This is a genomic window from Paenibacillus sp. J22P143 (assembly GCF_059692035.1).
The window spans coordinates 576,715-692,057 of the sequence record NZ_JCAUAQ010000002.1; the positions used below are offsets into that span (position 1 = coordinate 576,715).

At 44.5% G+C, this 115,343-nt stretch carries 91 protein-coding genes, 1 tRNA gene, 4 pseudogenes and 2 riboswitches (2 of these 98 only partly in view); of the genes and pseudogenes, 62 read left to right on the plus strand and 34 right to left on the minus strand.

Annotated features, from left to right (window positions below; all coding sequences use genetic code 11):
• Positions 1-74 carry the 5' portion of an HAD family hydrolase gene (locus AC58PQ_RS06245; RefSeq protein ID WP_497241093.1) on the minus strand. The gene continues 676 nt to the left of window position 1, outside the view, so only the first 74 of its 750 coding nucleotides appear in the window; the start codon lies at positions 72-74; the stop codon falls past the left edge of the window.
• Between the two features lie 226 nt (positions 75-300).
• Here AC58PQ_RS06245 and polA point away from each other — a divergent pair, with 226 nt between their 5' ends.
• The 5 genes from polA (at position 301) to AC58PQ_RS06270 (ending at position 5,954) form a co-directional block, all read left to right on the plus strand.
• A complete protein-coding gene (polA, locus tag AC58PQ_RS06250; protein ID WP_497241094.1) occupies positions 301-2,964 on the plus strand; it encodes a DNA polymerase I in 2,664 nt (887 codons plus the stop codon).
• 53 nt (positions 2,965-3,017) lie between these two features.
• Positions 3,018-3,878 carry a DNA-formamidopyrimidine glycosylase gene (gene mutM / locus AC58PQ_RS06255; protein WP_497241095.1) on the plus strand — a complete coding sequence of 287 codons (861 nt, stop codon included), beginning with the start codon at positions 3,018-3,020 and terminating at the stop codon, positions 3,876-3,878.
• A gap of 98 nt (positions 3,879-3,976) precedes the next feature.
• Positions 3,977-4,744, plus strand: a complete 768-nt coding sequence (locus AC58PQ_RS06260; RefSeq protein ID WP_497241096.1) for an MntP/YtaF family protein — start codon at positions 3,977-3,979, stop codon at positions 4,742-4,744.
• 35 nt (positions 4,745-4,779) lie between these two features.
• Complete coding sequence (coaE, locus tag AC58PQ_RS06265) at positions 4,780-5,376, plus strand: dephospho-CoA kinase (protein ID WP_497241097.1); 597 nt, start codon at positions 4,780-4,782, stop codon at positions 5,374-5,376.
• The gene (locus AC58PQ_RS06270) at positions 5,373-5,954 is read left to right on the plus strand and encodes a lytic transglycosylase domain-containing protein (protein WP_497241098.1); all 582 of its coding nucleotides are present in this window, start codon (positions 5,373-5,375) and stop codon (positions 5,952-5,954) included. Before coaE ends, AC58PQ_RS06270 begins: the two co-directional genes overlap by 4 nt.
• 108 nt (positions 5,955-6,062) lie before the next feature.
• On the opposite strand, the gene AC58PQ_RS06275 is transcribed toward AC58PQ_RS06270, so the two are convergent.
• Positions 6,063-6,272, minus strand: coding sequence for an alpha/beta-type small acid-soluble spore protein (locus tag AC58PQ_RS06275; protein ID WP_497241099.1), 210 nt, complete (start codon positions 6,270-6,272; stop codon positions 6,063-6,065).
• A 111-nt stretch (positions 6,273-6,383) separates the two neighbouring features.
• Between AC58PQ_RS06275 and nrdR the strand changes: the two genes are divergently transcribed.
• Complete coding sequence (gene nrdR / locus AC58PQ_RS06280; RefSeq protein WP_056616650.1) at positions 6,384-6,863, plus strand: transcriptional regulator NrdR; 480 nt, start codon at positions 6,384-6,386, stop codon at positions 6,861-6,863.
• Between the two features lie 288 nt (positions 6,864-7,151).
• Here nrdR and AC58PQ_RS06285 read toward each other — a convergent pair whose 3' ends face one another.
• On the minus strand, positions 7,152-7,340 hold the full coding sequence (locus AC58PQ_RS06285; RefSeq protein WP_497241100.1) for a hypothetical protein: 189 nt from the start codon (positions 7,338-7,340) through the stop codon (positions 7,152-7,154).
• Positions 7,341-7,383: 43 nt separating this feature from the next.
• A riboswitch (cyclic di-GMP riboswitch) is annotated at positions 7,384-7,481 on the minus strand.
• 84 nt (positions 7,482-7,565) lie between these two features.
• Between AC58PQ_RS06285 and AC58PQ_RS06290 the strand changes: the two genes are divergently transcribed.
• Positions 7,566-7,766, plus strand: coding sequence for a hypothetical protein (locus AC58PQ_RS06290; RefSeq protein ID WP_497241101.1), 201 nt, complete (start codon positions 7,566-7,568; stop codon positions 7,764-7,766).
• 24 nt (positions 7,767-7,790) lie between these two features.
• On the opposite strand, the gene htpG is transcribed toward AC58PQ_RS06290, so the two are convergent.
• The 4 genes from htpG to AC58PQ_RS06310 all read right to left on the minus strand — a co-directional run bounded on the left by htpG (position 7,791) and on the right by AC58PQ_RS06310 (position 12,666).
• A complete protein-coding gene (gene htpG, locus AC58PQ_RS06295) occupies positions 7,791-9,671 on the minus strand; it encodes a molecular chaperone HtpG (protein WP_497241102.1) in 1,881 nt (626 codons plus the stop codon).
• A 585-nt stretch (positions 9,672-10,256) separates the two neighbouring features.
• Positions 10,257-10,931 (minus strand): DUF559 domain-containing protein, encoded by a 675-nt coding sequence (locus tag AC58PQ_RS06300; protein ID WP_497241103.1) that lies wholly within the window; start codon positions 10,929-10,931, stop codon positions 10,257-10,259.
• Between the two features lie 122 nt (positions 10,932-11,053).
• Positions 11,054-11,722, minus strand: a complete 669-nt coding sequence (locus AC58PQ_RS06305) for an NAD-dependent epimerase/dehydratase family protein (RefSeq protein ID WP_497241104.1) — start codon at positions 11,720-11,722, stop codon at positions 11,054-11,056.
• Between the two features lie 107 nt (positions 11,723-11,829).
• Positions 11,830-12,666, minus strand: a complete 837-nt coding sequence (locus AC58PQ_RS06310; protein ID WP_497241105.1) for a helix-turn-helix domain-containing protein — start codon at positions 12,664-12,666, stop codon at positions 11,830-11,832.
• 193 nt (positions 12,667-12,859) lie between these two features.
• On the opposite strand from AC58PQ_RS06310, the gene AC58PQ_RS06315 reads away from it, so the two are divergent.
• Positions 12,860-15,112: an FAD-dependent oxidoreductase gene (locus tag AC58PQ_RS06315; RefSeq protein ID WP_497241106.1), complete on the plus strand. Its 2,253-nt coding sequence runs from the start codon at positions 12,860-12,862 to the stop codon at positions 15,110-15,112.
• Between the two features lie 119 nt (positions 15,113-15,231).
• The gene (locus tag AC58PQ_RS06320; protein WP_497241107.1) at positions 15,232-16,422 is read left to right on the plus strand and encodes an oxalate decarboxylase family bicupin; all 1,191 of its coding nucleotides are present in this window, start codon (positions 15,232-15,234) and stop codon (positions 16,420-16,422) included.
• 209 nt (positions 16,423-16,631) lie between these two features.
• Here AC58PQ_RS06320 and AC58PQ_RS06325 read toward each other — a convergent pair whose 3' ends face one another.
• The 5 genes from AC58PQ_RS06325 to AC58PQ_RS06345 form a co-directional block, all read right to left on the minus strand.
• Positions 16,632-17,513 (minus strand): carbohydrate ABC transporter permease, encoded by an 882-nt coding sequence (locus AC58PQ_RS06325; protein ID WP_497241108.1) that lies wholly within the window; start codon positions 17,511-17,513, stop codon positions 16,632-16,634.
• Between the two features lie 21 nt (positions 17,514-17,534).
• On the minus strand, positions 17,535-18,443 hold the full coding sequence (locus AC58PQ_RS06330; RefSeq protein ID WP_497241109.1) for a carbohydrate ABC transporter permease: 909 nt from the start codon (positions 18,441-18,443) through the stop codon (positions 17,535-17,537).
• 142 nt (positions 18,444-18,585) lie between these two features.
• Positions 18,586-19,959, minus strand: coding sequence for an ABC transporter substrate-binding protein (locus AC58PQ_RS06335; RefSeq protein ID WP_497241110.1), 1,374 nt, complete (start codon positions 19,957-19,959; stop codon positions 18,586-18,588).
• A gap of 89 nt (positions 19,960-20,048) precedes the next feature.
• Positions 20,049-21,650 (minus strand): response regulator, encoded by a 1,602-nt coding sequence (locus tag AC58PQ_RS06340; protein ID WP_497241111.1) that lies wholly within the window; start codon positions 21,648-21,650, stop codon positions 20,049-20,051.
• Positions 21,628-23,418 carry a sensor histidine kinase gene (locus AC58PQ_RS06345; protein WP_497241302.1) on the minus strand — a complete coding sequence of 597 codons (1,791 nt, stop codon included), beginning with the start codon at positions 23,416-23,418 and terminating at the stop codon, positions 21,628-21,630. Before AC58PQ_RS06345 ends, AC58PQ_RS06340 begins: the two co-directional genes overlap by 23 nt.
• A 375-nt stretch (positions 23,419-23,793) precedes the next feature.
• Here AC58PQ_RS06345 and AC58PQ_RS06350 point away from each other — a divergent pair, with 375 nt between their 5' ends.
• The 21 genes and pseudogenes from AC58PQ_RS06350 (at position 23,794) to AC58PQ_RS06450 (ending at position 61,846) form a co-directional block, all read left to right on the plus strand.
• Entirely contained in the window at positions 23,794-25,992 is a 2,199-nt protein-coding gene (locus AC58PQ_RS06350; RefSeq protein ID WP_497241112.1) for an alpha-galactosidase, read from the plus strand.
• Positions 25,993-26,572: 580 nt separating this feature from the next.
• On the plus strand, positions 26,573-28,924 hold the full coding sequence (locus tag AC58PQ_RS06355; protein WP_497241113.1) for a helix-turn-helix domain-containing protein: 2,352 nt from the start codon (positions 26,573-26,575) through the stop codon (positions 28,922-28,924).
• 207 nt (positions 28,925-29,131) lie between these two features.
• The gene (locus AC58PQ_RS06360; RefSeq protein WP_497241114.1) at positions 29,132-30,046 is read left to right on the plus strand and encodes an ABC transporter permease; all 915 of its coding nucleotides are present in this window, start codon (positions 29,132-29,134) and stop codon (positions 30,044-30,046) included.
• A gap of 11 nt (positions 30,047-30,057) precedes the next feature.
• A complete protein-coding gene (locus tag AC58PQ_RS06365) occupies positions 30,058-30,951 on the plus strand; it encodes a carbohydrate ABC transporter permease (protein WP_497241115.1) in 894 nt (297 codons plus the stop codon).
• Between the two features lie 69 nt (positions 30,952-31,020).
• On the plus strand, positions 31,021-32,571 hold the full coding sequence (locus tag AC58PQ_RS06370; protein WP_497241116.1) for an ABC transporter substrate-binding protein: 1,551 nt from the start codon (positions 31,021-31,023) through the stop codon (positions 32,569-32,571).
• 128 nt (positions 32,572-32,699) lie between these two features.
• Entirely contained in the window at positions 32,700-34,805 is a 2,106-nt protein-coding gene (locus tag AC58PQ_RS06375) for a DUF5054 domain-containing protein (protein ID WP_497241117.1), read from the plus strand.
• A 20-nt stretch (positions 34,806-34,825) separates the two neighbouring features.
• A complete protein-coding gene (gene galA, locus AC58PQ_RS06380) occupies positions 34,826-37,195 on the plus strand; it encodes a beta-galactosidase GalA (protein WP_497241118.1) in 2,370 nt (789 codons plus the stop codon).
• Between the two features lie 262 nt (positions 37,196-37,457).
• The gene (locus tag AC58PQ_RS06385; protein ID WP_497241119.1) at positions 37,458-42,614 is read left to right on the plus strand and encodes a carbohydrate-binding protein; all 5,157 of its coding nucleotides are present in this window, start codon (positions 37,458-37,460) and stop codon (positions 42,612-42,614) included.
• A 402-nt stretch (positions 42,615-43,016) separates the two neighbouring features.
• Positions 43,017-47,195, plus strand: coding sequence for a discoidin domain-containing protein (locus tag AC58PQ_RS06390; protein ID WP_497241120.1), 4,179 nt, complete (start codon positions 43,017-43,019; stop codon positions 47,193-47,195).
• Positions 47,196-47,326: 131 nt separating this feature from the next.
• Complete coding sequence (locus AC58PQ_RS06395) at positions 47,327-48,490, plus strand: S-layer homology domain-containing protein (RefSeq protein WP_497241121.1); 1,164 nt, start codon at positions 47,327-47,329, stop codon at positions 48,488-48,490.
• Positions 48,491-48,977: 487 nt separating this feature from the next.
• A pseudogene (gene sigK / locus AC58PQ_RS06400) lies at positions 48,978-49,499 on the plus strand (RNA polymerase sporulation sigma factor SigK); the annotation flags it as partial.
• A 56-nt stretch (positions 49,500-49,555) separates the two neighbouring features.
• Positions 49,556-50,032, plus strand: coding sequence for an ABC transporter ATP-binding protein (locus AC58PQ_RS06405; protein WP_497241122.1), 477 nt, complete (start codon positions 49,556-49,558; stop codon positions 50,030-50,032).
• Between the two features lie 650 nt (positions 50,033-50,682).
• On the plus strand, positions 50,683-52,500 hold the full coding sequence (locus AC58PQ_RS06410) for a sensor histidine kinase (RefSeq protein ID WP_497241123.1): 1,818 nt from the start codon (positions 50,683-50,685) through the stop codon (positions 52,498-52,500).
• The gene (locus AC58PQ_RS06415; protein WP_497241124.1) at positions 52,475-54,082 is read left to right on the plus strand and encodes a response regulator transcription factor; all 1,608 of its coding nucleotides are present in this window, start codon (positions 52,475-52,477) and stop codon (positions 54,080-54,082) included. The genes AC58PQ_RS06410 and AC58PQ_RS06415 overlap by 26 nt, the downstream gene beginning before the upstream one ends.
• A gap of 126 nt (positions 54,083-54,208) precedes the next feature.
• Positions 54,209-55,537, plus strand: a complete 1,329-nt coding sequence (locus tag AC58PQ_RS06420) for an ABC transporter substrate-binding protein (protein ID WP_497241125.1) — start codon at positions 54,209-54,211, stop codon at positions 55,535-55,537.
• 63 nt (positions 55,538-55,600) lie between these two features.
• Positions 55,601-56,479 carry a carbohydrate ABC transporter permease gene (locus tag AC58PQ_RS06425; protein ID WP_497241126.1) on the plus strand — a complete coding sequence of 293 codons (879 nt, stop codon included), beginning with the start codon at positions 55,601-55,603 and terminating at the stop codon, positions 56,477-56,479.
• Positions 56,479-57,297, plus strand: coding sequence for a carbohydrate ABC transporter permease (locus AC58PQ_RS06430; RefSeq protein ID WP_497241127.1), 819 nt, complete (start codon positions 56,479-56,481; stop codon positions 57,295-57,297). Before AC58PQ_RS06425 ends, AC58PQ_RS06430 begins: the two co-directional genes overlap by 1 nt.
• 17 nt (positions 57,298-57,314) lie before the next feature.
• Positions 57,315-59,441 carry an alpha-galactosidase gene (locus AC58PQ_RS06435; protein WP_497241128.1) on the plus strand — a complete coding sequence of 709 codons (2,127 nt, stop codon included), beginning with the start codon at positions 57,315-57,317 and terminating at the stop codon, positions 59,439-59,441.
• An 89-nt stretch (positions 59,442-59,530) separates the two neighbouring features.
• The gene (locus AC58PQ_RS06440; RefSeq protein ID WP_497241129.1) at positions 59,531-60,418 is read left to right on the plus strand and encodes an alpha/beta fold hydrolase; all 888 of its coding nucleotides are present in this window, start codon (positions 59,531-59,533) and stop codon (positions 60,416-60,418) included.
• A gap of 387 nt (positions 60,419-60,805) precedes the next feature.
• Positions 60,806-61,180 (plus strand): annotated as a pseudogene (locus AC58PQ_RS06445) (sigma-70 family RNA polymerase sigma factor); the annotation flags it as partial.
• Position 61,181: 1 nt separating this feature from the next.
• Positions 61,182-61,846 (plus strand): annotated as a pseudogene (locus AC58PQ_RS06450) (ABC transporter ATP-binding protein).
• Between the two features lie 116 nt (positions 61,847-61,962).
• Here AC58PQ_RS06450 and AC58PQ_RS06455 read toward each other — a convergent pair.
• From AC58PQ_RS06455 to AC58PQ_RS06475, 5 genes are read right to left on the minus strand one after another with little or no spacing between them, the layout of a single operon-like run.
• Complete coding sequence (locus AC58PQ_RS06455; protein WP_497241130.1) at positions 61,963-63,078, minus strand: Ger(x)C family spore germination protein; 1,116 nt, start codon at positions 63,076-63,078, stop codon at positions 61,963-61,965.
• On the minus strand, positions 63,075-64,172 hold the full coding sequence (locus AC58PQ_RS06460) for a GerAB/ArcD/ProY family transporter (RefSeq protein ID WP_497241131.1): 1,098 nt from the start codon (positions 64,170-64,172) through the stop codon (positions 63,075-63,077). The genes AC58PQ_RS06455 and AC58PQ_RS06460 overlap by 4 nt, the downstream gene beginning before the upstream one ends.
• Positions 64,169-65,287, minus strand: coding sequence for a Ger(x)C family spore germination protein (locus AC58PQ_RS06465; protein ID WP_497241132.1), 1,119 nt, complete (start codon positions 65,285-65,287; stop codon positions 64,169-64,171). Before AC58PQ_RS06465 ends, AC58PQ_RS06460 begins: the two co-directional genes overlap by 4 nt.
• The gene (locus AC58PQ_RS06470; RefSeq protein WP_497241133.1) at positions 65,284-66,384 is read right to left on the minus strand and encodes a GerAB/ArcD/ProY family transporter; all 1,101 of its coding nucleotides are present in this window, start codon (positions 66,382-66,384) and stop codon (positions 65,284-65,286) included. The genes AC58PQ_RS06465 and AC58PQ_RS06470 overlap by 4 nt, the downstream gene beginning before the upstream one ends.
• A complete protein-coding gene (locus AC58PQ_RS06475) occupies positions 66,381-67,916 on the minus strand; it encodes a spore germination protein (protein ID WP_497241134.1) in 1,536 nt (511 codons plus the stop codon). Before AC58PQ_RS06475 ends, AC58PQ_RS06470 begins: the two co-directional genes overlap by 4 nt.
• A 260-nt stretch (positions 67,917-68,176) precedes the next feature.
• On the opposite strand from AC58PQ_RS06475, the gene AC58PQ_RS06480 reads away from it, so the two are divergent.
• Both AC58PQ_RS06480 and AC58PQ_RS06485 read left to right on the plus strand, forming a co-directional pair.
• A complete protein-coding gene (locus AC58PQ_RS06480; RefSeq protein WP_497241135.1) occupies positions 68,177-68,503 on the plus strand; it encodes a hypothetical protein in 327 nt (108 codons plus the stop codon).
• A gap of 150 nt (positions 68,504-68,653) precedes the next feature.
• Positions 68,654-68,783, plus strand: a riboswitch (SAM riboswitch).
• A gap of 97 nt (positions 68,784-68,880) precedes the next feature.
• Entirely contained in the window at positions 68,881-69,363 is a 483-nt protein-coding gene (locus AC58PQ_RS06485; RefSeq protein ID WP_497241136.1) for a hypothetical protein, read from the plus strand.
• 475 nt (positions 69,364-69,838) lie between these two features.
• Here AC58PQ_RS06485 and AC58PQ_RS06490 read toward each other — a convergent pair whose 3' ends face one another.
• The 4 genes from AC58PQ_RS06490 to AC58PQ_RS06505 all read right to left on the minus strand — a co-directional run bounded on the left by AC58PQ_RS06490 (position 69,839) and on the right by AC58PQ_RS06505 (position 71,279).
• Positions 69,839-70,252: a VOC family protein gene (locus AC58PQ_RS06490; protein WP_497241137.1), complete on the minus strand. Its 414-nt coding sequence runs from the start codon at positions 70,250-70,252 to the stop codon at positions 69,839-69,841.
• Positions 70,253-70,332: 80 nt separating this feature from the next.
• Positions 70,333-70,788, minus strand: a complete 456-nt coding sequence (locus AC58PQ_RS06495) for a VOC family protein (RefSeq protein WP_497241138.1) — start codon at positions 70,786-70,788, stop codon at positions 70,333-70,335.
• Positions 70,789-70,819: 31 nt separating this feature from the next.
• Positions 70,820-71,152, minus strand: a complete 333-nt coding sequence (locus AC58PQ_RS06500; protein ID WP_497241139.1) for a DoxX-related protein — start codon at positions 71,150-71,152, stop codon at positions 70,820-70,822.
• Positions 71,121-71,279, minus strand: a complete 159-nt coding sequence (locus AC58PQ_RS06505; RefSeq protein ID WP_436237748.1) for an asparagine synthase — start codon at positions 71,277-71,279, stop codon at positions 71,121-71,123. The genes AC58PQ_RS06500 and AC58PQ_RS06505 overlap by 32 nt, the downstream gene beginning before the upstream one ends.
• A 177-nt stretch (positions 71,280-71,456) precedes the next feature.
• Between AC58PQ_RS06505 and AC58PQ_RS06510 the strand changes: the two genes are divergently transcribed.
• The 3 genes from AC58PQ_RS06510 to AC58PQ_RS06520 all read left to right on the plus strand — a co-directional run bounded on the left by AC58PQ_RS06510 (position 71,457) and on the right by AC58PQ_RS06520 (position 73,676).
• Positions 71,457-71,888: a VanZ family protein gene (locus tag AC58PQ_RS06510; protein WP_497241140.1), complete on the plus strand. Its 432-nt coding sequence runs from the start codon at positions 71,457-71,459 to the stop codon at positions 71,886-71,888.
• Positions 71,889-72,024: 136 nt separating this feature from the next.
• Positions 72,025-73,320, plus strand: a complete 1,296-nt coding sequence (locus AC58PQ_RS06515; protein WP_497241141.1) for an alpha-amylase family glycosyl hydrolase — start codon at positions 72,025-72,027, stop codon at positions 73,318-73,320.
• Entirely contained in the window at positions 73,281-73,676 is a 396-nt protein-coding gene (locus tag AC58PQ_RS06520) for an alpha-glucosidase C-terminal domain-containing protein (RefSeq protein WP_497241142.1), read from the plus strand. Before AC58PQ_RS06515 ends, AC58PQ_RS06520 begins: the two co-directional genes overlap by 40 nt.
• Here AC58PQ_RS06520 and AC58PQ_RS06525 read toward each other — a convergent pair.
• Positions 73,673-74,215: a PadR family transcriptional regulator gene (locus tag AC58PQ_RS06525; protein WP_497241143.1), complete on the minus strand. Its 543-nt coding sequence runs from the start codon at positions 74,213-74,215 to the stop codon at positions 73,673-73,675. The genes AC58PQ_RS06520 and AC58PQ_RS06525 overlap by 4 nt on opposite strands.
• 116 nt (positions 74,216-74,331) lie before the next feature.
• Between AC58PQ_RS06525 and AC58PQ_RS06530 the strand changes: the two genes are divergently transcribed.
• A complete protein-coding gene (locus AC58PQ_RS06530) occupies positions 74,332-75,462 on the plus strand; it encodes a serine hydrolase domain-containing protein (RefSeq protein ID WP_497241144.1) in 1,131 nt (376 codons plus the stop codon).
• A gap of 263 nt (positions 75,463-75,725) precedes the next feature.
• Here AC58PQ_RS06530 and AC58PQ_RS06535 read toward each other — a convergent pair whose 3' ends face one another.
• From AC58PQ_RS06535 to AC58PQ_RS06550, 4 genes and pseudogenes are all read right to left on the minus strand, one after another.
• Entirely contained in the window at positions 75,726-75,998 is a 273-nt protein-coding gene (locus tag AC58PQ_RS06535; protein WP_497241303.1) for a hypothetical protein, read from the minus strand.
• Positions 75,981-76,174: pseudogene (locus AC58PQ_RS06540) on the minus strand (SDR family NAD(P)-dependent oxidoreductase); the annotation flags it as partial. The gene AC58PQ_RS06535 and the pseudogene AC58PQ_RS06540, both read right to left, overlap by 18 nt.
• Positions 76,175-76,223: 49 nt before the next feature.
• Positions 76,224-77,372, minus strand: a complete 1,149-nt coding sequence (locus tag AC58PQ_RS06545) for a PQQ-dependent sugar dehydrogenase (RefSeq protein WP_497241145.1) — start codon at positions 77,370-77,372, stop codon at positions 76,224-76,226.
• A gap of 33 nt (positions 77,373-77,405) precedes the next feature.
• Positions 77,406-78,188 carry an SDR family oxidoreductase gene (locus tag AC58PQ_RS06550; RefSeq protein WP_497241146.1) on the minus strand — a complete coding sequence of 261 codons (783 nt, stop codon included), beginning with the start codon at positions 78,186-78,188 and terminating at the stop codon, positions 77,406-77,408.
• 273 nt (positions 78,189-78,461) lie between these two features.
• On the opposite strand from AC58PQ_RS06550, the gene AC58PQ_RS06555 reads away from it, so the two are divergent.
• The 7 genes from AC58PQ_RS06555 (at position 78,462) to AC58PQ_RS06585 (ending at position 86,073) form a co-directional block, all read left to right on the plus strand.
• Positions 78,462-79,703 (plus strand): amidohydrolase family protein, encoded by a 1,242-nt coding sequence (locus tag AC58PQ_RS06555; RefSeq protein ID WP_497241147.1) that lies wholly within the window; start codon positions 78,462-78,464, stop codon positions 79,701-79,703.
• 31 nt (positions 79,704-79,734) lie between these two features.
• On the plus strand, positions 79,735-81,330 hold the full coding sequence (locus AC58PQ_RS06560; RefSeq protein WP_497241148.1) for a PucR family transcriptional regulator: 1,596 nt from the start codon (positions 79,735-79,737) through the stop codon (positions 81,328-81,330).
• Positions 81,331-81,379: 49 nt separating this feature from the next.
• Positions 81,380-82,579, plus strand: coding sequence for an amidohydrolase family protein (locus tag AC58PQ_RS06565; protein WP_497241149.1), 1,200 nt, complete (start codon positions 81,380-81,382; stop codon positions 82,577-82,579).
• A complete protein-coding gene (locus tag AC58PQ_RS06570) occupies positions 82,576-83,346 on the plus strand; it encodes an ABC transporter ATP-binding protein (RefSeq protein ID WP_497241150.1) in 771 nt (256 codons plus the stop codon). Before AC58PQ_RS06565 ends, AC58PQ_RS06570 begins: the two co-directional genes overlap by 4 nt.
• Complete coding sequence (locus AC58PQ_RS06575; RefSeq protein ID WP_497241151.1) at positions 83,343-84,242, plus strand: ABC transporter permease; 900 nt, start codon at positions 83,343-83,345, stop codon at positions 84,240-84,242. The genes AC58PQ_RS06570 and AC58PQ_RS06575 overlap by 4 nt, the downstream gene beginning before the upstream one ends.
• Positions 84,243-84,267: 25 nt before the next feature.
• A complete protein-coding gene (locus AC58PQ_RS06580; protein WP_497241152.1) occupies positions 84,268-85,260 on the plus strand; it encodes an ABC transporter substrate-binding protein in 993 nt (330 codons plus the stop codon).
• A gap of 111 nt (positions 85,261-85,371) precedes the next feature.
• The gene (locus AC58PQ_RS06585) at positions 85,372-86,073 is read left to right on the plus strand and encodes an ankyrin repeat domain-containing protein (RefSeq protein ID WP_497241153.1); all 702 of its coding nucleotides are present in this window, start codon (positions 85,372-85,374) and stop codon (positions 86,071-86,073) included.
• A gap of 65 nt (positions 86,074-86,138) precedes the next feature.
• On the opposite strand, the gene AC58PQ_RS06590 is transcribed toward AC58PQ_RS06585, so the two are convergent.
• Entirely contained in the window at positions 86,139-86,507 is a 369-nt protein-coding gene (locus tag AC58PQ_RS06590; RefSeq protein WP_497241154.1) for a DoxX family protein, read from the minus strand.
• A gap of 230 nt (positions 86,508-86,737) precedes the next feature.
• Between AC58PQ_RS06590 and AC58PQ_RS06595 the strand changes: the two genes are divergently transcribed.
• Positions 86,738-87,499: a metallophosphoesterase gene (locus AC58PQ_RS06595; RefSeq protein ID WP_497241155.1), complete on the plus strand. Its 762-nt coding sequence runs from the start codon at positions 86,738-86,740 to the stop codon at positions 87,497-87,499.
• A gap of 193 nt (positions 87,500-87,692) precedes the next feature.
• Here AC58PQ_RS06595 and AC58PQ_RS06600 read toward each other — a convergent pair whose 3' ends face one another.
• Positions 87,693-87,857, minus strand: coding sequence for a helix-turn-helix domain-containing protein (locus AC58PQ_RS06600; RefSeq protein WP_497241156.1), 165 nt, complete (start codon positions 87,855-87,857; stop codon positions 87,693-87,695).
• Positions 87,858-88,251: 394 nt separating this feature from the next.
• Here AC58PQ_RS06600 and AC58PQ_RS06605 point away from each other — a divergent pair, with 394 nt between their 5' ends.
• The 7 genes from AC58PQ_RS06605 (at position 88,252) to AC58PQ_RS06635 (ending at position 100,935) form a co-directional block, all read left to right on the plus strand.
• Complete coding sequence (locus tag AC58PQ_RS06605; RefSeq protein WP_497241157.1) at positions 88,252-90,021, plus strand: glycoside hydrolase family 35 protein; 1,770 nt, start codon at positions 88,252-88,254, stop codon at positions 90,019-90,021.
• Between the two features lie 15 nt (positions 90,022-90,036).
• The gene (locus AC58PQ_RS06610) at positions 90,037-92,298 is read left to right on the plus strand and encodes a glycosyl hydrolase family 95 catalytic domain-containing protein (protein ID WP_497241158.1); all 2,262 of its coding nucleotides are present in this window, start codon (positions 90,037-90,039) and stop codon (positions 92,296-92,298) included.
• Positions 92,299-92,457: 159 nt separating this feature from the next.
• The gene (locus AC58PQ_RS06615) at positions 92,458-94,566 is read left to right on the plus strand and encodes a DUF5054 domain-containing protein (RefSeq protein WP_497241159.1); all 2,109 of its coding nucleotides are present in this window, start codon (positions 92,458-92,460) and stop codon (positions 94,564-94,566) included.
• Positions 94,567-94,741: 175 nt separating this feature from the next.
• Entirely contained in the window at positions 94,742-96,853 is a 2,112-nt protein-coding gene (locus AC58PQ_RS06620; protein ID WP_497241160.1) for an alpha-galactosidase, read from the plus strand.
• Between the two features lie 83 nt (positions 96,854-96,936).
• Positions 96,937-98,205, plus strand: a complete 1,269-nt coding sequence (locus tag AC58PQ_RS06625) for a Gfo/Idh/MocA family protein (RefSeq protein ID WP_497241161.1) — start codon at positions 96,937-96,939, stop codon at positions 98,203-98,205.
• Between the two features lie 4 nt (positions 98,206-98,209).
• Positions 98,210-98,971 carry an SDR family NAD(P)-dependent oxidoreductase gene (locus AC58PQ_RS06630; RefSeq protein ID WP_497241162.1) on the plus strand — a complete coding sequence of 254 codons (762 nt, stop codon included), beginning with the start codon at positions 98,210-98,212 and terminating at the stop codon, positions 98,969-98,971.
• Positions 98,972-98,991: 20 nt separating this feature from the next.
• Positions 98,992-100,935: a DUF8034 domain-containing protein gene (locus AC58PQ_RS06635; protein WP_497241163.1), complete on the plus strand. Its 1,944-nt coding sequence runs from the start codon at positions 98,992-98,994 to the stop codon at positions 100,933-100,935.
• A gap of 583 nt (positions 100,936-101,518) precedes the next feature.
• Here the strand turns inward: AC58PQ_RS06635 and AC58PQ_RS06640 are convergent.
• Positions 101,519-101,591, minus strand: a tRNA-Ala gene (locus AC58PQ_RS06640).
• Between the two features lie 213 nt (positions 101,592-101,804).
• On the opposite strand from AC58PQ_RS06640, the gene AC58PQ_RS06645 reads away from it, so the two are divergent.
• The 3 genes from AC58PQ_RS06645 (at position 101,805) to AC58PQ_RS06655 (ending at position 104,686) form a co-directional block, all read left to right on the plus strand.
• The gene (locus AC58PQ_RS06645; protein ID WP_497241164.1) at positions 101,805-102,095 is read left to right on the plus strand and encodes a hypothetical protein; all 291 of its coding nucleotides are present in this window, start codon (positions 101,805-101,807) and stop codon (positions 102,093-102,095) included.
• Between the two features lie 12 nt (positions 102,096-102,107).
• Positions 102,108-102,626, plus strand: coding sequence for a VanZ family protein (locus AC58PQ_RS06650; RefSeq protein ID WP_497241165.1), 519 nt, complete (start codon positions 102,108-102,110; stop codon positions 102,624-102,626).
• A 242-nt stretch (positions 102,627-102,868) separates the two neighbouring features.
• Positions 102,869-104,686 carry an ABC transporter substrate-binding protein gene (locus tag AC58PQ_RS06655; RefSeq protein ID WP_497241166.1) on the plus strand — a complete coding sequence of 606 codons (1,818 nt, stop codon included), beginning with the start codon at positions 102,869-102,871 and terminating at the stop codon, positions 104,684-104,686.
• 17 nt (positions 104,687-104,703) lie between these two features.
• On the opposite strand, the gene AC58PQ_RS06660 is transcribed toward AC58PQ_RS06655, so the two are convergent.
• A complete protein-coding gene (locus AC58PQ_RS06660) occupies positions 104,704-104,967 on the minus strand; it encodes a hypothetical protein (RefSeq protein WP_497241167.1) in 264 nt (87 codons plus the stop codon).
• A 160-nt stretch (positions 104,968-105,127) separates the two neighbouring features.
• Between AC58PQ_RS06660 and AC58PQ_RS06665 the strand changes: the two genes are divergently transcribed.
• Positions 105,128-105,793, plus strand: coding sequence for a tetratricopeptide repeat protein (locus tag AC58PQ_RS06665; protein ID WP_497241168.1), 666 nt, complete (start codon positions 105,128-105,130; stop codon positions 105,791-105,793).
• A 12-nt stretch (positions 105,794-105,805) separates the two neighbouring features.
• On the opposite strand, the gene AC58PQ_RS06670 is transcribed toward AC58PQ_RS06665, so the two are convergent.
• Complete coding sequence (locus AC58PQ_RS06670) at positions 105,806-106,861, minus strand: acyltransferase (RefSeq protein WP_497241169.1); 1,056 nt, start codon at positions 106,859-106,861, stop codon at positions 105,806-105,808.
• A 272-nt stretch (positions 106,862-107,133) separates the two neighbouring features.
• On the opposite strand from AC58PQ_RS06670, the gene AC58PQ_RS06675 reads away from it, so the two are divergent.
• The 3 genes from AC58PQ_RS06675 to AC58PQ_RS06685 all read left to right on the plus strand — a co-directional run bounded on the left by AC58PQ_RS06675 (position 107,134) and on the right by AC58PQ_RS06685 (position 110,048).
• Positions 107,134-107,565: a DUF86 domain-containing protein gene (locus tag AC58PQ_RS06675; RefSeq protein ID WP_497241170.1), complete on the plus strand. Its 432-nt coding sequence runs from the start codon at positions 107,134-107,136 to the stop codon at positions 107,563-107,565.
• Between the two features lie 47 nt (positions 107,566-107,612).
• Positions 107,613-108,281, plus strand: a complete 669-nt coding sequence (locus AC58PQ_RS06680) for a helix-turn-helix transcriptional regulator (protein WP_497241171.1) — start codon at positions 107,613-107,615, stop codon at positions 108,279-108,281.
• Between the two features lie 522 nt (positions 108,282-108,803).
• Entirely contained in the window at positions 108,804-110,048 is a 1,245-nt protein-coding gene (locus AC58PQ_RS06685; RefSeq protein ID WP_497241172.1) for a S1C family serine protease, read from the plus strand.
• Between the two features lie 87 nt (positions 110,049-110,135).
• Here AC58PQ_RS06685 and AC58PQ_RS06690 read toward each other — a convergent pair whose 3' ends face one another.
• Positions 110,136-110,771 (minus strand): bifunctional 4-hydroxy-2-oxoglutarate aldolase/2-dehydro-3-deoxy-phosphogluconate aldolase, encoded by a 636-nt coding sequence (locus AC58PQ_RS06690; protein WP_497241173.1) that lies wholly within the window; start codon positions 110,769-110,771, stop codon positions 110,136-110,138.
• Positions 110,772-110,950: 179 nt separating this feature from the next.
• Between AC58PQ_RS06690 and AC58PQ_RS06695 the strand changes: the two genes are divergently transcribed.
• Both AC58PQ_RS06695 and AC58PQ_RS06700 read left to right on the plus strand, forming a co-directional pair.
• Positions 110,951-111,397 (plus strand): DUF948 domain-containing protein, encoded by a 447-nt coding sequence (locus AC58PQ_RS06695; protein ID WP_497241174.1) that lies wholly within the window; start codon positions 110,951-110,953, stop codon positions 111,395-111,397.
• Between the two features lie 14 nt (positions 111,398-111,411).
• Positions 111,412-111,777 (plus strand): YtxH domain-containing protein, encoded by a 366-nt coding sequence (locus tag AC58PQ_RS06700; protein ID WP_497241175.1) that lies wholly within the window; start codon positions 111,412-111,414, stop codon positions 111,775-111,777.
• A gap of 56 nt (positions 111,778-111,833) precedes the next feature.
• On the opposite strand, the gene AC58PQ_RS06705 is transcribed toward AC58PQ_RS06700, so the two are convergent.
• Both AC58PQ_RS06705 and AC58PQ_RS06710 read right to left on the minus strand, forming a co-directional pair.
• Positions 111,834-112,955 (minus strand): phosphodiester glycosidase family protein, encoded by a 1,122-nt coding sequence (locus AC58PQ_RS06705; RefSeq protein WP_497241176.1) that lies wholly within the window; start codon positions 112,953-112,955, stop codon positions 111,834-111,836.
• A gap of 116 nt (positions 112,956-113,071) precedes the next feature.
• Positions 113,072-113,734: a helix-turn-helix domain-containing protein gene (locus AC58PQ_RS06710; protein ID WP_497241177.1), complete on the minus strand. Its 663-nt coding sequence runs from the start codon at positions 113,732-113,734 to the stop codon at positions 113,072-113,074.
• Positions 113,735-113,940: 206 nt separating this feature from the next.
• Between AC58PQ_RS06710 and AC58PQ_RS06715 the strand changes: the two genes are divergently transcribed.
• Together AC58PQ_RS06715 and AC58PQ_RS06720 are read left to right on the plus strand one after the other, a co-directional pair.
• Complete coding sequence (locus AC58PQ_RS06715) at positions 113,941-114,360, plus strand: disulfide oxidoreductase (protein WP_497241178.1); 420 nt, start codon at positions 113,941-113,943, stop codon at positions 114,358-114,360.
• An 89-nt stretch (positions 114,361-114,449) separates the two neighbouring features.
• A protein-coding gene (locus AC58PQ_RS06720; protein WP_497241179.1) for a polysaccharide deacetylase family protein crosses the window boundary here: on the plus strand, positions 114,450-115,343 show its 5' portion. Its footprint extends 99 nt past the window's final position; only the first 894 of its 993 coding nucleotides appear in the window; its start codon is at positions 114,450-114,452; its stop codon lies off the right edge, out of view.

Genomic DNA, 115,343 nt, shown 5'->3' on the forward strand with positions numbered 1-115,343 from the left:
CTGCGATCTAAGATCGTATTATTCATATCAAAAAATATAACCTTTTTACGTGTGGGTGAGAAAAAAGGACTCATACGGAGAACCTCCTTCTGAAGACCGGACCATCCAAACTTACAAATAGTAGAATTTATTATGTTGAATCGGATAAATTGGTTACTATTTCTGATAAACGCTTCTGCCCAAGAAGGGCAGCGTAGTCGTTTATTATGTCTCCTTAGATGTTTATGTAGCGAACCGTTTTTTTATTTTTATTTCGTATGCTATGATGAAGGAAGTATGTCTAAAATTGGGGTGGAACTTATGGATAAGCTTATTATTATTGATGGGAACTCAATTGCGTTTCGTGCCTTCTATGCGTTGCCGCTGCTAAGCAATTCAAGCGGTTTACATACCAATGCGGTATACGGATTTACAACGATGCTGCTGAAATTAATAGAAGAAGAAAAGCCAACCCATTTTCTTGTTGCCTTCGATGCGGGGAAAATTACGTTTCGACATAAAGAATATACCGAATATAAAGGCGGTCGTGCGAAAACGCCGACGGAGCTCTCTGAACAATTTCCTCTGATCAAGGAACTGCTGAAAGCGTTCAAAATTCCGCAATTCGAGCTATCTGGCTATGAAGCGGATGATATTATCGGTACATTGACAAAGGCCGCAGATGTCAAAGGGGAGAAAGTTCTTGTCGTATCGGGAGATAAAGATATGCTCCAGCTCGCCTCTGAGCAGGTTACGGTTGCGATTACCCGCAAGGGAATAAGTGAGATGGATTTATACAGTCCAGCGGCTATAAAAGAAATATACGGTCTTACACCGGATCAGTGGATCGATTTAAAAGGTCTCATGGGCGATACGTCCGATAATATTCCGGGTATCCCCGGCGTAGGTGAGAAGACGGCGCTCAAAATGCTGCATGACTTCGGCTCTGTCGAGGAAGTGTTAGCGAACACAGCAAGTCTGAAGGGCAAGATGAAAGAAAAAGTGGAAGAGCATGCACAGAGTGCAATCATGAGCAAGGAGTTGGCAACCATCTACCGTGAGGTTCCGATGGAAACAGCTTGGGATTCGTTCCGCTATGATGGCTTCGACGGACAAGCTCTGTCCGGTATGTTCAGGAAGCTGGAGTTCAAATCATTACTAGAGAAGATGGACTTCGGATCCGTTACCGTGGAAGCTGAAGATCTCGTGGTCGAGAGTTTATCAGCCGTTGCGGTTACAGAAGAGAACATCGAATCCTTGATTGCCAAATTGGATGATCATGCGGCTATCCATGTGGAAGCTGTCGGCGAAAACCCGCATCAAGCCGTCATGGTTGGGGTTGTGTGGTTTATTGACGATGGTGGGGGAAATACATCGTACTATGTGCCATTTACGCTGCTACAGAGTGAAGCAGGCAAACCGCTGCGCGATTGGCTCAGCGATGCTTCTAAGAAGAAGCAGCTCTTCGACCTGCACCGCGCGCAGCTCGCGTTGGCCTGGCAGGGCATCCACCTCGCAGGGGTGGATTTTGACGTGCTGCTGGCCGCTTATCTCCTCGATCCGACGGAGTCGAATCTCAGCTTGAGCGGCCTGTCTGTGAAGTACGGTCTGCCTAACGTGAAGGCAGACGAGGATGTGTTCGGCAAAGGCGCGAAGTTTCGCCTGCCGGAACTATCTGCGCTTAGCGACCACCTGGGTCGCAAAGCGATGGCGATGGCGCGCATGGTTCCTGTGCTGCGCGATGAATTAGAGAAGGGCGAGATGCATCGCCTCTTCTACGAGCTTGAGCTGCCTCTCGCAGGCGTTCTCGCCGAGATGGAAATGCGCGGCATCAGCGTGGATGCCGAAGGGCTTAAAACGCTCGGCGTGGAGCTTGGCAAGCAGTTGGACGCGATCATGTCCAGCATCTACAAGCTCGCCGGCGTCGAGTTCAACATCAACTCACCGAAGCAGCTCGGTGAGATTCTGTTCGAGAAGCTGGGGCTGCCATCTTCGAAGAAGACCAAGACCGGCTACTCGACGGATGCCGAGGTGCTGGAACGTCTTGCGCCCTACAACGAAGTTGTTGGGCAGATCCTGCACTACCGCTCGCTAGCGAAGCTGCAGTCGACGTACGTCGAGGGGCTGCTCAAAGAGGTGCGGCCTGAGACCGGTAAGGTGCACACCTATTACCGGCAGACGATTGCCGCAACGGGACGTCTCAGCAGCCAGTTCCCGAACCTCCAGAACATTCCGATTCGTCTGGAAGAGGGGCGCAAGATCCGCAAGGTCTTCGTTCCATCCGAGCCTGGATGGTACATCCTTGCTGCGGATTACTCGCAGATCGAGCTGCGCGTGCTAGCGCACATCTCGCAGGATGAGAAGATGACGGAAGCGTTCCTTCAAAATATGGACATTCACACAAAGACGGCAATGGACGTCTTCGGGGTGGAGGAAAGCGCCGTCGACAGTAATATGCGCCGTCAAGCGAAAGCCGTTAACTTCGGTATCGTTTACGGCATCAGCGATTGGGGCTTGTCTCAAAACTTAGATATTACCCGTCGCGAAGCGGCACAGTTCATTGAACAGTATTTTGCCGTCTTCCAAGGGGTTCGCCGTTATATGGATGACATTGTGAAGGATGCGCGCAGGGATGGCTATGTCACGACGTTGTTGCAGCGTCGTCGTTATTTGCCTGAAATTACGGCATCGAACTTTAATATACGTTCATTCGCGGAACGTACCGCGATGAACACGCCAATTCAAGGAACAGCCGCGGATATCATCAAGCTTGCCATGGTTCAAATGGCGGACAGATTGGTTAAAGAAGGGCTGAAGAGCCGCATGCTGCTTCAAGTACACGATGAGCTCGTGTTTGAAGTGCCAGCCGATGAGCTGGAAACGATGCGCCAGCTCGTGCCTGAAGTCATGGCCGCGGCGCTTACGCTGGACGTTCCTTTACGTGCAGACGTGGATTTCGGACTTACTTGGTATGATGCGAAGTAACCGTTGCTCTATCAGCTTGAGCCGCTCCCAACATCAAGAAGGAGGTGAACACCTTGCCTGAGCTACCCGAGGTCGAAACCGTCAAACGAACATTAAACGAGTTAATTACTGGGAAAACGATTGCCCATGTTAAGGTCAGGCTGCCTCGCATCATTCAAAAGCCTGACGATATTCAGCAGTTCGAGACGCTGCTGCAAGGACAAACGGTTGAAACGATAGAACGAAGAGGGAAGTTTCTTCGCTTCGTGCTCACGGACTACGTGATGGTTTCCCATTTGCGCATGGAAGGCCGATACGGCTTGTATGCAGGTGATGATCCGCTTGAACCGCACACGCATGTGTTGTTTCGTTTTACTGATGAGAGTGAGCTGAGATACAAGGATGTGCGGCAATTCGGAACGATGCATCTGTTCCCGAAGGGTGATGAGCTTACGCAGCCTCCGCTGGTAAAGCTCGGTCTTGAGCCATTGGACGAGGCGTTTACCTTGGAAGCTTTCCAAGAGGTGATTGCCCATCGTTCCACGAAGATCAAGCCCCTGCTGCTCAATCAAGCATATATCGTGGGCATTGGGAATATTTATGTAGACGAGTCTCTCTTCTTAGCGGGAATCCATCCCGAACGGGAAGCGTCATCGCTGAGCAAGAAGGAGCTTGAATTGTTGCATGAGTCGATTATTCGTACCCTCCAAGATTCGGTTGAGGTAGGCGGCTCATCGATTAAATCGTATGTGAATGGGCAAGGTGAAATCGGCCTTTTCCAACACCAATTGAACATTTATGGCAGACAATCACAGCCCTGCAAAGCTTGTGCAAATGAAATTGTGAAAACAGTGGTGGGAGGCAGAGGGACGCACATTTGTCTCACTTGTCAACCTTTGAAGCCCAAGCGGTCACGAAAGAAGTCAGAGAAATAGGCACCTGTAACATACCCTCCCCATATGATATGGAGTACTTAGCCTGGATAACTAGCTCGCAGAGCTCGTTGATAGGTAAAACGCTTAGGAGGGTTTGTATGCTCCCTGTCATTTCTATGCTCATTTTGGCATTTGCGGTTTCTCTGGACGGTTTCGGTGTTGGTGTGATGTATGGGTTACGCAAAATCCGAATACCGCTAGTATCTATTGGGATAATATCGCTTTGGTCTGGTATCATCATTTTTACTTCGATGCAGATCGGCGTTCTGATGTCTTCCTTCATGCCCCCCTCGTTTGCGAAACGAATTGGCGCCTTGATTTTAATCGGCATTGGTGTTTGGGCTCTTATTCAAATGAGACAAGGGCAGAAAAACCAAGAGAAACAAGACCAACAAGACCAACAAGACCAACAAGACCAAGCCGCTGCTCCTCTTGATCAAGCTGTCGTCAGCAGTATGCCTTACTCGGATATTCGCAACTCGGGCTATGTGGAGCCAATGACGTTTGACACCTTACAACGAACGAAAGAGATACTTAATATTGAACTGAAACGCTTTGGTCTTGTGATTCAAATTTTACGTACACCCTCCATTGCGGATGTTGATAAGTCGGGAAATATTTCAGCCTCTGAGGCCACTTTGCTCGGCTTAGCCCTGTCTTTGGATGCTTTCGGAGCGGGAATCGGTGCTGCCCTCATCGGCTTCGTGCCGTTATTAACGGCTTCTGTCATTTCTATTTCAAGCGGATCCTTACTTGCTGTTGGCTTGCGGATTGGTTTCCGGTATGCCGAGATGACCTGGATGAAGAAGCTGTCTATCCTTCCAGGATGTGTGCTTATTGTCATGGGACTTTTGAAAATGCTATAGTTCACTATCAATGAACTTTTAGGAGGGAAGAGCTTATGAATATCGGCTTAACAGGCGGTATTGCCTGTGGAAAAAGTACGGTTAGCCGTATGCTCGTTAGCCGTGGCGCCCTTTTAATCGATGCCGATCAGATTGCTCGTGATGTTGTCGAGCCTGGCAGCCCTGTTCTTGAACAGGTTGCTGCGCATTTTGGACAAGCTGTGATTGGAACGGATGGATCACTGCAACGCAAGAAGCTTGGTGAAATCATCTTTGGATCCCCTGAAGCGCGAAAGCAGCTGGAGGGGTTGCTTCATCCCCCTATTCGCGCAAGGATGCGTGAACAAATGGCATCGTGTGAACAGGACTATCCCGCGAAGCTTGTTGTGGTTGATGTTCCTTTACTTATAGAATCGAATTTGGTCTCCATGTTTCAGGAGATTATGGTTGTTTATATTCCGCGCCACTTGCAATTGGAACGACTGATGCAGCGAGATGGCTTGTCAGATGAGACCGCGCAGCTTCGGCTTGATGCCCAGATGCCTATCGAGGAGAAACGTAAGCTAGCGGATATCGTCATTGATAATAGCGGGACTTGGGAAGAAACCAACATGAGGGTAGAGCGGTTTTGGGTAGGGAAGGGATTAGCATGACGTTCTTTCGGAAAAAGCGAATGTTTGCTCTTCTGCTTATTGTTTTTGTCATGATCCTCTTCATGAATAGCGCAAAAATAGGTAGAAAGCTATACCCCATCTACTTTCAGCAGGAGATTAAGCAAAGCGCGGCGAAACACAATATAGATCCGTTTCTGATTGCAGCTATTATTCGGGTGGAAACGAATTATCAATATCATTTAGAATCGAGTAAAGGAGCCTTAGGGCTCATGCAGCTTATGCCTGACACAGCCGATTGGATTGTGGAATCTTCAAATTTAGGGCCTCATACACAAGAAGATTTGCTTCGTGTGGATATTAACATTTATTTAGGGTCATGGTATGTAAATTGGTTGATCAAGCATTATAATGGGAATTTAGTCTACGCGATAGCAGCGTATAATGCAGGCCAAGGTAATGTGAATAAATGGAAAAATAATGGCGTTTGGGATGGAACAGAGTCGAATATCCGTGATATTCCGTTTGGGGAAACCCGTCATTATGTGCAGCGCGTCCTCTATTACTATGAGAAGTATACCAAGCTTTATACAGAGCAATGGCAGGATGCAGCTGCCTAGTCTAATCTAGTCTTGCCGCACAAAACAAAGAAGCATTGGACTAGCTCCTAATGGAGCGTAAAGTCCAATACTTCCTGTGTGCAGAGTCAAAAGCGTGTGTTTTCAAGATTACTTGAATTGACCTGCTAGAGATTGTTCTGCGATTTGTACCAGGCGACGAGTAATGCTACCACCAATAGATCCAGTGTCACGAGAAGTCATGTTGCCATAGTAGCCATCTTGTGGGATAGCAATACCAAGCTCTTGAGCTACTTCGTATTTCAACTGATCCAAGGCTGCATTAGCTTGTGGAACGACTAAAGTATTGTTTGAACTCATGTCTGTTCACCTCCTTGTCGGTTGGTAAATCTATTGTGTGCAGAACACCAAACTTCAAGACATGTAACATCTGGTAAAGATATTTCCAAGAGAGAAAGGAGATGAAAGCGAATGAAATGCCCGTTCTGTGACCATTCTGGTACGAAGGTGCTTGATTCGAGGTCTGCCAATGAGAATAAATCCATTCGTCGGCGCCGTGAATGCGAGAAATGCGCGCGAAGATTCACGACTTTTGAAATGGTAGAAGAAACGCCTTTAATTGTGATTAAAAAAGATGGAAGTCGGGAAGAATTTAGTCGTGAGAAAATTTTACGGGGCTTAATTCGCGCTTGTGAAAAAAGACCGGTTTCCATGGAGCGGCTAGAGATGCTCGTCTCCGAAGTCGAAATGCAGCTTCGTACTACGGCTCATGCCGAAGTCGATAGCCTTGGCATTGGTGAAATTGTGATGGAGCAATTGTACCCCGTCGATGAAGTGGCCTACATTCGCTTCGCCTCTGTATACAGGCAGTTCAAGGACATCAACATGTTTTTGAAGGAGTTAACGCAAATATTGGGAAAGCATGACGTCGGTCTACTCCGCGATAAATAAGTAGCGCATACTCTACGTAAATAGCCGCTTCGCCTTGTGAATGATTTCATAAGGCGAAGCGGCTTTATATGTTTTAACTTTGCTTGGGAATTCAGATGATGACACGAATTGATTTGTTTTTTTTCGAAATGTGACAAAAAATAAAAAAAAGACAGCGGTGATCCCGCTGTCTTTTGCTGCTTCATGACGGAGAAGTCAATAAACACGCCACCTCATGAGCTTTTAAAAAAAATTTAATCTATTGACATCAACCGACTGTATTTTTGAATGCGATAAGGCATAATTCGTTTATTGAGTGCGATTGTCCAATTCACTTCGAAGAAACTGAATGAACCGGATGGCTTCTTCAGTTGTTAATACGTTGTTACCAAATGTAAAGGAGAACATGTCCAAAATATCACTTTCTGGGAGATGTAAATGATCGATTAATTGCTTCACATCTAAGCTCATATTGCCGTCAATCATTATTTTACTCACGATTCAGATTTCCTCCTTTGTCGGACTGCCATAATCGGATGGAGGTGGTAGCTGGCTGACATATCGGACTGTAATAGAAATACCAATGTAGTCCCTTTAGCTTTGCGTCACCACTTTTCAATGGGTTTGCCCTTTTCATACCGATAATCGCTCTTATGAAAACTATATCACAGGTTAGGTTTGACTTGCTATTAATTACATTAATTCGAAGGATGGTTGAAATATATGTCCGTCAATAGCCCAAAATCCAGAAAAATGATTCAAGAATTGGATATTGTTAAGGTTGCGGAGGCGTTAGGCATTGATCAAGATCGCTTAATCGCTTATGTCTATTCTCGTCCAGAAGCTATTAACGCATATGTCGAAATTACGCCTGTATCCCTTCGGGTCCTACCTAACCCAAATGAGAAAGCACCGCAACTATAAGTTGCAGTGCTTAAATGAACAAGATTAAACCATTATTTTACAAATATCATTCGTAAATTCAACTGGATCCTGCAGCGGCAAGCCTTCGATCAGGAGAGCTTGATTGTACAAGAGCGCTGTATAGAGGTTCAACTTCTCTTTATCTTTCTCGAAAGCATCCTTCAAGGAAGCGAAAACATCGTGGTTGACGTTGATTTCCAGTACCTTCTCGGCTTTCACGTTCGGGTTGTTCGGCATTGCGTTCAAGATTTTTTCCATTTCGATGGTGACATCGCCATCTGTGGATAAGCAGACAGGATGCTTTCTCAAGCGCTTGGAAGCTTTAACGCTCGACACTTTGCCAGCTAATAAGCCATTCATGTAGTCGAATAGATCTTGGTTTTCCTTTTTGTCAGACTCGGAATCGTTTTGGTTATCCTCGATATCAATACCCAAATCTCCGCTCGAAACAGATCTAAATTCTTTCTCTTTGTAGGTCATAATCATTTTAATTGCGAACTCATCAATGTCATCCGTGAAGTAAAGGATTTCGTACCCTTTATCCGTCACAAGCTCGGTTTGCGGAAGCTTATCGATTCTTTCCATCGATTCACCGGAAGCATAGTAAATGTACTTCTGGTCTTCTGGCATTCTTGAAACATACTCGTCCAATGTGACGAGCTTTTTCTCCTTGGAGGATGAGAACATCAAAAGATCCTGCAGAAGCTCTTTATGCGTGCCGTAGTCGCTGTATACGCCGAATTTAAGCTGTCTGCCGAAGGATTTGTAGAATTGCTCGTATTTCTCTCTCTCATCCTTCAGGAGGCTTTGTAGTGAGCCTTTAATTTTGCTGGAAATGTTCTTAGCAATAAGCTTCAGTTGGCGATCATGCTGAAGCATCTCTCTGGAAATGTTGAGTGATAAGCTTTCGGAATCGACCATACCTTTGACGAAGCTGAAATAGTCAGGAAGCAGATCCGCACATTTATTCATAATGAGAACGCCGTTCGCGTAAAGCTCCAAGCCTTTCTCGTATTCTTTGGAATAGTAGTCATAAGGCATGTTTTCAGGGATAAAGAGGATTGCTTGGTACACAACCGCGCCATCTGCACTTACATGAATATGCTTCAGCGGCTTGTCGAAGCCGTAGTGCTTCTCATGGTAGAACTTCTCGTAATCCTCAGGTGTAAGCTCGCTTTTGTTCTTTCTCCAGATCGGCACCATGCTGTTCACATGCTGCTCTTCTTGATAGTCCTCGAATTCGCTCTCGCTGCCTTCTTTCAAACGCTTGCCGGTAATGTCCATTTTAATCGGGTAGCGGATGAAATCGGAATATTTCTTGATGATCGCTTTGAGGCGATACTCGTCCAAATATTCGTCGTAGTTATCATCTTCGGTATTCGCTTTGATGGAGAGGACGATCTCTGTACCTACGGAATCCTTCTCTGCAGGAGCAATCGTGTAACCGTCTGCGCCATCGGATTCCCATTTGTATGCTGTGTCACTGCCGAGAGCTCTACTGGTTACAGCAATGTGGTCAGCGACCATGAATGCGGAATAGAAGCCTACCCCGAATTGACCGATAATGTTGTGTCCTTCTTTGCTTTCGTTCTCTTTCTTGAAAGCAAGTGAACCGCTCTTCGCGATAATCCCCAAGTTGTTCTCAAGATCTTCCTTGGTCATCCCGATCCCTGTATCGCGGATCGTTAACATGCGATTATCTTTATCAGCAGTAAGTTTGATGAAATAGCTATCTTTGTCAAAAACGAGCGAGTCGTCTGTTAGCGCTTTGTAATAAATTTTGTCAATCGCATCGCTGGAGTTGGAAATAAGCTCTCTTAGAAAGATCTCGCGTTGTGTGTAAATCGAATTAATCATCATTTCCAAAAGACGCTTGGATTCGGCTTGAAACTGTTTCTTTTCCACGGATAGATCTCCTTTCGAATATGTAACAGGTTTAATAATTAGCACTCGCACACTGTGAGTGCTATACACTAACTTTATAACATCCCTGAAATTTAATGTCAATTGGTAAAGGGGATTTTATCTGATGTGGTAGGCAGTTAACATTGCGATGACGTATATAAATACGATGTAATGATGTCTCCAGGGCAGATAACACTGTCAAAAATGCAAAAGTGCAGTTTTGGAATTGGTTTACCTTCATTAATTAGAAATTGATGCAAATAGGCATCAATTTGTTGCAATTGGAGGAGATAATCTTGAAATTCGTTAAAAAGGTTGCATATTTGCACGCATTCGCTAATTCCGAGGGTGAATGTGGAGAAAAGGTTGCATATTTGCATTTTTCAGAAGTTCAATCCAACATTTCTCAACAGAAGCCTCAAACAACCTCCAATAGGATAACCTCCAAGAGTTCCACCACCATTCCTACACCTCCACAATCCCCACGGATCCAGCATCACCGCCCATCCACCACCAAACCCCACGCCCCACGCCTCCACCAATCTCACGCATCTACCACCACCTACTCACCTAACACACATAAACTCACCACATCATGCGCATAGGATCCCTTTTTACAAGCTCATAACGAAGAATATGCTTTCCTTCAGCTCCTGTTTGCGGGGCAAACCAGCCTTTTTTGCAGAGTGATTGGAGCACTCGAACAGCTGAGCGGTAGTTGATATCAAGATGTGTCCTAACATCAATGGGGCGCAAAGGCTGAGCCAGCGTATAGGCTAGCCGAAGGATCTCTCGTTCCATGACATTGTCGAGAGTTACCGGTGACGAAGTCGCTTGAAATCGACTAATCAACATACGTAGCAGTGTGATACATAAGTCAGGGCGATTTACAACATCATCATAAGAAAATGAAATCACTTGATATCCCATCGCGGCTAAAAATGTTTCCCGGTTCAGCTCGTTACAATATTTTTGCCTGTCCATATCTCTGACATGTGGGCCAAAGCCCTTAATTTCGATGATCAGCTTAACGAACTTCGTCAGCCAAACGAAATCGCAGAAATAAGATAATCCTCTCCAATCGAGGACTTCGAATTCCGGATGCAAATCGTCGAAATTTCCTCGCAGCATCCACCAGACATTGTGACAAAATAGCCTTTCGGCCTCCCGATGTCCGCGCTCCAAGCGGCCTCTGCGTTCTCCTGTCCTATTATCCAGATGGTTTTGAATCCATAAAGCATGCATGTTCTCGGAATCCATAGTGGCAAATTCCTCCCCATAAATAAAGAAAGAACGCCCCTGTGCCATTCATGAACAAATGGACAGGGACGTTCTTCGTCTCTTGGAAATACGTATATGGGAAATTACGTCAATACGCCACCCTATTTCCCAGAAGCATCGCGAATATCGGTGCTCTCCAGTATGGCTTTCGGATATCCGTCTCGTGCGACAGAGATCATGGCACGGCCAATCTGCTCGGAGCTGATGACGGAATTAGGGAACCATTTATGCAAGAGTGGGAAAATCGGGCGCAAGATGACAATAAAGGTCTGGTATAGCTTGGTTTTGGATTTGACGCCATTCTTCGGCAGAATAGCGCCTGGTCGGAACATATAGGCTGACTTGAAAGGCAGCTTAAGGAGGGCATTTTCCGTTTTGCCTTTTACACGCGCCCACATGCTGCTGCCTTGCTCGGTACTGTCGGTACTCGCGCCCGTCACGTAGACGAAGGTCATCTGGGGCTGGACTTTGACTAACGTATTTGCAATGCTCATGGTCAGATCGTAGGTGATCGCGTGATACTTCTCCTCACTCATGCCCACAGAAGAAACGCCGAGGCAGAAGAAGCAAGCATCTATGCTCGAAAGCTCTTCCGTAAGTGCTGATAAGTCGGTGATATCCTTGAGAACATGCTCATGGAACTTCGCTTGGGACTGATGAGTAGCGCTACGACCGATGGATACTACGTTATTAACTTGAGGATCGAGCAGACATTCACGAAGGACGCTTTGTCCGACCATCCCCGTTGCTCCAAAAATTAGAACATTCATAGACAGGGTACCACCTTTCGCAAATCGTTTAGGAGAGCAGTATGAATAAGAGACATAATATCACGCCATTAGCCCTAGATTCAAAGTGATGCATGTGAGCAAAAAGTTTATAAGCGGTGCAGCTTGCGATAGGAGGAAGGCGTCATTTTCATACGTTTCTTGAACACGCGGCTTAAATAAAACTCATTCTCAAAGCCGCACTGTCCAGCAATTTGCTGTAAGGTCATATCGGAGCCTAGCAGCAGCTTCTGCACTTTCTGAATACGCAAAGAGGTTAAGTAATCGATCGGCAGCATGCCTGTCGATTTCTTGAATCTACGGGTAAATTGCACCTGCGTCAAACCCAGTTCCATGGCAATATCTTTCATGATACAAGTGTATGACGCTTGTTCATGTAGACGCCCCGTGGCCTCCTGAATAAGGGCATCCTTGCCGTTCGTGATACCAGGAACCCAAGGAGAAGCCGCGGCTGGGCTAGCCGAATAGGCCTCCTCCACAACCTGCATCCAAATGTCGGTGAGTACATGTTGACGCAGGGATGAGGCGACGGTGCCCTCGTGTTGGAACCATTTTTTCAAGTAGGCAAAGTTAGAAGACAGTCGATTGAGATCTTGAATTGAGCTTTTCCCTGCAGGGATAACGGCGTTGTCTTCGATAGTTAACGGACGTCCTGCCTCATCGACCCATTGCAGCAGCATGACGTGAAACGATAAGGTCTGAACGACTTCTCTTCGAAAAATAACCCCCGGTGGACATAGCACAAAATCTCCGAAAGCGGCTGTCCCCTCGTGACCAGCGATCCGGTAGGTAAAGATCCCCGTTTCCACAGCAAACAGCACCCAAAATTCATTGGAATCCTCTTGGAGTTGAAAGGCTGTCTTCTCCTTCCAGTACATATGGCCGAGCAAATGGGGTCTTACTCGTACAGCATCTAGTGGTTGCATTGCCCTTGCCTTCCTCTCATCTCGAATCAAAAAAGTGAACTGAAATCCTCTCTTTTTATCATAGTAGATACGCATGAAAGAAGGAAGTTCTTTAATGAAATTTTGTATAAGTTCTTGATAATAGCGTGCATGGTTTAAAGCGTTATCAATCCTTTAAAATAAGGGTAATCACAGATTTCATGGAGGTTATCCAATGAGAGAAGAATGGGTAAAAAGGGATATCACGGTCATCGGTGGCGGACTTTCGGGAGTGTGTGCAGCGATTGCTGCCGCGAGACTAGGTCAGACGGTGGCTTTGATTCAAAATAGACCCGTACTCGGGGGAAATTCATCGAGTGAGGTTCGTGTCTGGGTTTGCGGAGCAACCTCGCATGGCATTAATCGGTATGCACGAGAAACAGGTATCATGGGTGAGTTGTTTGTAGAGAATCAGTACCAGAATCCAGATGGAAATCCCTATCTATGGGATGTAATTGTGCTGGAAGCGGTGCGTGCGGAGGCGAATATTCAACTTTTTCTCAATACGGATGTGCATGAGGTGGAAGCGGATGGTGGCGAGGACGCGCGTGTCATTCGCTCTGTAACGGGGTGGATGATGGGCTCCGAACGACGCATTCGTTTCGAAAGTGACGTTTACTTGGATTGTACCGGTGATGGACTTATCGGGTTCCTGGCGGGTGCTAAATTTCGTATCGGCCGTGAGGCTCGAGAAGAGTTTCAGGAGGAATGGGCGCCTGAGATTGCGGATGACATCACACTCGGAAGTACGATATTATTTTATACCAAAGATGTCGGTCATCCCGTCAAATATCACCCGCCAAGCTTCGCCAAGGATATTACAACTACCTCGATTCCGATCAAACGCGTGATCCGAAGCGGCGATTCAGGCTGCCATTATTGGTGGATTGAGTGGGGCGGCGAGCTAGACACGGTTCATGAGAACGAGCGTATTCGGGACGAATTATGGTCGGTTATTTATGGGATTTGGGATTATATCAAAAATTCAGGTCAATTCGACTCGGCGCATATGACGCTTGAATGGGTAGGGGCTTTACCTGGAAAAAGAGAATACCGCCGCTTCATCGGGGATTATATACTCAATCAGAATGATATTCTGGCTCAAACGAGGGTCGAGGATACCATCGCCTTCGGTGGATGGTCCATTGATTTACACCCGCCGCAGGGGATGTATTCAACGGAGAGCGGATCCAAGCATTTGCATGCGGACGGCATTTATCATATTCCGTTTCGGAGTTTGTATTCCGTCAATGTGTCCAACATGCTGATGGCTGGACGGAACATAAGCGCATCGCATGTAGCCTTTGGTACGACAAGGGTCATGGCGACCTGCGCCGTCATAGGGGAGGCTGCCGGAACGGGAGCGGCTCTATGTGTCCAGAAGCAAGTGACACCGCGTGAACTGAATCAGAAGCATTGCAAGGAGCTGCAGCAGGTGCTGCTCCGACAGGATGCCTCGTTGATAGGCGTGCGGAATGAGGATGAGCGAGATCTTGGGCGTGTGGCCAAGGTGAGTGCGTCCTCTACGTTAACGCAGCTGAGTGTGTCACACGCCGTAGAGCCTAGGCGATTGATTGACGATGTAGCTGTATTGTTCCCTGTTGCACCGCAGTTGAATGGCTTCGAGCTGCTTGTCGATGTGAGTGAAGCGACGACCATTCATGTGGAGCTGTGGGATACGGGCAGAGCGGAGAACTACGTGCCGAAAGGGCTGATCATGCAGGCGGAGGCAACTGTAGAGGTTGGCGAACGGCAGTGGATCGGCTTTTCGCTGAGCTGGCAGCCTGACGAGGAGCAGAATGCTTTCGTCATCGTGAGGGCGAATGAACATGTCGTGGTGTATCATTCCGATCAACAGCAGACAGGAGCGATCGCCTTTGTACGTGGCACGAAGCCGATTGTGGATCCAAAACTGGAGAATCATCAGCCTGATCAGCCGGTTGTTCAGTGGAGCATGAAAAATGGTGTAGATCGCAAGCCAATCTGCTTCCGACTCACTTCAGAGACGCGTGCCTTCTCTGCTGAGAAGGTGACGAATGGCTTTCTGCGGCCGTATGGCGGCCCCCATCAGTGGATGTCAGAGTCAATCGTTGATGGACGAGAAGAGTGGCTAGAGCTTCGTTGGGACGAATCACACCTTCTGCGATATATACAAGTAACCTTTAATGATAATGTGCACGAGGATTTAATTAATCTACACGCGTTTAGAACGAGTGATGAAGTAAGACCTGAGTTGGTGAAGGATTATCGTTTGGAGGCTTATGCCGAAGGAGAGTGGGTAGTCCTGCAGCGCGTAGCGAACAATCGGAAACGTACGAATAGATTGCAACTGGAAGCAGCCATTTCCACGGATCGGTTGCGACTTGTTGTGGAATCGACAAATGGTTGCCCATGTGCGGAAGTGATTGAGGTACGGGTTTATGGTTAGAGGTATAAAATAGAGGTATATTTCACTTAGGTACGACAGTAATGAACACAGCTGAAGTCTCATATATCATTTAGAAAAAGTTATTAAAGAGTTTCTTCTAAATGAAAGGAGACTGCCTGATGGACATACCAAGACGGAATCAAGGTGTGTACGGAAATGTGCCTCAGCCTATTCGAAGTGATGGCGCCGGAGGGATGGATACCGGTCCTCGAGATATTATGAGGGATATGGAAAACCCTGATATGATAGTTCCTCCAATTACGGATTCTGGCTTGCTGCCGAATTTGAAGTTTTCATTTTCAGACACCTCGATGAAATTAAATTACGGGGGCTGGTCACGAGAAATTACCGCAAGAGAATTACCCATTGCGACAACCCTAGCAGGTGTAAATATGAGTTTGACGCCTGGGGGTGTTCGAGAATTGCATTGGCATCAACAAGCAGAATGGTCCTATATGATTTTAGGTCGAGCACGAATTACAGCAATAGACCAAAATGGCAGGAATTTTATTGCCGATGTAGGTCCGGGGGATCTTTGGTACTTTCCGCCTGGACTTCCGCACTCCATTCAAGGGTTAGAACATTGCGAATTCTTACTTGTTTTTGATGACGGTAATTTTTCTGATCTGAATACCATATCCATCTCCGACTGGTTTTCACGAACGCCCAAAGATGTATTATCTGCTAATTTTGGAGTACCCGTGAGTGCCTTTACCAATATTCCTACAGAGCAGGTTTATATTTATCAAGACAAGGTCCCGGGTTCACTAGAAAGCGAGAAGGTACAGTCCCCTTACGGAACTATTCCACAGAGCTTCAAGCATCAGCTGCTTTCACAAACACCCATTAAAACGTCAGGCGGCAGCGTCAGAATCGTAGACTCTACTAATTTTCCGATATCCAAAAATATTGCAGCTGCGCTTGTTGAAATTGAACCCGGTGGAATGAGAGAGTTGCATTGGCATCCGAATAACGATGAATGGCAATACTACCTAACCGGACAGGGACGAATGACGGTTTTTACGGGTAATGGTAACGCACGCACATTTGATTATCGAGCTGGCGATGTCGGCTATGTGCCATTTGCTACAGGTCACTATATTCAGAATACGGGTACACAATCGTTATGGTTTTTGGAAATGTTTAAAAGTGATCGGTTCGAGGATGTGTCGTTAAATCAATGGATGGCGCTTACTCCTCGCGATCTGGTTAGTACGAATTTGAATGTGGGTCCAGAGGTATTGAATGCGCTGCGTAAGGAAAAGTGGCCAGTCGTCAAATATCCGGGATTCTCTTATTACCCGAAATGACAAACAAGAAGGCTATCTCATGTAGATTATCTACTTGAGATAGCCTTTTCGCGTTGAACGTAATATCACAGTTAAATTCACCACAACCTCATCAAAGCTCGCCGTTTGCTTATAAGTTCGGAAGCCAATCTTACCACTGGTGAACGTACTGTCCGTCACAGAGACGAGGTGGATTGCTGAAATTGAAAAGCCTCCTTTTTTTGGTAAAGTTAGCCTTTCAATCCTGAGTTTGCAAATCCCTCAACAAACCATTTTTGACATATAATGACGACGATAAGCAGTGGCACAAGACCAGAAACGGAAGCAGCCATCGAAAGTACATAATTGGTTCCAAATTCCTCCACGTAGCTCGTTAATCCTAATGGAATTGTAAACAAGTGCTTCTCGCGAAGCATGATGAGCGGGGTTTCATATTCACTCCAATGCCATGTGAAGGAGAGAATTAATAGCGTAACGATTGCGGGCTTGACTAGCGGCAAACTAATTTGCCAGAACGTTCGCCAGTAACCGGCCCCATCAACTCGACCTGCCTCCAATAGCTCGTTTGGAAGACTGCTGAAAAACTGACGCATTAAGAAAGTACCGAATACGGTGAATAAGCCTGGTAAAATAATGGAGGCATGTGTATTGATTAGCTGCAGCTGATCGAACAAGATGAAGCGGGGAAGAAGTAATACTTGGCCCGGAATCATCATCGTTGATAAATAGAGTAGAAACAGGAAGTTACGTCCTTTGAAACGGATTTTGGCAAAGGCGTAGCCAGCCATGGCACTTGTGAGCAGGTTACCGGCGACAGTGATCCCTGTAATTTTGATTGAATTCCAATAGAATAAATAGAAAGGATCTGTACCGGTCCATACTTTCTTATAATTCTCAAAATGCCATGTATTCGGAATCCAATCGATCGGATATTTGAACACCTCGCCATTAATCTTGAATGAAGTAGAAATCATCCAAAGAAAAGGAAGAATCATGACGATGGAGATACCCGCCATAATGAGTGAAATGAAAATCTTGAGCCAAATGCTACCCATGCTTGCTCTGACAATCGAAGTATTTCGAGTTGTTTCAATAGGTACACTAGTTTCCATGGGGTGTAAGCTCCTTTACAATTAGAAGTGCTGCTGCCAACGTTTCTGGCTCTGCCATTGAATGATGGTGACAACGAAGATGATGGCGAATAGCACCCACGAAACGGTAGCTGCATAGCCCATTTTGTAGAAACGAAAGGCAAGTAAATAGATGTGATAGGATAATACCATCGTTGAATCAATGGGTCCGCCCTGCGTCATAATATTAATCGGTCCGAAAATTTGGAAGGACCCGATAATGAGCGTTATAGCAACGAGAAAAGTGGTTGGTGTGAGCATAGGAACGGTGATTTGGAAAAACTGGCGAATTTTTGAAGCCCCATCTATCTCCGATGCCTCATATAAATCCTTCGAGATCCCTTGTAGACCAGCAAGGTAAATGACCATTGAATACCCAATTGTCACCCATACCTGCATGATAATGATAGCGAATAGAGCAGAATTAGGGCTGGATAACCAACCAGGTGGATGTGCAATGCCGATCACCTTGAGAGCTTGGTTTATCGGTCCATCGGAGGCACGGTACATAATGCTCCATATAACGGATACAGCAACAAGTGAGGAAGCATAGGGGAGGAAAATAAGTGTTCGCAAAGTTTGTTTAAAGAATACATACTTATTAAGAACAATTGCAAACAGGAGTCCTATGATAATGGAAGCGGGAACACTGACCATGGTGAAAATCATATTATTTTTCAGTGCTTTGACGAATTTCGGATCACTGCCCAGCGCTTTGAAATTATCTAAGCCAACCCATTCGATCCCAGCGAACCCTTTGAGATATTCCCAGTCCACGAATACGAGGTAGAGACTGAATAAGATGGGCAGCAATATAAAGATGAAGTACCCAGAGAAGTTGGGCAAAATGAAAAGGTAGCCTGCAAGGTTTTCACTGAATTTCGCGTTATGCCAAAAATGTCGTTTCTTCATAGTAGGACACCCTTTCGAATTCTTGTGTTAGACTAACTTTACCAAGTTCTGGAACGGATGCACATAGCGTAAACGTGATCTTTTCTGTAGTTTGATTGAAAAAACCTCCGACAAGAATCTGCCGGAGGTTACTCTGAAGCCTTTATTTCTTAGCGCCTTTAATCGTCGTATCGGCACGCGATTTCATTGTTTCCACTGCTTTGTCAATCGGTTGAGCACCAAGCAGGTATTTTTCCATTTCATCCTTAAAGATGGCTCTTAATTCTGTCGGTACAGGTACGTTGTAGGAAGTAGGGAATGTGTAATTACCAGCTAAAAGTGCCTTCAAGGAAGCTTCATCGATCAGATCTTTCGCATCGCCAATGAGGATGGAAGCGATTTTAGCAGGATCAGCCTTTTTGCTTGTTGGGATCCGGCCGCCTGGAACCATCGACATATTCCCTTCTTGCAAATACCAGGAGATGAATTTCATAGCTGCTTCTTTGTTTTTACTGTTTTTATTAATGGACATATAGTCACCCATACCGCCGCCTGGATTAATATTGCTGCCAGCAGTGAATTGCGGATAAGGAGCGAAGGCTACTTTGAAATCATGCGGGAAGCTCTTAATGTCCTTAATATAGCGGATGATGTAAATTTGGGAAGCCATCATGGCCGCTTTCCCTGTCAGAAGCTCATTCTGCACAGTAATTTTACCGGCAACAGCCTCGGAATATTTCATCATAATGCCCTTGTCTTCCAAGTTCTTCTGCAACTCCAAGCCTTTCTTCATTGCTGGGCTGTTGAAGTTGGATGTGCCGTCAGCGGCGATTACCCAGTCTTGGGGTTTGGATGTTTGTAGAACGGTATCACCGAACCAGCCAAGAGCAGGATCTAGCATAGTACCCTTCATAGCCCCTTTGTTAAGCTTAGTAGCCATTGCACTGAAATCATCCCACGTCCAAGCGGTTGGCAGTTTCTCGCCAGCTTCGTCGAGAGCTTTCATATTGAAAAGAACAGCACCCAAATTCTTGTTCGCAGGGAGATAATAATATTTACCGTCTGCGAATTTCTTGATGTTAGCTGCTCCAATAATGCCTTCAACATCAAAGCCTGCTTTGGCGATCAGATCGTCTAGGGGTTCAGCCATGCCAGCAGCTTGTCGTTTCGTCATATAGGCATCGCCATAATTCATATAGAGATCAGGAGCGTCCGTATTGGAAAGAAGAGCGGTTTCCAGTTTCAAGTTACCAGGATCGTCATTCACGTAACGCGTATATTCAACCTTAATGTTAGGATTCGCTTTATTCCAGTTGTCGACCGCTTCCTGTGGTCCACTTTCAGGTGGTACACCACCCCAGAATTTAAGTGTAATTGGTTTCTGTGCTTCAGGTGTAGGGGTAGCCGCTGCTACAGTTGCAGCTGGTGCGACGGTTGCAGCTGCAGACGGTGAAGCTTCTGGTGTTTTAGAACAACCGGTTATGAGAACGCTTACAGCAAGAGCGATTGATGCTCCCATGCCTAATACTTTTTTCATTTGTTCATCCCCTTTTCTTTTGGTAGTTAAATCGTAATGCAAATTTTCCCGAAAAGAAACGGAGTATTCTTTACGAAGTAAGCATTATTCTACGATGTTCGATGACCGAAGACGAGCTTGCGAAATTCTGTCGGGTACATGCCTTCCATATGCTTAAAGCTGCGGCTGAAATGATTCGGGTCTGCATATCCGATAAGCTCAGATATTTCAAATATTTTAAAATCAGGATTCTTGAGCAACTCGCGCGCATGTTTCATTCGAACATTTGTCATATAATCGGTGATCGTTTTACCTGTTTCTTTTTTGAACAAAATGCTCAAATAATTTTCTGTGTAGCCAACGGTATTGGCTAAATCAGCCACCTTGAGAGGTAAATTATATTTCTCCATAATTTGACGGATCACCATTTGAATCTCAGGACGAAGCTTCTCTTTCCCATGTTCTCGCTTGTATGCCAAGAAGACGGGAAGCCAGCCGATGAACCACTTAGATAAATCCTGCAGGGTTTCGGCATTTCGAATGACATGGTACGGATACTGCTGTTCGTGTAGCGTGACGGAGTAAATATCGCCGCCTTCGGCCTTCAAGCAACGCGCAAAGATATGAAGCAGTCGGAGCCACTGCTCTCGCAAAATAGCAGGCGGGATATCCTTATGGCGGCAGATTTCCTCCGTCCAAGTGAGAATCTTCTCTTTCAAGCCGACTTCGTCACCTTCCTCGATGCGTTTAATCCATTCTTCTTCTTCCCATGGCTCGGAAAGCGTAGGCAGTGATAAATTTAATTGATCATAGGAAACCATACACGCGCCTCCGTAATAGAACCGGTAACTTACGGCATGATCTGCTTTTTCATAAGCTTGATGAAGGGCTAAAGTGTCCTCGTAGGAGGGGGAAATGCCGATCGCGAGCGAAATTTTCAGGAAAGCTTGTACGGCACTCTGCATTTCTACCAACATATTCGCGTTTAGTTGGCCTGTAAGCACACAAAACTTTCCAACGGAAATCTCCACTAACTCACCATTTCCGTACTTTTTCAGAATTTCATTGAGGACATTTTTCACGGTATAGGTCAAAAGACGATCGCTTTGGAATCGGTTATTCTGCGTTAATTCCTCATAGGCTTCGATTTGGATAACCGCGGCTGATAGGGGGCATGGAAACGGCTCTAATTGAAATTCCCGCCACACCTGTTCAATTTCCCCATGGGAAACATGGGCTAACAGGAGCTCGCGCAGCCGCTTTTCTTTCACCTCGTTGCTATATTGATTAACCTTTTGCTCTAGCTGAGTTCTCGCATTCTTGCCTTGCTTTTCCATATGAATTTGATCACGAATTGCGCGCAGCTTCTCCATCAGCTCGGAGGGATTGATTTCTAATTTCGTGACGTATTCAATTGCGCCTAGGCGGAGTGCTTGCTGCACATAGTTAAAGTCGTGATGATTGGATAATATAAGACATTTGATATTCGGCCAGCGTTCCCGGATCAGTTTCAGTAATTCAAGACCATCCATCTCCGGCATACGAATATCAGTGAGTACGACGTCACAAGGCTGGGATTCTAATATTTTGAGCGCTTCCAACCCATTCGCAGCTTCACCTATGACTTGGAACTCCTCGTTATCTCTCGGAATGATTGTTTTTAAGCCGATGCGCACAAGTATTTCATCATCAACGATCAGAATTTTCAGCATCTGTAGTCCTCCTTTTCAAAGGCAGCACCAGCTGTAGTCGGACGCCTTCGCCCTCCACACTCGAAATTTGCATGCCGTATTGCAGCCCAAAGTGAAGCTTGATTCGTTCGTTCACATTGCGTATACCGATGCCGCTGAACTTGGCGTGCGGCTGATGCAGGGAAGATTCGACCTGCCCAATCATCTCCAAACTCATGCCTACCCCGTTATCCTGCATCACAATATGCAGATTCCCATCCCTTTCTTCAGCTTGAAGATCAATTAGAAGCGGGAACCGATTGCCATGAATAATGCTGTTTTCGACGGCAGGCTGCAGCGTGAATTTCAAGACTTCACAGTCAAGCAGTTGTTCAGGAATGTGATAAGTAAACGTGATTTGATCATGATAGCGAATTTCCTGCAGGGAGAGATACACTTGTAAATAGTCGAGTTCCTCTCGCAATGTGACGAATTCCTGTTCATTGCGCATGGTGAAATTCAGCAGTTTCCCAAGCTTCGTAATCATTTCGCTAATATGATCAGCCCCAGAGAGCAGCGCCATCCATTTGATCGAATTGAGTGTATTGAGTAGAAAATGCGGATTAATCTGTGCTTGCAGCGCTTGGAATTGGGCTTTCTGCTTACGCCGCTGCTCATCGTATAAATCGGAGATGAGATCTTGCAGATGCAGCACCATGCGATTAAAATAATTGCCGAGCATGGCGATTTCGTCTTCACCTTTAATGGTGACCAGTGTATTAAATTCCCCTTTACCAACCTTGGTCATGGACTTCGCGAGTTGTTTGAAGGGACTCGTTACACGAAGCATGAGTACAATGAAGGCTATGGCAAATAGGAGAAACCAGGCAACTACCCAGGTGATCGATTTGTCTTTTTCCCGACTGAGCTGTGTGGCGAAATCCTTCTGATTCATGAATTGAACGAGCCGCCAGCCGAGCTGTGGCACATAGGCGTCATTTATAAAATAGACATTTTCATTGATCTTCACTTCTTGAATGCCATTTACGTTGGTGCGAATGTTTTGGAGCGCATGGTTAGCTAATAAATCTGCAGCAGCGCTATCTCCAATTAAGAGCTTTTGGTCTTGATCGACGAGGACAGAGGTTATGCCGGCTGCTTGTTGTTTGCGAATGTAGGAGTCCGGATAGAAGAATACTTGGATCGGCACGCTTATAAAAAACACACCATAATTACTTGTGTATTCGCCATTAATTTGTCTTGTCATGACAATTAGATCTTGCTTATTGTTCGATGTGGGAAGCGAGTAAGGAACCGTCCAGAAGGGGAAGCCATTTCGCTCGAGCGTAGGTGCGTACCAGCTTTCCTGATAAAACGATTGGACATTCCTCGCTGTTACGGCTGACCAAGTCGTATGTGTATAGCCTCTATTGTCATATAAGCCAAGCTGTGTTGTGCTGTCGAGCAGGAGATCCTTGACGTTGGACATTTTTTTTTGCAGGCTTGTGAGCTTGATGAAGGAACTATAATTATTAGACCAATCGGCAGGCTCTTTCAGAAATTTCTCTGTTTCCGGATCATTAATGATCAGGCTTGAAGCGGTGATCATGCGAACGGCCATATCATTCATGGCTGTTGCTTTCTGGGACACGGTTGTTTGATTAGATTGGTTGAGCTGAATTTGGACAATATTTTCAGAAGACTTATAGAAGCGGTAAAGGATGATAACGACGGGTAAAATGATCAAGAAAAATAAGGAGATCAGAATCTTTCCGCGTAATGTTTTTATTGGACTGCGCAGTAACTTCATGGAGGTCACACCATGCCCTCATCTTCTAGGATTGGGAATCTCTTCTATCATACAACGATGACTCTTATCCTGCTAGAGAGAGTGGGGGGCAGCGTCGTATTTCAAAGAATTTGCCGTATATAACAAAGAATATGCAGGGAAATGATGTGCGTATGTATTCCCTCCTGAGCTTAATGCCCGAGCTGTAATATACATTCTACAAGTTAAAAGCTCACCGCTTATTCCCAATAGAGGATATAAGCGGTGAGCTTCTGTTTGTTGCGTGAGAAATGCAACAATATTTAATTTTTACATGTTTAATTTGTCGGATTGTTTAAATTGGACAGTGTTTTTTCGCGTAAATTCAATCTATGATTCGATTAGGAGGGATTATACATGTCCATTACATTTGAAGAAGTACAAGGCCTATTTCATCTACAAAATAATCATATGAGCTATGTGATTCAATTGATTAACAACGCGTACCCAGCCCATGTCTATTGGGGGCGTCCGATTCGATCGGGTCAACTGGATTCGATTATTCAATATACGTGGCGTGCTTCCTCCTTTAGCCCGAATCCCGTTAAAGGAAATGAAATGTTTTCATTTGATACGCTACCACAGGAGTATCCAGCTTATGGGACTAGCGATTATCGAGAGCCTGCCTATCAAGTGGCACTGCCGAACGGCTCAACGATCACAGAGCTTGTTTATGACAAGCACCGTATGGTACAAGGTAAGCCGTCACTTACTGGCCTGCCGTCGACTTATGTAGAGACAGACAAGGAAGCGGAAACACTAGAGATTGAACTTGTGGATCGTGTAGCAGGTTTGCGAGTGATTCTGTCGTACACGATTTTTGCCGATCACGCTGCTATCACGCGATCTGTACGCTTTGTGAATGAAGGGACAGCTGATCTGAAGCTTCTTCGTGCGTTAAGTATGAGTGTAGACTATTCGCATGCGAACTGGGATTTGCTGCAGCTCTCTGGCAGTTGGGCGCGTGAACGCCATATCGAGCGCAGAACGTTAGCACCAGGTAAGCTGACGGTTGAAAGCCGCCGCGGTGCAAGCTCTCATCAGCATAATCCATTCGTAGCCTTGCTAGCCAAGGATGCCAACGAGGATTATGGTGATGTATTTGGGTTCAACCTCGTATACAGTGGGAATTTTGCTGCTCATGCGGAAGTGGATCCTTTCGCAACGGTCCGAGTTTCCATCGGGATCAATCCGTTTGATTTCAGCTGGCTGCTTGAACCAGGTGCGCAATTCCAAACGCCGGAAGCCGTGATGGTTTATTCAAGCGGCGGGCTGGGCGACATGTCCAGAACGTACCATCGTTTGTATCGGACACGCCTATGCAGCGGCGAGTTCCGTGATCAGGTTCGCCCTGTGTTGGTTAACAACTGGGAAGCGACGTATTTCGATTTTGATGCGGATAAAATTGAGAGCATTGCTCGAACCGGCAAAGAGCTGGGGATTGAACTGTTCGTTCTTGACGACGGATGGTTCGGCAAACGAAATGGTGATAAGTCATCTCTTGGGGATTGGGTCGTTAATGAAGCGAAGCTGCCTGGCGGCCTAGAAGATCTTGTTCAACGCGTGAATAAGTTGGGGCTGACGTTCGGTCTCTGGTTTGAACCCGAGATGGTGTCACCAGATAGCGATTTGTACAGGAAGCATCCGGATTGGTGTTTGCATGTGCCTGATCGCAGACGTACTGAGGGACGCAATCAGCTGATTCTGGATTTCTCTCGAGAAGATGTGCGTGAGTGTGTGTTGGGAATGCTTCGCAACATTCTGAGCAGCGCACCGATCACGTACGTAAAGTGGGATATGAATCGGAACATGAGCGAAATTGGGTCGGCTGCACTTCCGCCAGAACGTCAAAGAGAGACTGCTCATCGGTATATGCTAGGTCTGTATGACTTTCTGGGTAAGATCACGACCGAATTCCCGCATATCTTGTTTGAAAGCTGCTCAGGCGGCGGAGGCAGGTTCGATCCAGGTATACTGCATTATATGCCGCAAACGTGGACGAGCGATAATACAGATGCCGTGTGCCGTTTGAAAATTCAGTATGGTACGAGTCTTGTGTACCCTGTAAGCTCTATGGGATCACATGTGTCTGCCGTGCCTAATCATCAAGTTCACCGTATGACGTCACTCGAGACACGTGGCCATGTCGCGATGTCAGGTAATTTCGGTTATGAGCTCGACCTCACCAAGTTTACTGAAGAAGAGAAAGAATTTGTTAAAGCGCAAGTTGAGACTTATAAGCAGATTCGTCCACTGGTTCAATTCGGCGATCTCTACCGTTTGTTAAGCCCATTCGAGGGTAACGATACCGCGTGGATGATTGTCTCCGAAGACAAGACGCAAGCGATGGTTGTATTCGTTCGTGTGCTTGCAGAACCATATGCACCGCTTACAACTATGCGTCTCAAAGGTCTTAACCCCGCCTTCGACTATCGTATCGAAGGTGTCGAAGGCGTATTCCCTGGTGACCATTTGTTATACGCTGGAATACCTGTCGCAGGACTGCACCGCGACTTCCAAAGCAAAATCTGGCTGCTTGATCGTGAGCTTCAATAGCCCATTTCTAGCTATCCCTCGCCTACTTCTTTCGTGGTAGAGCGGGTTTTTTTACATTCTTAACGAGATGGAATGATTCTTTTTCATCTGTTTTACACTATGATAAATCAACTCGGAAAACTGCTCCGTAATTGTGAATGGTAAAGGATCCAAACAATGATCCTGCTGCTGGAACGAATTGGTCCGCTTCAACAATTGGAGAGTTGAAAATTCCTGCAAAATGCAACATAAATTAAATTTTATATGTATATTTTGTTGGATTATTTAAATATGACAGTGTTTATTTGTAGGAGTTCTATATTATGATAGTATTTTGAAAAGGGACTGCCTATAGCTAACATCTCGTCTTGCGATTAACGAAATCAACGAAGTCAATAGCGCGGATAGACAATCTGTTTGAGTTACAGTACGATGATTGTAAGGAGTGGGAGAGATTTGATACCAGGTTCATAATATGCCCTGCCGAGGTTATCCGATATGCTTGTTAAGCTCATCGGATTCTTTATTGATGTATAGATTGGATAATCCTGTACCACAATGTGATTAAGGTTCAATATCAACCAGAAGGAGTAACATTGACATGATGAGGTTTTTTGGATCAAGCAAATACTTTCATAAGATTTATCTATGGATTGGCTTGGTCTTTTTGAGCCTGCTGATTATTTTTTCAACGATTATTTACATGAGTGTCAAGAAGTCGGTTCTCCAAAATAACTATGAACTAAATAAGCAGCTGCTTTCAGAAGTTGTCTCTAATCTAGATAATTTCGATCAAATGGTGAAAAACTTATGTTACTCCATCTATATGAGCAGTGACACCAAATCCATTTTTAAATTAGACAGTATCAGCAATAATATTGTCAGTGCGAGTGCCGCTCTGGAAAACTTAAGATCAGCATATATGAGCAATAACGGATTTATCCATTCAATCTTTATCCATAATGGAAAGTCAAAAGTCTATTTGTCTACAAACAAAGGGCTTTTTAGCAGCGATCCTCAACTTGAAGAAATGCTTCGCTCTTACCCGGTCCTGCCTGTGCTTAAGCCAATTTACAGAAAGATGGAGAGTCTTTATCCGATTGCGTCCAAGCCAACGGATGATGTTTTCACCTATGCGATGTATGATTGGTTGGGAAAGGAAAATATGCCGGAAGACAGCATTTATGTGAATATTAAAGCGGATTGGATGCTGGAGAATATCAATAGGATCAACACATCGAATCCGAAATCAAAGAGTAGTATTTATATCCTGAACGGCAATGGCGAAAGTATTGGGAATCCGATACAAGATGATACGAAAGCTTCCCTGCAATTGATTTTTAGAGACTTCATCAAGGACAAAATCACGGACGCCGGAGCCCCGTTCGATTCCTTTTCAGTCGACTTTAAGGGAGAAAAAAGCTATGTGTCATTTATTTACTTGCAACGTGTCGATTGGGTACTGGTGAAGGTTCAGCCATATAAAGAGGTATTCCAAAATATAGAAAATATTAAACTCATTATGCTGCTTATTACCTTGCTATTCATTCTCATTGCACTCGTTGCTTCCTTCTTGATATCCAAGAAAATATATATCCCTATAGGCAAGCTTGTAAAACAGATTAATACGATGGATGATGAAGAAAGCGATGTAAATCCGGCAGATGATGAGATCGGCTTTTTAAATCAAATGTACAATAAATACTATGAATACAGAGATCTATACTTGAAAGAAAACCACAAGAAAGATCGGCTCCTCAATAATTATTATCTTACAAATCTTCTGGTGGACAGTAACTCTGTGACTAATGACGATATGGCTAATGTATCAGGGAGTAATATTGCTTTGTTCGACTCCGTTGGGAAATTGGTCGTATGTGTCATTAAAATCGATCAATACAATCATTTTGTTATGAAAAGTAATAAAGATCAAGAGTTGTACAGGTTTGCCATCTACAATATCATGTGCGATTTGGTTGCGTCAGAATTTCATAATGAAGCGGTGGATATGAAAAAAGACCAGATTGTGCTTATTGTGAATACGGGACAAGATCAGGTGGACGATTCTGTCCGCATTCTGTCCGAGCGTATCGCGGAAGCGCAGAGGATGATTATGAATTATTTTAAATTGTCCGTAACTGTGTCCATTGGCGAAATGGTAGAATCCGCTGTTGCTCTGGAAGGGAGCTATCGCGTTGCCTTGTATAATGCCAACTATCGAACCTTGTTAGGGAGAATGTCCATTATTACAAGTGACAAAGTGAAAAAGAATAACGAAAATGAGCAAGTTCATTATTCTCCGCAGTTGAATAAAAAGCTGGTTGAAGCTATGAATTCTGGAAATGTTATGAATGCCGAGAAGATCATTTTAAGTATGTTGGATGAAATCAAAGAGCAAAATTTCAACAATATGATGCTGTCTGTCATGCATATTACAACTTTTATTTTGAATATGCTCAATGAAATGAACAGGTCCAAGCTTCAACCCCAGAATATCGATTACAATGTTTATAATATTAAAATGATGGAATTCGAAACGATGGAAGAGATTCATGGAGAGCTTATCCGATTGCTATCTCTTGGAGTAGGAACGCTCAGACATTCAAATATAGAGAAGCATGCTATTCTTATAGAAACGGTCAAAGGAATCGTTGAGGAAAGTTATTCGGATCCTGGTTTAAACTTGCAGCTGATCGCAGAAAATCTAAAAATGTCATCCGTATACCTGGGGAAAATATTTAAAGATAATATGTCGGTCTCTCTCGCAGAGTATTTGAACGGAGTACGACTGGAGAAGGCAAGAGAGATGCTGGAGCATTCGAATTTCACCATCGTCCAGATCATTGAGAAGATCGGAATGGAAAATGAAAGTTATTTTTATAAACTCTTTAAAAAGAAATATGGGATTACACCGAAGGAATATGTTTTGAAGCAAACGATAATGAAATCTTAAAAGCTCACCGCTTATGTCCTCAATTGGGAATAAGCGGTGTTTTTTTTGTCTGTTGCGCTAGAAATGCATCAATATTTAAATTTTACATGTTTAATTTGTCGGATTGTTTAAATCGGACAGTGTTTTTTCGCGTAAATTCGATCTATGATTCGATTACAGAGAGAGCCTAGCTAGAAGGAAATACGATCATCCAAGGAGTGAGTACATTTGAGGCAATCACATTTTATCAAAACCTTCATGAGAAACAAGCAACTATTTATTTTATCTTTTCCAGGCGTGTTGTTTTTATTTGTTTTTAGTTATATGCCCTTATATGGCATGCTGTTACCTTTTAAGGATTACAAAATCGATTTGGGATTTTGGAAGAGCCCATGGGTCGGATTTGACAATTTTGAATATTTGTTCTCTCAAGATGCGTTCCGCATCACTAGAAATACAGTTGGGTACAATTTGGCTTTTATTGTTGTCTTATTGATCGTGTCTGTCGTGTTTGCATTGATGCTAAATGAAATGAGACGATCTTCCGTTAAGTTTTACCAAACGATTTTGTTCCTGCCTTATTTTCTTTCTTTTACCGTAGTCAGCTACGTTTTCTTGGCTTTGTTCGACATGCAAAACGGATTTGTGAATGCGATACTCCATATGTTTGGGAAGGACGCAGTTCTTTGGTATAACGATGCGAAATATTGGCCTCCATTGCTGATATTAACTTATGTTTGGAAGAACGCTGGATATTTTACAATCATCTATTACACGGGCCTCTTAGGTATTAATGATGAATACTACGAAGCAGCAAGGGTAGATGGCGCAAACAGATGGCAGCAAATAAAAAGCATTTCAATTCCATTATTAAAGCCGCTTATCGTGATCATGGTCATGACGCAGGTTGGGAAAATCTTTGTAGGAAATTTTGATTTGTTTTATCAGATTCCAAGAGATTCATCGTTGCTGTATTCCACAACAGATGTAATCGATACTTATGTGTACAGATCATTGAAATCACTCGGTGATGTTGGAATGGCCTCGGCAGCAGGCGTGTATCAATCGGTTGTCGGTCTTGTTCTGGTTATTTTTGTGAATTGGCTTATTCGAAAATTTGATAAAGAAAATTCAGTATTTTAAGGTGGGTTATTATGCATAGTTCAGTTCAACGAGGATTGCCTATATTCAATGTGATATCACATCTGATTTTGATTGGTTTTGCAGTGCTCTGTATAGTTCCATTAATTCTTGTGATTTCTGTATCTTTATCGAGTGATGCGAACATTCTGCAATATGGGTATAGTCTGCTACCTCATAAAATCGACTTTACTGCTTATCGATTTATTTTTGCAAGTCCGGATCAGCTTCTGACTTCTTATGGAGTGACCATCTTTGTATGTATTGTGGGCACAATAATTAGTACAACCATAACCACAATGCTAGCCTACACCATGTCTCGAAAAGATTATGCCTATGCACAGAAAACGTCATTTTATGTTTTCTTAACCATGTTGGTCAGCGGTGGATTAGTTCCTTGGTATATTATAACATCCAAAGTTTTGCACATGACGGATACGATATTCGTATTATTTGTTCCTTATCTGGTCATACCCATGTTTGTATTGATTATGAAAGGATATATGTCTGACATCTCTCCGGCAATTATCGAATCGTGCAAGTTGGATGGCGCCAGCGAATACCGTATATTTTTCAGCATCGTTGTTCCTATGACGATATCGGGTATTGTTACAGTGGCGCTATTTATTGTGCTCATGTACTGGAATGATTATTACTTAAGCCTAATGTTTATTCAGAACAGCAAATTCGTTTCGCTTCAGTTCTTGTTATGGAGGATTATGTCCAATGCGGATTACCTTAGAAGCTCTGTAGCAGCCTCAATGGGTTTATTGAAAGGCGTCGTCATGCCGGATCAGTCAGCAAGAATGGCCATTTGCGTGCTAGCTGCTGGTCCCATGATGTTCATCTTCCCATTTATTAATAAATTTTTCATCAGAGGTATTTCCGTCGGTTCCGTGAAGGGATGAGACGCATTGTGATTGTAATACTGGAAACAGTATTCAATATATAAAAGTAAAAATCAGGAGGGTTCAACAATGAAAATCAGAAAATTGTCAAGAACATCAGGTTTGCTTTTGATTACAGTCTTGCTTGCATCAGCTGCTTTATCCGGTTGCGGTTCAAAAACTCCCAAATCGGATTCTGCTTCACCGAACACTTCGACTCAAGCACCAACAACAGAAACCAAAGACCTGGCCCCCGTTAATTTAACGTGGTACGTCGTAGGGACGCCTCAAAAAGATCAGCAAGTTGTTACAGATGCGATCAATAAAATTTTAAAAGAAAAAATCAATACGACCTTAACGATCAATACGATTGATTGGGGTGCGTACGATCAAAAAATGAATGTCATAGTCTCTTCCGGGGAGCCGTACGACCTTGCCTTCACATCGTCCTGGGCAAACAACTATTCTCAAAACGTATCCAAAGGAGCCTTGCTTCCGCTGGATGATTTGCTTTCAAAATACGGTAAACATATTTTGGAGCAAGTGCCAGCAAAATATTGGCCTGCCGCCAAGGTAAACGGAAAAACGTACGGCGTATTAAACTATCAGATTTATGCGATCGGCAGAGGTTTAAACATTAAAAAAGACCTTGCTGACAAGTATGCCATGGATACATCGAAAATTAAGAAGTATGCCGACATGACGCCTTTCCTAGATAAAGTGAAACAAAGCGATCCGAGCGTTACACCTTTTCTGCAAGTTGGCAATATTACGAATATGTATGATTTGTTCGATAATGAAACAGGCATGACGATTGACCAAGTGCAAGGGAACAGTGTAAATCCGCTTGGCATTCATACCGCCGATAAATCGTTAAAGGTATTCGACTTGGTGGAAAGTCCGGAATTTATGGCGCAAGCCAAAATGTTCAGAGATTGGTATCAAAAAGGTTATATTCGCAAGGATGCCGCTTCTTTAAAAGATCAGAAAGCGGAAGCAAAGACTAGTAAATATGCAGTAATGACAGGCGGATATGGTCCCGGAAGCGAAACAGGTCAATCCACTGAACTCGGATATCCGATCGTTCAGGCAAAACCTGTACCTCAATTTGTTAATACAGGCGCCGTCATTGCCGCTATGACGGGTATTAATAAAAACAGTAAAAACCCGGAAAGAGCCATGATGCTGTTGGATCTATTATTCTCGGATAAAGATCTTTATAATCTGTTTGTTTATGGAATTGAAGGCACTCACTATACGAAAGTAGATGCCAACACTGTTGAAGTTGTCAAAGACTCCGCATACAATCCGAACAATGCATGGGAATTCGGCAGCTGGTTCAATGCCTCAGTGCAAAAAGGTCAACCTGCGGATACTTGGGAGCAAATGAAAAAGGCGAATAATGATTCAACAGCTTCACCGCTTCTTGGCTTCCTGTACAACGCAGATGCCATGAAGAAAGAGAATGCACAGATCAATGCTATTATGAATGAATATCTTCCAATTATCTATACAGGTACACTGGATCCCGAAAAAACGATTCCGGAACTGACTAATAAGCTGAAAGCAGCCGGTTTGGACGCGTTGATTACAGATGCTCAAAAACAAATTGACGATTGGAAAGTCGCAAACAGTAAATAACAAGTTAAAATTCTAAAGAAGTTTAATGAATTTGTGCTGATTGAAGGTTCAGGGGGGAACGGCTTGTTATTCGGGTCATTCCCCTTTTTAAAGCCTGTTTCACTTTTAATTGGAGAGAGGAACCAAACATGAGCAACCTGAAAAAGGTTCACGTTATATTTAAAACCCATTTGGACATTGGTTTTACGGATATGGCGGAGAATGTAATCAATAAATATTTTAATTTATTTATTCCTCAAGCGATGCAATTGGCCAAACAGTTAAGGTCTGAAGGAGACTCCGACAAATTTGTCTGGACGACCGGCTCTTGGTTAATTCATGAATTTCTCAAGCATGCTCCCGACGCACAGAGAAAAGAGATGGAAGAGGCCATTGTAAACGGAAGTATCACATGGCATGGATTGCCTTTTACCACCCACACCGAGCTCATGGATCCGGCTTTATTTGAATACGGCTTGTCGATTAGTAAAAAGTTGAATGCCAGATATGGGAAAAACATCGTAGCGGCGAAAATGACGGATGTCCCGGGGCATACGATCGCCATGATTCCTTACTTGGCTAAATACGGAATTCAATATTTGCATCTCGGCGTAAATCCTTCATCCAAAATTCCGAGTGTTCCTACGCTCTTTATTTGGAAGGGGAAAGATGGATCGGAAATCATTGTGAATTATGCAAGCGACTATGGGAATGTTGTGGAAATTGACGGATTCGATGAAGCGATGGTATTTGCCCATACAGGCGACAATTCAGGCCCGCCGTCAGCCGCCGATATTCGAGCGGAATTTGCACAGCTTTCAGAACGATTCCCAGGCGCAACGATCCAAGCATCCACAATGGACGCCTTTGCCGAGAAATTAATCAGCATGAAAGACCGCTTTCCTGTCGTTTACGAGGAGATTGGAGATACCTGGATTCATGGCATCGCTACAGATCCCGTGAAAGTTTCCCAGTACAGGGAATTGTTGAGACTCCGCGACAAGTGGGTACAGGAAGGCCGATTGAATCTGGATAGCAAGGAATATGATGAATTTTGCAGTCAGCTTATTCTGATTCCAGAGCATACATGGGGAATGGATGAAAAGAAATTTTTGACGGATTTCAAAAATTACTCGATTCGCGATTTCCATCATGCTAGACAGGTTGATCATATTTCAGATGGAGCTATTCATGATAAATATCGTTATCTGGGACTTTTTGCCATGAATAATGAGTTTGGCGCTTCACCTGACTTGTTTGCGGCATCTGGCGTAGAGAAGAGTTTCAGTTACTTTGAAAGCTCATGGAAAGAGCAGCGGGATTATGTCCACAAAGCCGTTAGTGCTTTGTCTGACGACAAGCAGCAGGAAGCCGCGGAAGCGTTCCAGGCATTGGCGCCTGAACAAACGCAATTGCACAATGCGAAGGAACTTAACAATTCCAGTACGTATCAGCTCGGCTTGTTTCAGGTTGCGTTTGACAGTCAAGGAGCCATTTGCAAGCTAATCGACAGTAAGGGCAAGATTTGGGCGGATGAGCATCATCGGTTAGGTTGTTATCAGTACGAAACATTCGGTCATGAGAATTACAATGCATGGTTCCAAAACTATACCCAAAATTGGAGTGAAACCTACTTCTGGGCCGATGCGGATTTTAGCAAGCCTGGCATGGAATTTGCAGAGCCTCGGCCTGAACATAAGAGGTTCTCGCCCCATTTGATCAGCTTAAGAAATCAGACTCAAGAACACTACGACCACGTACAAGCGCAGCTTGTTATGCCTTCCGAATGCGTTCAGGCATATGGAGCGCCGCGAGATCTTCAAATTGACTACAAATTTTATAAAAACCGTAAGCAAATCGACGTGGAAATAAGCTGGTTCAACAAGCAGGCTAACCGTTTACCGGAAGCAAGCTGGTTCTCATTTGGGCCCAACGTCGATAATCCGAATTTGTGGAAAATGGATAAGATGGGTCAACTGATTTCTCCGCTTGAGGTTGTAAAAAACGGAAGCCGCAATCTGCATGCTGTCAATTCAGGCGTTTATTACCATGGAAGTGATGGCGAAGTTCGCTTGGAAACGTTGGATGCCCCTTTATTATCACCTGGCGAGAAGAGGGTGCTGCAATTCGACAATAGTTTTGCTCCTTTGGATGGAGGCATGCACTTTAATTTGCACAATAATGTGTGGGGAACGAATTTTCCAATGTGGTTTGAAGACAATGCCAAATTCAGATTCTCCATTCATATAAGCTAAGAAGTACAAGGAGAGAAACCATGACTGACATCAATAGAGTGAAGGGAAATTTTGACAAAGAATGGATGTTCCATCAAGGGGATTTGCCGATCATGCATGCCGTTAAAGGTGGAATGACCGGAGGCTTAACCGATTGCGAGGAGATCGAAGACGGCGAATGGCTAAAGATCGCTTACTTTGATGAAAGGGAAACCTCACAGATTGATCAGGCAGCCTGGAAGGAGGTCGTCCTGCCTCATGATTGGTGTGTAGAGGGCGACTATGTGAATGATGGAGGCAAAGTCAAACACCACAAAAGTCATGGCTATCTGGCTGCGGGAGTCGGGTGTTACAGGAAAGTATTCGACATTCCACAAGAGCTTGAAGGCAAGAAAATTTCTTTGGAGTTTGACGGTGTGTTCCGTAACAGCACGGTCTGGGTTAACGGTCATCTGCTCGGCATCCATGCAAGCGGCTATACAGCCTTTACGTATGATATTTCAGATATCGCGCGTTACGGAAGCGAAGGGAAAAATGTTGTTTTTGTCAAAGTGGATGCGCGTGATTATGAAGGCTGGTGGTATGAGGGCGCCGGGATTTACCGTCATACGTGGTTAACCGTAACGGATCGGCTTCATGTAGATCGGTTCGGGACTTATGTGACGACGCCTGAGGTTAGCGAAGAGCAAGCGGGAATTGCCATCGTCACTACCGTGAGAAATGAATATGATGCCGCGAAAGCTTGCAGGCTCGTAACGAAGGTTTACGATAGTCATGGAAAAATAGTTGGCGAAAGCGCCAGTGCTATGGAAATTTCATTCCAGCAGCAAGGAGTTTTCGAGCACTTTGTACGCATAGCTAAACCTGCGCTCTGGTCGCCGGAGTCGCCTTCCTTATATTATGTCATGTCGGAAGTCTACGATGAAGAGCAGCTTCTGGATACGTACCGGACAAACTTCGGTATTCGAACAATCGAATTCAAAGCGGATGCAGGCTTTTTCCTGAACGGGAAGCATTATCCGATCAAAGGCACCTGCAATCATCAGGACTTTGCCGGCGTCGGTGTGGCGCTGCCTGATCAGCTCATTGCATACAAGCTCAGATTGCTTAAAGAGATGGGCTGCAACGCGTATCGAAGCGCTCATCATCCGGCAACGCCGGAGCTTCTGGATCTATGCGATCAGATGGGCATGCTAGTCGTGGATGAGAACAGGAAGCTGGATGTTTCACCTTCAGGGATTGAAGAATTGAAACATATGCTTTATCGGGGCCGAAATCACCCTTCAATCATCATTTGGAGTATGGAAAATGAGGAAATATTGGAAGGGACCATTATGGGAGCGCGAATGGTCAAAACCTTGGCTTCAATTACACGCAGTATAGATCCGACTAGACCGACGCTAGCAGCTATGAATCATGGATGGAATGACGGCGGATACAGCGATGGCGTGGATATCGTAGGGTATAACTACGGTCAGCGTGAAGATCAGGATATTAGCGACCATGAAAAGTACCCTAACCGAATCATGCTTGGAAGTGAAAGCGCAAGCTGTACGGTAACCCGAGGCATTTATGAAAGAGACGACTTGCAAGGATATTGTCCTGAATATGGCATTCATATTCCTGAGTGGAGCTGCTCCGTGGAGAAAGCGTGGCGCGATGTGGTCGAAAATCCTTTCCTTTCAGGTGTGTTCATTTGGACAGGTTTTGATTACAGGGGCGAGCCAACGCCTTATGAATGGCCCAACATTAACTCTCACTTTGGCGTGATGGATACGTGCGGCTTTCCGAAAGATAACTATTTCTATTTAAAGTCGGCATGGACCGACGAGCCGATCGTGCATATCATGCCGCATTGGAACTGGCAGGGTAAAGAGGGTCAGATCATTGATGTATGGGTATATAGCAACTGCGAACGCGTAGAATTGATTCTGAATGGAAAGAGCTTGGGCGAACAAGAGATGCCGCGCGCTTCACATTTGGAATGGAAAGTGAACTATACGCCGGGCGAACTCAAGGCTATCGGCAGGAACGGTTATACGGAGGCAGCGCGTAAAGTTGTCGCAACAACGGATGAGCCTTATGCGATAACATTGGTGCCTGATCGAACTCAAATTGCAGCCGATGGCAGCGACGTAGCCGTCTTCAGAGCGTTTGTGGTGGATGCTCTTGGAAGAGTGGTGCCTACAGCGGATAACGAAATGCATTTCACAGTCGAAGGGAAAGCGAACATCTTGGGCGTAGGCAACGGAAATCCAAGCAGTCACGAACCTGATAAAGCGAATCGAAGGAAAGCTTTCAACGGCAGTTGTCTGCTGATTATTCAATCCGTAGAAGAAGCCGGCGAAATCGCCGTAAAGGCAGCTTCCGACGGTCTCATGGCGTATAACTGCACAATTGCTTCAGTCTAATGTGTAATTGAAGCACTCTGGTTTCTTGAATTAGATAACGATTTCTCTAATTCAAGAAACTATTAAAATACAATTTATGTAAGCGTTTCAATTTATTTGGAAGACAGACTCAATGGAAGGGGTGATGCTGTATTATAGATCAATTCATGAGCTTCCTACTTCGTTATGAGGAAGATATGAAAGATGTCGAGTGCTGGCACAGTCGCAGAAGGGGTTTACAAACAGACGCAATTAAATGGTATTACAAATGGGAGGTAGAAAGATGAATGACAAAGGTAAGAGTAAATTAAAGGCAGTCTCTCTAACACTTTCACTGGCACTCTTGTTGTCAAGTGCAAGTAGTTTGTTCCCTTTCAGTGGTAATAAAGTAATGGCAGCAAATGTAGATGATTGGCCTGAAGTCTCGGGGTTTCTTCAAAATATGACGGGCGTGTATACGGCTCCTTCCATTATTCCGAATAGTGGTGATTTTACACCAGATGGCCCCATTATGGGGAACGGAGACATGAAAGTCGTACTTGTGGGAGATACGAATCAGCAAAAATTCAGTATCAGTGAAAGTGACATGTGGACAGACGGACCAAGCGGCATTCGGGCTATTACTACAGGGGGAATTACGATTGGGCCTGACAGTAACAAACCTGCCCCTCCCGCTACAGGCACTTTTAGGCAGGAGCAGGATATCCTAAACGCCAAGGTAACGGCTACTTCACAGTCTAATTTCAAAACGGTAACCTATGTTTCAGCAACTGAAAATACAATGGTGACCGAACTGTCGACAGATGGCACCGCTTCCATACCGATGTCTGTCGATATATGGGCAAAGGCGGACAATCAAGCAGCATTCCCCAGCACCGCGGGAATTGACAGTACGACCGGAATATTGTGGGCAACGAGAGCATCTAACGGTGGGTCAGGTGTAAGATGGACGACAAGGAATGCAATCGCTTCGACCATTCAAGGTGCGAGTGTTACGAAAACAACAGATAATCTTGGCAAGAGTACGGCAACCTTTACGCTAGTGCCGGGTACAACCGTCAAAATTTATACGGTACTTAAAGGCGGTAAAAACGCCACAACCCATTTGGCGGATGCAAAAGCAAGAGCAGGACAGTTGAACGATTCCATTGTTGCAGGTCTTAAAACGGCGCACCTGGATTGGTGGAAGCAATTCTGGCTCAAGTCTTATGTAAGAACGTACGATGATCTTCTGGATAAGGCTTACTATGGCGCACTGTACCAATTTGGATCCATCAATAGGGCCGGATTTACTCCTGCAGGTCAATACCCATTCTGCCTAAGTGACTTTCCCGGATGGCAAGGCGATTATCACTTGAATGCGGAATATTTGGGCCAGAACGAAGCTTTCTTCGTAGGTAATAGACCTGAGTTATCCGATGGGGTCTTCCAGCCCTTGCTCGATTTCATGCCTCAAGGAAGGACTAATGCTCAGAGCCAAGGGAAACAAGGGATATTATATCAAGTCGGAATTGCCCCGTGGGGGACATTGTCGGATAATTTTTACGGAGGTCAGGTTTTAAATGCATCCTATACTGGCGCTCTTCTCATTTGGAACTATTATTACAATCAGGATATCAATTGGTTGAGAACGCAAGGTTATCCTTATATTAAAGCTTTGGGCGATTTCTGGGTAAGTCACCTCGGAGCCAAGGTTGACGGTAAATATGTCGATTATGGCTCGACGAATGAACATAGTTATGGTAGAAATCCAATTCTGGATTTAGCGCTGATCAAGTTTGTCATGAAAGCTTTGTTGACCACTAGCCAAGATTTGGGCGTAGATGCGAATATGCGGGCAACCTGGCAAGATATTTATGATAATGTCAGCGATTATCCGACTGCAATTCAAAACGGAAAAAGAGTTTTTGTTGGCAATGAAGCAAAAACTTCTTTTCTCAATTATACGGATTTGGAATTAATTTATCCGGCAGAGCAAATTAGCATTTCATCGCCCCAATATTTAAAAGATATCGCGTTCAATTCATTGGATTTAGCGTACTATGATAGGCCTACTTACGGAATATATGCAAATAGGATTGGCTATCCGATTGATAAAGCAGTATCTCATATCAAATCAGATATTCTTAACGTGCCGCTTGAGAACTGGCACGGATTAAGGCAGAACAACACGATTGGGGGTCTCCATGGCAATGGCGAGTTTATGGAGTTCATCCATTCAGCCATGCTTCAGAGTCAGGAAGATTTTATTCGTATCTTCCCAAATTGGTACACGGATAAAGCGGCGAAATTCAAGAGGTTAAGAGCCAAAGGCGCATTCCTGGTCGATGCGGATATTACTTCATCCGGCGTGATTCAGAATGTAAACATCGTGAGTGAACAAGGTAAAACGGTTTCCGTGATGAATCCATGGCCGAGCCATCCGCTCCAGGTTACCAATAACGGTGTCCCGGTCGCTACCACAAATAACGGAGGTCTGTATACGTTTAATACGAGCGCAGGTAGTTCTTATGCGCTTACTCCGGGGCCGAGTAGTATTACATTGAACCAAAAGCAGGCAACTGTTGAGCAGAACCAAACTTTACAATTAACTGCACAGGTTATGCCTTCAGATGCTAATGAAGTTGTAACCTGGTCTTCCAGTAATCCTGCTGTTGCGACGGTAGATGGTAATGGGCTTGTAACAGGAAAAGCTGGTGGCACAATTATTATTACCGCTGCAACAGCTGACGGAAAAATTGCTACATCTACGATTAAGGTTCCTACGAATCTCATGAGCATACCAGCGCCCGCAGCCGTTACAGCATACGGAGCGGCGAAGACAGCGGCAGCTCTTGGATTGCCCGGTAAAGTATCCCTTGTAACCAATGCGGGAAATTTGGATGCCAGTGTGACATGGGATGTAAGCAGCACGAGTTATGATCCATCAAAGGTAACGGAGCAGACCTTTACAGTAACAGGAACCGTAACCCTGCCACCTGAAGTCTTTAATCCGAGCAATGTACCATTGACATCAAGCATTAGCGTAACTGTAAACTCTGTTCAGGGAATACCTGGAAAAATAGAAGCGGAAAATTACGTTAGTATGTCTGGCATTCAAACAGAGAACAGCTCGGAAGGGACAAAGAATGTAGGCTGGACTGATTCAGGAGACTGGATGGACTACGTTGTAAATGTTCAAAAATCGGGATTGTACAAAGTAGATTACAGGGTAGCAGTAAACTCTGGTACAGGCATCGTCAATTTATTAGTAGATAATGTTTCGAATAAAATAACATCGTTGCCGTCAACCGGTGGCTTCCAAACTTGGAAGACCGTATCCGACAAGGTTTACTTAAATGCCGGCAAGCATACCATAAGGCTGGCCATCAATACAGGCGGCTGGAACATTAACTGGTTTGAGTTATCTGAAGTGCCGCCATCGAATCTCATGAGCATCACAGCGCCGGCAGCCATCACAGGAGCGCCCATCGGAACGGCGAAGACAGCGGCAGCTCTTGGATTGCCGGTAAAAGTAGCTCTTGTAACCGATACGGGAAATGTGGATGCCAGTGTGAATTGGGATTTAAATAGTGCAAGCTACGATCCAACTGCCACGACGGCGCAGACCTTCACCGTAACAGGAGAAGTAACTCTGCCCACTGGAGTCCTAAACCCGAATAGCGTTCCATTGACAACAAGCATCAACGTATCTACAAAGCCTGTCGAACTAGTAGCCCACTGGAAGCTCAATGAAGGCTCCGGTACAACCGCTGGAGATTCTTCAGGCAAAGGCAACAACGGAACTCTGGTTAACAACCCAACTTGGACCAATTCGGGCAAGTTCGGCGGAGCGCTTGCTTTCAGCGGTGGCTCAAGGGCCGAGATCAACCCTTCGGCAACTTTGAATCAAACGGGTGACGAGTCCGTGTCGTTGTGGTTCAAGACTTCTCAGCCTTCAACTGGCTACATGAACCTTTTCCGTCAAGATAAGCGTTTCACGGCCCTACAGTTAAAAGGCGGGGGTCAAGCTCAAGTGGCCTATTGGCCCAATGGTTCATCTAATCTTAAAATGCTATCGTTTCCATGGACCTACAGCGATAACAACTGGCATCATTATGTGGCTTCCTACGATCACGCATTGGGGCTGAAGGTCTATGTCGACGGTAAGGTAGTGGCAAGCGACGCAACGAATCTCGGACCGCTTCCGATTGTAACGAATAAAATCGTGTTGGGAGCCAATGAATCCAGCGGAGAAGCTTACACTGGACAGTTGGACGACGTTCGTGTATTTAACGGTATGTTGAGTCAGGCTCAAGTAACGCAATTGATGAATGAGGGGCAAGGACCGACGTTGCAGAGCATCACAGCACCAGCAGCAATCACAGGATTGCCAAACGGCACGGCAAAAACAGCAGTTGCCCTTGGATTACCTGCAACGACAGAGCTCGTTACCGATACGGGAAGTGTGAATGCTAATGTGGCTTGGAATGTAGACGGTTCGAGTTATGATCCGGCTATGCGAACGCAGCAGACCTTCACCGTAAGTGGAATTGTCACCCTGCCCGCAGGAGTGGCAAATCCGAACAACGTAGCATTGACAACAAGCGTCAGCGTAACCGTATTGCCGGCGCCAACACCAAAGTCTACATTGACAGGTGTACAGCAGGTACTTTCTGGCCAAACCTTCACTCTGACAATGGGACTGACCGAAGTTACGCAAAGCGTATATCAGCAAGTGTACGCCCAAGATTTCACACTAAAGTATGACCCTACAAGTGTGCAATTCGATTCGGTGACATCCCTGAAAGACGGGTTCCAAGTCATCGATAAAAAGGAGACAGCTCCGGGACAACTCAGGATTGTGGTTGCAAGCGCTGGCGCGAACGTGCCTGCTCAAGGCGATATGCTCGCAATCCAATTTAAGGTCAAATCTGTAACCCAGGCAACCAATACGACAATTTCTGTAGATCATGTTGTGATTGCCAATGCACCGGGGAATGAACTGCAGGTTGACGGTGCTTCCCGCGAGATACAGATAACTATACCGAGTATACCTGTAGATAAGGCGCTCTTGAACTTGGCGATCACAAGCGCTCAGGCGAAATATGCTGCAGCAGTAGAAGGCAGTGGGGACGGTCTGTATGCGGTCGACTCCAAAACGCAATTGCAGTCGGCTATCAATGCGGCTAGTGCAACAGCGAATAATTCGAATGCGACTCAGCAGCAGGTGGATAATGCGAAAGCCGCATTGGAAGCAGCAGTTCAATTTTTTGAAAGCAAGCTAATCACCGCAGATATCAATGGAAATGGTATCTCAATTGGAGACTTGGCTTTAGTCGCGGGAGCTTACGGTAAAGAACCAGGTCAAGCGGGCTGGAATGAGAAAGCGGATGTAAATCACGACGGCAAAATTGATATTGAAGACCTTGCCATTGTAGCCAGAGCGATCTTGCAATAAAACTGCTTCGAATGGTGATGGATTAGATGGATTGGTAAAGAAATGCGGGGGGAGATCTAGTGTCTCCCCCTTTCATTTCCACGTGTTGAATATTGCTCAAACGTATAAGCCAACCCACTGAATAAATTCGTGTTTGCATGAATATAAGCGTGACATGTCGTGATCTTTAGATTTTGTAGTCAAAACAGAGTGAAAATACAGTAATAATCAAAAGTTACAGTAACAAAAATGATTTTTAAGGGGTTATACTGAACGAATTACGGCTGACTAGATAGAATGCACGAGGTGGTAGATTGAAAAATGAAAGATGAGTTCATGACTAGATCGAAATTTGCTTTATCGTCATCATCGCTTTTGGTAAACGCTTTCTACAAGAATGAATGTACATGGGGGGATTAAAGTATGCTTCAATTTAAAAAACAATTATCAGGTCTGTTAGCTACATGCCTTGTGGCCGGAAGTATCATCGTTGCGAGTCCGGGGACAATTGCAGCAGCCTCAGCTCCTGGAAACGATGAATGGGCAACGGTATCCAATTTATTGGATCAATACAAAATTGCATATAATGCGCCATCAACGATCAGTAATACAACAGACAAAACCCCAGATGGCCCGCTAATGGGGAATGGGACAGTTATGGCCTTTATGGGAGGCGATAAGAAGAATCAAAAGATTTATATTTCACGAACAGATATGTGGGAAGATAATAATGAGTCGAATAGAGATGTGCATTTTACAACCTTTGGCGGATTAAGCATCAGCAGCAGTACCACGACGTCTGGCACATTCAAATATGAGCAGGATATGAAAACGGCTGAGCTTCTGGCAACATCGGAAAGCGGATTTCAGACAAAAACTTGGTTGTCGGCAAAGGAAAATCTCATTGTAACGGAAATTTTCAATATGACCGATTCTGCCTTGAGTTTAGATGTTTCTGCTTGGACCACTCCGCCGCAAAGTTCGGTTAATACCATTTCAACCGTTAGCGCAGGAAATGATACAGCAAGCGGAATGATTTATGCAGTTAAAAATGCCAAATCCAGCCAGTATAATTGGAGCGTCAATGCGGCGGTGGCAGCGAAGGTGCTGAATAAAACTCCGGAATATGCAAGGGTAGACGACCACACATATAAAATGACATTTTCGTTGTCCGGAAAAGAAACAGTAACCGTTGTATCGGCTGTTGAAGGCGGTAAAGGCTCCTCCACCTATCTGAATGATGCGAAGAACAAAGTGTTATCCAGAAGTGATGCTGCCAGCATTGCAACAGCCGAAGAGGCTCATTTAAACTGGTGGAAGGCATTTTGGTTAAAATCTTATATTGATTTGGCGCCTCAATCCAATACATTGGAAAAGTTATATTATGGCCGATTATATCAATTAGGATGCGGCATTGCAGCGCAGAGTGAAAACAATGCCGGTCTGACTGCTCCACTGTTCCCATGGACAGGCCATGCAAATCCTGCATGGAGCGGCGATTATACCCTGAATACGGATATTCAACGTGCCATGCATGTATCCATTGGGGCAAACCGAACAGATCACATTACCAATTACAGCAATGTAATTAAGGATTTCTGGGAAGAAGGACGGAAACTGGCTTCCAATCCGGTGAAATTAAATCAGCTTATATCAGGTACGGGGCATCCTTCATTTACGACAGGGATTCGAGGCGTACTATATCCTACACATATAGGCCCATGGGGCTCTAGAACAGAAAATTTCAATGGACCAAACGACTATTTCCATTCACCTTCCAATGCTGCATCATCGTTAGTACCGCTGGTGAAATACTGGAAATATACGCAAGATGATCAATATTTAATCAATGTACTCTACCCTGAATTAAAAGATCTCGCGCAATTTTGGGAAGATTATGTAGTGTGGGATGCTCAGACAGGGAAATATGTCGTTTACGGCGCTACTTTCGAAGGTTCGAGCGGGCATAAAAATGCCATTTTAGATTTAAGTGCCGCACATTTCGTGTTTGAAAGCGCTATTGAGGCGAGTGTTGCATTGGGTGTTGATGCCGTAAATCGAGCAACATGGCAAAATATCCTGGACAAGTTAAGCCCATACCCTACAAAGACGATTAGCAGCGGACCGGGGGCGGGAAAGGTTACATTTGTAGAAGATGACGGAGCCGCTCCTAAATCCTATAACAATCCTGAAGTTATTCATGGATCCTATTTCTTCAATACCATCGGAATGTCGGATGTACAGAATAGTGAGTATGTTCGTAACTTTATCCAATATTTACAGACATGGGACAGCGACAAAGCGATGCGGGCAGCCGTGGCAGCTACAACGGTTGGATTTGATATTGAAAAAATAGTCAATAGCATCTCTTCAAATATTATTAATCCTGCTGTCAGCGATTGGACGGGGATGCGCAATAATAATACGTACGGCGATCTCGGCGCCTCGATTTATATGGGGTTTATTCATAATTCTCTATTGCAAAGTGATGAGAATTTTATCCATATTTTCCCGAATTGGTATAAGAATCAGGAAGCATCCTTCACTCGATTGCGTGCGAATGGAGCCTTCCTAGTTGACGGTAAGCAGAATAAATATGGGATTACAACCTATGCTAGCATTTTTAGTGAAAAAGGCAAAAATCTTAAAGTTTTCAATCCGTGGCAGGGTACTGACTTAGAAGTATACGAGAATGGTCATAAAATCGTAACGACAAAATCCACGAATACGTTAGGTGATATCTATAGCTTCAATACACAATCTGGTTCGACTTACGAATTAAAACCGAAAGATCCAATAATTTTTATGGATCAAAGTAACGTTAAATTAGTTGTAGGGTCTATGGTTACTCTGAAAGCAATAAATTCAATTACCAGTGCCCCAGAGGAAGTGAAATGGAACAGCAGTGATAATAGCGTTGCCGTCGTAGGTCAGAACGGGGACGTAACAGGGTTGAAAGAAGGATCTGCTACAATTAAGGCGACACTGAAGACCGGTAAACTGCTTCAAAGTTCAGTAGTTGTTAGTGACATCAATGGCAAAAACGTCGCTCTGAATAGTACAGTTACAGCAGATAGCAGCAACTCTGGCTATCCTCCATCCAAAGCTGTAGATGGTAAATACAACACATCTGGCAGTGATAAGAATATCGATGGTTGGGTTAGCGCAGGTAAGCCGAAAGGCTCTACAAACTGGTTAATGCTTGATCTAGGAGAATCTTATCCGATAAACAAATGGGTAATACGGCATGACGCGTCATCCAATTCGAATGGAAGCAGCATTACGAAGGATTTCGCTTTACAGAGCAGCACAGACGGGACCAACTGGACGAACGTCCAAGTAGTAACTGGAAATAACACGGCGATCAATAATTTTACGCTGACAGCACCGGTTACATCTAGATATTTTAGAATCTATATTACGACTCCAGATAACTACAATGGCTTTTATCCAAATACGAATGCAAGAATTCTTGAAGTAGAGTTATATGCATTTTCAAATACGCAGATCAATTTGCAGAACATTTTACCGGTAGAGGATCAATCTGTTGCATATGGCACTACCGTAGAGCAGTTAAATCTGCCGGAACAAGTTGAAACCGTGTTGGGCAATGGAGCTCACGCTAGTATTCCCGTAGAATGGGATACTTCCGGTTATGTTCCAACACCCGCAGCAACCCAGACTTTAATTGGCACACTCGTTCTTCCTCAAGGGATAAATCCGAACAACGTAGCACTGACAACGAGCGTCAGGGTGATTGTATTACCGGCACCAGCAACACCAAAGTCAACATTGACAGGTGTACAGCAGGTACTTTCTGGCGAGACCTTCACTCTAACGATGGGACTGACCGACGTTACCCAAAGTGTGTACCAACAAGTGTACGCCCAAGATTTTACATTGTCGTATGACCCTGCAAGTGTACAATTCGATTCGGTGACATCCCTGAAAGATGGGATCCAAGTCATCGATAAGAAAGAGACAGCTCCGGGACAACTCCGGATTGTGGCTGCCAGCGTGGGCGCGAATGTACCTGCCCAAGGCGATTTGCTAGCCATCCAATTTAAGGCCAAATCTGTCACACAAGCAACCAGTACGACAATTTCTATTCAGCATGTTCTGATTGCCAATGGACAGGGAAATGAGCTGCAACTCGGCGATGCTTCCCGTGAGATCCAAATCACTGTACCTGCTGTACCTGTAGATAAGTCGCTCTTGAACGCAACGATCACATGCGCTCAGGCGAAATTCGCTGCAGCAGTGGAAGGCAATAAGGACGGTCTTTATACGGTTGGCTCCAAAACGCAATTGCAGTCGGCTATCAATGCGGCTAGTGCAATAGCGAATAATTCGAACGCGACTCAGCAGCAGGTGAATAATGCGAATGCCGCATTGGAAGCAGCAGTTCAGTTGTTCGATAGCAAGCTTATAATCGCAGATATCAATGGAAATGGTATCTCAATTGGTGACTTGGCTTTAGTTGCGGGAGCTTACGGTAAAGAATCAGGTCAAGCGGGCTGGAATGAGAAAGAAGATGTCAACCATGACGGCAAGGTTGACATTGAAGATCTAGCAATCGTAGCTAGAGCGATCTTGCTATAAAACATTTTAGATAGATCGATAAAGAAATGCGGGGGAGAACTAGTGTCTCCCCTTTCATTTCCACGTGTTGCTTATGTCTCAAACGGTTAAATCAACCTAAAGTAGGTTATGCGAAATGGAGAACTTCTTCGATGATAAAAAAAATACACGCATTCAGTCTGATTGTTTTGTTAGCAATGCTTTTGCTGCCATCACTCAGTATAAACGCAACATCCGGCCCAGCATTTTTGCTTTCCATCTCGGCTGACAGCGTATCGGCAGGGGATAATTTTCAAGTGACGGTGAGTGGAAAGCAAGTAAGCGACTTGTACGCATATGAGGTCAATTTATCTTTTGATACCAGCCATTTGAAGTATATCAATGGTTCTAGTGCTAGCAGTGGATTTGCTGTGGGGCCTCTTGTTAAAGGAAACAAAATTCAAATTGCGAATACGCAAACAGGCAATATTCCAGGCAAGAACGGGGATGTGACACTAGCAAAGCTGACATTTCAAGCGGTTAGTCAAGGATCGGCCGAAATTGCACTGGACAGCTTGAAACTATTGAATTCGCAGTTAGAGTCTACTGTTGTTTCTGGCAACAGTAAGGTATTGGTTAATATTAACAAGAAGAACCCGAATGATGTGTTAAACAGCAATGTGTTTAATAGCGACATTGTTCGTATAAAAGATTTGGTTGAAGCTATCCAATCTAAGGTAGCGGAAGCCAAGACATCTAATATGAAAATTGAACTGGCTGACATTCAAGGACACTGGGCCGAAAAGACCATCGGCACGTTCGTGAAACTGGGAGTTATCGATGGGTATGAGGATGGTTCGTTCCAACCAGATGGCCAAATTACGCGTGCCGAGTTTGCGGCAATCATCGCGCGCGTTTTTGATATCAGCAGCGGCGCTAATCATTCGGTTGAACTAAACGATATCGACAATCACTGGGCTAAAGGCGTTATTGAGACACTCGCTAGCGCAGGGGTGATTGCCGGTTACGAAGACGACACCTTTAAGCCGGACCAAACGATCAGCCGTGAGGAAATGGTCGTCATTCTATCCCGTATTGTCAACTTGAGTAAACTGGATAAAGATCCTTCCAAGGGCAACTTGACAGATCTAGCAAGCGCAAGCTCCTACGCAGTGAATCAAATCAAAGAAGCGGCTGAAGCTGGTCTTGTCAGTGGCAAGAATGTTGGATTATTTGATCCGAAGGGCAACTCTACACGCTCGGAGGCACTTACGGTCATTCTAAATGCATTGAACCTTAACCCTCAGTTGAAAACACTATTGGACAGCTTGGACTAGTTTCTTGATGAGGTTTCGGGTGTCTCGGAGTTGATAAGGTATTCGGAATAGATAGAGATGTAGTAGTTGTAGGGGAGGGCATAAATGAAGTTCGATGGCTTCATATCCTATAAAAAGTTATTCCAGGGCATGTAGCTCAGTTTATGAGTTATTCTTCAGACGGCATGGTGATTGTGGATCTAGAATTCAATAATTGTCGAAGTTTATGGTATATTTGGGATGTTGCATGAATTGAGTAGGGCTTCTTGGAAAGATTTTAACGTCATAGCCTTTTGTAAGTGATGGGGATAAGGAAAGTCATTTTTCATAAGGATGTTATCTTTTCACCTATATCCAATGAGCAAGGAAAAGTGATTGCCTTTATGGGGGTTGAAAAAAAGTCAGAGATTAGAAAGATATTGTGGTTTCATATTATCCTTTATTTAATCGAGCGAAAATCCCTACTTGTGGCTCAGCCATGACTAGGGATTTTCATTAATTTACCTGGCTTGTTGTACACAACCTCAAAAAATTCGACAATACAGGAGAAGATTTAGAAGATTTGATCTCCATTGGGACGATCGGTCTGATCAAAGCCATCGAATCCTTCACCCCAAACAAAGGGACAAAGCTGGCAACTTTTGCGGCACGTTGCATTGAGAACGAGATCTTGATGCATCTGCGATCCTTGAAGAAAACACGCAAAGATGTGTCTCTGCATGATCCCATTGGAACGGACAAAGAGGGGAATGAAATTACGCTCATCGACATCCTCGGCAGCGAGGCGGATGATGTGATGGATGCTGTGCAGTTGAAGATCGAGAAGAGTAAGATCTATCGGAATCTTGAGATTTTGGACGACCGGGAGAAGGAAGTTGTAGTTGGTCGGTTTGGGTTGGAGCTTGGTGGCGAAGAACGGACGCAGCGGGAGATTGCGAAGGAGTTGGGAATTAGCCGCTCCTATGTGTCGCGGATTGAGAAGCGGGCGCTCATGAAGCTGTATCATGAATTTTATAAGGCGAAGCGGTAAGTGGAATTGAATCGCAGACTTCATTCGTTTGGCAGCAGATAATGGGGGCGAAGACAATGACAGCCTTAATCCAGATTGAACATGTCAGCAAATTCTACTATATGGGCGGAGAGACGATCAGAGCGCTAGATGACATTTCACTAGACATCGTACAAGGCGAGTTTGTCGCTATTATGGGGCCGTCAGGATCAGGAAAGTCCACGTTGATGAATATTATCGGATGTTTGGATGTGTCGGACGAAGGCCAGTATGTCCTGGATGGGAAGCGGATTCACGCCATGAAGGACTCGCAGCTGTCTGGCGGACAGCAGCAACGCGTTGCTATAGCACGAACATTGGCTGGAGATCCACCGATTATCTTGGCGGATGAGCCTACGGGAGCATTGGACTCGAAGACAGGTATGGAGATTATGGATATATTTAGGCGGTTGAATGAGCAGGGAAAGACGATTATTGTGATTACGCATGACTGGCAGGTTGCGGAGCAGGCGAAGCGGATTGTACGGTTTCGGGATGGTCGGTTAGTTCATTAGATTAGGAGAATTTCGTCTGCCTTTCCCAACTAACGGATAGCAAATCCCTCATTGGCTGTAAATGGCCTGTGGGGGATTTTTTTGTTTTTAGTTCCTGCATAGCGAAAACACATTTGGTACAAAATTAATAATACGAACATGAGTTTGGTTTCTGCTTGCACCCAATCGAATGAATAATTATGCATTCCAAATTAGGAGGTAAGGGGTTATGGCTTTGAAATTAAACTCTGTAGTTCTAAATGAAATGAACAAACAGCTAAGAAGAATTGAAGTTTGAGGAGGAGAAGACTACCGCACCAATGTGATATGAGGCGGCAACAAGTTTCCGCAAAGATGCTACTGCCATTTTGGAGAAAAACAAATATTAAATGAAACAGGTACCCAACGATGGGTACCTATTTAGCGTTGATCATGCATCCTAGTCTCGGAGTAGCCTTTCAAAAATTTGAACATTAAGAATACAAAATGTTGAATTGTAAGAAGTGGGATTGATGATACAATGTGGTATAATCGATCCTATTATAAAATATAGGAATTTTATGTTTCATATAATAATTTGGCTATATTTCTCCATAAACACTGTGATACGTCCTATGAGGACGGCGTAGCCGTTTATTTTGAATGGACTAACAGGGGGAAGTTGGGATGGCATGATCAGGTGGCTATTGATAAATAGGAGCATTCGTACAAAGATTGTCTGGAGCAGTGTCTTGATCTCCTTGATCCCGATGCTGGTACTTTCGATGATCTTTTACCAGTCGAGCGCCCGTTCCTTGGAAAATTCGATGTTCCGAAGTTCGGACCAGAATGCGGAGTATTTATCAGGATATCTGGATCAATATTTTAGCAACATTTCGTCGTCAGCTCTGCAAATATACGGTTTCGAACGCATCCTTAATCTGATGGAGCATGGGGCTAATTATAATGATGCTGACATTATTTTGCTCAGAGAGTCGATTAAAAATTATGATTTGCTGATTCAAAATAAAAACAAAGACATTATTAAGATCATGATCTTCGGCAAGGACAATAAGCTGGAGGATTCGTGGTCCAGAGCAGCTAGCTATGAGTCGGTCAAAGTGGATCAGAGCATTCCTCATTTCAAGGAGATGCTTGATTTGCCATTCCAACAGACACTTATGTTTACATATAAAGATGTCGCTTTACAGCAGGACTTTTTCGTCTATTCCATACCTATTTATGACCCTTTCTATCGAACGAAGTTCGGATCGCTTGTTTTTTATATCCAAAGTAAGGAATTGGCGAAAATGATTGAAGCGAACAATCACCCTCCGAATGTCATTGTGCTGCAGAATTCGAACGGTGAACCATTTTATAAGACGAATGAAAACTATGCCGATATTGTGCCCAAATACGAAAAACCTGAAATCAACTGGCAAAACGATCCGAAGTCTATCCAATTGCACAAAAAGAATGATCTATTTGTTGGTACGTCACGACTTAATTATGGCAATATTGCACTTTCCATCGTGTATCCGAATCCAGAGCTGGCACAGAACCGTAGAAACATTTTGATTACAACGGTTGGGGCGTTCATTTTCGTGATGTTAAGCATAGCACTCCTGTCGATTCTCGCACAGCATTACATTACCCGCCCCATCAAGCTCCTCGGAAAGGCGATGAAAGCTGTTCGCCAAGGCAATTTTCATGTTAGTTTACAACAAAATGCCAATTATCGTGATGATATCTCGGAACTGACACGGAATTTCAATTTCATGACAGATAAAATCCGGGAGTTAATTGAATCCAAGTATGAAATGCAGCTTCGCAATAAAGAAGCACAAATTCTTGCACTGCAAATGCAGATCAATCCTCATTTTCTATACAACACGCTGCAGACGATCGGCGGGAAAGCCGTACTTATTGGGGATTATGAGATTCACGAGATGTGCCGCGCTTTAGGTGACATGTTCCGTTACAGCTTTTATGAGGGAAATGTCGAGTCCACGATTGGTCAGGAGCTCGCACATGTGAATAATTATTTATATATCCAGCAGCTCCGTTTCGAGGAAACGCTGCAGATCGAGTTTGATGTTTCCGCTGAGCTGATGGACTGCGCCATTATCCGTTTCGTCATGCAGCCGATTATTGAGAATGTGATCGTTCACGCGTTCAGTAAGCGAGATGATGAGCAGCATCTTCGTATTGGCGTTAGCGTTCTGCAGGAACATGACTCTGTTGTGCTGACGGTTCAAGATAACGGACCTGGCATCGAAACGGAGAAGCTGATTGCGCTGCAGTCGTCGTTCGAGCACAAGCCGTCCGACGTGTTTTATGGCGTATCTATAGGGCTCAAGAATGTGCATGAACGAGTAAGACTGGTTTATGGATCCCCATTTGGCTTGGATATCGAGAGTGAGATGGGCATTGGAACGACGATTCGCATACGAATTCCTTATAATCATAATGGGGGTGACAGCTTTGTACAAAGTTATGGTCGTGGATGACGAATTGTTAGGGAGAAAGTCCGTTTGTAAAATGATTAGTGAGCTTGCTCTGGATGTAGAAGTCATTGCAGAAGCGCGACATGGCGAAGAAGCACTGGAGCTCATGCGAATTAGCAAGCCTCATATCATTGTGACGGACATGAATATGCCGGTCATGAACGGACAACAATTTCTCGAAGCCTTGTACACCAACTACGCCGAAATTAAAGTTATCGTGATCAGCGGCTACTCCCAATTTGAATATATGAAAGCTGCGGTGACTTATCAGGCTTGCGAGTATGTGTTAAAGCCGATATCCATGTTTGATTTGAAAAGTGCGCTAGTGAAAGCCATGGAAGCAAGCCATAACCATTTGACGCTGCAGCAGCAAAAAAAATTTACCCAAGACATGTGGCAGCTCCGCAGAGAAGTGTTCCTTGGGCATGTAACGAGCCGCAGGATCACGAATGTGGCCGATATTCAGGCGCAAGCGGAAGAACTAACGATTTCCAGCGCCAAAGGAAGTTACCGGTTGACGGTATGCATGTTTCGCCAATTTCATGCCATTTCGACAAAGAAATTTCATGGGAATGCTGATTTGTTGATGTATAGTATTGAAAATATATTGGCTGAAGTGCTCTACTCAGCTAGACATGACGTTGTTCCACTCATCTACAAATCAGATGACAGGATGAGTCTATGTCTTTATTTCCCTGAGTCCGCTTACGATGAGTCACAGATCCGACAACTGCTCGTTTCCTTCCACAACGCGATTCACCAGATGCTGCAGCTAGTCGTAGTAGCTGGGTTAAGCAACGTGTTCAATAGGCTGGAACGACTGCCAGATGCTTTCGATACCGCCTATGAGCAGATGAGAAATAACGAACTTCACACAACGAGTTTCTCGTTGAGTTCTCCGCATCCGTCCACTGGAATGGCAGCAGCTTCGCCAGAGTTGTTAACGGTTTTTGAGTTGAAAACGATACAGCAAGCGTTTGCCGCAGGCAATGGAACCGAGAGTCGCGAGTTGCTGCGAAATTTCTTGCACAAAGCGGAAAAAAAGAGTGGACTCTCCATCCGTGAGGGTCAGCGGGCGCTCAAAAAGCTTACGGAGACAGCCGCCGCTGAGATGAAAGAATTGGCGCTTGCCTATCCGCAGCTATTCGATGTTCGTTCAATTACGGCTGTAGTAGATCACTGCCAGTTCAGACACTTCCTAGCGGAATTCACCGAAGCAATTGAGGAATATCATGCGAGCAAGGGGATGACTCCATCCGTTCACTCTATTCACGAGATTGCTTCTTTTTTGGATGCGCACTATTTTGAAGACATCAGCCTGATTGATATAGCCACACGTTTTCACCTCGACCCGAGTTACTTGAGTAAACAATTTAAGTCAGTGACCTCGGAGAACTTCATCGAGTATGTGACGCGTAAACGGATGGAAAAAGCATGCGAGCTGCTTAACTTGTCCGAGTATAAAATTAATGAGATCTCCGAGCTTGTTGGCTATGAGAATCAACGATATTTTAGCCAAGTGTTTAAAAAATTCACGGGAATGACGCCTTCCGAGTATCGAGATCGGCATGCGTCAAAATCCTAAACACCAAAATTTTGAACATCCAAACAACAATTTATTTTATTACGATTCCTTCTCTCAAAGCGTAAGATAGGATTCAGAACGAGGGATTAATGTTCTAAGCCGAAAACGAGGAAGAGGGGTAAAGATATGAAAAAGTTTACTAGTGTAGGTCTTTCCGCAACGATGGCGGCCCTTTTATTATCTGCTTGTGGCAGCAACAACGATACAGCAAGTACAGCAACGCCCGCTGCGAGCAGCGATAGCAAACCAGCGGCTACTGCAACGGCAAAAGTAGAGAAGCCGGTTACGATTTCCTTCATGCATTTCAAAAGTGATGTCACAGACGGTGTGGCCAAAATCGTCGAGCAGTTTGAAAAGCAAAACCCAAACATCAAGGTCGAGGTACAGCCTGTTAAATATGATGATTACTATACCCTGTTGAAAACAAAAATGGCTAGCGGTGACATCGTGGACGTGTTTACGTTAAATGCGGGCAGCCAAACGAAGCTGTTGCATGATGGCGGTTATCTCGAAGATCTGACGGGTAAAGATTTCATGTTCAACTTCGATCCAGGCGTGTTGAAAGCGCAAGCAACAGACGGTAAAAACTATATCATGCCCGTTAATGCCACGCCGATTGCTGTTTTCTATAACAAAAAAATATTCAGTGATCTAGGGATCCAGGTTCCAAGAACGTATGATGCGATGATCACAGCTGCCAAAAAGATAAAAGATGCGGGCAAAACGCCTTTCGCCCTAGGGTGGAAAGACAACTGGACACTAGGCATGTGGTTGAGCCGAGACCTGCCAAGTAACACAGCGCTTGTGGAGAAACAAGCGGACTTTTTCTCCAAAGTGGAAAAGGGTACTGCGAAGTTTGCTGACAACCCTGCCTCCAAAACAGTTATCGCACATGCGCAAGATTTGTTTGACCTCGGTAACAAGGATCAGCTTGGTGTCGATTACAATGGTATCGTTGACCTCTTCTCCAAAGGCGATGTCGGTATGATGTACATGGGTACTTGGCCACTAGCGGATATTCAAAAGAAAAATCCAGATTTGTATAACACAGGCATGGGTTACTTCCCGTATCCATTCAGCAATGACGAAAGCTTGAATAAGCTTGAATTTAACCCTGATGCCTCACTCGCAGTGAACAGTAAATCAGCGAATAAAGAGGCAGCGTTGAAATTCCTTGCTTTCATGGCCAGCAAAGAGGGCGGAGATGCCTGGGTGAAAAATATTAACTCGCTCAGCTTTGTCAAAGGTGCTTCAACGGACATCGCACCAGCGGTTAATGATCTTAAGCCGTATTTCGATAAAGGACTTACGTACGACTCACAATCCTTTATTACGACGACAATCGATTGGAACTCTCAATTTACGCAATACGTTCAGAAAGTGTTCTTCAAGAAAGCAACACCTGATCAAATCATTAAGGATCTGGATGACTGGGTTGCCAAAAATCACAAATAACGACAGCGTTTATAACGGCATAGGCAACTGCCTATGCCGTTATTCATCAGAAAGGGATAACCTATGGGAAATATAAAAAGAATGATCCGTGGTGAGTTCTGGTATGTGCTGTTCCTTATTCCGGGTATTCTGTTATTTACGTTGGCAGTCCTTATCCCATTTACGATGGGAGCTCGCTATTCTTTCACGAGTTGGGACGGTGTTTCACGCAAGCTGACGTATATTGGATTTGAAAATTACGTGCATGCTTTTCAAGATACGGACGTATGGGCCGCACTTGGAAATACGTTTAAATATGCCATTGTTCTAATGATACTTGTCAATGTTCTATCTCTTCTGCTGGCACTACTTCTGGATTCTTATTTGAAATTTAAAAATTTGTTTCGGACGATTTTTTTTCTACCGAGCATTCTCTCTATCGTCTTATCCGGCTTTATTTGGAAATATAATTTCAGCACAGGCTTTCCCAAGCTGCTGAATATGTTTGGGCTAGATGTGACAAGCCCGCTTGGCAATCCCGATCATGCGTTGTTCGGGTTGATTCTAGTAGCCTTGTGGCAAGGCGTTGGCGCACCCATGATTATCTATATCGCTGGATTGCAGGGCATTCCGAGTGAACTCGTAGAGAGTGCCAAAATGGATGGAGCTGGAGCCGGCCGAGCATTTTGGCATGTGACATTACCATTGCTTGCACCATCGATTACGATTAATCTGCTACTCGTGCTGACGGGTTCGCTCAAAGTGTTTGATCTCGTTTGGGTAACAACCCAAGGAGGACCTGGCTTTGCGACAGAGGTTATTACAACGTTTATCTATAAAACAGCTTTCAGCTCATTTAAAGCAGGCTATGGTACGGCGTTATCGATGATATTCTTTGTCATTCTGGTCATTGTGACCATTATCCAATTATCCATTTTCAGAAGACGGGAAGTGGAGATGTAATGAGAATAACACGTATCAGCACATTCGTTGCAGTTGCAGTTCTAGCTGTCTTATTCGTTTTTCCGATGTATGTCGCATTGCTCATGTCGCTCAAAACAGCCAAGCAAACCTTTGACTCCTTCTATTCGTTGCCGATGAGCTTTAACTTTGACAATTATACGCATGCGTGGAACACATCCAAATATCCCGCTGCGCTGATTAACAGCTTAATTGTAACGGTCATCTCGGTCGCGCTGATTATTTTCGCTTCTGCACTGTCTGGTTATGCGATTGCACGCAGGAATAAACCGTTTTATAACTTCATATTCATCTTGTTCCTCTCGGGCATGATGGTCCCTTTTCAAGTCATTATGCTGCCGTTATACCAAATCGGAAAATCATTTCACCTCGTGAATTCGCATTGGGGACTGGCGTTGATTTACGGTGGTTTCGGTGTACAAATGGGCGTTCTCTTCTACACTGGTTTTGTGAAAGGCATTTCGCGTGAAATCGAAGAGGCGGCAAGGATTGACGGCTGTTCTACACCAGGGATTTTCATTCGTGTTGTGATGCCTTTGTTGAAGCCAGTTACGGCGACAGTGCTCGTACTTAATGCGCTGTACATTTGGAATGACTTCCTACTTCCGCTGCTCTATTTGCAGGACAAAAATTATCGTACAATCCCGCTGCAACAGTACTTCTTCTTCGGTCAATACAGCAGCGACTTGAATCTTGCTTTCGCCTATGCGGTTATGGGTATGATTCCGATCATCATCTTTTTCTTGTTCATGCAGAGATTCATCATTAAAGGAATTGCCGCTGGAGCGATCAAGGGATAGAAAATGGGGGGAGAGCTGTGCCTATAACGTATTTAGAAAAAGAAAAGATCTTCGAAATTCGCACCGACAAATCTTCGTATGTGTTCGGGATCAATGAGAAAGGCACGATTCAGCACTTATATTGGGGATCTCATGTTGAGGCTTCGGAATGTGGGTATTTGCTGACAAGCAGGCTGCATAGCTCCTTCGATGCCGAAATCGACCGGGAGACGGAAGAATATGGAGGCTGGGGTGGCTGCAATTATGCCGAACCGGCGCTGAAAATTTCGTTTTCTGATGGTGTGAGGGACTTGAAGCTGAGGTACGAAGGGTACCAAATCGAAGGTGACAATGAGGTCATTCTTCGGTTGGTGGATGTGTATTACCCAATAAGCGTTGAAGTTCATTATAAAGCGATTCCTCAATACGATCTGATTGAACGTTATGTGCAGATACACAATCGGCTAGCAGAGTCGGTTCGCATGGAGCAGGTCATGGCGGCTGTCTGGACGGTACAGGCTCTGTCTAATTACCGAATGACGCATGTGACAGGTCGCTGGGCTGGTGAGTACCAACTAAGATCCACAGTTTTATCCGAGGGAAAAAAGGTGTTTGAATCGCGCAGAGGCTTCACCGGTCCACATGCCAATCCTTGGTTTGCAATGGACAACGGGAAAGCGGACGAAGTATCCGGTAATGTGTGGTTCGGCGCGCTTGGCTGGAGCGGAAACTGGAAAATCGTTGCGGAGAAGACGACGTTCGGACATGTGCGAATCGTCGGAGGTGTGAATGATTTTGATAGCTCTTTCGTGCTGGCGCCTGGGGATGTATATGCTTCGCCTGTATTCGTCGGCGGATTCACGTCGGGCGGATTCGGTCAGATGAGCCGCAACCTGCATCAATACGAAAAGGATTACGTGCTACCGACAAGCAATCTGCGCAAAGTGCTGTACAATTCCTGGGAGGCAACCGAATTCGCCGTAACTGTGGAAGGGCAGAAGGAACTGGCAGGGCAGGCTGCTCGCCTGGGCGTAGAGCGATTCGTCGTGGACGATGGCTGGTTTGGTCAGCGCCATAGTGACAGAGCAGGTCTAGGCGACTGGTATGTCAATGCGGAGAAGTTCCCCAATGGCCTAGAAGAGCTGATCGAGCACGTAAAGGGACTGGGGATGGAGTTTGGGCTATGGGTAGAGCCTGAGTCGGTCAATCCAGACAGTGACTTGTATCGATCGCATCCGGAATGGGTGTATCACTTTCCAACGCGCGAAGGTACACAGCTGCGCAATCAGTTGCTCTTGAATTTGGGGCTGCCTGAAGTGAAGCAATTTGTCCTTGATTTCATGACGAGCTTACTGACGAAATATGATATTCGTCTTATCAAATGGGATATGAACCGGACCGTGACAGAGCCAGGCGTTTCGGCTTCTGCGCAGGAGTCAGGGGCCTCCATGTGGATCAAGCATGTGGATCACCTTTACGCCATATGGGCTGAGCTTCGCGAACGGTTCCCCCATGTGGAATTCGAGACTTGCGCAGGCGGCGGCGCAAGAATTGATCTTGGCATTTTACGATATGCAGATCAAGCATGGATTAGTGATAACACCGATGCGCGGGATCGGTTAGCGATTCAAGAGGGATTCTCGTACGCCTACAGCCCAGCTGTCATGATGTGTTGGGTGACGGAGTCCCCGCATGGCATTAACGGTAGGAGCCTCCCTTTATCGTACCGATTCCACAGTGCGATGATGGGCGGTTTGGGCATAGGGGCGAATATCAGTAAATGGTCGGTCGAGGAAATAGAAGAAGCGAAGCGCTATGTGGAGCTGTACAAAGAGATCCGGCCGATGATCATGAACGGCAGCCTATATCGGCTATCCTCGTTGAGGGTTGCGAATTTGGCGGCTTATCAGTATCTAAGTGCAGATGAACGTGAGGCTGTTGTGTTTGTGTTTTTGCAATCCCAGCATTTTGGCTCTGTAGTTCGGAATTTGCGGCTGCAGGGGCTTGAGACCCAGGCGTCCTATGAGGTACAGATTGACGATGGAGATGCCCTCGTTCGTCATGGCTCGACCCTTAAGAACCTCGGCGTTCCGTTGACTCTGCGAGGGGATTATCAAAGTATGATGATACGAGTGAAGAGGATGAAAGAGAGAACGGTTGTGTGACTTTTTTCCGTCGGATCGAGTGTGGGAACCTCTCAAACGCAGTGGGCATAAGCTGATAATATATGTCGATTTGAGAGGATGTCTTGTAAATGTTTCCTTATCTCCAAGAAATTCATCAATTCCCCTATCCCGATTATAGGTTTATGCCACGCGGTTATTATAACTCCCCTTATTCTGAAGGATGGTGGCTCTGGAGCAATGTTGCCCTTGAATCGGACGAGAAATACCGTTTACCCGCATCGCAATGTCTTACCTTCGTGCTTGTGCATGGCTCCTGGGCTGACGCTCACTTCTGGGACGGCGTAGCGGCGGTGCTGCGCAGTAAAGGGCATGCCGTCCATACGCCGGAATACGCAGGTCACGGCAATGATCTGAACAAAAATGTCACGCATGCGATGATCACGAAGTCCGTTGTCGACTTTATTACGAAACTGAACCTGCGCAACATCGTACTCGTCGGGCACAGCTTCGGAGGATCAGTCATCCAGAAGGTTGCTGAACAGGTACCGGACCGCATCAAGCGCCTCGTCTTCTGGGACGCGTTCGTACTGAAAGACGGCGAATCTGTTGCCGACGAGTTACCGCATCAAACGAAACAAGGTTTCGAGCAACTCAGAGCCGGCTCGAAGGATGATACGATCATGCTTCCGTTTCCACTGTTTCGGGATTTGTTCGTCAATACGGCTACATTGGAGGAAGCCAGACGGATGTATGCAGGCGTCACTCCGGAACCGGCTAGACCGCTTTTCGAGAAGCTGGATCTTAAAGCGTTCTATGAGTTGCCTATACCGAAAAGTTATGTATATTTTCTCCAAGACAATGCATTGCCACAAGGAGAGGGTTTCGGCTGGAATCCGCACATGTCCACACGGCTCGGCCAGTTCCGCCTTATCGTCGGTGACGGTGACCACTTTACGGATACTCGCACAAGGCCGGACATGGTGGCGCAGAAGTTTTACGAGGCGGGGCGGGACTGATCAGGAACCAAATTCTGAGGATAATTATAGCGCGCAAACGTCATGATATCAGCATTAATAATTGATTATTAGGAGATTGAACTATCGGTGAACGATAGTCGAGGAGTTGCTTATCAGCAGCTCTTTTTTTGGGTTTGCTGGGATATTGAGCAGGAGGTTGTTATAGCGGTGGTTTGGGTACAAGTACGGCAGTTGTCTTAGCTCTTTTCATTCTTTTGGTTATTATCACCAGTGCTTTTGTATGAAAATTCGTAATAAGAGAATGCTTGTCTGAATACACAATGAGCTTCAAGAAGAAGATCGATTCCAAGGGATCGGTCTTCTTCTCTGTTATAGGGCATTTATGCTAATCCTTAATCTATGATTAGGGGAGCACGATTTACGTTGCTTCGTGTACACAACCTCAAAAAATTCGACAATACAGGAGAAGATTTAGAAGATTTGATCTCCATTGGGACGATCGGTCTGATCAAAGCCATCGAATCCTTCTCCCCAAACAAAGGGACAAAGCTGGCAACATTTGCGGCGCGTTGCATTGAGAACGAGATCTTGATGCATCTGCGATCCTTGAAGAAAACACGCAAAGATGTGTCTCTGCATGATCCCATTGGAACGGACAAAGAGGGGAATGAAATTACGCTCATCGATATGCTCGGCAGCGAGGCGGACGATGTGGTGGGTGCGGTGCAGTTGGAAATTTTAGATGACCGCGAGAAGGAAGTTGTTGTCGGTCGGTTTGGTTTGGAGCTTGGCGGCGAAGACAATGACAGCCTTAATCCAGATTGAGCATGTTAGTAAATTTTACTATATGGGCGGCGAAACGATTCGGGCATTGAATGACATAACGTTAGAGATTGTGCAAGGCGAGTTTGTCGCTATTATGGGGCCATCGGGCTCTGGGAAATCCACATTGATGAACATTATCGGATTTTTGGATGTTTTGGATGAAGGGTTATATGTGCTCGATGGGAAGCAGATTCATTCGCTGAAGGATTCACAACTAGCTGAGATTCGGAATCGGAAAATCGGGTTTGTTTTTCAAAACTTTAACCTGCTGCCGAGATTAAGTGCCTAAGAGAATGTGGAGTTACCGCTGATTTATCGAGGCTTGTCGAGGAAACAGCGGGAGCCCGGGAGCCGCTGGTTCTACAAGCGTTGGAAGCGGTTGATTTACTGGATCGCAGGAAGCATTTTCCTTCAGAGCTTTCTGGTGGGCAGCAGCATCGCGTTGCGATTGCTCGGACGTTGGCAGGCGATCCATCGATTATATTGGCGGATGAGCCTACAGGAGCATTGGATTCGAAGACAGGCGTGGAGACTATGGATATTTTCAGAAGGCTTAATGAGCAGGGTAGGACGATTATTGTGATTACGCATGACCGGCAGGTTGCGGAGCAGGCGAAGCGGGTTGTTAGGTTCAGAGATTGAAAAGAGCTTGGGCTGAATTCGACTGCCTTTCCCCAATAAACGTGTTCCACCATGAACGCTGCCACAGATCAATTCCGTCTTTGGAGTTGTTCTGAAATATTAACATTTCTCACTTACTATTCAGAAACCCCAATACTTTTGATGATCACTTTAGGTGAAACATTTACGGTTGCTTCAGATAGCGCTTTTACCCAGTTATCCTCTATCTTCTTCCAGTCTTTATAATGATGTGCGCGTACGTGAACGCCAAACTGAAAGGGATCAACTTGATGCTTTTGAGCTTTCTTGATTAAAGCTTCACATTCTTTTTTTAACTCTTTTTCAATGACTTGTTCTAGCTGTTTTTTCTCCTCCTCTAAGTCTAAGGTAAACGTGCGCTCCGTCAAATCGATCTGAACCTTCATCTCAATATCGATTGTAAGATCGGCACCTTCGAATTTTTCCTTCAACTTAGTCTTTGCCTTGTTAATATTGAAACTAACATAGGACAATTTTTCATTCGTATCGAACATTTCAGGAGGTAAGTGAAATGTTAACGGTATGTTAGTTTTCGTATCGAGCTGCAATAATAGGAGCAGAGAACTTTCTTGATAATTCAAAGAAGTGGCATAGGTGCCGTCTTTGTGTAAAAGAGCAGTGCCTGTAATAACGAGATCATTATTCTCTGGTTTCATCTCAGTTAACGTAGGCGTCATTCCTTTATCCTTCATTTGTTGATGAAAATCCTGCAGTGTCGTTTGCACTGTAATCCGGCCCTTATAGGAGCTTTCTACCAGTTCTTTGATCACAGTGGCGATTCGGCCTTTATCACCCATGTTCGTATACATCACATCTTTCATTGTTCCATTGATCATAATGATTTTCCCACTAATCTCATCTCGGGGATTACGGAAGAAAACATCCAAATAGGGATATGCATTTCTTTGCTGCAACAGTTTTTTCCCTAAAAGCACATTCTGCGATCTTCCGTATGCAAGGCTGCCGCTTGTCTTACTATCAATTAGCCATACTGATTCCTCCACTGTATTAGCTATTGTGGATGTGATTTTATATTTATCAGTGGCTTCTTTGTTGAAGACAGGAGTTGACGTGAACACGACTAACTTATTATTCTCATCAAAATCATAAGCCTCAGTGAGAACGAACTGTTGGTTTTCTAAATAAACGGTATTACCGCACCCCGAAACAAACAACAATGCCAATGTTAAAAAAACATAATTGAATCTCTTCATTGTTTCACTTCCTTTCTAAGATGAAAAATCCATCCGTAGATCCAGAGGAAAATTGGGAACACATAAACACTATAAAAACCTGCCATCGCCCACGAATTGGCCATTTGAGTTATTTGAGAAGAAGTAGGGATAAAAAAGAATGACGATAGGATCCATAGGATTATGAGTATACGCAAACAATTTCGATGATCCTGTTTGCCTAATAATTGACTTGTTCCTAATGCGGCCACGTAGAGGCAAGGAATAATCGTCATAAATATCATAACCAAATAAACGGACAAACATATGATCTCCAGCCGTTCCACAAAAGGCAAATGGATCATCTTCAATAAGTTGAGCACGGGATAAACGTAATCTGTGACCTCAGTTCTAGAGAATTTAACAAAACAGACGATTGTAGTCGTTAAATAGATAATCATCGATAATGAATTTGCAATAACCATTCCCTTGGAGGCTGATTTCTTTTCCTTTAGAAAAGGATAAAGGATGAAAGCCAGTTCAAATCCAATAAAAGAAAATATGGTGTATTTAACGGATGACAGAATGGGAACCAATCCTCCTTTTCCAATCGGTAGAAGGTTCATCCATTGCGTATCCTTTAACGTAAATAACAACAAGAAAGGCATCCACAAAGTGACAATAAAAACAAGCTCAGCAAAGATTCCGATCACTCTGATTCCCTGCTTGGCAATCATATAGATGGGAATGGTAAACAAGATCATTAAAGTGGAGTTCCGTATATCATGAATGACCCATATTTTTATGATATGAATCGCTGATAACATGACTGTACTTGCTGCATATGCATTGAACAGAATCCATACTGCTGCTAAACCTTTACCCACCCACTTGCCAAAGTATTTAGATAAAAGTTCGAATAACGTATACTCAGGATTTTTCTCCATAATTCGGATGATGATTAAGCTTACCAGCATAGACAAAATCCACCCCAAAATAATGGATATCCATCCGTCGGTACCGGCCGTTTCAGCTAAATCGCGGGGAAGGGATAGCATACCGACCCCGACTTGGCATTCAAATATAAGAAGAATGTATTGTTTCAATGAGATTTGATTCATCGCGTATTTGTTCATTCGGAAACTCCGATATTTTTGATGACAACTTTAGGAGAAACATTTACGGTTGCTTCAGATAAAGCATTTCCCCAGTGATCCTCTACCTTCATCCAATTTTTGTAATCGTGTGCCGACACATAAATCCCAAAACCAAAGGGATCGATTTGATGCTTCTGAGCTTTCTTAATTAAAGCCTCGCATTGTTTTTTCAGCTCCTGTTCAATGGCTTGTCCCAACATTTTGCTCTTATTCTCCATGTCTAAGGTAAACATGCGTTCCGTTAAATCGATCATAACCTTCATCTGGATTTCGATTGTAAGCTGGCTTTCATCGAATTTTGCCTTAAAGTTAACCTTTACTTTTTTAACATAGAAACTCACATAAGAGATTTCTTCATCCGTATGAAACATCTCAGGAGGAAGATGAAACGTAAGCGGTATGGGATTGTTTGTAACGCCCTGCAACAATAGCAAGAGAGAACTTTCTGGGATATTTAAAGAAGTAGCGTAGGTACCATCTTTATGTAAAAGAGCGGTCCCTGAAATAACAAGATCATTCTTCTCTACTTTCATTTCAGATATGCTTGGCGTTATTCGACTATCCATCATTTGTTGATGGAATTTCTGCAGTGTAGTTATCACTGAAATCCTTCCCATATATGTGCTTTCTACCAATTGTTTGATCACACTGCCCATTGGCCCTTTATCGCTCATATTTGTATGCATCACATCTATCACGGACCCATCAATCACAATCATATTAGCGTTAATTTCGTTTTTAGGATCGCGAAAGAAGACATCCAAGTAGGGTAATACATTGGTTTGCTGCATCACTTTTTTGCCTATAAGAATACTTTGCAATTTTCCAGCCGCAATATTACCATTTAGTTTCGACTCGAGTTTTTTCTTCGATTCACGCAGCGTATCTGCTGTTGTCGTTGTGATTCTATTTTTATTCTTAGCTTCACTACTGAAGACAGGACTAGATGAATAAACGACCAACTTTTTCTCGTCATTAAAATCTATTCCCTCAGTAAGAAGAAACCGTTGATTCTCTATATAAATTGCCTTACCGCAACCAGTAATAAATAATAAAGCTGCCCCTGTTAAGAAAACGCCATGCCATTTCTTCATAGTTTCTGTTCCTTTCTAACCCGATGAAACAGCCATCCGTAGATCCATAGGAAAATGGGAAACACATAAGCGAAATAAGAACCTGCCATCATCCACAATTTACCCATTTGATTAACTTGTGAAGAAGAAGGGAGGAAAAAGAATGACGATAGGAACCATAGGCACATGAAAATTCGTAATATATTTCGATGATCCTGCTTGCCGCATAATTGACTTACGCCCAGCACAGCTGTATACAGGTAGGGAATGATCGTCATAAATAATATAAACAAATAAATGGAAAGATAGATGATTTCCAACCGTTCTAAGAACGGAAATTGGATGAGCTTCAGTAAGTTAAGGGTGGGATAGGTGTAATCTTTGATCTCATCTGGGGAAAACCTAACAAAGCTGATTACGGTCACTATTAAAAAAACAAACAGGGATAAAGAGTTTGCAATAATAATTCCTTTGGACGCGGATTTCTTGTCCTTTAGAAACGGATATAGAATGAAAGCAAGTTCAAACCCAAGGAAAGAAAGGATGGTTGATTTTACGGTAACCAGAATGGGAAACAAGCCTTCTTTACCGATTGGAAGAAGGAAAAGCCAGTGGGCATCTTTTAATTCATACAACAACAAGAAAGGCATCCAGAAAGAAATAAGATAAACGAACTCAGCAAAGAGTCCGATTCCCCTTATTCCTTGCTTGGTAACCATATAGATGGGAATGATAAACAGAATCATCAAGATAAAGTTCCTCATATTCGGAAAAATCCATAGCTGTATGATATAGATCGTTGAAAACATGACCACGCTTGCTGCAAATGCCGCGTACAGTATCCAAACAACATATAAACTTTTACCTACCCATCTACCAAAGTATTTAGATAGAAGCTCGAATAACGTTTTTTTGGGGTTTTTCTCCATAATTTTTATAATGACTAAGCTAAGAAGAATTGCTACAATCCAACCCAACAAAAGTGATATCCATCCATCGGTACCGCCAGCTTTCGCTATATCGCGGGGAAGGGAAAGTACACCGATCCCCACTTGGGTTGTATAGATAATAAAGATATACTGTTTCAACGAAATTTGATTAAACGAATATTTATTCATGGTTGATCTTCACCTTCTCTGTTTGCACCCTGTCTGATAAGTTGAGTTGGATCGGCCGAGACTGGGCGTTTTTTCATTTTCCACATAGGGAGTCGAACCCATACGTCTTTCCAATCAGACAGTCGGATAGGAGCAATCGGACTTCCATAGGATATGCCAAATGATTCCATCGAAATAAGGTGAGCCCCAATAATCATCAATCCAATCACAATGCCTACCATACCGAACACAGCGGCCAGAAGCATCATTGGAAAGCGAAGCATCCGCAGCGAGGAGGACATATCATAATCAGGGATAATAAAAGAGGAAATAGCCGTGATGGCAACGATAATTACCATTATATTACTTACAATTCCCGCTTGAACCGCCGCCTGACCGATGACAATACCCCCTACAACACCTATCGTTTGTCCAATAGGACCCGGAAGACGTAAACCTGCTTCCCTTAGCATCTCTAGGGATAGCTCCATTAGAAGTGCCTCTATAATCGGAGGGAAAGGTACTTTTGCTCTGGACTCCCCAATCGATACCAATAAATCCAAAGGGAGTACTTCATAATGAAACGAAACAATGGCTATATATACGGCAGATAAAGAGATTGTCGTAATTAAGGCTAAATAGCGTAATAAACGTAGAAAAGAGGCTATGACCCATCGATTGCTATAATCATCAACACTTTGAAAGAACGACGAGAAGGTTACAGGTGCCACGATTACACTGGGGGAGTGGTCGACAACGACTGCTATTCGTCCTTGTAACATGTGGGCTGCGGCAGAATCCGGGCGTTCCGTCATAATTAACTGTGGAAACAGGCTTATCGGATGATCTTCAATAAACTCCGCTAATTCTCCCGTATTCAAAATGGCGTCCACATTTATTTGTAATAGTCGGTCCTCCATTTCTTTCACGAGATTAGGTTGTACAACATCTTCGAGATACATCATAGACACTCTCGTATTTCCCCGAGATCCGACGTTGTATTCTTTTATTTTCAGTTCGCGATTAGGAAGATAGCGTCTGATTAAGGCAATATTTTGCCCCGATGTCTCGACAAACCCTTGATGTGACCCCTTTAGCGTGGATTCGATTTGCGGCTCTTTAATCGCTCTTTGAGGCCAGCCTTGTGTATGTAAAATAAGTGAACGCGTCTGCCCTTCAATAAGTAGGATGCTTTTACCTTGAAAAATCGCGCTTTCAATATCTGACCATAAGGTGGTAATTTCAGTTTTTGCAATTGAAATGGAAGAGTTCCAAATATCATTAATCGAATTGATTTCATACATAAGCGGGTATAAGACGTTATTATTAATCGCTGATTTATCAATGAGCCCTTCCAAATAAACAAGAATGGCCTTGTCCGCTGTTTTTAATTGAAACTGACGTGTAACAAGATCTGGAGCAAACGTAAAAAAAGCTTGCAGGGTAACTAGGTCATTTTCAAGGACTCCTGAAATCGATTGATTAGAAGGAACGGATGATTTCTTTCTGAGATCAGATTTTATTCCTTTTAACCATCTCCGGATCATCACCATCCTTGCACCACCATTCCTATAATCCATGTAGACAAAATTTTCCCACATTTAGGCAAAATTATTCAGGATCAACAATCATTGTTACATACTGACGATTTTTAATGTTGTAGTGATTTCTTTACATCTATCCTGTATTTCTTACAAAAATACACAGGAAATGAAATAAAGAGCCTATTTATTTACGACTATGTGAGGCTACACTTGGAACCAGAAGGGATAATCATTCTTTTGAGTTCGCAAAATTTGGTGGGAAAACAGGCTTGGAAATCCTCATGGAGGAATCAGACCCAGAAGCAATGGATTTCTTACTTGATCTCTTCTGGGTACTATCTGGAGGAGCAGATCCGATAGAATGGATAAATAAATTGAAAGGAAGAATGAAACTCGTTCACTTGAAAGATTTTGCAGTGATGAGTGATGGCGAACAGCGATTTGACTATGGGGAGGAGTTGATTCTGAAAAGTTATTATTGTGTTCAATGTAAAGTGCTGCATTTAAAATCTATTTCTCCAAAAGAAACAATCTTCAGATCTGGTTTTCATTGGATCGAGTCAGTTTTGTATCAAGTCGGTGTATGTTATAAGTAATTTATTATAGGAGCTACGCTTCGAGGATAAAAAAAGGTGCTCATGAAGCTGTATCATGAGTTTTATGAAACCGGATGATCAGGGAGTGTTAAATGCCTTGACACCAGAGAACTTTATAGTATTATAGAAATAATTGAATAATGTTGATTTTTCTTATCAAGAGCAGGTGGAGGGACTAGCCCTATGAAACCCGGCAACCGACAAACCTTTGTTAAAAAAGGAATGCACGGTGCTAATTCTTGCGGAAACGCTGATTTTAAGCGAATCTGGATGATAAGAGTGAGGATATGATTTTGAATTTTTATGACCTTTCTCTAACTCCAGAGAAGGTCATTTTTGTTTTCATTATCAAATACTAGTGTAATAGGAGGGATAGGATGTCGATCACATTACCTGACAATCTGCCAGCTTTGAAAAATTCGGGTATAGGTCTTTCGTATGAAAGTTTGCAGCATTGTAAGATTACTCATATAGAATGTTTTCGATTTGACATTGAGCTTACAGAAAAGATTTTAATGGAACACAGCCCTGATTATGTCTGTGGGCTACTTGCTATCTCTACTAAGACGGGAGCATGTGGGTTAATGGAATTTGCGATCCCATGTATAAACATGAAGTGTGATTGGGTATTGTGGGCTGCTCCTTTTCAGCGAATAAAAGGTCAAAGCTTGATCGAGAGTTTGAACTACGTTCGACAAAAACAAGCGGCATGGGGACATGAGAGATCTGAATTAATTGAGTCTGCATTAATGGACCTAACTGGAAAACTTGGAAGGTCATCAAAAAATAACGGGGATCAAAGATACTTGTGGGATCGAGCATACTTATTTGACCATACGCAATCGTACGTCTTGTTCTAAAAAAATCGACAAACTAGGTGAAGATTTGGAAGTCGTGATTAGCTTCGGAAACATCGGACGGATTTACGACGCACCATTTTTTATAAACAATAGTACAGGAACATTGGAAAAAGATAAAATTGAGCAGGTCATAAACAAGGTATTATACGAAGAAAAATTCAACCCAATTTATTATAACCAATTTAAGGGGTACGAGAGTTAATAATCTGTAGATAAGCAGGTCACTTACATGTGAATTGCTTATTTTTTTACTTCAAAACAGATGTAAGCTAAATATGCATATTAAATGTCATTCAACATTACAATAATACCGTTAAACGACATAATAAATTACAAAATATGCTATTTTTTATTTACAGCAGCACCTTAAACGATATTAATTAAGCGACAAAACAAGTTACAATTCACACCTTACGAAGGGGTGAAAAGGAGAAAAAAATAAGGGGTGAGATTCGCTCTCACCGCCTCATTCGTTTTACTGATTGACTGCATTAGAATCCATCCAAAACAGTTCCCATTGATGCCCGTCTAGATCTTGGAACGTACGCGTATACATGAAGCCGTGATCCATAGGCTCATTGTATGCTGTTCCGCCAGCTGCAAGCGCCTTATCGACGAGTGCGTCCACTTCTTCGCGGCTATCGAAGCTTAAAGCAACGATTACTTCCGTCGTTTTCGTAGCATCGGCAATCTCTTTTTTTGTAAATGTTTGGAAAAACTTCTCAACCAAGAGCATGGCAAAGATTTGTTCACTGATAATCATGCAGGTTGCATTTTCATTCGTAAATTGAGGATTGAAATCAAACCCAATAGCACGGAAGAAAGCGATGGACTTGTCCAAATCTTTTACAGGTAAATTCACAAAAATTTTATCCGCTTGAACTGCCACGATTGGATCACCTCGAAAAGTTATTTGTACTTCTCATATGATAATTGATCGTAAATCTGTGAGTCAAATGTGTGAGAGATTTATCCCTCGTAAGCTCGCTTGAGCGCGGCAATATCAATCTTCTGCATGCTTAGCATCGCCGTCATCACACGCCCTGCTTTCACGGGATCCTTGGTGTAGAGCAATTCTCCCAAAGTGGTGGGAATAATCTGCCACGATAATCCGAATTTATCCTGCACCCAACCGCAGCGCTGAGGTTCTCCGCCTTCAGACAGCTTCTCCCACAAGGAGTCGACCTCTTCCTGTGTCTCACAGTTCACGAATAAAGAGACGGCAGGGGTGAATTTGAAATGAGGGCCGCCATTTAAAACCATGAACCTTTGACCGTGGAGCACTAATGTACCTGAGATGACGGGTCCTTCTGGGCCAGAGCGATTGATACTTTCGATTTTGGAATCGCTGAAGATGGAGGTGTAGAAGTTCATTGCCTCTTCGGCATTGCCGTCGAACCAAAGGAAAGGTGAGATTTTTTGCATGTCAGCAACTCCTTTTTTTAAGATCATCGTATCACAAATTGCGAGCGGCATATACATTCGCGGGAAACATGGCGAGCAGCATAAGCATTAAGCCAATAGAAGCAGTAATAGACGTGATAGGAATCAGTATTCCGATGGCGCCCGCGATTTCTAAATATCCGGTGATCGATAGCCGATGGGTTAAAGCCGTCTTTTGCAGAAATGCGAGCTCAATGGTTGGATAAAGTGAAGCAACTTGGCGCGAAGTTAGCGTAAATAGTTGAAATAAACAAGCAGGCGCCAATGAAATGGCGCCTGCTTGTTTAACTTCAATGTTCGATGAGCTTACAAACCTAACGATGTTCCACCAAATCAATTGCTCCAAGAATCACATGAGCAACTCCAAAGCCTAGCACGCCGATACCAAGAAGTTTATACTTGCTTTTTAGCATGGTAGCACCAGATGCAGAAACGACAGTTCCAAGAACAGCAGGAATCAATCCCTCGCGCATGAACATCACTCCTCCAAGTTTGTTTGGTTTAGCAAGACAACGCTTAGTTTGCTTCAGAGTCATTTTCATATGCAGTATAAATAGCCATTTAATTTTGGGATATTTTGTAATGGGGAATGATATAAGATATAGTTTAGATAGGCTATGTACTCAAAAAGAATGATGGAGAGTAATCGCATGAAGATTTTCCTAGTTATCATTTGGGCGTTAATTCTGATTGTTTGTACCTGCAATTTAAATCTAGGGCTTCTCGTTAGGCAACATACCATGTACTTTGACTTTGACCCCAACCCGGATTTCTCCGAGATGTTGAAGTTTTTCGATTATAATCGGATTCATACCCATTGGGTTCTTGTGAAAATAGGTCACTTCATCGGCTTCGGAATGATGTATTTGCTTCTCTTTAATCTCTTGCAAAAAGTAAAGTCATCCATCATCCTCGCGATTATGTTCGCTGCGGCAACAGAGGTTCTTCAATTATATTTCCACCGCGACGGCAGGCTGTACGATATTGCTATTGATACTGCCGGTATTTTATTTGCGAGCTTTTTTAATTCAAGGATTGATACCTATACAGACCATAGGAATGATCAAATGTCGCTCAAGTGAGCGGCATTTTTTTGTACTGCAACACAATCGCATCATAACTGAGTAGAAACGGATATTGGCAGTCTTTTACAAGTCAGCTACGATGTAAGAAGGGAATATATATTCGTATTTTCAACTCATAAGGAGATGAACAACCATGCAGCATTTTCCTACAAAAGGGCAAAAAGGTGTACGATTCACGTATGACACGGATATTCAAATCGAAAGTGTTGCGGTAGCTGGGACCTTTAACAACTGGAATGGCGATAGAAACTTCATGAATAAGTTGAAGAATGAGAACGGCTGGGCGCTTGAATTAGCCATACCGAAGGGGAGGCATCTCTATAAATTCGTCGTGAATGGGGAAGCGTGGATTGTAGATCCTGCGAATCCAAGTGTTTCGGAAGATGGGCAAAATAATTCGGCGATAACGGTCACTGAGTTGGGCGACGTTTTGATCCGAACAAATGAGATCTCAGCGGATCAGCCTGGTTACATGTATGAAAATTTTACGGCTCTCCAAAGTCCTGAATGGATCCAGAAGGCTGTCATCTATGAACTTCATATTCGCGCATTTACTGAAAATGGCTTCAATGGATTGTCCGCTAAAATAGACTATTTCAAAAAACTCGGCGTGAACACGTTGTGGCTAATGCCTTTCAACGAAGTTGGGCATGTTGGTAGGATTGGTGTCTATGGCGACCCATATGCCGTGAAAGATTTTTATAGTATTGATCCAAGCTTTGGGACAAAAGAGGAACTAGCAGCATTCATTCGATTAGCTCATGAGAACGGGATGAAGGTCATTCTGGATTGGGTTTTGAACAGAACGAGTGTGGATCATATCATGACCAGAAGTCGTCCTGACTATTTTACACGGAATGAACAAAATGAGCTTTACTACGATGTGCCTAATCGTACCTATTTCGCGGGATTACAATTCGATAATCGTGACATGCGAAGCTATGTCATTGAAGCTATGAAGTATTGGGTCATTGAGTTTGATTTTGACGGTATTCGACTGGATGATTCAGACATTACCCCGTATGATTTCCTGACTGAAATCAAGCAGGCGCTGCAAGTGGTGAAAGCGGATCTCATCTTAATTTCACAGTCCTATGATGAATATCATCATCTTGAAGCTTGCGATTTGACCTACGATGGTAAGCTGCGCCTCCTAATTCGCGATTGGATGGATGGCACTATCATGCAAAGTGATTTCATTGCCATTTATAACTCTTTTACGTATAGCTTCCCTAAACATGCGCTCAGAATGAGTTGGCTGGAGGAGAAAGAACAATCACGAATAGCTTCTTATTTGGGCGAAAAGCATGCGGGCCCCGCTGCCACCATTTTGCTTACATTAGAAGGTGTTCCATGTTTGATGATGGGCCAGAGTTTAATGAGCCCACCTTGGAAACGTGGACTTCATTATTCGATGAATACCAACTGAATTGGCAGGAATTTGATGCGAAGATGTTCGAACACTATGCCTTTTTGATTCAGCTCCGAACGAGCAATCCAGCTCTTTGGAAGGGAGAATTGACGTTCATCCGTAATTCAGGTGACAAGGTATTGTCGTACACGAGGCAGTATGAGGGGGTTACTTATTTGATCGTTGTTAATTTATCGCCAGATGCTGTGAGTATTTGTTTTAACAATAGCCCCATAGCCGATGGATGTATCAGGGATAAGAATAATGTGATTTACCAAACGGGGGCGGACAGTCGTCCGATTTCGGATGACTCATCTGAACTATGGATAGATCGCTATGAGACGATGATTTTTAGCAAGACTGATTTGAATTAGGAAGGATTCGATGGCAGCTCGGCAAGTAGTTCCTCGAACCATTCCTTGGCAAAAGTATGAGAACGAATACCATAATGAAGCGTCTTGATTTGATACGCAAGGATTTCTGCATAAGGGGCTGGAACATGCATGTTCTGGAGCCCCTTGTCCATGTTCTGGAGTTCATTTTCTACCATTTCAATCTGTGTGATGATTTGCTTTAGTACAGCACGTTTATCCTCAACGGAATCGATTAATCCCAAAAAGAACACTTTAGCTAAGGCCGTGGATTCTAATCTGCTTGTAGGTATTTCTGAGCCCATCCAAGTATAGAAAGTCTCTTTTCCTTTGTCTGAAATGACATACACTTTTTTGTTTCGTCCGCGATCGACTTGTTCCTCATAGCCAATATCACCTTGTTGAAGTAATTTCTTTAGAGCCGTCTGTAAGCTGCCGTAACTGGCACTATAGAACAAGGCGATGCCTTGTTGAAATGCTTTGTTAAGCTCATAAACCGTTTGATTCTTCAAAATCAATAAACCGAGAATGACAAATTCCATATGGCGACTCCCCTTATTGGCGTTGACTTACGACTTGTCCGTACACTACGATTAGTTATATTACTAATAGTAACATTAGTCATTCGTGAAGACAATTGGTTCTGGGGAGGATCCATATGGCTATGTTTGTGCGAAAATCATGGAGTAATGAGGAAGCGTCAAAGCATCTCAATTCGTACTTCACGCGTTCACTTAAGAGCAGCCGCCATCAGACCGGATTACAAGTGTTGATTGAAAGTAGTGGATTTACTTATCGCTATGCCGCTGGGCAAATATCAGCGAGAAATGGCGCCGCGATTTCACCCAATCAGCCTTTTCATACGGCAAGTATTGGGAAGGTTTTTACAGCTGTGTTAATCATGAAATTGGCTGAGAGTGGTCATCTTTCGCTGCATGATCTTGTTGCAAGTTATTTATCACCGTCTGAGGTGGCGAATCTCTTCGTGTATCGAGATGTGGACTATGCTGATCAAGTGACGATTAAGCAGCTACTGGATCACACATCGGGTTTGGCTGACTATTTTGAAGATCCTGTCCTCTCGAAGCCTTCGTTTATGCAACGGATTGTTGCCAATCCCAATGAAATTTGGACACCGGATACATTGCTTGCATTTACAAGGACCAATCAAATGAACATCGGACCTCCCGGAACGCGCTATCATTACTCTGATACTGGCTATATCCTGCTAGGGCGAATTATTGAGCGTATCACGGGCTTATCCTTTAGCGACAACCTGCACAAGCACATATTCAGCCCTCTAAAAATGAACGATTCCTACTTGATGTTTTACTCGCAGCCGAAACATTCACCCGCGGAACCGATTCAAGATATTTGGCTGAAAAAGGTTGAAATCAGCCGGTATCCTAGCTTAAGCTGCGACTGGGCGGGGGGAGGCATCGTGACGACTCCGCAAGATCTTCTGCTTTTTCAAAAAGCACTCCTGAATGGTACCTGCGTCAATGCCGCATCGTTACAGGCTATGACAATCTTCACGCACAAATTCCGAAACGGTATTCATTATGGATTGGGGATGATGGAACTCCATTTTGAGGAATTTTTCTTCTTGCTCAGAGGATTACCAAGGCTCCAAGGGCATAGCGGGATTCTGGGGACGCATATGTTCAGCCATCCTGAAACCGAAACGCATATCGTCATGAATTTCGGTTCCAGTACGGCGATCATTAGAAGCTACAAGGCTTTGATAGAAGTGGTGACGACGTTGAAAAGGATGGGAAAGTTGGCGTAGCTGACTTAGAGGCTAGCCGCCAGTATTGAAACAGTCATGCCACCGCCGCACGTAACCCCTGAATCCTAACGGACACAGGAGACGTTATTTGGCTGAAATTGGCCATTCGTGATCGCTAACGGACACAGATGACGTTATTGACCATGTTTCACGCATTTATCAGCGGATCATGATCATTTAAGGTCTCTAGTGTCCGTTAGCTTCTGTAGAGACCTTTATTTGATGAAATAAGGTCTCTTATGTCCGTTAGGACATCAGCGGTTCTACCAAGGCAGGGGTTCCGCTTTATGAAAGAATCCACCTGATGGACCGTCAGCAGGAAGTGTAGCCAAATATACAGCAGTCTCGGCGCCTTCATGGATTTCCATGAGGGCACCTGGTCCACCCATGTCCGTTTTTACCCAACCAGGGTGACAAGCATTTACTTTTAAGTTGGTTCCTCTGAGTGTAATCGATAGCTGTGCCGTCCCCGCTTTGTTAACGAGAATGTCTAGTTTCGCATATTCCTTCTCAATCTTCGCGACAACTTGCTGGATTTGCTGAGGATCGGTCACATCAAGTTCAACGGGTAAGCTTCGATTTCCTCTTCACGCAGCTGCTTAGCTGCGCTCTCCGCCTTAGACAAATCACGGGCTCCGAGAAGCACGATGATCCCTAGCTGCCCAAGCTGCCGACCAATTTCTAAGCCAATTCCCTTATTAGCGCCTGTAATTCAAGCCTAATGAAAGGAGAGCATGTGACTGGCCACCCCACCAATACAGTTAAACTATTTTCATGATCTTTCCATCTTGCGTGCAAAGGTAAAGCTCTCCAGCCGCATCCGTGCCGAAGGAAGCAATATTCAAGCCTGATTCTAGCAAGGTTTTGTTTGTGACAGTTCCGTCACTACTTTGGGTTAAAGCCCAGATTTTACCCGTACCATAATCCGCATACACGTAGGAACCAGTAAGCTCAGGCAGCTTTTTGCCCCTGTACACGTAACCTCCAGTTACCGAGACGCCTTGATCGCGACCATAGGTATACAGCGGCTGCTCTAAGCCGGTCTTATTGCAGCCAACCTTCGGTTCGTAGCATTCGAATCCTTCTTGGATACGCCAACCATAGTTTTTGCCTTTTTCCACGATATCAATTTCTTCGAATCTATTTTGGCCAACATCTGCTGCCCAGAGCTTTCTAGTAACGGTATCAAAACTGAAACGCCAAGGATTCCGCAGTCCGTAGGCATAGATTTCCTTAGCCCCTTTGTTGATAAAAGGATTGTCAGCGGGGATTGCATAAAGCAGCCCATTTGCTTGTTTATCAACATCTATACGGAGTATTTTTCCTAGTAAAGACTGCAAGTTCTGGCTGTTATTTTGGGGATCACCGCTGCTGCCACCATCGCCAGTTGCTATGTATAAATAGCCATCAGGTCCGAATGCTAATTGCCCACCATTGTGATTCGGGTAAGGTTGCTTAAAGGTTAGCAGCACTTGTTCACTTTTCGGATCCAGAAGAGCAGGGTTAGTGGAATCAGCCTTATAACGCGCGATTACCGTATGGGTCTCCGTTGTATAGTTGACGTATGCTTTAGTCGGATCCTTCGGGTGGAAGGCCAGTCCTAATAAACCTTGTTCATTTCCGCTATCGTTGACGCGATCGGTAATATCTAAGATGAGTGTCGGCTTTTCCTTCGGCGTATTGGTATTCACGCTCATGATCCGACCGGGCTGCTCAACGATGTACAACAAATCCGGTTTACCAACGCGATGCTCAAGCCCAACGGGGCGCTCAAAGGTTGTCGGCTCGAAAATGTTACTTAGCGAAATGCCACTCGCTGTCGTGGAAGGCTCTGAACCTTTTGACCAGAAGCAGGCTGTAAGTATGACCATCATGAATAGGCTCATCGATGCAAGGCTGTAACGCTTCATTAGTATCAACCACCTTAGTGAAAGGTCAGATCGCTATTCCTTAGTATATGTCAGCATACTGTCGACGGGTTTACTAAGCTGATTCAAAATAAACTGAGGCGCGATTCGACTCATGAGCTTCAGCGCATTGCTTTGGCCAGGCCGGATTTCCAATCGATCCTGTTGTAAACCTTTGATCGTCTGTCCGACTAGTTCGGTGACAGCCATTGCCTTTACACCGCTCATGTCATCAGCATCGAACGAATCAACTAACGAAGTCTGCGTTAAGGGAGGAGCCAATTCAAACACTTTGATATTGGTATTTTTGAGCTGTACTCGCAACGACTTCGTGAAGGAATGAAGACCAGCTTTCGTTGAACAATAAACTGGCGAAATCGGCAATGGTACAAAAGCAAGTCCAGATGAAACATTCATAATCGCAGCGGATTTCTGCCTCTTTAAATGCGGCAGAAATTGTTTCACCATTCGGATCGGACCGTTGAGATTCGTTTCTACTTCGCGACTGATATCGTTGAGATCGGTTTCTTTGTCATGAAGGTTGATCTTGCGCATAATCCCAGCATTATTGATCAGAACATTTAGTTGTGGAAATTCACTTATTACATTTTCGAAAAGGTCTGTAATGGCCTGTGGATCACTTACGTCACTCATAATGGTATGTACCCCTGGCAACTTCTTCTTTGCTAAATCCAGTCTAGTTTGATCTCTTCCGGTAATAATGACCGTGTTTCCAAGTTTAAGTAACTGTGAAGCAAGTTCGAAGCCTATACCGCTTGTTCCGCCAGTAATAAGGATTACGTTGGTATCCATTTTCATATATGAAATGCTCACCCTTCCCATGTGTGTGAAATTAGTTTTCATTACAGTCTTATTGTACAACAAGAAAAAAGGGATGAATATACAAGTAGTCCACGATTAAATGTCATATATACTAACATATAAATTAGGAATATCACAAAAACGAACCTTGTTTTGTACATTTTCACGATATAACTTACATTTAATTGACGATTATCAACGAAAGCACCTATAATTTTAAATATAAGAAAGAAAATGCGGCATAAAACATAACATAAAGTGGTGATTCGATTGGAGACAGAGCTACGGATTCAACGGTTTGCAAATCCAAATTTCAACACCCTGATGGATATCGGTATCCGCAATGGCGTCATTGTTTACTTGGCTGAGCATCAGCAAGAGGCGCTGCTCCCCGTTTCTGATGGCGTGATCGATGCAAATGGCCAAATTCTGCTGCCAGGCTTCGTCGAGTCTCATATTCATCTGGATAAAGCTTTTCTGCTGAATCAAATGAAAGAAGAGGTTGTGAACATTGAGCAGGCGATCGCAACGACGTTGCGACTGAAGCAATCGTTCACGACGGCTGATATGGAGAAACGCTCGATTCAGGTCATCGAACAGGCCATTGCTCACGGTGTGACTCATATGCGGTGTCATGCTGATATTGATCCCATTATTAAGTTGGCTGGTTTTGAAGTCATGCTCAAGTTAAAAGGGCAGTTTCAAGAAATGATCACCCTGCAGGTTGTGGCTTTTCCACAGGAAGGGATTTTCAAACAGCCAGGAACAAAGGATTTACTGGAACGCGCGATGGAGCTAGGAGCGGACGCGATTGGCGGCATTACCTATAATGATCTGGATTTACAAGAGCATTTAGACTACGTGTTTTCGCTTTCTAAGACGTATAACAAACCAATTGATCTTCATGTCGATTTTTCCGATGATCCGCAGATGCTAGCTATTCTGGATGTCATTCGGATGACGCATGGTTATCACATGCATGGGCGCGTAAGCGTTGGACATTTAACCTCACTAGGATCGGTGCCGCGCGAGCAGGCGAAACAGATTTGTAAAGAAATAGCCGAAGCGGGCATTCATGTCATGACACTTCCAGCAACGGATCTTTACTTGAATGGTCGGGGGGATGAGTACCGCGTTCGCCGAGGGCTAACTCCTATCGAGCTTCTGCTCGAAGAGGGGGCGAATGTGATATACGGCAGTAATAATATTCAAAACGCCTTTACTCCTTTCGGTACCGCGGATCCGCTCGATATTGGCCTGCTTTTAGCGCAAACCGCTTATATGGGCTCAGAGCAGGATGCTAGGGTGTTAATTGAAATGATAACGACCCGCGCAGCGAAGGCCCTTGAAATTTCTAATTACGGTCTGATGCTTGGTGCAGATGCGGATTTGGTACTATGTGATGCCAAGGATATTCGCAGTACCATTTATAACCGATCTGACAGGTTAGCTGTTTGGAAAAAAGGGAAGCAAGTGGCGTCTACGGAAAAAAGAGTCACCTTGTTTAGCTGAACGTAATCGCAAGCCGAGAGGAGTGATCCAGATGCATCTTACTGTGGAAGAAGCACTAACGATTTATCCGTTATCTCATGCTAAGGTGGTTGCCGGGGAGAAAGGACTTTCCCGTATTTTGAGGTCGGTCAATGTGATTGACTGTCCAGATATATGCGATTGGGTGAAGTCAGGCGAGATGCTTTTTACAACGGCATTTGTCATGAAGGATCACCCGGAGCTTGCATTACAATTATTGCGCAAAATGAATGAGAGAGGGGCTTCGGGGCTTGGAATTAAGGTTGGACGTTTCTGGAGCGAAATCCCGGAGGAAATCGCCAATGAAGCGAACCGCTTGAACTTTCCAATCTTAGCGTTACCCTACGAATTTACCTTTTCAGATCAAATGGATGCCTTGTTTAATGCCGAACATGCCAAAACAACTAAAAAACTGCGCGGTGTTTTGGAAAAGCAAAAGCAGCTGATGCAGTTTGCGTTCAAGCCCATCGATCGCGCCAATATGTTTCACATTATTTCAGGTATTTTGACGAATCCCATAGCCGTCATTGGAGCTCGTGGACATGTGTTATTTAACAATAGTATCTGGACCAATGAGTCTCTTTTACTCCAATGGCCATGGAATAGGAATGTTCAGTGGGAGGGCTCTGGAGATGAGCGCAGCTTTCGAATCCCTATGTTGGTTGGTCAAGAATGTGTGGGCTTCTTGAAAGTTTTTATGAACCATCCGCTGATCATGAAGGAAGAGGAAGCACTGTTCCAACACGCAGCGGAAATCCTAACGCACCAGCTAGGTGTGGATTTACAAGGCCCAAATCATAAGGATTCATCTCGCGAGTCTGTAATAGGGGAACTGTTCAATGCGTTTTTTCAAAAGGAGATTTCGTTCCACGACTTTAGCAAAGGGTGGGAGGAACATCATCTCTCCGTGTTGCACGGCCACTATCAATGTGTACTGACGACGATTCCCAAAGATCATCCGCATCCCGCTAAAACGATGAATGAAGCCCGTCAGGAACTGATATTTAATCCGCTTCTGCAGCATTATGAATCTATACATGTTTATATTCAGGAAGGTTTGTTTTCCATCTATGCTCTGCCTAGTGAGGAATTATCCCGTAAGGGAGAATGGTTAGCTTCCTTGTCCTCTAGTATGACTAATCTTGCTCATTCCGCTGAAGGGAAAGGCTTGAATTGCTGGGTGAGCCGGCTGAAAGAGGGGCAGGTGCATGTAAATGAGGCCTACAAAGAATGTTTGCACACACGCCATATCTCACAGCGATTAGGTTTGAATCAAATAGTGTTGGAAATTGAAACGATTGAGCTGTACGCGTTGTTTCAAGAGCTTTCGTCTGAGACCATGCGCAAATATGTAGAGCATATGCTGGAGCCGCTGTCTGGTAAAGACCATGAGCTTGATCAGGAGTTAATCCAAACCTTGGAGGTTTACTTCGCGTGTGATGGATCGATTAACGAAACAAGCCGACAGCTGTTTGTTCACCGCAACACGGTTACATATCGGCTGGAGAAGATAGGAGATTATCTACAGTTAGATTTTAAGAAAATGAATGATTTACTGAGAATAAAGCTGGCTTTTATGTTCAAAACCTACTTGAAGAACGCCAGATAGCGCAGCAGAGCTTGAAGTGATATTTTGCAGGAAGAAGGGGGGATCGAATATGGGGCAGTGGTTAAGCAGGGTGAATGTGAACGAGGGGATACGTTCTATGTATTTGGATCAAGGGAAGATTGCGACCATCCTTCCGATTGGACAGTTGCCGCCGGCAGGTGAGCCTGCATGGGATACACAGGGGTTGCTGCTGCTTCCAACCTTAACGGATTATCACGTTCATCTCGATAAGTCTTTTCCAGAGGATCGCTGGATTCCAAGACATAAAGTCAATTCGCTATACGAGCAATTTCAGATGGAAAAAGATTTGCTCGCCCCCTTAAAGCAAGGACAAAAAGAACGTGCTCGCCAAACACTGCAGCGCATGTTGGATTATGGAACAACCGCGCTAAGGGTGCATGTGGATATTGATCCTGACATTGGGCTAAGTCACTTAAACATGGTGCTTGAGCTCAAAGAGGAATTTAAAGCCAAGCTCCACATGGAGATTGTGGCCTTTCCGCAGCAAGGATTGATCCGATCCAACTCCGCGAACTTGATTAAACAAGCGATGCGTGAAGGTGCAACAGTAGTCGGAGGTGTAGACCCTGCTGGCGTGGATAAAAATATTGAAGCGTGTTTGGATACGATTTTTAATATCAGCGTTGAGTTTCAGGCTGAGGTCGATATTCACCTCCATGATCCCGGACATCTTGGACTGTTTACAATAGAACGCATAGCCGCGTATACGGAACAAGCGGGCAAACGTGGAAAGGTTGCGGTTAGTCACGCTTACTGTCTTGGCGAAGTCGGAGAGAGTGAAGCATTGGAGACGGCGCAATTATTAGCTGCCCAAAATATCGCCATTGTGACTAGTGTACCAATTGATACGGCTATGCCGCGGGTTGCGGGACTCACCTCTCAAGGTGTGCGAGTCTTTGTTGGTACGGATCATACTGGATTCGATGCGTGGACACCATTTGGGCATGCCGATTTGTTAAGCAGAGGAAGAAGAATGGCGGAGAAGTACATTTGGAATACCGATCAGCAATTGCTGCAGCCTTATCACTATTTATCCTCTTCACCTATTCAAGTTCAAGAGGGGGCGAAAGCCGATTTTATGCTACTCGATGCTTTAAATCCTCAGCATGCTTTGGCCGCAGTCCCTCCACGAGAAATCGTGTGCGTGAACGGAATACCCGTGGCCGGAAAACAATTAGGATCGAGTTGGCATGTTAATTCTACTGCGAATAGGGAGAGATGCTTATGAATGGAGCGGCAACAATCCAGTTGGAGAGAGTGTCCAAACGATATGAGACAGGGACACATGCCCTGCATGGCATCGATCTAGCTATTGGTGAAGGGGAGTTTGTTTCTTTAGTAGGTCCTTCAGGGTGTGGTAAATCCACGTTGCTGCGGATCATGGCAGGGCTCGGGCATGCAACAGAAGGAAAGGTTTCCGTGCTTGGCAGTGAACCACAGCTGTCGCTCCAGACGAACGGGCAATTGGGCTTTGTGTTCCAAGAAGCCAATCTCATGCCTTGGCGAAGTGTGCTTCGAAATGTAGAGCTGCCTCTGGAACTAAGAGGGATTGATAAGAAAGTGAGACGCGCTGAAGCGGAAAAGGCTTTGGATATGGTCGGACTTAGTTCCAGCAAGCAGCTTTACCCAAGGCAGCTGTCCGGTGGGATGAAGATGCGAGTTTCGATAGCACGTGCCTTGGTCTCCCATCCGAAGATACTATTCATGGATGAACCCTTCGGCGCTCTGGATGAAATGACGAGACATCATCTGCATCAGGAGCTGCTGGAGATCTGGATGAAATCACGTATTACGATTGTTTTTGTGACACACAACGTATTTGAAGCTGTCTTTTTATCCAACAAAGTGGTGGTTATGCAGTCGTACCCGGGACGTGTTCACAGCATCGTAGATGTGGCGGCTCCGTATCCGCGTGATGATGAGTTTCAATCCTCTGCCGCTTTTGGTGAGTGGGTCCATCAGGTTTCTACTGCCTTGAAGGGGGCTAAGCGATGAATAATGAGGTTTCTCTGAAAGGAAGAGCAGCCATGAATCCAATCCAAGCGCACACGAAAGCTAGCAGCAGCCTAGAGGGAAATAAGGTGGAAATGCCTCCAAATCGGCGTATAAAAGGAGTACTAGAATGGGGAGGTCCTCCGCTGGTATTAATGCTTGGCGTTGTTATTATTTGGCAGCTGGTAACCATGTATTTTCAAATTCCTAAGTATATATTGCCAGCGCCCACTGATATTTGGCAGGCAGCGATGGAAAAGAAGAAGCTCTTGTTACATTCAACACTGAATACTTGCTTCGCCGCACTTATTGGGTTCTTACTAAGTGTCATCTTGGGTAATGGCATTGCTCTTCTCATGTCATTCTCCAAATGGATTCAACGCAGCTTATATCCATATGCTGTTGTTTTACAGACGATTCCGGTCGTGGCGATTGCCCCCTTGATTGTCATTTGGTTTGGCGCCGGTTTTAATTCGATTGTCATTATCTCCTTCATTGTTGGTGTATTTCCCATTATATCGAACACGAACCTGGGATTAACCGCTACGGATCACAACCTCATCAACCTGATGCGCATGTACAATGGGACCGGATGGAAAATGCTATGGAAGCTGCGGATCCCCTTTGCGATGCCTTACATTTTGGGAGGTATGAAAATATCTTGTGGTCTAGCTGTTATTGGAGCTATCATTGGCGAATTTGTGGCAGGAATTGGAGGTAAAAAAGGGGGGCTGGGCATAGCGATCACTTCAGCAGCGGTCCAAATGCAAACTTCTTATTTATTCGCTTGTGCGATCACCGCTTCTTTACTAGGTATGATTTTCTTTGTAGGTATTGCGTTGCTATCACATATGGTTCTGCGGAATTGGCACGAATCGGCAATCAAAACAGAAAATTAAAAGAGGGATAAGGGGAGATTGAACAATGAAAACGATGAAAAACACGAAGGCGTTGGCCATACTGGCTGTTATGACATTGGCAATTACGGCATGCGGAAGTAAAACGGAAACGGCAGGGAAGCCTGCTGAGATGGAGAAAGTTACCCAAACGATGAGCTGGTTCGCTCAACCGGAGATGGGTGGTCATTATGGGGCATTAGCTGGTAAAATTTACGAAAAAGCGGGTCTGGAAGTTACGCTTCAGCAAGGTGGACCTCAAGTGTCCAACGTACAGTTGGTTGCCTCAGGTAAAGTGCAATTCGCGATGGCGAATGCAGATGAAGTCGTGCTAGCTCGCAAAGAAGGCATTCCTGTTAAGGTTATTTACGCTAACCTGCAAAAGAACCCTCAAAATCTGATCTTTCATAAGAGCTCGGGGATAAAAAAGATTGAAGATTTGAATGGACGCAAAGTGTACACGGCAACAGGCTTCCCATTCTGGCAATATCTGAGTTACAAATACAAATTAAATAACGTACAGGTTCAAAATTACACAGGCTCCCTAGCTGGGTTCACGGCAGATAAAGATTCGGTCACACAAGGCTTTGCTACCAATGAACCTTATGTATTGAAGCAGCAAGGTGTTGATGTTGATTGGCTCCTAAATGCAGATTTGGGCTATAATCCGTACGGGAACGTCATCATAACCACAGAGGATATGATCAAGAATCACCCGGATATGATTAAGAAATACTTGAAAGCCACGACAGAGGGATGGGATTACTACTACGCTCATGCCGATGAAGTGAACAAAGCGATTAACGGCGTGAATCCGGACTACAAGTTGGATCATCTCGCAGATGCGCAAAAGGTAGCGAAAGATCTCATTTTCGGCGGAGATGCCAAAGACCATGGGGTTGGGTACTCGTCAGAAGAACGCTGGACAACGCTTGTCAGTCAAATGAAAGAAGCAGGCTTAATTACGAAAGATATTGCAACCAAGGACTTGTATACGAATGAATTTTTACCGAAAAAATAGGTGGGTAACTACGAAAGGTGCGAAGAATATTTCTTCGTACCTTTTGTTGTTTCGAAGAGAGAAGGGATAGGTTAATATAAGAGGAGTTGGTGAAAGGTGTGAGATCTAGAGGTGCTTCAAGCGATCATTGTGATGTTTATGTTGGTTATGTTTCAGACTGGTTGTGAAAATAAGATCGAATCCATTGGTCATGAGGAAAAGGATGTGAAAGCATTGACTGCACAGTTGTTTGTTGCAGCAGAAAAGGGGAATTCAGCTGAAGTTCTCAAGCTGCTTAAAGTTGGCGCTTCAGTTAATAGTCAGGATGAACGGGGCCGTACGCCTGTCATGGCTGCTACGCATCGTAACCAAGTCGATACCGTAGAAGTGCTTATCCAGGCAGGTGCTGATATACATATTCGGGATAACATGTTAGATAATCCATTCCTCTATGCAGGCGCCGAAGGACTGCTGAGCATACTCAAGCTAACCATTGAAGCGGGTGCCGACACGAAGATAACAAACAGATACGGGGGAACCGCCTTAATCCCCGCCGCAGAACGAGGGCACGTGGAAGTGGTAAAGGAACTGTTAACACGGACTGACGTGAACGTGAACCATGTGAACAATCTCGGTTGGACTGCTTTGATGGAAGCCATTGTGCTTAGTAAAGGTGGAGTTAACCATCAAGAAATTGTTCGTTTATTAATTGAACATAGGGCAGATGTGAATATTCCGGACAAAGAGGGCGTCACACCCCTCCGGCACGCTAGAACGCGGGGGTTCAAAGAAATAGAAGCGCTATTGGTGCAAGCCGGAGCTCGCGATAAGTGACAAACAAAACCCGCCTGAATGGATATAATCCACTCAGGCGGGTTTTGTGTTACATAGATTTGAACTTACTTAAAAGGATGGGACAGTTCATCCGCATATAAGAGTACTACAGCTATAGCTATGATAAGATTCAAGATAGCCGGGAACATTTTCCCGAACGGATGTTTGACTCTGAAATGCGAGAGGATCGCAATTAGCATCATAATGCCTATGAATATTCCGCTCCATGCGGCAATCCCTGGATACCAGTAGCCGATAATCAGACCTAGGCAGCCTATAATTTGAAAATAACCCGTAATAACGCGGAACCACTGCGGAAGCTTAACCGAATCGAACAGATCAACCTGATGCTTGGCTCCTGTAATCTTGCTTACGCCAAAGAAGGCCATGGAGAAAAGCAACCAACTTTGCATAACGATGGACAGTATATACATTTGAATCCACTTCCTTTTTAATTATTAAGTATTCGACACCGAAAAGTGTCCTAATTTCATACTGTTATAATATAACACCATTAGGTGTCCTGTAAAGTAATTAAGTAGATTATTTTATTTTGATAGAACAAAGACTTGAAAGCACTTACAACAAAGAGGGATATTCCAGATTTATCTAGAATAAATATTACTTCAACAAAATGAATCTTCTATGTGAGGAGAATGGTGAAGTGATCTATTTATACATAGTGATTCTAATACTCTTGTTTTATATTACTTTTATCTTACCTACACAATGGCTAAAAATTGAACGGATTAAATATCCGCTGGATTTAAATTTAAAAATCCTGCAAATTAGCGACTTGCATGTAGAACGATTAAGAATAAGTCCTACAAAAATAGCCACTATTATCAATGATGAAAAACCAGACCTTATATGTATTACAGGTGATTTTACCAGACGTCGTAAAAAGCTCTTCAAACTAGAAAAGTATCTAAGAGCTATGACAATAGGTAATGTACCTATTTATTGTGTACTCGGCAACCATGATTATCAGCAAAAGAATGTCATGGATTTAATCAATCTATTGAGGAAGTATGGATTATATGTATTAAGAAACGAATCGGTACAATTAGATCAATTTGATTTAATTGGCATTGATGATTTTGATTCAGGTAAGAGTAACATAGAAGCATCGTTTCAAAATGTTGATCCAACTACAACTAAAGTCATTATTACGCACGATCCTAACGTCGTTTTACATTTAAACAAGAACTACGAATATTTAATGGCTGGACATCTACATGGCAAACAATTTAATATTCCATTTTTGTTTAGAATGAAAGACTCGGGTAAATTGCCTCGAATGGGGATATATAAGGGTCTACATAATAATCAATATGGGGCTTACTACATATCTAAGGGAATTGGGCAGACGGGTATTAATGCAAGATTTTTAGTCAGAAGTGAGATAACGATGCACTATTTATAACTTGAAACACGGATGAGCCCTTCTTGTGTTGAAAAAAGAAAAGACGCCTCCCCCTCAGAAAATCCTCCTCCAAGCAGAAGGATTCACTATAAGGGAGTAGCGTCTTTTTTTAATAATTTTGATCGGTATAAGGGCGATTAAAATTCCTAATGTTGCGAGATTCCGTAGACTCAGGTATATAGTTGGAAATCACTCACTCATTATCCATTTTTCCGGAAATTTTATATTGGGAAAGCGGCATGCCAAAATATTTTTTGAACATGGTATAGAAATAGTTTGTTTCTTCCAGTCCACACTTCATGATGATTTCCTTCGTGGACAAATTGTTTGTATCTAACAAATGTTTGACTTGTGCCATTCTAACGTTGAATTTAGGATCAGGGATCAGCTTTATTGTATTTAGGAGTAAAGGATAGTGGGCATGAAATGGTAAATTTCAGCCCTTTGTCCTTTTTTCTTACCAGATTTGCCGCATTTCTATTAAATTTTGAGAAATGTTTAAAAAATGAAGTCAGCCTGCTCCATTATTCAATGAATTATTATTTTTTCAAAGTTTACGAATGTAATGAGAATTGTTACGTTGAGAATAAGCAATCATGAAATAAAAAGGAGCATTAGTACAATAAAACGCCGTTTTTACAATGAAAAATGCAATGAACTGCTCTATTTACACTATGATTTACCTGTAGGAGAAAGTATGATGTGAACAGCTAATGAGAAGTAATTAAACTAATGTGAGGCAGGGTTGAATAATGCTAACAATTGCAGGTAATCAATTTTTATTCGATGGAAAACCGATTCAAATTTTATCGGGGGCTATGCACTATTTCCGAATCGTACCGGATTATTGGCGCGATCGTCTTCTTAAATTAAAAGCTTGCGGGTTCAATACGGTGGAAACGTATGTGCCGTGGAATTTGCATGAGCCCAAAGAAGGCCAATTCAACTTTGAAGGAATTGCCGACATCGAGAGATTCATTCAAATAGCGGGGGACTTGGGGCTGCATGTCGTCGTAAGGCCGAGTCCGTACATTTGCGCGGAATGGGAGTTCGGAGGACTGCCGTCGTGGCTGTTGAAAGAAGACAACATGCGGTTTCGCTGCGCTTATCAGCCTTATTTGGATAAAGTCGATGCCTATTACGATGTGTTGTTGCCCAAATTGGTTCCGCATCTTAGTACGAACGGCGGGCCTATAATTGCGATGCAAATCGAAAACGAGTATGGAAGCTATGGCAACGATAAGAATTATATGGAGTACTTGAAGCAGGCGATGATCAGACGGGGCATCGATGTTCTATTATTCACCTCGGACGGGTATACGGACAGCAATTTGCAAGGGGGAACTCTGCTTCCGGATGTTTTGGCCACTATCAACTTTGGATCGAGGGCGGATGAGGCGTTCGGCAAGCTGATAGAGTATCAACCAGATAAGCCGCTTTTCTGCATGGAGTATTGGAATGGCTGGTTCGATCATTGGGATAAGCCGCATCACGTTAGGGATAGCCAAGATGTCGCGCAAGTGCTAGATGAGATGTTGAAAATGGGAGCGTCAGTTAATTTTTATATGTTCCACGGGGGAACGAATTTCGGATTTTATAACGGCGCGAACTTTTTGGGCAAATATGAAGCGACGGTAACCAGCTATGATTATGACGTCTTGTTGAATGAATCCGGCGATCTTACGGACAAATATTACGCGGTTCGTGAAGTGATTGCGAAATATGCTGAGGTTGAACCTGTTGAGTTGCCAGCACCTCTTCCGAAGAAACATTACGGCGAAGTCCAGTTAACGGAACAAACGCTGTTATTCGATTCGTTATCTACGCTAACAGCGCCGGTCGAAAGCGTCTGTACGGAAACGATGGAACAGCTTGGTCAGGACTATGGATTTATTTTATACACGACAAAGATTCCAGGGCCAGTATCGCAAACCAAGTTGGCGATTCAAGAGGTTCGGGACCGCGCGCTTGTCTTCCTCGACGGGGTGTATCAAGGCGTCGTGGAACGAAACACGCACGATGTGACGCCGAATGTAACCGACCGTGATATCGTGCTGGACATTCCGCCCGAGGGTGCGATCTTAAGCATCCTCGTCGAAAATCAAGGCAGGATTAATTACGGATATGGCATGAAGGATCCGAAAGGCATTACGGAAGGCGTTCGTCTAGGGCTGCAATTCCTCTACAATTGGACGATTCATACGCTTCCGTTGAATAATGTAACCGCTCTGAAATATACGGATGCTGCGCAAGCGAAGAGTTCTATAACCCCTACGTTTTACAGAGGAACTTTCTGTATTGATGAAGCCTGCGATACGTTTTTAAAGATGGAAGGCTGGACGAAGGGCGTTGCCTATATCAACGGGTTTAATCTCGGACGTTATTGGCGTATTGGACCACAAAAAACGCTGTACATCCCGGCTCCGCTGCTGCGTGAAGGGGAAAACGAGATTGTTGTTTTCGAGCTGCATGGCACGGCCGCTCCGGTCGTTACCCTTCAAGATTACTCTGAATTAGGATAAGGATATAGGTGAGCAATGAATACTACCCAAAAACCTTCAGAACAACACGATCTTTTGTTTCATAAACCAATCAGCCGTTGGGATGAGGCGCTTCCTCTAGGCAACGGCTTAACCGGCTGTTTGGTATGGGGGAATGGCGCGCCGATTTGCTTGAGTCTCGATCGGGGAGATTTGTGGGATACAAGACTAGTTCCGGAAGTGACGGACAGCGGATTTACTTATCGCAACCTGATTGAGCTTGTCCGGAACGGGGATCAGGAGCAAATACGCCGCAGGTTCAACGATTTTTTCGAGGGGGCTCCGAACCCTACAAAGCTGCCAGCTGGCCGAATAGAATTGCAAGGCAAGGCTGCGGCAGACACGATGACCAGCAGGCTTCATCTGCGTCAAGCAATCGCAGAAGTCAACTGGATCGCGGGAGACACGTCTTATCGTCTAGAAAGCTATCTGCATGCCGAGAATGGTCTCGGATATATTCGCCTGCAAGGGGACACGGTAGATGAGATCAGCTTGAACCTGAAGCCACCAGCCTATGTGGACATTCATCAGATGAAAGATAGTGCACCTGTCTCTTCGCTCACTTCGCTGGGTTATCCAGGTGCTGAGCTCGGCAGTGAGGGCACTCTGTGTTGGTTCTATCAGCAGACGAACCATGAATTGGAGTACGCTATTTTCATTACCGAACGAAAAACAGCCCGAGATACGATCGAATGGGTATACACCGTGGCAGCCAACCACGACGGCGAAGACTGGTTCGATCATGCGAAGGCGAAGGTGAGTTCAGCAGCATTGGCTGGTTATGATGAAGCCTTGCCGTCTCATGCGGCATGGTGGGATCGGTATTGGCTGCAAAGCTCGCTGACGCTACCTGAATTCGAGATAGAGAAACAATGGTATCTAACGAATTATTTATTCGGCTCTTGCTCGCGAAAAGGCGCTCCGCCGATGCCGCTTCAAGGCGTATGGACAGCCGATGAGGGCCAGCTGCCGCCATGGAAAGGCGATTATCACCACGATTTGAATACGGAGCTGAGCTACTGGCATTATTTGAAAGCGAACCATCTGCAAGAAGGTGAAAGCTTCCTCGACTTCCTGTGGGAATTGCGCCCGGCTGCTCGCGAATTCGCGCAATCGTATTTTGAAGCCTCTGGCATAAATCTGCCTTCCGTCATGACCATTGACGGCAAACCGATGGGCGGATGGCCGATGTATTCGCTCAGTCCGACAAGTCAAATTTGGTTGTGTCAGGCTTTTGATCAATATTGGTTATACACCGGAGATCGAGCGTTTCTCGAAACAAAAGCCTATGTCTATTTGAAAGAAACGGCGCTTTGTCTGCTGGACTTGCTGGTGCCGGGAGAAGATGGCAAACTCCGGCTGCCTGTTTCGAGCTCTCCGGAAATTCATGACGACAGCCTGCAGTCTTGGCTGACTCCGAATAGCAACTACGACTTGTCGCTTCTACGATACTTGTTCGATCGATTAAGAGGACTGGCCGGGCTGCTAGAGGAAAAGAAAGATCAGCTGAAGTGGACGAGGGTGTTGGAGCAGCTTCCCGAGCTTGCGGCCAATGATGCGGGGCTAATGCTAAGCCCTGACGAAACGCTCATGGAAAGCCACCGTCATCTTTCCCATGCGATGGCGATTTATCCACTGCGATTGATCGATTACAGAGGATCCGAAAGCGAAAAAAAGATGATCGATCAGACGATTTGGCATTTGGAGAAATTGGGAAAAGGCTTATGGGTCGGCTATACATTCGCGTGGATGGCAGCGCTATATACAAGACAGGGCAACGGCGAGGCGGCTCGCTATCATTTGCAGCAATTTTGGAGCTATACGTGTTCGCCTAACGGGTTTCATCTCAATGGGGACTACCGGAGTACGGGGATCACCTGCATGCATTACCGTCCGTTCACGCTGGAAGGCAATATGGCTGCAGCGGATGCACTACAAGAAATGCTGCTTCAAACCGATAACGGCTTGATTCGGCCCTTTCCAGCCGTGCCGACGGAATGGATGGAAAGCGGGGCTGAATTCCATCAGTTTCGGGGTGAAATGGGGGTTCTCGTATCGGCCAAAGCCACTGCAGGCGAGCTTCAGTACGTGGAGCTGCTCGCGGAACGTGAAGGGACTTTTGAATTAGAAAACCGGTTTACTTCCGAGCTACTGAAGCTTGAGAAGCAAGGGGCTGCGGTTCAGTCCGCTTGTTCGAAACTAGACGCTTTATCAATAAATCTAAAAAAAGGCGAACGATGCCGGATTACATCCATTTAACCGATTTCGGCTTAAGCCCCAATTCCGGCGAAGATTCGGTGCCCGCCTTTCAGCGAGCGATCTCGGCGGCGGCTCAATGCGAAGGCCCTGTTAAGCTGTCTGTTGCGAAAGGTTGATATCATCTCTATCCCGAACATGCTGCCAAGGAGGAAAAACAAAATGAGCGCCATAAAAAAAGTACATGTCATCTTCAAAACCCATCTGGATATTGGATTTACTGATCTGGCGAAACACGTTATGAATAAATATTTTAAAATATACATTCCTGAAGCGATACACTTGGCCAAACAACTCCGGCAAATGGGAGGTCCTGCGCAGTTCGTATGGACGACTGGAGCATGGCTGATTCATGAATATGTGAAGCAAGCTTCCGAAGAAGAGAAGCGAAACTTGGATATGGCAATTGCCGAAGGGAGTATTAATTGGCACGGGCTGCCTTTTACAACGCATACGGAGCTAATGGATCCACATTTATTCGAATATGGGCTATCGATGGCTGGACAACTAAATGCTCTGTATGGAAAAAGTACGATAACTGGGAAAATGACGGATGTACCTGGTCATACGATTGGGATGGTACCCTACTTAGAGAAATGGGGTATTCAATACTTGCACCTTGGTGTCAATCCAGCCTCGAAAGTGCCGAGTGTACCTGAAATCTTTGTTTGGAGAGGGAAAGATGGCTCCGAAGTCATTGTCAATTATGCGAGCAACTATGGAAATGTTGTAGAGATTGATGGATTTGAGGAGGTTATGGTGTTTGCCCATACAGGAGATAATTGCGGGCCGCCGTCCATCGAAGCCATCCAAGCGGAGTTTTCGCAACTCTCAGAAAGGTTCCCCGGCGCTTTGATCCAAGCTTCCACGATGGATGCTTTTGCGGAAAAGCTGATTGCTTTGAAAGATCGATTCCCTGTCGTCTATGAGGAAATCGGCGACACATGGATTCATGGGGCTGCGTCGGATCCGACAAAAATATCGCAATACAGGGAGTTACTGCGTCTTCGCAATAAGTGGCTCGAAGAAGGAAAGTTAAGTGTGGATAGCAAGGAGTATGCTGATTTCTGCGATCAGCTTATCCTTATTCCAGAGCATACCTGGGGCATGGATGAGAAGAAATTTTTAACGGATTTCAAGAACTATTCGGTTCGTGATTTTCATGCTGCACGAAAAGCGGACCTCATAACAGAAGACGCGATTCTTGATAAGTACCGGTATATTGGATCGTTTGCCATGGATGAACACGACAGCCGCTCCTCAGAATTATTTGAGGCATCAGGGGGAAAGAAGACTTACCATTTCTTTGAAAGCTCATGGCAGGAGCAACGAGAATATATTAACCGTGCCATTCAGTCTTTGTCTGAAGATAAACAAAGAGAGGCTAAGGCATCTATTCAAGCATTGAAGCCTGTCAAAGAGGAATGGCCAATCGGTCAAGAACTTGATATTTCTACGTCTTATATGCTTGGTTCATTCCAAGTGGAATTCAATAGAGACGGATCGATTTCCAAATTAGTGGATCGGGCGGGTAAAGTCTGGGCAGATGAGAATCATTGTTTAGGCCAGTTTCAATACGAAACCTTTGGCTTGCAACAGTACCAAAACTGGTTCCAAAGGTATGTGGAAGACTGGAGCAAGCACTATCACTGGGCGGATGCTGACTTTGGCAAACCAGGCATGGAATTTGCGGAACCAACGCCAGAGCATAAGCTTTTTTCGCCGAACTTCAACCGCATCATCATGCAGTCTAAAGCTGATTACGACGTTGTCCAAGTGAAACTTGAGATGCCGCTAGCATGTGTTCAAACCCATGGAGCTCCGCATGAGATTCGTATCACTTATCGATTTCATAAATTTCAACAGAAAATAGATGTGGAAATCAGTTGGTTCGATAAGCAGGCTTATAGGTTACCAGAAGCAAGCTGGTTTTCATTTGCCTTGAAGGTGGATAATCCGAATCTATGGAAGATGGATAAAATGGGTGAAAAAATCTCGCCTTTGGAAGTTGTCAAGCAGGGTAACCGCAGTCTGCATGCAGTGAATACAGGCGTTTATTATGAAGGAAGCGATGGCAAGGTATCTATCGTAACATGGGATGCGCCTGTCGTATCGCCAGGAGAGAAAAGAGTTTTGCAATTTAATCAAACGATTGCTTCGTTAGATGGAGGCATGCATTTTAATTTGCACAATAATGTCTGGGGAACCAATTTTCCGATGTGGTACGAAGATAATGCCAAATTCCGATTCACGATTAACATCAATCAATAAAAAAAATTTCGACTATTGAATGCGGTCAAAAAAGCAATGCGGCCTATTGCGCAATTAATAGGTTAATGCATTTCTATCATACCTAGGATACGCACTATGCGGAGCAGATCGCGTATCCGCTTGTCTTGGAAGTGGCTAATTTCTGGGAATATTTCTGAATTGGAGGTGTTTAAACATGATAAAACACGATGCCTCCAGAAACATTTGGGTGCTTGAAGGAGATCATATCTCCTATGCGCTTGGATTAAGTGATCTAGGCACGATCAATCATATTTATTTTGGCGAAAAGCTTCCGCACCTTTCGGATTATCCGAGTGCGGGTGGTGTTGCAAATTTCCCCTATACACTAGGCAGTGAACTGAGCGAAGAGGAATATATGGGTTGGGGAAAGGCGAAATTTTCAGAGCCAAGCTTAAAAGTCACCTTTCATGATCATGTGCGGGATGTCATTTTGACATTTGTTGATTTTGAAATGAGTGAGAACGTACTTGTTCTGAACCTGAAAGATACCTACTATGCTTTACATGTGAAGCTAACTTACAAGATGATCGCGGATTGTGATCTCATTGAAAGGTATTGTGGGATTAGTAATCTTAGCGAGAAGAATATGATGTTGGAACAAGCTTTAACTGGCTCCATCTACGTACCGCGAGAGAAAGATTACAGACTTACGTACCTTGGGGGACGTTGGCCTGCAGATATGCAATTAAGTCGGGTTATGCTTCCAGATACGAAGCTAGTTCTTGAGAGCAGACGAGGTACGACTAGTCACTTTGCTAATCCTTTTTTCATGTTGGATCGGGGAGGTAAAGCAGATGAGACGCAAGGAGAAGTCTACTTTGGTGCATTAGCTTTTAGCGGCAACTGGAAAATCGTCATTGAAAAAGACAAATTTAACATGGTGAAAATAAGCGCTGGGGTGAACGATTTTGATTTTTCCTGGAATTTGAAGCCTGGAGAGACCTTTCGTACGCCAACTTACATCGTTGGATATGTAAATAAAGGGTTTGGTGAAGCCAGCAGAAATCTCCATACCTATCAACGGAACTACGTGCTGCCGCTGGAGAATCGAACAAAGCTGAGGAAAACGCTCTATAATTCATGGGATGCTACCGCTTTCGATATCAATGAAGATCAACAGATCAAGCTTGCAGAGATTGCGTCTTCCGTCGGAGTTGAGCTGTTTGTCATGGACGATGGGTGGTTTGGCGCACGCAATTCCGATCGAGCAGGTCTTGGGGATTGGGTGGTTAATCCTACTAAATTTCCGAACGGATTACACGGCCTGATTCGTAAAATAAACGATTTAGGCATGGATTTTGGACTATGGGTGGAGCCGGAAATGGTGAATCCCGATAGCGATTTGTACCGAGCGCATCCGGATTGGGTCTATCATTTCGAGACGCGAGAGCGAACGCTTATTAGAAATCAGCTTATTTTAAATTTGGCTAGAGCTGATGTAAGAGCATACATTTATGAGTCCATAGACAAACTGCTTTCCGAGCATGCCATTGCGTTTATCAAGTGGGACATGAATCGTAATTTTAGTGAGCCAGGTGCTCCCTCCATGCCTCCAGAGGAACAACGTGAAATTTGGGTAAGGCATGCTTGGGGCGTGTATGAAATCATGGACAAGTTGAAGAAAAAGCATCCAAACGTCATCTTCCAATCCTGCTCGGGTGGAGGCGGTCGGGTGGATATGGGCATATTACAGTACTTTGATCAGGTCTGGACCAGCGATAATAATGATGCATTTGACCGGTTACGCATTCAAGAAGGGTTTTCGTATGCCTATTGTGCCAAAATCATGGAAGCGTGGGTTTCCGACGAAGTGAACTGGGTTAATGGGAGAAAGCTTTCTTTGGCCTATCGGTTTCATTCCGCGATGATGGGAGATTTGGGCATTGGAGAAGACCTGTTGAAATGGAGTGACGAAGAAAAGCAAGAAGCGAAAGAGCTTATTCATCTATATAAAGAAATAAGGCCGATCATTCAGCATGGGAATCTATATCGATTGCTTTCCGTAAGGGAAAGTCATTTGGCTTCGGCTATGTATGTGAGTGAAAATCAAGAAGAGGCGATCGTTTTTGCATTTCTACACTCGAATAACTTTGCAGATGAGCTTCCACGAATTCGTTTGCAGGGCTTAAACGAGCAGTCTTTGTATAAAGTTGAAGGCGCGGAGCAACCTCTCAGCGGAAAAGCTTTAATGAAAATGGGGATTAAAGTTGATTTAAGAGGGGATTTTCAAAGTACGATCATTCGAATACAAAAGTTGAATTTCTAAATAAACAATGAGATTTTGATGCAAGAAGGCAAAATGACGAACCGTCTCAGATAACGCCAAATTTAAAAGGAGAGAACCATCCCATGACGAAAATTACTGCAGCATTAATCGGAGCTGGACAAAGAGGGGCAGGCGCGTATGCTCCTTATGCATTGAAAAATCCGGAAGAGATTCAATTCGTAGCTTTGGCAGATGCTGATCCTGAACGAAGAGGACTTTTTCAAAAAGCACACAGCATTCAAGATGAGAACTGTTTTTCAAGCTGGGAAGAACTTCTTGAAGGCCCTAAGTTGGCTGATGCCATACTCATTTGCACACAGGATAAAATGCATTTTGAGCCTGCGATTAAAGCATTGGAGAAGGGCTACCATGTTCTTCTGGAAAAGCCGATGTCACCGGATCCATTGGAATGCATCATCATGGGCGAATACGCTGAGAAATATAACCGTGTATTTTCAATTTGTCATGTGCTCCGCTATACAGATTTTTTCGCGACGATCAAGAAGATTATTACGGATGGTCAAATAGGTAAACTCGTTTCGATTCAACATACGGAAAATGTAGAGCATCGTCACCAAGCCCACAGCTTTGTTCGAGGCAACTGGCGGGATTCGGAAGTTTCGAGTCCGATGATTCTAGCCAAAAGTTGCCATGACATGGATATTCTACAATGGATTGTTGATTCGGACTGTACGAAAGTTTCTTCATTCGGCTCATTGACCCATTTCCGTAAAGAAAGTGCCCCCGAAGGGGCTCCTAAGTATTGCTTGGACGGCTGTCCTGTGCAGGAGGTATGCCCGTATTATGCGCCCAAAATGTATATTGAACGAGATGATTGGGTAGGGGAAGTCTTACGATCGGTTGTCAGTAATGACACGAGCGACGAGGGTGTACTTCGCGAATTGAAGGAAGGCCCTTACGGAAGATGTGTCTATCATTGCGATAACAATGTCGTAGATCACCAAGTAGTTAATTTAGAATTTGCCAATGAAGTGACAGTCGCATTTACAATGAGTGCCTTTACCTATGAAGGTGGCAGATCGGTGAAGCTGATGGGCACACACGGTCAGATCAGAGGCGATATGGAGAAGAACGTCATTGAAGTCACAAGCTTCATAACTCGGAAGACAGAGATTATTAACCTTGATGTAGACATGGAAGGGCATGGGGGCGGTGATACGGGGATTATGCGAGACTTCGTACGCCTTGTTCAAAGTGACGGTAAGGAAAAAGGACTTACTGGAGCAGATGTTTCCGTTAAAAGTCATCTGATTGCATTCGCCGCTGAAAAATCGCGGTTGGAGAACCGTGTGATTGTAATGCCTGATTATATAGCTGAATTAAAGAGGTGAGTATATGGAGGATTTATTAGGGAAAGTTGCTGTAGTAACGGGATCGACGAGTGGAATCGGAAGAGCAGCAGCTATCGAGCTCGCGCGTCATGGCGTTAAAGTTGTCGTACATGGCATGAATGAAGAACGAGGCAAACGGGTGATTGAAGAGATTAGCTCATTTGGCGGACAAGCGGTTTTTGTTGGGAAAAATCTAGCACTTCCTGAGGCTCCTCGGGAGCTTGTCGAACAAGCCATTGGTCATTGGGGCGGCCTCGATATCCTTGTGAATAATGCGGCCCTTATTTGTAATAAACCATTGAAAAGCCTCCAACATGAAGACTGGGACTCGTTATTTGCCGTGAATGTCAAAGCGCCTTTTTTTCTGACGCAGGAAGCGTTGCCGTGGTTAGAAAAAAGCGGATCAGGCGTTGTAATTAATGTCAGCTCGATTAATCGTATTGTGAATGCACACGATAATCTAGTGTACGACACAATGAAAGCGGCATTAAATCATATGACCCGTGGATTGTCTCTCGATTTGCGCAAGTCCAACATCAGAGTTAATGCGATCATGCCGGGAGGAACCTCGACACCGATGTTAAACGAATGGTTGAAAAAGGTGAATTATACACAAGAACAAATTGAGCAGCTCTATCAAGAAGCTCCTAACTTGGCAACTCCCGAACAGATTTCGAATGTGATTGTTTTTTTGGCGAGTGAGCGTTCAGCATGGATCAATGGCGCGGAAATTCCGGTTGACGGCGGATATTTTATTGGAGACTAGATCAAGAAAGGGAAGACACCATGTCCTCGATACCTAATATTGAAAAGCCTTTCCGTATAAAGGCGATAGAGCAAGTAACGCCCCCGCAGTGGGCGCTTCAAGAGCAGCTTTTATTCACGACCCTTAACAAGGCAGCACGTGAATTTGTAGATCGTTACACACATCCGGATGGCACGTTGATTTGGCGCAAGGATTGGCCCGGTATGGATGGTTCGGATGATCCGTATGAAGGCTTTATGAATTTGGCGCTCTTGTATGTTCTTGGCGGAAGTGCTGAATTACACGAGGTTTCACGTAAAATATGGGAAGGCATTACATGGCAGTGGACGGAATATGGGCAAATTCATAGGGAATTTGATGGTTATTATGATTGGATGCATCACGGTGAAGGATATTTATACTTATATTTTCTTGGCCTGGCTGGACCTGCAACTCCCAAAGATCGTCAACGTGCTGTTCGCTTTGCGAATATGTACACAGGGGACGATCCAGAAGCGCCAAACTACGATAAAGAGAACAAATTGATCCGCTCGCCTTTAACGGGCAGTCGTGGCCCTAGATTCCAAGTAACGGAAGAAGATTGGAGTACGCATCGGGGAATTCTGGATGACTATTTGGCTCCGTATGAGGATATTCCGGGTGTCGATTTCGCAAGCGGCAAATGTCCATGGTCGAATGATGAGACCTATAAGCAGATTCTTCAGATGATGAATGCGCGCATGAATCGCGGCGATGTGCCGTTGAATTTGAATGCTACAGGGCTGCTCACGCATGCCTTTCTTCATACAGGTGAGGAACGGTTTCGGAATTGGATCATTGACTATGTAAGCGCTTGGGAAGAGAGAACGCGTGCAAATGGTGGAATCATCCCGGACAATATCGGGTTATCTGGTGAAATCGGTGAATATAACGATGGTAAATGGTGGGGCGGTTATTATGGTTGGCGTTGGCCGCATGGTTTACTCACGATTATCGAACCGTTGACGAATGCATGTATGAATACCGTGTTGCTTACGGGCGACTTGAATAAATTGCAACTAGTCAGACAACAGCTTGACCGGAATTGGGAGCTGGGCCGAATGCAAGATGGTAAATGGGTCGTTCCTCACAAGCATTTCGATAGCGGTTGGACGGATTACCGTAAATCAACACCCCAATATCCAGTTTACCTGTGGACGATGTCAATGGCGAAGGAAGACTTGGAACGCATTGAGCGTATTCCGAAAGATCACGATTGGAATGGGGTTATCGTACCTACGGTTTCAGGGGGAGATAAGAAAACCGGACGGCAAACGAAGCATTACATCGGTAATACGCAGCCATGGTACCAATACATTCGCGGGCTGAACCCTACGTATCCGGAGCGGATATTATCGGCAAACTATGAACTCATTAGTAAACAGCTTGCCAAAATGCGCTCGCCAGAAGGTGATCCGCATAACTGGACGCAGCAGTACAGCGAGGGTGACTTCTCCAGCATACATGCTTGGCAAGAAATGTGCCCGCTCTATTTTGAAGGCCTCGTGCAGTTAACACTAGGAGGGCCGATGCACATCTCACATGGCGGACTGCAGCATGGTCGCGTTCGATATTTTGATGCTGAGGCGAAACGTCCAGGATTGCCAACTGGCGTATCCGCATTGGTTGAGAAGCTAGCGCACGATTCCGCTACGGTTCATTTGGTCAATACGAGCTTATTCGATGATCGGGAAGTGATTGTTCAAGCTGGCGTATTTGGAGAACATCGGTTTTTACAGGTGGATCTCATGAATCAAGACGATGCAGTGACCGGATCGATATTTGTAGATGGAAAATGGCTTCAAATTTCACTTCCTGCAGGTACAGGCATTACCTTATTTGCTCAGATGGAACGGTATGTAAATGAGCCAACATATGGGATGCCTTGGCCGGAAGACAATAAGCAAATGCTGATCAGTGGGCGAGAAAAAGCTGATCTAAAATGAAAAGCGATTTTCATGAAATCGCCAAAGTTGACTGAGATGAAGGTAACTAAGCTTCATCCAGTTCAAGTCGAACGATATTAGCAGTTTCATCGTGATATTCCGGACTAGGGGGATGCCACTTGCATGGCAACCCCTGAAGGGGATGTCCGAATCCTGATATAAACGGCTGACGAAGAGTACTCGAGGAGGACTTTTAGCGGTGGATTCAGACGCCGTGCTCCTGCACTTCAAGTATGACTTCGAAGCGTAATCATGCGCTCCGTCCGCGCGGTCGAACCCTGAGGGGTTCTCACCCCCAAGATCCATACAAAAAACCACGATCCCAAAAGATCGTGGTTTCTATTGTATGGAGCCTAGGGGGATGCCATCGAAATGGCATCCCAAGAAAGGGATGTCCGAATCCTGATTTGAATGGCTGACGAAGAGAACTCAAGGAGGCCTTTTAGCGGTAGATCCAGACGCCGTGCTCCTCCGCTATCGCTCCGTCCGCGCGGGCGAACCCTGAGGGGTTCTCACCCCCTGGGGCTCCTAAGAACGAAAAAAGAACATGTCCGATGACATGTTCTTTTTATTTCGTTCGAAATGGAGCCTAGGGGGATCGAACCCCTGACCTCATCGCTGCCAGCGATGCGCTCTCCCAGCTGAGCTAAGGCCCCGTGATGTCGCTTCTTACAAGCGTCGACTTTTTGTATTATACATGAATATGCGGTATCAGGCAATACCTGTCTCACAGGATTATTCCAAGGCAATTCTATCCTAGCATCTGTATGTCGTTTCTGTTGCAAAAAGGGGCAGAATATTGTTTTCATGCGCATTTTCATGCTAACCTAATAGCATAAACTAGTTGATCGTTTGGGAGTGACGTAGAAGTGTCAAACGCGGTGTTGTATTGGGTTTTCTTAGGTATCGCTTTTGTGGTGCCGTTTGTCATTGGTGTTCTTCTGATGCGGAAGACGAACCGCTTAGGGTTCTCGTTCTGGATCACGACAGCCCTGAATATTGTGCTGACAGCAGCAGCTGCCTTCTGGTGGAAGTCAGTGACAACAGATCAGTTTCAAATGATGTTCGGGATGGCCTTTTATGGCGTTTCCGCAGTGAATTTAATGGTGCTTGAATTCTTTGCCTTGTTCAGTATTCGCAAAAAATTGAATCCGCAATAGGAAGGGGCCGTTATGCCGAAGTTAACACGATCGAAGATGGTGTTCTACGTGTTCCTAGTAGCAGCCATTCTATGGATGGCTTTCATCTATATGAAGTCCGCCGAGCCTTATCAGCAGCAGAGCTTGAAGCCATATTTGGAATCCAAGTTTTCCTCTGAAAAGTTGAGAGAGCATATCCCAAAGGTGAAGTTTACTTATGATCATCAGGTGATTTCATGGCAAGATCCAATTAATTTGATTGAATTCTTAATAAGAAAAGCAGGACACGTTAGCGAATACGCTGTGCTTGCCCTGCTTTGGTCGATAGCTTTACTAGCGAAGCCTGTCAGAATGAACATAGCTTTGATCAGCTCCTTCCTCATTTCATTGCTCTACGCAATGACGGATGAATGGCATCAGTCGTTCGTGAAGGACCGAACGGGGCACGCCATCGATGTTGTGGTCGATGGAATAGGCATACTAGTCGCGCTCATTTTAATTCTCATTATACATGCGATAAGAAAACGAGTTAAATCCAGAAGAACAAGCTAGCTAGAAGCACGTAGACTTTTCTTTTTTTTACGGATTTCCATTTCCAGTGCTCGCGCGATTGGTATTCCAAATCGTGCTGTTGCCATTCCATTAACTTCTCTGAAACATAGAGGTCTGTTGGTTGCATATGAGGGTCACTTTCCTTTCTTTTCCTGATACGTTTAGTTTACGCTGGAATAAGGGGAACAAAAAGAGTATAATTCACTTCAACGATTTCCCCTTTTACAGAAAGGACGTTGAACATGCAACTGCTAACTCATTTTCTGGAGCTACGCGCGGGTTTTGAGCATGGTGTTGAGCATAAGCCGCAGCCGATTACATTAGAAGAATTAGCGGAGCGCTTATATTGCTCGACACGGAATGTGAAGATCTTATTGAAAAAAATGAGTGATCACAATTGGATTTACTGGAAGCCTGGACGGGGTAGAGGGAATATTTCCGAGCTTACGTTTCTGGTATCTTCGGAGGACATGATCTCGAAACAAGCGATGGCGCTTGCGAGTCGAGGTGATTATTTGGGTACGATTGAGCTGATTCATCAACTGGGTAAGGGAGAAGCGCTGCAGGACTCCTTCATCGAGTGGTTGTTCAGCTTTTTTGGTTACCGTGCAGTTGAGCACGAAGAGCGTTTTAAGGATACACTGCGTGTGCCTGTCTATAAATGGTTGGTGACGCTGGATCCGGCGCACTCTTTTTTTGCATTTGATTTCCATCTGATCAGTCAAATTTTTGATACGCTAGTACGCTACAATCCGCAAACGAAGGTGATAGAGCCACATCTGGCTCACTACTGGGAAATCAGCGAGGATGGCTTGCATTACACCTTTTATTTGCGAAAAGGCGTGCTCTTCCATCACGGCAGAGAGATGACAGCGCATGATGTAAGCTACTCCTTATCGCGATTAAAGAAGCTGGGGCAGACCGCCACGCAAGGCTGGATGACCGAAAGCATTGAGACGATTACGGTACTGAACCGAAGTGCAATCGCCATCGAATTGAGTCAGCCTAATGTGCTTTTTCTTCAACAGCTAGCGCATACGTCTATGGCCGTTGTCCCCGAAGACATTTGTCAGGATAATGAGTCGATTTTTGGCCGAATGCCCATAGGGACAGGGCCGTTCAGGCTGGAACGAAACGATGATTTCATTTGTAAGCTGCGTGCCTTCGATTCTTATTTTGGCGTTAGGCCGCATATGGATCTCATCGAAATTTGGTTATTGCCCTCCGATCTACAAGAAGCAACGCCAAGCTGGGATAAGGTGCAAGTGTTTCGCGGGCAATCGAATTCTCATAAACCAGTGGGTGCAATCGATAAAGATTCAGAATGGCATCAGATTGAACAGACGATCATGGGCTGCAGTTTATTGACGTTTAATAGGAATAAAAGAGGTCCACAGTGCCATCCGAACTTCCGCAAAGCGATTGATCTCGTTATTGATCGGGAGCGCATGATTGAAGAGCTTGGCGGATTTCGAGAAGCACCAGCCCGCAGCTTTATCCCTACGCTGGACCCGCTTGTGAGGTCTAAGACGGATATCTCTGAAGCGAAGCGTCTGCTAGAAGAAATGGGCTATAAGGGCGAAACACTTCATATGTATGTTTATCGGAATAACAATGAGGATGCGATGTGGATTTGCCGCCAATGTGCACAGATTGGGATTCCAATTGAAATAAAGATTCGAAGTGAAATCGACATGATGCAGTTGGCTACGATTGATGAAGCGGATCTTATTTTGTATCACATTTGCATGGAAAGCCATTATGACCTTCATATTATTCAGACGTTGAAACAAAGCAACAGTTATGTTCGTGCCCATTTGAATACAGAGCGATTGGCGTGGGTAGATTCGAAAATGGAGGGGATTCTGAGTAATCCTAGACTAGATGAACGTATTGCGGACTTACATGAATTAATTGATGAGCTGCAAGCGGAGAAATCGTTCCTCTTCGTCCTTCATCGATCGCAACAAACGACGTACCATGACTCGATCAAAGGTGTAACCATCAACGATTTAGGCTGGATTGATTTCCGGGAGATTTGGTTTACACCAAGTGGCTGAGAAACAAAAAAACGACCTTACGGTCGTCTAGGAGCAGGCGGCTCAAAGCGGTTTTCCATTGCATTCCAACGTGCATTTGCCACGAAAAATCCGATGAACATGAAAATGATGAATCGAACCGTGATCCAAGTGGATTCAACGGACTGATAGCTAAGAAATTCTAGAAAACTTGTAATGAGCGTAAGCCCGACGCCCCAAGGCAGTATACCGAAATACATTAAATATTTGGAACGTCCTAATTTTTTTCTTTTGAGCCATGTAGCTTTATGCGAATCTTTCATGTGGAAGCTCCCTTTTTTCTTTCTAGTATAGCACTGCTGGCGAAAAATCTCGAATGATAGAAGCACTTAGCTATGGCAAGGTGTTTTTTTTCTAAGTAGAGGGATAAACAATCATCGCATAATATGGTAGTATAAGGAAGTTGAAAAGGGGGAATACACATTGCTTATCAAAATATTACTATTTGGTTTACTTTGGCGAATCGTTGGTAATCCGTTCCTAGCGTTGCTAATCTTACTCGTGATTCTATATGTATTGGACAGAAGATATGTTGGTATCCTGCCGAATATTTGGAGGCCGTTTCAATTAAGTCGGAAGGCATCACGCCTCCGAATTGACCTTCATGCGAACCCGCACAATACCTCAGCGAAGCTGGACTTGGCGCGGATCCTGATTGAACGCCGAAAATATCAAGAAGCGCTGCCCTACCTGGAGCAAACACTACCGATCATGCAGGAATCTGCTGACGTTCATTATGAAATTGGACTATGTCAGCTGAAACTAGGCCGTATTGCCGAGGGTGAAGCCTTCATGTTAAAAGCAATTGACCTCAATCCTCGTGTAAAATATGGCGAAGCCTACCTGCGCCTCGGCGAGGCTCTGGCTCCCCTTGCACCGGAACGCGCGGCGCAGTTTATCGAACACTTTCGCGACCTGCACTCGTCATCGGTCGAGGCTTACTACCGACTTGGCCAGCTGTATCAACAGCTTGGCCGCCAAGAAGACGCCAAGCGCACGTATCGCGAAGCGCTGGATATTTACCGCGGCTTGCCTCGCTACAGCCGCAGAAAGCAGCGGCGCTGGGCTTGGCTGGCGCGCATGAAATAAGAAAGGTTCCGCTCATCCTCGAGCGGAACCTTTTTTCACGACGCGAGCGTAGCCGCGCACGAGCAGCCAAGAGCCCAGCAGTCCAATCAGTACGGCTGCTATGGTGTGCAAATCATAGAGCCAGATGCGAGCTGGCTCCACACCAACGCGATCCCACAGCGTGAGGATCGCGGGATGCACGAGATAGATGCCGAAGGAGGCTGCGCCTAAGGCAGATAAAGAGGCGCCGAAGCGTGAGCCGCGTGCCAACTGTTTGCGCGCCCACGGCACGCAAACGAGTGGGATGGTCATGCAGTAAGCGAGAAGCGCTAGCTCGAACCATGTATTTTCGATGTCAGCGAGCCCGTATTGCTGAATCAAGAGCATGCCCACAAAAGATCCGCCTGCAAGGAGGACGGCGCTCCAGATCCAGCTTTTGAATCGGGAAGCCCATGTCACGATCATAGGATAGTAGATCCCCATACATGCCCCGAAGCTGAAGGTGGCGGTATAGCTCAGGAACAAAGAGGCGTATTCAGGAAGCGGAAATACCCAATGATGCCACGTATAGGAAACCGCTTGAATGCCGATACCTAGAGGAATCAGGCCGTGACGCAGCCACTTGTATCGTTTTACCGCCGTAAGCATGAATGGGAATAGCAGATAGAACTGAACGATAATGACCATGTAATAGAGATGATAGCTCGCATTTCCGGATAGAAGAAGCTTTAGAAGATAAAAAGCATCAACATGCATCGTGCCATGAAACATGACTTGGTTATACAAATAATAGAATAGGGACCATAGGACATAAGGAATCAGAATTTTTTGCAGCCTTTTCGCCCAAAAAACACGTGCCATCCCTGGCTCCCAGCGGTCATAATAAGAGTAAAACAACACGAGTCCACTGATCCAAATGAATAAAGGAACGGTAAACAAGCTAGCTTTGTTGAGGATAAAAAAGAAACCTTGAGAGCCTGTCCCAATAGGAAGTTGAGTGGCACCGGACGTACCATGAATGAGCACGACGGCAATGATGGCAATCGCGCGTACAATATCGATTTCTGACAGCTTTGGTTTGGATATCATGATGCAAATTCTCCTTCTTTTCTCTCGTTTCACTGTAACATGATCCCAAGAAGAGAACAATGACTCTATGAACGATAGCCCGCGTAGCTTGACGCTCTCATCTACCCACGATAAACTGTTGATAGCATGTACAATGAGATCAATCAAGAGGGTGAATGAACGTGAGTTATGAATATTTGATGCAGGCGGTTTTGCTTATATTTTTAGTTATTATCACTTTTTTTGCTATGTTGGTTTGGACGAAATGGCGAAAAAGAGGACGGAGATAGACCATGTATTTTATTAATCATGAACAAATTGATGGGCGTATTCAGTTTCTTTCGGTTTTGGCTGAGGCTAGTCAGCAATTAGAGGCACAGTGGGTGCGAGGTAATAAGGATCTCGTCTGGCAGCTTTCCCAAGAGCGTATCCTACATTTAGCCATAGAAACTGTGACGGATATTGGGAGCTTGCTCATTGATGCTTTTATTTTAAGAGATGCAAGCAGCTATGAAGATATTGTGGAAATCGTGCATGGAGAAGGGGCCTATTCGGAGTCTTTGACCGAGACGCTGTTGCAATTAGTGAAGCTTCGGAAACCGTTGGTTCAGGACTTTGTAGATTGGAATCGTCAAACCCTTCACCCATTAATACCGAAAATCCCAGCGGCTTTTGAGGAATTTGCGGCGTCCGTTCGTGCATTTATCAAGAGTGAATTGGCATAACATACATAGGTGTTTCGTAATTTACTTATTGCCTGTGATGCTGTAAAATGAGACCTAAACGAGTTCCGAGGGCAGGTGAGAGCGTGAATCAAACACTAGAAATATCTACGCGTAAAGTGATTCTTTCTATGCTCAAAACGCAAGGAGCGTTAAGTGTTCAGGATCTTGCTAAACAGCTCGGGATCACTGAGATGGCGGTAAGACGACATATTCATTCGATGGAGAAGGATGATTTACTCGAGGCCAAGCTCGTAAGGCAAGCAATGGGACGTCCAACAAGTGTGTATACCTTAGCACCTCAAGCGGACGAATTATTTCCCAAGAAATACTCGCAGTTAACATTGGATTTATTAGACGAGTTATTAGAAGACGAAGGCCATGAGAAAATTGAACGGCTCTTTGAAGGCAGGCAGGGTAAGCTCGAAGCACGTTATCAATCGAGGATGCAAGCCAAGAGCTTAGAAGATCGTGTGGCTGAATTAGCGCTCATCCAGAATGAGAATGGCTATATGGTAGATTGGTCAGCGCAGGGCGAAGACGGTTATATCTTCAATGAGCACAATTGTCCAATTGCAAAGGTGGCTAACACGTTTCAGCAGGCGTGTCAGTGTGAGTTATCCCTGTTCCGTAATTTGCTGGATGCCGATGTAGAGCGTACAGAGTGTCTCGCCAAAGGTGCTAACAAATGTGTGTATATCATACGTCAAAATAAATAGCTTTGAAGGAGAGTTAAGCGGGTATCCGCTTGGCTCTTTTTTCGTTCGTGCCCGACTATTTAGACTCCACAGCCCCATGCCCAAGCTGTAACGGTGAAAAACACCGTTACAGCGCATCAAACACACCAATATTGCTCCATGCCCAAGCTGTAACGGTGAAAAACACCGTTACAGCGCATCAAACACACCAATATTGCCCCATGCCCAAGCTGTAACGGTGAAAAACACCGTTACAGCGCATCAAACACGCCAATATTGCCCCATGCCCAAGCTGTAACGGTGAAAAACACCGTTACAGCGCATCAAACACGCCAATATTGCCCCATGCCCAAGCTGCAACGGTGAAAAACACCGTTACAGCGCATCAAACTAATAACCCGTCCCGCACACCAAACCTTCAGCATACTTTCAGCTAGCATTCATACAGCTATCAGCCCAATTTAAGTCTCACTTCAGGTTATCGGTCTATACTTGATCTATCAACAAGAAAACAAATTGTGGTAATCGAGAGGCGGTAATCGTATGAATGAAGATATGAACAAGCATATGAACGTGACAGATATAAAGGTTGAAAGCAAGCGAAACACTTCCAGAGTGAAGCCCGTTTTTGCGGCTTTTATGGCAGGGGCCGTTGTTGTCGGCGGATTGATGTTCACTGCGGACAAGTCGAACCTATTTGGCTATGATGCTCAAACGGTACAGTCAACTGTCACCTCAGCTAACGCGGCAGCAGCAGGTGTCCAAACAGCATCGCTGAATAATTCCGGCACCAATAGCATTCCACAAATTACGAAAGCGTCGAGTCCAGCCATTGTCAAAATTGAGACGAAGGTTAAGCAAACGAACACATCAGGGAACCGAAGAAATTCGCTTCAGCAAGGGACAGAAACGGGTGATACCATCCAAAATGGGATCGGAACAGGCTTCATTTTTGATGATAGCGGCTATATATTAACCAATGAGCATGTGATTGATGGAGCTGACGAAATCGATGTTTACGTACAAGGCTATGATACCCCATTTACGGCAACGCTACTTGGAAGCAGCTACGATTTAGATTTGGCTGTCCTCAAAATTCAAGGAGATCAAGCATTCCCCGCGTTGAAAATTGGCAATTCGGACGATGCAGAAGTTGGAGAGTGGGTAGTTGCGATTGGCAATCCATATGATTTCGATTACTCCGTTACAACGGGCGTATTAAGCGCTAAGGAACGCGAGATCAGCATAGATGATGAGCAGGGAACGCGGAATTACAAGCATTTATTACAAACGGATACAGCCATCAACCCAGGTAACTCTGGCGGTCCGCTGTTAAATTTGAACGGTGAAGTCATCGGCATAAATACGGCTGTCAATGCTGAAGCGCAAGGGATGGGCTTTGCGATTCCCGCAAGCACGATCAACGCTGTCGTGGAAAAGCTGAAAAATAATGAAGAGATACCGAAAGATCCAGCGCCTTATATCGGCGTAGCTTTGCAGAACATCACAGCTGACATGCTGGAAGATTTGAAAATAAACAGTACGCACGGTGCCGTAGTTGCTGAGGTCCAGCAAGGGTCCCCAGCTTTTGCAGCGGGCATTCGTCAGTATGACGTTATTCTGGATGTGAATGGTCAAGCGATTGCCAATACAGAGGAACTAACGAAAGCAGTCCAAGCCACGGCAGTGGGTCAATTGTTGAAAATGAAGATCTTGCGCGATGGTCAAGCGAAAGATGTGTCTGTTAAAGTTGGGGACAGAAATATAGCAACTGGTTATCAAAGTTAACGAATTTGCCCCGAGCTAGGCGCTATCTTACGCAATCGCAAAACAAAAACGGAGTCGCGATCATTCGCGAACTCCGTTTTTTATGACCTAACCTCGCGATGCCGCGAGCAACTGAACCGCCTTGTCCGTAATCCAGCTGAAATTACCGGCTGCAATTTCCTTCAAGTTAATCAATGAGCCGCCAATGCCCAAGCCATAGCAGCCGATGCTCAGAAATTGTTTGATATTACCCTCCGTTACTCCACCAACTGCCATCATAGGGATCTTGTCCAAAGGTCCCATTAATTCCTTGATATAGGGCAAGCCTAAGCTTGCGCTAGGGAATATTTTAACGGCAGTTGCCCCAGCTTTCCAAGCTTTCACAACTTCGGTTGGTGTCATCGCACCAGGGAAGATCGGAATGCCTTCTTGCCGCGCCCAAGTAATAACCTCTTCATCCAAGTTTGGTGTGACGAGGAAGGCAGCTCCAGCGAGAATAGCTTGTTTGGCATCCTCCAGATCGAGCACAGTGCCGGCTCCGATGAACATGCGATCTCCCCATTGCTTCTGGAGGTTACCGATCATGGTCAGCGCGCCAGGTGTGTTTAAAGTCACTTCCATGACAGTGACGCCGCCTTGGTGAAGTGCTTCAGCAACAGAGAGAATGTGCGCCTCCTGTACGCCGCGGACGATCGCCATAATACGAGTACGTTCAATTTCCTGTAGTCCTTGTTCTCGGTTCATCACTTAATTCCCCCAACTCATATCCATGTATTTGTTGTTCATTATGACAGGTTCCAGAAATTTTTCCAGTACGTTTGTGTCAAAACAAGCCCGACCTACCTATACTGTAGTAATTCATAGGCATTCGTCTAGAAGCCTCATCAACCCTCACAGCTTTCAGCTCACAGGAGGTGCCCCTAATGACATGGAGTGAGATCAGTATCGTCAGCTTGGCTGTTGCATGTCTAGTGCTCATTGTGTTTACCGTTCGTATGTTCATTACGGCTACACGAACGCTTCGCCTGTTAGGGGATACGGTTGTTGAAGTTAAACAGCAGATTAGCCATACTACAGAACAAGCGGAGAATCTAATGAAGCAATTAGGGCAGCTTACGGAAGAGGTACATTTGCAACTCCTTGCCTTGGAGCCAAGTATCCAATCGGTTGAAAAGGCAGGGATAGCTGCCCAGGAAGTCGCTTCCACACTGCGCAAGGCCTCACGTATGATGAACGATTCCTTACATGGTGCGGAAAAGGTCGTTCATACGCACCAGAAGCGTATCCATGACGTCATGGAATGGGCAACGACAGGGTATGAGCTATGGCAGAGATGGCAGGCGCATCGGAGTGCGAAATCAGATCAATAAGGAGTGGATATCACATGTCCAATGGAAAAAAAGGGAAAGATCTTCTCGTCGGTGCAGTCGTAGGCGGTTTAGTTGGAGCTGCAGCAGCTTTGCTGTTCGCACCGAAATCCGGTCGTGAGCTACGCAGTGACATTGCAGAGGGAGCGACTGTGGTTAGCGATAAAACAGTTCAACTAGCAAGTGCAGTTAGCCAAAAAACGCAAGCAGCTGCCAAAACAGTGAGTTCCACGACAACGGATCTTGTTGGTAAAGTCAAAGATACGACAGCTAGTGTTGTTGAGACAGTTCGCTCTTGGAAGGATTCGCAATCAGGCGATGAAGTCCTAGATGATATCGCAGCATCGGAAGCTGCAGAAGACTTGGTCATCGTAGGCCGCTAGTACGTAAAAAATAAGCAGAGTGCTCCTCACAAGGAGCACTCTGCTTATTTGCCTAATCACCATTTGGATGGATCAATTTTACTGATATCTAGACCTTCCCAAACATTCTTAATGACTGCCGTTTCAGGAGAATCGAAGAGCAGCCAAGCGGTGGGGAGGTATCTTTCGCCGTATTCACTCGAAGGTTTATTGATAATGGCATTATTGTGGACAAGCACCGTTGATGCGCCCCCATCTAGGTTCGCCGCGGTGATTGCACCGTGAGCTAAGAAAATTTCCTGAATATCATATAGCGTTGCGCCAATGCTGTGTGTTTGTCTGCCATCGATGATGGCAAACAGAATGGAGCCATCTTTGGTTTGAGCCATGCATGTGCGCGGAGCAATGCCCCAGCCATCGGCTTGACTTTTAACTTGCCCAACACCGTTTACGATGAACCGAGGGCTGAAGGAAACGGCTTCCTGAACACCCATTTCAAGCAGCTCAGATACTTTGTACTTCCCTGAAATCATTCGGCCTTGTTTATCGATCCCGACGATCTGCACCGTACCGTTCATGCCCTTGTCGTTGTAAAAGATTTTGCCTCCGGAGATGACTACGCCCTCAGGCTGAAAGCCGTTGCCCTCCCAATTCGGGTCGATAAATCCGCCGCCATTAACACCAAGGATTGCACCGGTACGTTTGACCATCGAGGAAACTTTCTCCCCTTTACCGACTTTCTCGGGTACAGCAATGCGAAGCTTGGTAGGGTCTGAAATGATAACGAGCTTGCCTTTGAAGTTCGGGCCCGAAATGTTTTCAATCGTTACTAACTCTTTCTTGCTTTGGACAGCAGCAGGTTCTAGGGATGGCTGTGGAGCGATTTCAACGAGTCCGCGATCCTTTTCGGTTCCCATTTCGTCAAAGCGCTTCGAATACGCAGCTACACGTTTCTGTAACTCGCTCGAACCAATTAAATACTTTGCCCAATCCCGATGCTGGGTTGTGATGATCGTATCTGCCATCATGAAGCGCAGGCTCGAGCCAGAGGAAGACAGGAAAAACCAGCCTAAACCTAAGGTTGAGAGTATGGTGATACTTAGAATTGTATACATCAAAAAACGAAATCCCGCAGAGCGTTTGTGTTTAAGGATCGCTTGCCTAGTTGTCTGTCGGGTGGTTGTTTGTTGAACAGCCATGGTTAGGCATCTATCCTCTCTACCACTAATCAAACCATATAGTCATCTTATAAGACGAAAAGAAAGGAGAATAAGTTTCAGATTTCCCTGAAATTTTCTCCTTTTTTGTGAAAATATTAGTTTTGACTTTGGATGGATCGAAGCCTAGAGTCCGTCATCCGGTTTGTATCATAGTGAAATTCGAGGTCGTTACCTGAATGTTTGGCCACACTGCGAACGATGAGAGCATGGTATTTCTTTTGACGAACAGCCGCAATGGTCACACATAGACTCACACCAAGTGGGTCAAAATAAAGCTTACCTTCTTTGGCATCATACTTCTTCACATGAGACAAATTGATAAATACATCCGTATCCATTTTCTTGAACCCTTGTTCTTCTAACTGATCTAGGAAATGACTGAAATCCAATAGTGACTGCATAGGAATCTTGCGCTTACCGATCTGCGTATGATAGGTCATTTCGGTGGAACCAATTTCTATAAAAAGAATGTCTGTAAGAGGAAGAGTCAAGGGTGTAGTCTGACTATCCTGGTTTTCTTTTTCAAGATATCCAGCTTTCTCCATGAGATCTGTATATGAGAATTTATAGGCGTCCGACAATTTCTTTAAAGTGACAGGGGATGGTTTGATCTTTTCATTCGTTGAACGATTGCGCTCTAATTCCAGATCTCGAATATAGGCATGGGAAAGTCCACTCTTGTTTGCTGCTTCTCGCAAGGACATTTTCCCTCGCAAGCTCTCCAAAAATTTACCGAATCCTTCAAATTGCTTCATCATAGGAATCCCTCCATATGTTAATTGTAATTGAATTAGCTCAAAATAGAAACAATGCAGTACTTAATGGTACTAAATACCTGAATGGTGAGCGGACTTGTTATATGATTCGTAAGCCATATACGATTTTAGTAGGTCGAGAGAATCAATCCCGTGACTTCTTTCTTCTATTTTTTTATAATAGGGAAATAGAAGGGGAGGATATCTTTATGTCAAAAAAATGGCTGCGAGACAACGGCATGCATCTATCTTGGTTAGTTGCATTAATTGCCACGCTAGGAAGCTTATATTTTTCTGAAATCATGCATTTCGCACCTTGTAAACTATGCTGGTATCAGCGCATACTTATGTATCCTTTAGTGGTTATTCTGGGAATAGCTGCAGTACGCAGAGATTACAAATTGACGATTTATGTGCTGCCGTTAACGATTTGGGGCGCATGCATTTCGATCTACCACATTTTATTACAAGTAGGTGTATTCAAAGAAACAGGTACAGGCTGCGGTCCGATTGCTTGTGATACCGATTACTTAAACTGGCTCGGTTTTATTACAATTCCGATGCTAGCTGGGACAGCGTTCATCCTGATTACCATTTTACAATTCTTAACCTATCGAGCTACAAAATAACCCCCATGAATCTATGGTTAGGCAGGTAATTTGTCAATCACTGTCGAATAGAATGGATGAAGAATTCATTCCTACCCGAGGTGTAACTCATGACAAAACGTACCCATAAAGCTGCACTGCTGATCATACTGAGCGTCACTTTGGTCGGTTGTGCAGACATAAGCCTGACGGGCCCAGCCAATAATGAACCAGCTTCCACAGGAGTGCCTTCATCTTCCCCTAAATCAACTCAAACACCTTCACCTACCCAAGCAACTACGCCATCGCCAACGCCGACACCCAAACCAACGATAACACCGACCCCAAGCGCATCACCAGCTACGCCGACGCCTAGTGTTACACCCAAGGCTGCTGTCACAACGGACGCTTCCAAATCCAAAACATTGCCAGCGGATCGGACACCGTATTCTTGGTACTATATGAAGAAAAAAACAGGTCAGGTTCCTGATTTCCCGAAAGAAACCAAATCTTTTACCAATGACCAAAAAGCGGTCTGGGTTGGGACCGGGAAAAAGGTTTATTTAACGATCGACGCAGGAGGACCTTTAATCGAGGTTGATCTCATGCTCAAATCGCTCAAAGAAAATAATGTCAAAGCTAATTTCTTTATCACAGGAAACAACATCAAGAAGAACCCAGACTATTTGAAAAGAATCGTGGCAGACGGTCATTTTGTAGCTAATCATACGATGACTCATACGGATTTTAATGAGTTGTCCGACGATCAGATTCGTAAGGAAATAACGGATTTTGAAGTTGTATATAAGCAAATTACAGGAAAAGACGTCGGACATTACTTCCGGTTTCCCTATGGTCACTATAATCCGCATAATCTAAGCTTAGTCTCTGGGATGGGCTATACTTCTGTCTTCTGGTCTACGGCTATGCGTGACTGGGAGCCCCGAGCAAATGGCGCGGAGGATCCCTACAACGATATTATGAATAATTTGCATGAGGGTAATGTGATTTTGATGCATCAGGGG

Bases quoted from the DNA above. Each gene is read 5' to 3' on its own strand.
- polA (WP_497241094.1), top strand. From the start codon at position 301: ATGGATAAGCTTATTATTATTGATGGGAACTCAATTGCGTTTCGTGCC.
- AC58PQ_RS06260 (WP_497241096.1), top strand. From the start codon at position 3,977: ATGCTCCCTGTCATTTCTATGCTCATTTTGGCATTTGCGGTTTCTCTG.
- coaE (WP_497241097.1), top strand. From the start codon at position 4,780: ATGAATATCGGCTTAACAGGCGGTATTGCCTGTGGAAAAAGTACGGTT.
- AC58PQ_RS06270 (WP_497241098.1), top strand. From the start codon at position 5,373: ATGACGTTCTTTCGGAAAAAGCGAATGTTTGCTCTTCTGCTTATTGTT.
- AC58PQ_RS06275 (WP_497241099.1), bottom strand. From the start codon at position 6,272: ATGAGTTCAAACAATACTTTAGTCGTTCCACAAGCTAATGCAGCCTTG.
- nrdR (WP_056616650.1), top strand. From the start codon at position 6,384: ATGAAATGCCCGTTCTGTGACCATTCTGGTACGAAGGTGCTTGATTCG.
- AC58PQ_RS06290 (WP_497241101.1), top strand. From the start codon at position 7,566: ATGTCCGTCAATAGCCCAAAATCCAGAAAAATGATTCAAGAATTGGAT.
- AC58PQ_RS06300 (WP_497241103.1), bottom strand. From the start codon at position 10,931: ATGGATTCCGAGAACATGCATGCTTTATGGATTCAAAACCATCTGGAT.
- AC58PQ_RS06305 (WP_497241104.1), bottom strand. From the start codon at position 11,722: ATGAATGTTCTAATTTTTGGAGCAACGGGGATGGTCGGACAAAGCGTC.
- AC58PQ_RS06310 (WP_497241105.1), bottom strand. From the start codon at position 12,666: ATGCAACCACTAGATGCTGTACGAGTAAGACCCCATTTGCTCGGCCAT.
- AC58PQ_RS06315 (WP_497241106.1), top strand. From the start codon at position 12,860: ATGAGAGAAGAATGGGTAAAAAGGGATATCACGGTCATCGGTGGCGGA.
- AC58PQ_RS06320 (WP_497241107.1), top strand. From the start codon at position 15,232: ATGGACATACCAAGACGGAATCAAGGTGTGTACGGAAATGTGCCTCAG.
- AC58PQ_RS06325 (WP_497241108.1), bottom strand. From the start codon at position 17,513: ATGGAAACTAGTGTACCTATTGAAACAACTCGAAATACTTCGATTGTC.
- AC58PQ_RS06330 (WP_497241109.1), bottom strand. From the start codon at position 18,443: ATGAAGAAACGACATTTTTGGCATAACGCGAAATTCAGTGAAAACCTT.
- AC58PQ_RS06335 (WP_497241110.1), bottom strand. From the start codon at position 19,959: ATGAAAAAAGTATTAGGCATGGGAGCATCAATCGCTCTTGCTGTAAGC.
- AC58PQ_RS06340 (WP_497241111.1), bottom strand. From the start codon at position 21,650: ATGCTGAAAATTCTGATCGTTGATGATGAAATACTTGTGCGCATCGGC.
- AC58PQ_RS06345 (WP_497241302.1), bottom strand. From the start codon at position 23,418: ATGAAGTTACTGCGCAGTCCAATAAAAACATTACGCGGAAAGATTCTG.
- AC58PQ_RS06350 (WP_497241112.1), top strand. From the start codon at position 23,794: ATGTCCATTACATTTGAAGAAGTACAAGGCCTATTTCATCTACAAAAT.
- AC58PQ_RS06355 (WP_497241113.1), top strand. From the start codon at position 26,573: ATGATGAGGTTTTTTGGATCAAGCAAATACTTTCATAAGATTTATCTA.
- AC58PQ_RS06365 (WP_497241115.1), top strand. From the start codon at position 30,058: ATGCATAGTTCAGTTCAACGAGGATTGCCTATATTCAATGTGATATCA.
- AC58PQ_RS06370 (WP_497241116.1), top strand. From the start codon at position 31,021: ATGAAAATCAGAAAATTGTCAAGAACATCAGGTTTGCTTTTGATTACA.
- AC58PQ_RS06375 (WP_497241117.1), top strand. From the start codon at position 32,700: ATGAGCAACCTGAAAAAGGTTCACGTTATATTTAAAACCCATTTGGAC.
- galA (WP_497241118.1), top strand. From the start codon at position 34,826: ATGACTGACATCAATAGAGTGAAGGGAAATTTTGACAAAGAATGGATG.
- AC58PQ_RS06385 (WP_497241119.1), top strand. From the start codon at position 37,458: ATGAATGACAAAGGTAAGAGTAAATTAAAGGCAGTCTCTCTAACACTT.
- AC58PQ_RS06390 (WP_497241120.1), top strand. From the start codon at position 43,017: ATGCTTCAATTTAAAAAACAATTATCAGGTCTGTTAGCTACATGCCTT.
- AC58PQ_RS06395 (WP_497241121.1), top strand. From the start codon at position 47,327: ATGATAAAAAAAATACACGCATTCAGTCTGATTGTTTTGTTAGCAATG.
- AC58PQ_RS06405 (WP_497241122.1), top strand. From the start codon at position 49,556: ATGACAGCCTTAATCCAGATTGAACATGTCAGCAAATTCTACTATATG.
- AC58PQ_RS06410 (WP_497241123.1), top strand. From the start codon at position 50,683: ATGATCAGGTGGCTATTGATAAATAGGAGCATTCGTACAAAGATTGTC.
- AC58PQ_RS06420 (WP_497241125.1), top strand. From the start codon at position 54,209: ATGAAAAAGTTTACTAGTGTAGGTCTTTCCGCAACGATGGCGGCCCTT.
- AC58PQ_RS06425 (WP_497241126.1), top strand. From the start codon at position 55,601: ATGGGAAATATAAAAAGAATGATCCGTGGTGAGTTCTGGTATGTGCTG.
- AC58PQ_RS06430 (WP_497241127.1), top strand. From the start codon at position 56,479: ATGAGAATAACACGTATCAGCACATTCGTTGCAGTTGCAGTTCTAGCT.
- AC58PQ_RS06440 (WP_497241129.1), top strand. From the start codon at position 59,531: ATGTTTCCTTATCTCCAAGAAATTCATCAATTCCCCTATCCCGATTAT.
- AC58PQ_RS06455 (WP_497241130.1), bottom strand. From the start codon at position 63,078: ATGAAGAGATTCAATTATGTTTTTTTAACATTGGCATTGTTGTTTGTT.
- AC58PQ_RS06460 (WP_497241131.1), bottom strand. From the start codon at position 64,172: ATGAACAAATACGCGATGAATCAAATCTCATTGAAACAATACATTCTT.
- AC58PQ_RS06465 (WP_497241132.1), bottom strand. From the start codon at position 65,287: ATGAAGAAATGGCATGGCGTTTTCTTAACAGGGGCAGCTTTATTATTT.
- AC58PQ_RS06470 (WP_497241133.1), bottom strand. From the start codon at position 66,384: ATGAATAAATATTCGTTTAATCAAATTTCGTTGAAACAGTATATCTTT.
- AC58PQ_RS06475 (WP_497241134.1), bottom strand. From the start codon at position 67,916: ATGGTGATGATCCGGAGATGGTTAAAAGGAATAAAATCTGATCTCAGA.
- AC58PQ_RS06485 (WP_497241136.1), top strand. From the start codon at position 68,881: ATGTCGATCACATTACCTGACAATCTGCCAGCTTTGAAAAATTCGGGT.
- AC58PQ_RS06495 (WP_497241138.1), bottom strand. From the start codon at position 70,788: ATGCAAAAAATCTCACCTTTCCTTTGGTTCGACGGCAATGCCGAAGAG.
- AC58PQ_RS06505 (WP_436237748.1), bottom strand. From the start codon at position 71,279: ATGCGCGAGGGATTGATTCCTGCTGTTCTTGGAACTGTCGTTTCTGCA.
- AC58PQ_RS06510 (WP_497241140.1), top strand. From the start codon at position 71,457: ATGAAGATTTTCCTAGTTATCATTTGGGCGTTAATTCTGATTGTTTGT.
- AC58PQ_RS06515 (WP_497241141.1), top strand. From the start codon at position 72,025: ATGCAGCATTTTCCTACAAAAGGGCAAAAAGGTGTACGATTCACGTAT.
- AC58PQ_RS06525 (WP_497241143.1), bottom strand. From the start codon at position 74,215: ATGGAATTTGTCATTCTCGGTTTATTGATTTTGAAGAATCAAACGGTT.
- AC58PQ_RS06530 (WP_497241144.1), top strand. From the start codon at position 74,332: ATGGCTATGTTTGTGCGAAAATCATGGAGTAATGAGGAAGCGTCAAAG.
- AC58PQ_RS06545 (WP_497241145.1), bottom strand. From the start codon at position 77,372: ATGAAGCGTTACAGCCTTGCATCGATGAGCCTATTCATGATGGTCATA.
- AC58PQ_RS06550 (WP_497241146.1), bottom strand. From the start codon at position 78,188: ATGAAAATGGATACCAACGTAATCCTTATTACTGGCGGAACAAGCGGT.
- AC58PQ_RS06560 (WP_497241148.1), top strand. From the start codon at position 79,735: ATGCATCTTACTGTGGAAGAAGCACTAACGATTTATCCGTTATCTCAT.
- AC58PQ_RS06565 (WP_497241149.1), top strand. From the start codon at position 81,380: ATGGGGCAGTGGTTAAGCAGGGTGAATGTGAACGAGGGGATACGTTCT.
- AC58PQ_RS06570 (WP_497241150.1), top strand. From the start codon at position 82,576: ATGAATGGAGCGGCAACAATCCAGTTGGAGAGAGTGTCCAAACGATAT.
- AC58PQ_RS06575 (WP_497241151.1), top strand. From the start codon at position 83,343: ATGAATAATGAGGTTTCTCTGAAAGGAAGAGCAGCCATGAATCCAATC.
- AC58PQ_RS06580 (WP_497241152.1), top strand. From the start codon at position 84,268: ATGAAAACGATGAAAAACACGAAGGCGTTGGCCATACTGGCTGTTATG.
- AC58PQ_RS06590 (WP_497241154.1), bottom strand. From the start codon at position 86,507: ATGTATATACTGTCCATCGTTATGCAAAGTTGGTTGCTTTTCTCCATG.
- AC58PQ_RS06600 (WP_497241156.1), bottom strand. From the start codon at position 87,857: ATGGCACAAGTCAAACATTTGTTAGATACAAACAATTTGTCCACGAAG.
- AC58PQ_RS06605 (WP_497241157.1), top strand. From the start codon at position 88,252: ATGCTAACAATTGCAGGTAATCAATTTTTATTCGATGGAAAACCGATT.
- AC58PQ_RS06610 (WP_497241158.1), top strand. From the start codon at position 90,037: ATGAATACTACCCAAAAACCTTCAGAACAACACGATCTTTTGTTTCAT.
- AC58PQ_RS06615 (WP_497241159.1), top strand. From the start codon at position 92,458: ATGAGCGCCATAAAAAAAGTACATGTCATCTTCAAAACCCATCTGGAT.
- AC58PQ_RS06620 (WP_497241160.1), top strand. From the start codon at position 94,742: ATGATAAAACACGATGCCTCCAGAAACATTTGGGTGCTTGAAGGAGAT.
- AC58PQ_RS06625 (WP_497241161.1), top strand. From the start codon at position 96,937: ATGACGAAAATTACTGCAGCATTAATCGGAGCTGGACAAAGAGGGGCA.
- AC58PQ_RS06630 (WP_497241162.1), top strand. From the start codon at position 98,210: ATGGAGGATTTATTAGGGAAAGTTGCTGTAGTAACGGGATCGACGAGT.
- AC58PQ_RS06635 (WP_497241163.1), top strand. From the start codon at position 98,992: ATGTCCTCGATACCTAATATTGAAAAGCCTTTCCGTATAAAGGCGATA.
- AC58PQ_RS06650 (WP_497241165.1), top strand. From the start codon at position 102,108: ATGCCGAAGTTAACACGATCGAAGATGGTGTTCTACGTGTTCCTAGTA.
- AC58PQ_RS06655 (WP_497241166.1), top strand. From the start codon at position 102,869: ATGCAACTGCTAACTCATTTTCTGGAGCTACGCGCGGGTTTTGAGCAT.
- AC58PQ_RS06660 (WP_497241167.1), bottom strand. From the start codon at position 104,967: ATGAAAGATTCGCATAAAGCTACATGGCTCAAAAGAAAAAAATTAGGA.
- AC58PQ_RS06670 (WP_497241169.1), bottom strand. From the start codon at position 106,861: ATGATATCCAAACCAAAGCTGTCAGAAATCGATATTGTACGCGCGATT.
- AC58PQ_RS06675 (WP_497241170.1), top strand. From the start codon at position 107,134: ATGTATTTTATTAATCATGAACAAATTGATGGGCGTATTCAGTTTCTT.
- AC58PQ_RS06680 (WP_497241171.1), top strand. From the start codon at position 107,613: ATGAGACCTAAACGAGTTCCGAGGGCAGGTGAGAGCGTGAATCAAACA.
- AC58PQ_RS06685 (WP_497241172.1), top strand. From the start codon at position 108,804: ATGAATGAAGATATGAACAAGCATATGAACGTGACAGATATAAAGGTT.
- AC58PQ_RS06690 (WP_497241173.1), bottom strand. From the start codon at position 110,771: ATGAACCGAGAACAAGGACTACAGGAAATTGAACGTACTCGTATTATG.
- AC58PQ_RS06695 (WP_497241174.1), top strand. From the start codon at position 110,951: ATGACATGGAGTGAGATCAGTATCGTCAGCTTGGCTGTTGCATGTCTA.
- AC58PQ_RS06700 (WP_497241175.1), top strand. From the start codon at position 111,412: ATGTCCAATGGAAAAAAAGGGAAAGATCTTCTCGTCGGTGCAGTCGTA.
- AC58PQ_RS06705 (WP_497241176.1), bottom strand. From the start codon at position 112,955: ATGGCTGTTCAACAAACAACCACCCGACAGACAACTAGGCAAGCGATC.
- AC58PQ_RS06710 (WP_497241177.1), bottom strand. From the start codon at position 113,734: ATGATGAAGCAATTTGAAGGATTCGGTAAATTTTTGGAGAGCTTGCGA.
- AC58PQ_RS06715 (WP_497241178.1), top strand. From the start codon at position 113,941: ATGTCAAAAAAATGGCTGCGAGACAACGGCATGCATCTATCTTGGTTA.